Origin of the sequence: Algoriphagus confluentis, from assembly GCF_036245625.1 — a bacterium.
GTDB lineage: Bacteria > Bacteroidota > Bacteroidia > Cytophagales > Cyclobacteriaceae > Algoriphagus > Algoriphagus confluentis.
Window position 1 is genome coordinate 231,381 of sequence record NZ_BTPD01000003.1, and the last position, 115,343, is coordinate 346,723.

General features: G+C 44.0%; 109 protein-coding genes and 1 riboswitch (2 of these 110 cut by a window edge). Of the genes, 38 read left to right on the forward strand and 71 right to left on the reverse strand.

Going from position 1 to position 115,343, the window contains the following annotated elements; genetic code table 11:
• Positions 1-268: the start of a phospho-sugar mutase gene (locus tag AAA943_RS05735; protein ID WP_338223272.1), read on the reverse strand. The gene continues 1,463 nt to the left of window position 1, outside the view; only the first 268 of its 1,731 coding nucleotides appear in the window; its start codon is at positions 266-268; its stop codon lies off the left edge, out of view.
• Positions 269-335: 67 nt separating this feature from the next.
• Between AAA943_RS05735 and AAA943_RS05740 the strand changes: the two genes are divergently transcribed.
• Positions 336-1,244: a hypothetical protein gene (locus tag AAA943_RS05740; RefSeq protein ID WP_338223273.1), complete on the forward strand. Its 909-nt coding sequence runs from the start codon at positions 336-338 to the stop codon at positions 1,242-1,244.
• A gap of 285 nt (positions 1,245-1,529) precedes the next feature.
• Positions 1,530-3,344, forward strand: a complete 1,815-nt coding sequence (locus AAA943_RS05745) for a glycoside hydrolase family 2 protein (RefSeq protein ID WP_338223274.1) — start codon at positions 1,530-1,532, stop codon at positions 3,342-3,344.
• Between the two features lie 84 nt (positions 3,345-3,428).
• On the opposite strand, the gene hppD is transcribed toward AAA943_RS05745, so the two are convergent.
• The 16 genes from hppD to AAA943_RS05825 form a co-directional block, all read right to left on the reverse strand.
• On the reverse strand, positions 3,429-4,523 hold the full coding sequence (gene hppD, locus AAA943_RS05750; protein ID WP_338223275.1) for a 4-hydroxyphenylpyruvate dioxygenase: 1,095 nt from the start codon (positions 4,521-4,523) through the stop codon (positions 3,429-3,431).
• 73 nt (positions 4,524-4,596) lie between these two features.
• Positions 4,597-5,577 (reverse strand): lysophospholipid acyltransferase family protein, encoded by a 981-nt coding sequence (locus AAA943_RS05755; RefSeq protein ID WP_338223276.1) that lies wholly within the window; start codon positions 5,575-5,577, stop codon positions 4,597-4,599.
• 20 nt (positions 5,578-5,597) lie between these two features.
• The gene (locus AAA943_RS05760; RefSeq protein WP_338223277.1) at positions 5,598-6,494 is read right to left on the reverse strand and encodes a bile acid:sodium symporter family protein; all 897 of its coding nucleotides are present in this window, start codon (positions 6,492-6,494) and stop codon (positions 5,598-5,600) included.
• A gap of 71 nt (positions 6,495-6,565) precedes the next feature.
• Positions 6,566-7,642 (reverse strand): MBL fold metallo-hydrolase, encoded by a 1,077-nt coding sequence (locus AAA943_RS05765; RefSeq protein ID WP_338223278.1) that lies wholly within the window; start codon positions 7,640-7,642, stop codon positions 6,566-6,568.
• A 52-nt stretch (positions 7,643-7,694) separates the two neighbouring features.
• Positions 7,695-7,943 carry an acyl carrier protein gene (locus AAA943_RS05770; RefSeq protein WP_338223279.1) on the reverse strand — a complete coding sequence of 83 codons (249 nt, stop codon included), beginning with the start codon at positions 7,941-7,943 and terminating at the stop codon, positions 7,695-7,697.
• A gap of 4 nt (positions 7,944-7,947) precedes the next feature.
• The gene (locus AAA943_RS05775; protein WP_338223280.1) at positions 7,948-10,983 is read right to left on the reverse strand and encodes an efflux RND transporter permease subunit; all 3,036 of its coding nucleotides are present in this window, start codon (positions 10,981-10,983) and stop codon (positions 7,948-7,950) included.
• Between the two features lies 1 nt (position 10,984).
• Positions 10,985-12,043 carry an efflux RND transporter periplasmic adaptor subunit gene (locus AAA943_RS05780; protein ID WP_338223281.1) on the reverse strand — a complete coding sequence of 353 codons (1,059 nt, stop codon included), beginning with the start codon at positions 12,041-12,043 and terminating at the stop codon, positions 10,985-10,987.
• Positions 12,044-12,045: 2 nt separating this feature from the next.
• Positions 12,046-13,401 carry a TolC family protein gene (locus tag AAA943_RS05785; RefSeq protein ID WP_338223282.1) on the reverse strand — a complete coding sequence of 452 codons (1,356 nt, stop codon included), beginning with the start codon at positions 13,399-13,401 and terminating at the stop codon, positions 12,046-12,048.
• 42 nt (positions 13,402-13,443) lie between these two features.
• Positions 13,444-14,061 carry a TetR/AcrR family transcriptional regulator gene (locus tag AAA943_RS05790; protein ID WP_338223283.1) on the reverse strand — a complete coding sequence of 206 codons (618 nt, stop codon included), beginning with the start codon at positions 14,059-14,061 and terminating at the stop codon, positions 13,444-13,446.
• Positions 14,062-14,124: 63 nt separating this feature from the next.
• Positions 14,125-15,993, reverse strand: a complete 1,869-nt coding sequence (locus tag AAA943_RS05795; protein WP_338223284.1) for a monovalent cation:proton antiporter-2 (CPA2) family protein — start codon at positions 15,991-15,993, stop codon at positions 14,125-14,127.
• A 6-nt stretch (positions 15,994-15,999) separates the two neighbouring features.
• Entirely contained in the window at positions 16,000-16,566 is a 567-nt protein-coding gene (gene kefF, locus AAA943_RS05800; RefSeq protein ID WP_338223285.1) for a glutathione-regulated potassium-efflux system oxidoreductase KefF, read from the reverse strand.
• 4 nt (positions 16,567-16,570) lie between these two features.
• Positions 16,571-16,999, reverse strand: coding sequence for a (4Fe-4S)-binding protein (locus AAA943_RS05805; protein ID WP_338223286.1), 429 nt, complete (start codon positions 16,997-16,999; stop codon positions 16,571-16,573).
• A 310-nt stretch (positions 17,000-17,309) separates the two neighbouring features.
• A complete protein-coding gene (locus AAA943_RS05810) occupies positions 17,310-18,965 on the reverse strand; it encodes a sodium-dependent transporter (RefSeq protein ID WP_338223287.1) in 1,656 nt (551 codons plus the stop codon).
• Positions 18,966-19,002: 37 nt separating this feature from the next.
• Positions 19,003-19,497 carry a hypothetical protein gene (locus AAA943_RS05815; protein WP_338223288.1) on the reverse strand — a complete coding sequence of 165 codons (495 nt, stop codon included), beginning with the start codon at positions 19,495-19,497 and terminating at the stop codon, positions 19,003-19,005.
• A gap of 53 nt (positions 19,498-19,550) precedes the next feature.
• Entirely contained in the window at positions 19,551-19,898 is a 348-nt protein-coding gene (locus AAA943_RS05820) for a hypothetical protein (RefSeq protein WP_338223289.1), read from the reverse strand.
• Positions 19,899-19,961: 63 nt separating this feature from the next.
• Complete coding sequence (locus AAA943_RS05825) at positions 19,962-21,458, reverse strand: glycoside hydrolase family 32 protein (protein ID WP_338223290.1); 1,497 nt, start codon at positions 21,456-21,458, stop codon at positions 19,962-19,964.
• A gap of 89 nt (positions 21,459-21,547) precedes the next feature.
• Here AAA943_RS05825 and rfbA point away from each other — a divergent pair, with 89 nt between their 5' ends.
• A complete protein-coding gene (gene rfbA / locus AAA943_RS05830) occupies positions 21,548-22,408 on the forward strand; it encodes a glucose-1-phosphate thymidylyltransferase RfbA (protein WP_338223291.1) in 861 nt (286 codons plus the stop codon).
• Here rfbA and AAA943_RS05835 read toward each other — a convergent pair.
• The 6 genes from AAA943_RS05835 to AAA943_RS05860 form a co-directional block, all read right to left on the reverse strand.
• Positions 22,401-23,285, reverse strand: a complete 885-nt coding sequence (locus AAA943_RS05835) for a CorA family divalent cation transporter (RefSeq protein WP_338223292.1) — start codon at positions 23,283-23,285, stop codon at positions 22,401-22,403. The two genes, rfbA and AAA943_RS05835, sit on opposite strands and share 8 nt — an antisense overlap.
• Before the next feature lie 21 nt (positions 23,286-23,306).
• Positions 23,307-24,323: a hypothetical protein gene (locus AAA943_RS05840; RefSeq protein WP_338223293.1), complete on the reverse strand. Its 1,017-nt coding sequence runs from the start codon at positions 24,321-24,323 to the stop codon at positions 23,307-23,309.
• 3 nt (positions 24,324-24,326) lie between these two features.
• Positions 24,327-24,638, reverse strand: coding sequence for a DUF3817 domain-containing protein (locus tag AAA943_RS05845; RefSeq protein WP_338223294.1), 312 nt, complete (start codon positions 24,636-24,638; stop codon positions 24,327-24,329).
• A gap of 6 nt (positions 24,639-24,644) precedes the next feature.
• On the reverse strand, positions 24,645-25,241 hold the full coding sequence (locus AAA943_RS05850; RefSeq protein ID WP_338223295.1) for a hypothetical protein: 597 nt from the start codon (positions 25,239-25,241) through the stop codon (positions 24,645-24,647).
• Between the two features lie 88 nt (positions 25,242-25,329).
• On the reverse strand, positions 25,330-25,860 hold the full coding sequence (locus tag AAA943_RS05855) for an acyl-CoA thioesterase (RefSeq protein WP_338223296.1): 531 nt from the start codon (positions 25,858-25,860) through the stop codon (positions 25,330-25,332).
• Between the two features lie 136 nt (positions 25,861-25,996).
• Positions 25,997-26,656 (reverse strand): protein-L-isoaspartate(D-aspartate) O-methyltransferase, encoded by a 660-nt coding sequence (locus tag AAA943_RS05860; RefSeq protein ID WP_338223297.1) that lies wholly within the window; start codon positions 26,654-26,656, stop codon positions 25,997-25,999.
• A gap of 110 nt (positions 26,657-26,766) precedes the next feature.
• Between AAA943_RS05860 and AAA943_RS05865 the strand changes: the two genes are divergently transcribed.
• On the forward strand, positions 26,767-27,363 hold the full coding sequence (locus AAA943_RS05865; RefSeq protein ID WP_338223298.1) for a riboflavin synthase: 597 nt from the start codon (positions 26,767-26,769) through the stop codon (positions 27,361-27,363).
• A gap of 12 nt (positions 27,364-27,375) precedes the next feature.
• On the opposite strand, the gene ggt is transcribed toward AAA943_RS05865, so the two are convergent.
• Genes ggt through AAA943_RS05880 form a run of 3 tightly spaced genes read right to left on the reverse strand, consistent with a single transcriptional unit; the run spans position 27,376 to position 31,800 of the window.
• A complete protein-coding gene (gene ggt / locus AAA943_RS05870) occupies positions 27,376-29,079 on the reverse strand; it encodes a gamma-glutamyltransferase (RefSeq protein WP_338223299.1) in 1,704 nt (567 codons plus the stop codon).
• Positions 29,080-29,082: 3 nt separating this feature from the next.
• Positions 29,083-31,446, reverse strand: a complete 2,364-nt coding sequence (locus AAA943_RS05875) for a S9 family peptidase (protein WP_338223300.1) — start codon at positions 31,444-31,446, stop codon at positions 29,083-29,085.
• An 18-nt stretch (positions 31,447-31,464) separates the two neighbouring features.
• Positions 31,465-31,800 (reverse strand): Hpt domain-containing protein, encoded by a 336-nt coding sequence (locus tag AAA943_RS05880; protein ID WP_338223301.1) that lies wholly within the window; start codon positions 31,798-31,800, stop codon positions 31,465-31,467.
• Between the two features lie 153 nt (positions 31,801-31,953).
• On the opposite strand from AAA943_RS05880, the gene AAA943_RS05885 reads away from it, so the two are divergent.
• The 3 genes from AAA943_RS05885 to AAA943_RS05895 are packed head-to-tail and all read left to right on the forward strand — an operon-like array spanning position 31,954 to position 33,215.
• Positions 31,954-32,112, forward strand: coding sequence for a hypothetical protein (locus tag AAA943_RS05885; RefSeq protein ID WP_338223302.1), 159 nt, complete (start codon positions 31,954-31,956; stop codon positions 32,110-32,112).
• Positions 32,109-32,567 (forward strand): DUF2452 domain-containing protein, encoded by a 459-nt coding sequence (locus AAA943_RS05890; RefSeq protein ID WP_338223303.1) that lies wholly within the window; start codon positions 32,109-32,111, stop codon positions 32,565-32,567. Before AAA943_RS05885 ends, AAA943_RS05890 begins: the two co-directional genes overlap by 4 nt.
• Positions 32,568-32,570: 3 nt before the next feature.
• Positions 32,571-33,215: a DUF7255 family protein gene (locus AAA943_RS05895; protein WP_338223304.1), complete on the forward strand. Its 645-nt coding sequence runs from the start codon at positions 32,571-32,573 to the stop codon at positions 33,213-33,215.
• 2 nt (positions 33,216-33,217) lie between these two features.
• On the opposite strand, the gene AAA943_RS05900 is transcribed toward AAA943_RS05895, so the two are convergent.
• Both AAA943_RS05900 and AAA943_RS05905 read right to left on the reverse strand, forming a co-directional pair.
• Positions 33,218-33,835: a deoxynucleoside kinase gene (locus AAA943_RS05900; RefSeq protein ID WP_338223305.1), complete on the reverse strand. Its 618-nt coding sequence runs from the start codon at positions 33,833-33,835 to the stop codon at positions 33,218-33,220.
• 15 nt (positions 33,836-33,850) lie between these two features.
• The gene (locus AAA943_RS05905) at positions 33,851-34,744 is read right to left on the reverse strand and encodes a 3-hydroxybutyryl-CoA dehydrogenase (RefSeq protein WP_338223306.1); all 894 of its coding nucleotides are present in this window, start codon (positions 34,742-34,744) and stop codon (positions 33,851-33,853) included.
• Between the two features lie 178 nt (positions 34,745-34,922).
• On the opposite strand from AAA943_RS05905, the gene AAA943_RS05910 reads away from it, so the two are divergent.
• Positions 34,923-35,756: a CvfB family protein gene (locus tag AAA943_RS05910; RefSeq protein WP_338223307.1), complete on the forward strand. Its 834-nt coding sequence runs from the start codon at positions 34,923-34,925 to the stop codon at positions 35,754-35,756.
• Here AAA943_RS05910 and AAA943_RS05915 read toward each other — a convergent pair.
• Positions 35,753-36,112, reverse strand: a complete 360-nt coding sequence (locus tag AAA943_RS05915; protein ID WP_338223308.1) for an arsenate reductase family protein — start codon at positions 36,110-36,112, stop codon at positions 35,753-35,755. The two genes, AAA943_RS05910 and AAA943_RS05915, sit on opposite strands and share 4 nt — an antisense overlap.
• Positions 36,113-36,176: 64 nt before the next feature.
• Between AAA943_RS05915 and AAA943_RS05920 the strand changes: the two genes are divergently transcribed.
• Positions 36,177-36,677 (forward strand): YkgJ family cysteine cluster protein, encoded by a 501-nt coding sequence (locus AAA943_RS05920; protein ID WP_338223309.1) that lies wholly within the window; start codon positions 36,177-36,179, stop codon positions 36,675-36,677.
• A gap of 43 nt (positions 36,678-36,720) precedes the next feature.
• Positions 36,721-37,653 carry an ROK family protein gene (locus AAA943_RS05925; RefSeq protein WP_338223310.1) on the forward strand — a complete coding sequence of 311 codons (933 nt, stop codon included), beginning with the start codon at positions 36,721-36,723 and terminating at the stop codon, positions 37,651-37,653.
• Here AAA943_RS05925 and AAA943_RS05930 read toward each other — a convergent pair.
• Positions 37,634-38,020: a hypothetical protein gene (locus tag AAA943_RS05930; protein WP_338223311.1), complete on the reverse strand. Its 387-nt coding sequence runs from the start codon at positions 38,018-38,020 to the stop codon at positions 37,634-37,636. The two genes, AAA943_RS05925 and AAA943_RS05930, sit on opposite strands and share 20 nt — an antisense overlap.
• 220 nt (positions 38,021-38,240) lie before the next feature.
• Between AAA943_RS05930 and AAA943_RS05935 the strand changes: the two genes are divergently transcribed.
• The 4 genes from AAA943_RS05935 (at position 38,241) to AAA943_RS05950 (ending at position 44,071) form a co-directional block, all read left to right on the forward strand.
• On the forward strand, positions 38,241-38,738 hold the full coding sequence (locus AAA943_RS05935; protein ID WP_338223312.1) for a DNA topoisomerase IV: 498 nt from the start codon (positions 38,241-38,243) through the stop codon (positions 38,736-38,738).
• Between the two features lie 3 nt (positions 38,739-38,741).
• Positions 38,742-40,640: a DNA topoisomerase IV subunit B gene (locus AAA943_RS05940; protein ID WP_338223313.1), complete on the forward strand. Its 1,899-nt coding sequence runs from the start codon at positions 38,742-38,744 to the stop codon at positions 40,638-40,640.
• Positions 40,641-40,721: 81 nt separating this feature from the next.
• Entirely contained in the window at positions 40,722-43,340 is a 2,619-nt protein-coding gene (locus tag AAA943_RS05945) for a DNA gyrase/topoisomerase IV subunit A (protein WP_338223314.1), read from the forward strand.
• A gap of 11 nt (positions 43,341-43,351) precedes the next feature.
• Positions 43,352-44,071 carry a TrmH family RNA methyltransferase gene (locus AAA943_RS05950; RefSeq protein WP_338223315.1) on the forward strand — a complete coding sequence of 240 codons (720 nt, stop codon included), beginning with the start codon at positions 43,352-43,354 and terminating at the stop codon, positions 44,069-44,071.
• On the opposite strand, the gene AAA943_RS05955 is transcribed toward AAA943_RS05950, so the two are convergent.
• Positions 44,068-44,658 (reverse strand): hypothetical protein, encoded by a 591-nt coding sequence (locus AAA943_RS05955; protein ID WP_338223316.1) that lies wholly within the window; start codon positions 44,656-44,658, stop codon positions 44,068-44,070. The genes AAA943_RS05950 and AAA943_RS05955 overlap by 4 nt on opposite strands.
• Positions 44,659-44,834: 176 nt before the next feature.
• On the opposite strand from AAA943_RS05955, the gene AAA943_RS05960 reads away from it, so the two are divergent.
• Positions 44,835-46,391 (forward strand): hypothetical protein, encoded by a 1,557-nt coding sequence (locus tag AAA943_RS05960; RefSeq protein WP_338223317.1) that lies wholly within the window; start codon positions 44,835-44,837, stop codon positions 46,389-46,391.
• 40 nt (positions 46,392-46,431) lie between these two features.
• On the opposite strand, the gene AAA943_RS05965 is transcribed toward AAA943_RS05960, so the two are convergent.
• Both AAA943_RS05965 and pckA read right to left on the reverse strand, forming a co-directional pair.
• Positions 46,432-46,869 carry a peptidylprolyl isomerase gene (locus AAA943_RS05965; protein WP_338223318.1) on the reverse strand — a complete coding sequence of 146 codons (438 nt, stop codon included), beginning with the start codon at positions 46,867-46,869 and terminating at the stop codon, positions 46,432-46,434.
• Positions 46,870-46,982: 113 nt separating this feature from the next.
• Positions 46,983-48,584, reverse strand: a complete 1,602-nt coding sequence (gene pckA, locus AAA943_RS05970; protein ID WP_338223319.1) for a phosphoenolpyruvate carboxykinase (ATP) — start codon at positions 48,582-48,584, stop codon at positions 46,983-46,985.
• 477 nt (positions 48,585-49,061) lie between these two features.
• On the opposite strand from pckA, the gene AAA943_RS05975 reads away from it, so the two are divergent.
• Positions 49,062-50,561: a peptide MFS transporter gene (locus AAA943_RS05975; RefSeq protein WP_420915592.1), complete on the forward strand. Its 1,500-nt coding sequence runs from the start codon at positions 49,062-49,064 to the stop codon at positions 50,559-50,561.
• 403 nt (positions 50,562-50,964) lie between these two features.
• Here AAA943_RS05975 and AAA943_RS05980 read toward each other — a convergent pair whose 3' ends face one another.
• The 9 genes from AAA943_RS05980 to pdeM form a co-directional block, all read right to left on the reverse strand.
• Positions 50,965-54,006: a carboxypeptidase-like regulatory domain-containing protein gene (locus tag AAA943_RS05980; protein ID WP_338223321.1), complete on the reverse strand. Its 3,042-nt coding sequence runs from the start codon at positions 54,004-54,006 to the stop codon at positions 50,965-50,967.
• 304 nt (positions 54,007-54,310) lie between these two features.
• Positions 54,311-54,652 (reverse strand): gliding motility protein GldC, encoded by a 342-nt coding sequence (gene gldC, locus AAA943_RS05985; protein ID WP_338223322.1) that lies wholly within the window; start codon positions 54,650-54,652, stop codon positions 54,311-54,313.
• Positions 54,653-54,706: 54 nt separating this feature from the next.
• Positions 54,707-55,366 (reverse strand): CoA transferase subunit B, encoded by a 660-nt coding sequence (locus AAA943_RS05990; protein WP_338223323.1) that lies wholly within the window; start codon positions 55,364-55,366, stop codon positions 54,707-54,709.
• A gap of 57 nt (positions 55,367-55,423) precedes the next feature.
• Positions 55,424-56,122, reverse strand: coding sequence for a CoA transferase subunit A (locus AAA943_RS05995; RefSeq protein WP_338223325.1), 699 nt, complete (start codon positions 56,120-56,122; stop codon positions 55,424-55,426).
• 12 nt (positions 56,123-56,134) lie between these two features.
• Positions 56,135-57,058 (reverse strand): bifunctional riboflavin kinase/FAD synthetase, encoded by a 924-nt coding sequence (locus tag AAA943_RS06000; RefSeq protein WP_338223326.1) that lies wholly within the window; start codon positions 57,056-57,058, stop codon positions 56,135-56,137.
• A complete protein-coding gene (truB, locus tag AAA943_RS06005; protein WP_338223327.1) occupies positions 57,045-57,728 on the reverse strand; it encodes a tRNA pseudouridine(55) synthase TruB in 684 nt (227 codons plus the stop codon). The genes AAA943_RS06000 and truB overlap by 14 nt, the downstream gene beginning before the upstream one ends.
• A gap of 38 nt (positions 57,729-57,766) precedes the next feature.
• Positions 57,767-57,976 carry a DUF3098 domain-containing protein gene (locus AAA943_RS06010; protein WP_338218710.1) on the reverse strand — a complete coding sequence of 70 codons (210 nt, stop codon included), beginning with the start codon at positions 57,974-57,976 and terminating at the stop codon, positions 57,767-57,769.
• A gap of 5 nt (positions 57,977-57,981) precedes the next feature.
• A complete protein-coding gene (locus tag AAA943_RS06015; protein ID WP_338223328.1) occupies positions 57,982-58,872 on the reverse strand; it encodes a cell division protein FtsX in 891 nt (296 codons plus the stop codon).
• A 40-nt stretch (positions 58,873-58,912) separates the two neighbouring features.
• Positions 58,913-59,611: a ligase-associated DNA damage response endonuclease PdeM gene (pdeM, locus tag AAA943_RS06020; protein WP_338223329.1), complete on the reverse strand. Its 699-nt coding sequence runs from the start codon at positions 59,609-59,611 to the stop codon at positions 58,913-58,915.
• A gap of 54 nt (positions 59,612-59,665) precedes the next feature.
• On the opposite strand from pdeM, the gene AAA943_RS06025 reads away from it, so the two are divergent.
• Positions 59,666-60,100 (forward strand): DUF2147 domain-containing protein, encoded by a 435-nt coding sequence (locus tag AAA943_RS06025; protein WP_338223330.1) that lies wholly within the window; start codon positions 59,666-59,668, stop codon positions 60,098-60,100.
• A gap of 14 nt (positions 60,101-60,114) precedes the next feature.
• Here the strand turns inward: AAA943_RS06025 and AAA943_RS06030 are convergent, their stop codons facing one another.
• The 12 genes from AAA943_RS06030 to AAA943_RS06085 form a co-directional block, all read right to left on the reverse strand.
• Positions 60,115-61,161 carry a homoserine O-acetyltransferase family protein gene (locus AAA943_RS06030; RefSeq protein WP_338223332.1) on the reverse strand — a complete coding sequence of 349 codons (1,047 nt, stop codon included), beginning with the start codon at positions 61,159-61,161 and terminating at the stop codon, positions 60,115-60,117.
• A gap of 13 nt (positions 61,162-61,174) precedes the next feature.
• Positions 61,175-62,479, reverse strand: a complete 1,305-nt coding sequence (locus AAA943_RS06035) for an O-acetylhomoserine aminocarboxypropyltransferase/cysteine synthase family protein (protein ID WP_338223333.1) — start codon at positions 62,477-62,479, stop codon at positions 61,175-61,177.
• A gap of 170 nt (positions 62,480-62,649) precedes the next feature.
• A riboswitch (SAM riboswitch) is annotated at positions 62,650-62,760 on the reverse strand.
• A gap of 84 nt (positions 62,761-62,844) precedes the next feature.
• Positions 62,845-63,498, reverse strand: a complete 654-nt coding sequence (locus AAA943_RS06040; RefSeq protein ID WP_338223334.1) for a carbonic anhydrase — start codon at positions 63,496-63,498, stop codon at positions 62,845-62,847.
• Positions 63,495-65,036 carry a SulP family inorganic anion transporter gene (locus AAA943_RS06045; RefSeq protein ID WP_338223335.1) on the reverse strand — a complete coding sequence of 514 codons (1,542 nt, stop codon included), beginning with the start codon at positions 65,034-65,036 and terminating at the stop codon, positions 63,495-63,497. The genes AAA943_RS06040 and AAA943_RS06045 overlap by 4 nt, the downstream gene beginning before the upstream one ends.
• Positions 65,037-65,263: 227 nt before the next feature.
• On the reverse strand, positions 65,264-66,604 hold the full coding sequence (argH, locus tag AAA943_RS06050; protein ID WP_338223336.1) for an argininosuccinate lyase: 1,341 nt from the start codon (positions 66,602-66,604) through the stop codon (positions 65,264-65,266).
• Positions 66,601-67,692: a M20/M25/M40 family metallo-hydrolase gene (locus AAA943_RS06055; RefSeq protein ID WP_338223337.1), complete on the reverse strand. Its 1,092-nt coding sequence runs from the start codon at positions 67,690-67,692 to the stop codon at positions 66,601-66,603. The genes argH and AAA943_RS06055 overlap by 4 nt, the downstream gene beginning before the upstream one ends.
• Positions 67,692-68,492, reverse strand: a complete 801-nt coding sequence (gene argB, locus AAA943_RS06060) for an acetylglutamate kinase (protein ID WP_338223339.1) — start codon at positions 68,490-68,492, stop codon at positions 67,692-67,694. Before argB ends, AAA943_RS06055 begins: the two co-directional genes overlap by 1 nt.
• Positions 68,493-68,516: 24 nt before the next feature.
• Positions 68,517-69,461 (reverse strand): Rossmann-fold NAD(P)-binding domain-containing protein, encoded by a 945-nt coding sequence (locus AAA943_RS06065; RefSeq protein WP_338223340.1) that lies wholly within the window; start codon positions 69,459-69,461, stop codon positions 68,517-68,519.
• A 29-nt stretch (positions 69,462-69,490) separates the two neighbouring features.
• On the reverse strand, positions 69,491-70,624 hold the full coding sequence (locus AAA943_RS06070) for an aspartate aminotransferase family protein (RefSeq protein WP_338223341.1): 1,134 nt from the start codon (positions 70,622-70,624) through the stop codon (positions 69,491-69,493).
• Positions 70,625-70,711: 87 nt separating this feature from the next.
• Entirely contained in the window at positions 70,712-71,677 is a 966-nt protein-coding gene (gene argC, locus AAA943_RS06075; protein ID WP_338223342.1) for an N-acetyl-gamma-glutamyl-phosphate reductase, read from the reverse strand.
• Positions 71,670-72,860, reverse strand: coding sequence for an argininosuccinate synthase (locus AAA943_RS06080; RefSeq protein ID WP_338223343.1), 1,191 nt, complete (start codon positions 72,858-72,860; stop codon positions 71,670-71,672). The genes argC and AAA943_RS06080 overlap by 8 nt, the downstream gene beginning before the upstream one ends.
• Positions 72,861-72,897: 37 nt before the next feature.
• Positions 72,898-73,581 carry a GNAT family N-acetyltransferase gene (locus AAA943_RS06085; protein ID WP_338223344.1) on the reverse strand — a complete coding sequence of 228 codons (684 nt, stop codon included), beginning with the start codon at positions 73,579-73,581 and terminating at the stop codon, positions 72,898-72,900.
• A 184-nt stretch (positions 73,582-73,765) separates the two neighbouring features.
• On the opposite strand from AAA943_RS06085, the gene AAA943_RS06090 reads away from it, so the two are divergent.
• The gene (locus AAA943_RS06090) at positions 73,766-73,921 is read left to right on the forward strand and encodes a hypothetical protein (RefSeq protein ID WP_338223346.1); all 156 of its coding nucleotides are present in this window, start codon (positions 73,766-73,768) and stop codon (positions 73,919-73,921) included.
• 105 nt (positions 73,922-74,026) lie between these two features.
• Here the strand turns inward: AAA943_RS06090 and AAA943_RS06095 are convergent, their stop codons facing one another.
• Positions 74,027-75,271 (reverse strand): aminotransferase class V-fold PLP-dependent enzyme, encoded by a 1,245-nt coding sequence (locus AAA943_RS06095; RefSeq protein ID WP_338223347.1) that lies wholly within the window; start codon positions 75,269-75,271, stop codon positions 74,027-74,029.
• A 230-nt stretch (positions 75,272-75,501) separates the two neighbouring features.
• Here AAA943_RS06095 and AAA943_RS06100 point away from each other — a divergent pair, with 230 nt between their 5' ends.
• Positions 75,502-76,212: a DsbA family oxidoreductase gene (locus tag AAA943_RS06100; protein WP_338223348.1), complete on the forward strand. Its 711-nt coding sequence runs from the start codon at positions 75,502-75,504 to the stop codon at positions 76,210-76,212.
• 67 nt (positions 76,213-76,279) lie between these two features.
• Here AAA943_RS06100 and AAA943_RS06105 read toward each other — a convergent pair whose 3' ends face one another.
• Together AAA943_RS06105 and AAA943_RS06110 are read right to left on the reverse strand one after the other, a co-directional pair.
• Positions 76,280-77,197 (reverse strand): SMP-30/gluconolactonase/LRE family protein, encoded by a 918-nt coding sequence (locus AAA943_RS06105; RefSeq protein WP_338223349.1) that lies wholly within the window; start codon positions 77,195-77,197, stop codon positions 76,280-76,282.
• Between the two features lie 4 nt (positions 77,198-77,201).
• A complete protein-coding gene (locus tag AAA943_RS06110; protein ID WP_338223350.1) occupies positions 77,202-78,104 on the reverse strand; it encodes a TolB-like translocation protein in 903 nt (300 codons plus the stop codon).
• Between the two features lie 50 nt (positions 78,105-78,154).
• Here AAA943_RS06110 and AAA943_RS06115 point away from each other — a divergent pair, with 50 nt between their 5' ends.
• From AAA943_RS06115 to AAA943_RS06125, 3 genes are all read left to right on the forward strand, one after another.
• Positions 78,155-79,237: an oxygenase MpaB family protein gene (locus tag AAA943_RS06115; RefSeq protein ID WP_338223351.1), complete on the forward strand. Its 1,083-nt coding sequence runs from the start codon at positions 78,155-78,157 to the stop codon at positions 79,235-79,237.
• A 108-nt stretch (positions 79,238-79,345) separates the two neighbouring features.
• Complete coding sequence (locus tag AAA943_RS06120; RefSeq protein WP_338223352.1) at positions 79,346-79,651, forward strand: DUF2752 domain-containing protein; 306 nt, start codon at positions 79,346-79,348, stop codon at positions 79,649-79,651.
• On the forward strand, positions 79,644-80,021 hold the full coding sequence (locus AAA943_RS06125) for a TM2 domain-containing protein (protein WP_338218688.1): 378 nt from the start codon (positions 79,644-79,646) through the stop codon (positions 80,019-80,021). Before AAA943_RS06120 ends, AAA943_RS06125 begins: the two co-directional genes overlap by 8 nt.
• A gap of 58 nt (positions 80,022-80,079) precedes the next feature.
• Here AAA943_RS06125 and AAA943_RS06130 read toward each other — a convergent pair whose 3' ends face one another.
• Positions 80,080-80,784, reverse strand: a complete 705-nt coding sequence (locus tag AAA943_RS06130; protein WP_338223353.1) for a hypothetical protein — start codon at positions 80,782-80,784, stop codon at positions 80,080-80,082.
• Between the two features lie 47 nt (positions 80,785-80,831).
• On the opposite strand from AAA943_RS06130, the gene AAA943_RS06135 reads away from it, so the two are divergent.
• Both AAA943_RS06135 and AAA943_RS06140 read left to right on the forward strand, forming a co-directional pair.
• Entirely contained in the window at positions 80,832-81,353 is a 522-nt protein-coding gene (locus AAA943_RS06135) for a HEAT repeat domain-containing protein (RefSeq protein ID WP_338223354.1), read from the forward strand.
• A gap of 42 nt (positions 81,354-81,395) precedes the next feature.
• The gene (locus AAA943_RS06140) at positions 81,396-82,031 is read left to right on the forward strand and encodes a hypothetical protein (protein ID WP_338223355.1); all 636 of its coding nucleotides are present in this window, start codon (positions 81,396-81,398) and stop codon (positions 82,029-82,031) included.
• Here the strand turns inward: AAA943_RS06140 and hrpB are convergent.
• The 4 genes from hrpB to AAA943_RS06160 all read right to left on the reverse strand — a co-directional run bounded on the left by hrpB (position 82,015) and on the right by AAA943_RS06160 (position 87,605).
• On the reverse strand, positions 82,015-84,501 hold the full coding sequence (hrpB, locus tag AAA943_RS06145) for an ATP-dependent helicase HrpB (protein ID WP_338223356.1): 2,487 nt from the start codon (positions 84,499-84,501) through the stop codon (positions 82,015-82,017). The two genes, AAA943_RS06140 and hrpB, sit on opposite strands and share 17 nt — an antisense overlap.
• Positions 84,502-84,568: 67 nt before the next feature.
• The gene (locus AAA943_RS06150) at positions 84,569-85,081 is read right to left on the reverse strand and encodes a DUF2911 domain-containing protein (RefSeq protein ID WP_338223357.1); all 513 of its coding nucleotides are present in this window, start codon (positions 85,079-85,081) and stop codon (positions 84,569-84,571) included.
• Between the two features lie 115 nt (positions 85,082-85,196).
• On the reverse strand, positions 85,197-86,345 hold the full coding sequence (locus AAA943_RS06155) for a Gfo/Idh/MocA family protein (RefSeq protein ID WP_338223358.1): 1,149 nt from the start codon (positions 86,343-86,345) through the stop codon (positions 85,197-85,199).
• Positions 86,346-86,465: 120 nt separating this feature from the next.
• Entirely contained in the window at positions 86,466-87,605 is a 1,140-nt protein-coding gene (locus AAA943_RS06160; protein WP_338223359.1) for an MBL fold metallo-hydrolase, read from the reverse strand.
• 234 nt (positions 87,606-87,839) lie between these two features.
• Here AAA943_RS06160 and AAA943_RS06165 point away from each other — a divergent pair, with 234 nt between their 5' ends.
• The 3 genes from AAA943_RS06165 to AAA943_RS06175 all read left to right on the forward strand — a co-directional run bounded on the left by AAA943_RS06165 (position 87,840) and on the right by AAA943_RS06175 (position 91,908).
• On the forward strand, positions 87,840-88,298 hold the full coding sequence (locus tag AAA943_RS06165) for a (2Fe-2S)-binding protein (protein WP_338223360.1): 459 nt from the start codon (positions 87,840-87,842) through the stop codon (positions 88,296-88,298).
• Positions 88,299-88,300: 2 nt separating this feature from the next.
• Complete coding sequence (locus AAA943_RS06170; protein ID WP_338223361.1) at positions 88,301-90,463, forward strand: xanthine dehydrogenase family protein molybdopterin-binding subunit; 2,163 nt, start codon at positions 88,301-88,303, stop codon at positions 90,461-90,463.
• 81 nt (positions 90,464-90,544) lie between these two features.
• Positions 90,545-91,908 (forward strand): IS3 family transposase gene (locus AAA943_RS06175; RefSeq protein WP_420915591.1). Its coding sequence is split into 2 segments (ribosomal slippage): positions 90,545-91,016 and positions 91,016-91,908, totalling 1,365 coding nucleotides; the frame shifts between segments, so codons are not numbered across the junction.
• Positions 91,909-92,216: 308 nt separating this feature from the next.
• Here AAA943_RS06175 and AAA943_RS06180 read toward each other — a convergent pair.
• From AAA943_RS06180 to AAA943_RS06195, 4 genes are all read right to left on the reverse strand, one after another.
• Positions 92,217-94,253 (reverse strand): glutamine--tRNA ligase/YqeY domain fusion protein, encoded by a 2,037-nt coding sequence (locus tag AAA943_RS06180; RefSeq protein WP_338223362.1) that lies wholly within the window; start codon positions 94,251-94,253, stop codon positions 92,217-92,219.
• 137 nt (positions 94,254-94,390) lie between these two features.
• Positions 94,391-94,738, reverse strand: coding sequence for a hypothetical protein (locus AAA943_RS06185; protein WP_338223363.1), 348 nt, complete (start codon positions 94,736-94,738; stop codon positions 94,391-94,393).
• A gap of 36 nt (positions 94,739-94,774) precedes the next feature.
• A complete protein-coding gene (locus AAA943_RS06190; protein ID WP_338223364.1) occupies positions 94,775-95,392 on the reverse strand; it encodes an NADPH-dependent F420 reductase in 618 nt (205 codons plus the stop codon).
• A 9-nt stretch (positions 95,393-95,401) separates the two neighbouring features.
• Positions 95,402-96,169 (reverse strand): type 1 glutamine amidotransferase domain-containing protein, encoded by a 768-nt coding sequence (locus AAA943_RS06195; RefSeq protein WP_338223365.1) that lies wholly within the window; start codon positions 96,167-96,169, stop codon positions 95,402-95,404.
• 115 nt (positions 96,170-96,284) lie between these two features.
• Here AAA943_RS06195 and AAA943_RS06200 point away from each other — a divergent pair, with 115 nt between their 5' ends.
• The 3 genes from AAA943_RS06200 (at position 96,285) to AAA943_RS06210 (ending at position 98,466) form a co-directional block, all read left to right on the forward strand.
• The gene (locus AAA943_RS06200; RefSeq protein WP_338218674.1) at positions 96,285-96,635 is read left to right on the forward strand and encodes a winged helix-turn-helix transcriptional regulator; all 351 of its coding nucleotides are present in this window, start codon (positions 96,285-96,287) and stop codon (positions 96,633-96,635) included.
• Positions 96,636-96,648: 13 nt separating this feature from the next.
• Complete coding sequence (locus AAA943_RS06205; RefSeq protein WP_338223366.1) at positions 96,649-97,794, forward strand: cysteine desulfurase family protein; 1,146 nt, start codon at positions 96,649-96,651, stop codon at positions 97,792-97,794.
• 63 nt (positions 97,795-97,857) lie between these two features.
• Positions 97,858-98,466, forward strand: coding sequence for a Uma2 family endonuclease (locus tag AAA943_RS06210; protein WP_338223367.1), 609 nt, complete (start codon positions 97,858-97,860; stop codon positions 98,464-98,466).
• Between the two features lie 14 nt (positions 98,467-98,480).
• Here AAA943_RS06210 and AAA943_RS06215 read toward each other — a convergent pair whose 3' ends face one another.
• From AAA943_RS06215 to AAA943_RS06235, 5 genes are all read right to left on the reverse strand, one after another.
• Positions 98,481-99,071: a nucleotidyltransferase family protein gene (locus AAA943_RS06215; protein ID WP_338223368.1), complete on the reverse strand. Its 591-nt coding sequence runs from the start codon at positions 99,069-99,071 to the stop codon at positions 98,481-98,483.
• A complete protein-coding gene (locus AAA943_RS06220) occupies positions 99,068-100,186 on the reverse strand; it encodes an XdhC family protein (RefSeq protein WP_338223369.1) in 1,119 nt (372 codons plus the stop codon). Before AAA943_RS06220 ends, AAA943_RS06215 begins: the two co-directional genes overlap by 4 nt.
• Positions 100,187-100,194: 8 nt before the next feature.
• Positions 100,195-101,460: a sterol desaturase family protein gene (locus AAA943_RS06225; RefSeq protein ID WP_338223370.1), complete on the reverse strand. Its 1,266-nt coding sequence runs from the start codon at positions 101,458-101,460 to the stop codon at positions 100,195-100,197.
• A gap of 108 nt (positions 101,461-101,568) precedes the next feature.
• A complete protein-coding gene (locus tag AAA943_RS06230; protein ID WP_338223371.1) occupies positions 101,569-102,237 on the reverse strand; it encodes a response regulator in 669 nt (222 codons plus the stop codon).
• Between the two features lie 38 nt (positions 102,238-102,275).
• Positions 102,276-104,240 carry a tetratricopeptide repeat-containing sensor histidine kinase gene (locus AAA943_RS06235; RefSeq protein ID WP_338223372.1) on the reverse strand — a complete coding sequence of 655 codons (1,965 nt, stop codon included), beginning with the start codon at positions 104,238-104,240 and terminating at the stop codon, positions 102,276-102,278.
• A 122-nt stretch (positions 104,241-104,362) separates the two neighbouring features.
• On the opposite strand from AAA943_RS06235, the gene AAA943_RS06240 reads away from it, so the two are divergent.
• From AAA943_RS06240 to AAA943_RS06275, 8 genes are all read left to right on the forward strand, one after another.
• The gene (locus AAA943_RS06240) at positions 104,363-107,788 is read left to right on the forward strand and encodes a carboxypeptidase-like regulatory domain-containing protein (protein ID WP_338223373.1); all 3,426 of its coding nucleotides are present in this window, start codon (positions 104,363-104,365) and stop codon (positions 107,786-107,788) included.
• A gap of 714 nt (positions 107,789-108,502) precedes the next feature.
• The gene (locus tag AAA943_RS06245) at positions 108,503-110,014 is read left to right on the forward strand and encodes a M20/M25/M40 family metallo-hydrolase (protein WP_338223374.1); all 1,512 of its coding nucleotides are present in this window, start codon (positions 108,503-108,505) and stop codon (positions 110,012-110,014) included.
• Positions 110,014-111,165, forward strand: a complete 1,152-nt coding sequence (locus AAA943_RS06250) for a DUF819 family protein (protein WP_338223375.1) — start codon at positions 110,014-110,016, stop codon at positions 111,163-111,165. Before AAA943_RS06245 ends, AAA943_RS06250 begins: the two co-directional genes overlap by 1 nt.
• Positions 111,162-111,581 carry a DoxX family protein gene (locus tag AAA943_RS06255; protein WP_338223376.1) on the forward strand — a complete coding sequence of 140 codons (420 nt, stop codon included), beginning with the start codon at positions 111,162-111,164 and terminating at the stop codon, positions 111,579-111,581. Before AAA943_RS06250 ends, AAA943_RS06255 begins: the two co-directional genes overlap by 4 nt.
• Positions 111,581-112,054, forward strand: a complete 474-nt coding sequence (locus AAA943_RS06260) for a hypothetical protein (RefSeq protein WP_338223377.1) — start codon at positions 111,581-111,583, stop codon at positions 112,052-112,054. The genes AAA943_RS06255 and AAA943_RS06260 overlap by 1 nt, the downstream gene beginning before the upstream one ends.
• 10 nt (positions 112,055-112,064) lie before the next feature.
• Positions 112,065-112,805: a glucosamine-6-phosphate deaminase gene (locus tag AAA943_RS06265; RefSeq protein WP_338223378.1), complete on the forward strand. Its 741-nt coding sequence runs from the start codon at positions 112,065-112,067 to the stop codon at positions 112,803-112,805.
• Between the two features lie 95 nt (positions 112,806-112,900).
• Positions 112,901-114,226, forward strand: a complete 1,326-nt coding sequence (locus AAA943_RS06270) for a sugar MFS transporter (protein WP_338223379.1) — start codon at positions 112,901-112,903, stop codon at positions 114,224-114,226.
• Positions 114,211-115,343 carry the 5' portion of an N-acetylglucosamine-6-phosphate deacetylase gene (locus tag AAA943_RS06275; protein WP_338223380.1) on the forward strand. Its footprint extends 16 nt past the window's final position, so only the first 1,133 of its 1,149 coding nucleotides appear in the window; it begins with the start codon at positions 114,211-114,213; its stop codon lies beyond the right edge, outside the window. The genes AAA943_RS06270 and AAA943_RS06275 overlap by 16 nt, the downstream gene beginning before the upstream one ends.

Consider the following 115,343-nt stretch of genomic DNA (forward strand, 5'->3'; position numbering starts at 1 on the left):
TTTCCTCGTCGGGGAAGCATTGAAGCAGATAGTTTGCCAATCCTTGAGTGGCCATACCGACCGTGTAGACGTTCATTCTGTTTGTGCCTACACCCATCAGACCTCGTAGTCCTCCGGTTCCAAATTCTAGGTCTTGATAGAAGGAATCTATCAATTCTGTAGGGTTTTCTACTTTAAGTTTCTTGATGGCTTCTTTGGTTTGGGCATCTATATTGCCATCCAACCACTTTTGAACTTTGCTTTCGATAGCGGGATCTATTGAACTCATGGGTTTAAAAATTTCAGTACGTTTCTAATTTATGTAAAATGTCAAATTTTGCCACCATTCCCAATAAATGTCTTTCGATCCGAATATTTTTCTGCCTGATTTTCAATACCGAAAAGAGATTCTTTATTTTGGTTCGGCTTTTGCGCCAAATATGTATATGAAAAATCACCTTCTTTTTCCCATTACTTTACTTTTGACTCTTTTCCTTCTTCTTTCTGAATCATTTGTACCCAATAAGGAAAAAAAGCCGCTTTTCTCAGCTCCCTCAGAAAATATTAAGATCAGAGAATCTACGCTGGATCTTCAAGTATCGATAGGGGACAAGCTCTTTGTCTTTGGCAAAAAAAGCGGAACTCTGGACATGGTGAAAGTAGGAATGGACCTATTGCCTTTTGCTCAGCAGCTCGAGGAAAGCAATCCGGAGATCCAGCTGAAACAGATCATGTGGAAAAGACTTAAAAACGGGACAGTTCAGATTATTTCCAAATTCGACTCTTGGCCATCAGGACTGGTTTGGTCTATTTTTCCCGATGGAAAGCTGAAAATGGAGGCCACAGGAGAGGCCTTGACATCGGATTCTTCCTCCCGGTATTTGGGTCTCGATTTTGATTTTCCTGTAGTGGAATTGAGAAAAGTCATCTGGAAAGAACATTCAGGGGCCTATGGAGAATGGGATTTGCAGGCTCAAAGTCAGCATCCTCCGCAATTTTTTGCCTCTTTCGATTTTGTGGATTTGGTCTTTGATCAGATGGGAGTACACGTGAGGTCTGATGGAAAAGACGTGGGATTGGAGTGGAAGTCAAGAGTGGATGGAGATCGAGGTTCGGATATTCGATTTGTACTCCAGGGCATGGAAGAGGAAATTTCCGGTGGCTCCATCGCTTCGGATTTACCCGATTCCTTTTCCGGTTCCGGCAGAAGTAATGCTCCAAAGATTGCAGTGCGATCCATTTCCTTATGGTTTGACTTTCAGTAATTTGAATAAGGTGATTGCTCATAATTAATCCTTGGCTCTTCGGATTTTTTACTTCTTTCCAGCTGGATGTTGTACTGAAATGATTCGGGTTTTTGTGTAGAAACTGTCAATAGGGGATGGAAATCCTGTTTTTTGGAAGTATATTTTTAACGCAAAAACAGGCAAATACCTCTGAAGCTTTGTCCTTGACCTAGCTCTATTGCCAGATCAGACCATTCTTGTAAACCTTTGGATTTTGCAGTTTTTGGCCAGTTCCAGTAAATAATCAACCCTAATTTATCCTTTATGCGAAGTTTGTTTTTGAGTTTTTTTCTGGTGTCATCCTTTTTTGCCAATGCTCAATCAGTGCGGTTGAAAACCCCTTGGACCGATTCTGTAAACCCTGCGGCGCCCCTGCAGGAATACCCCCGACCTCAGCTGAGACGGTCCGATTGGCAAAACCTCAATGGACCTTGGGACTATGCTATTTTACCTAAGGGAAGCCTTCCTGAGACGGGTTTTGCAGGGAAAATAACTGTTCCCTTTCCAGTGGAATCCTATCTTTCCGGCGTGCAAAAGGAAGTCGGTCCGGAAAATGAGCTATGGTACGAGAAGTCGTTTGATTTGGTGCTTCCTACCAAAGGCAAACGTGTTTTACTTCACTTTGGGGCTTCTGATTGGGAGACAGAGGTATGGGTAAATGGGAAAGGAACAGGCAAGCATCATGGAGGATATGATTCCTTTTCCTTTGACATTACCCCTCATTTGAATGCCGGAAAAACTCAAGTAATCCGGGTGAGGGTCTGGGACCCCAGCGATTCGGGACCTCAGCCCAGAGGTAAGCAAGTCAGGGAACCCAAGGGAATCTGGTATACTCCTGTGACTGGGATTTGGCAGACGGTGTGGTTGGAAACGGTCCCTGAAAGCTTCATTTCGGGAATCTATTCCAATACAGATTGGGAAAATGGGGTTCAGGTTTTTTATCCTGAAGTTTATTCAGAAAAAACCGGTCTGGAAGTGGAAGTCTTGGTCAAAGAGGGCCCTTCCGTATCCGGCACTTTCAAAGGTAAAGCCGGTTCTCCAATTCCGGTTAAGCTGAATTCACCCAAAGCCTGGTCTCCGGACTCTCCTTTTTTGTATGAGGTTTTGGTAAGGCTATTTGAAGGAAAAAAGCTGATTGAAGAGGTCAAATCTTACGCTGCTTACAGAGATATTCGCATGGCGAAAACTCAGGATGGTTTCCAACGCCTTTTTTTAAATGGTAATCCCCTATTTCACTATGGTCCACTGGATCAAGGATGGTGGCCTGATGGTCTCTATACTGCACCTACGGACCAAGCCTTGCTTTTCGACATTGAGAAAACCAAGGAGATGGGTTTCAATATGATCCGAAAACATGTCAAAGTGGAGCCAGCCCGATGGTATTATCATGCGGATAGATTGGGGATGCTCGTTTGGCAGGACATGCCCAGCGGAGATATGGGCAATCGATGGGAAGTCCGTCCGGGAGTGATTCGGGAAGGAGTGGAAAAGGTAAGGACTTCCGAATCCGAAGCTATTTTCAAGACCGAGTGGAAAGAAATCATCAACGAATTCAAGTTTTTTCCTTCCATTGTGGTTTGGGTTCCTTTCAATGAAGCTTGGGGACAGTTTAAAACTGCGGAAATCACCCGAATGACCCGTGAACTGGACCCCAGCCGCCTGATTAATGCTGCATCTGGTGGTAATTTTGAAATGGAAGGATCCACAGTAGTGGGGGATATTTTGGATCTTCACAATTATCCTGACCCAGTCATGCCGGATCCAGGTATATTCGGTGAAAAGTCCATCATGGTATTGGGAGAGTTTGGAGGACTGGGACTTCCTCTTGAGGGTCATACTTGGCAGCAAAAAGACAATTGGGGGTATCAGAGTTTTTCCTCAGCGGATGAGTTAAAAGCAAGATACTCCGGTCTGATTGAAGATTTGGCAGAATATATCCCGAAAGGCTTGGCAGCAGCAGTCTACACCCAAACTACTGATGTGGAGATCGAAACAAATGGGCTAATGACTTATGATCGCCAAATCATCAAAATCGCAGTGCAAGAGCTGAAAAAGATGCATGAGAAGCTGTATAAATAGATATTAGACACAAGACATAAGATGCAAGAAACAACTTTTCGCATCTTATGTCTATGGCCTTACATCTAGCGTCTAACTCTTACTCTACAAATTCCCTCTCAATTCCTGTTCTCTTTCAATCGCTTCAAACAGAGCTTTGAAATTTCCTTTTCCAAAGGAAGTAGCTCCTTTTCTCTGAATGATCTCAAAGAAAAGGGTAGGGCGGTCCTGTACCGGTTTGGTGAAAATCTGAAGCAAATAGCCTTCTTCATCACGGTCTACCAGAATATTCAGTTCTTTGAGTGGCTGAAGGTCTTCATCGATTTTTCCCACCCGATCCAAAAGATCGTCATAATATGTGCCGGGAACTTCAAGAAATTCAACTCCTCTTTTTCTCAATTCACTGACCGTGTGAATGATGTCATCCGTAGCGATAGCCATGTGCTGCACCCCGGGGCCTCCATAAAAATCCAGATATTCTTCGATTTGGGACTTTTTCTTGCCTTCTGCAGGTTCGTTGATCGGGAATTTGATGTAGCCGTTGCCGTTAGAAACTACCTTGGACATGAGGGCGGAGTATTCGGTGGAGATATCTTTGTCGTCAAAAGTGATCAGCAGCTTGAAGCCCATCACTTTTTCATAGAATTCCACCCAATGGTTCATTTCTCCCAAAGCCACATTTCCAACACAGTGGTCAATGTATTTCAGACCAATGGAAGTTGCCTGGTAGGTACTTTTTCTTGGCTTGAAACTGGGAAGAAACACTCCTCGGTAGTTTTTTCGCTCTACAAAAGTGTGGATGGTATCCCCATAGGTATGGATCGAAGCCATTTTTACTTCTCCATGCTCATCTTTGAATACTTTGGGTTCTGCAGCAGATTTCGCTCCGCGGGAGGTGGTTTCATTCCAGGATTTTTCCGCATCATCCACCCATAGGGCCAATACTTTTACTCCGTCTCCGTGTTTTTGGATATGTTGATTGATAGGGTGATCTGAGGAAAGGGGAGAGGTAAGCACCAATCGGATTTTATCCTGCTTTAAGACATAGGAAGCACGGTCTTTCACTCCAGTTTCGGGTCCGGAGTAGGCGATCAATTCAAATCCGAAGGCGTATTGGTAAAAGAGTGCACTTTGTTTGGCATTTCCGACATACAGCTCTACATAGTCGGTACCGTTTATAGGTAAGAAGTCTTGATTCATGGTGAGTTAAATTTGGGTCTGAATTCAACCCAAAGTTAACAAACTTCACCAAATAATATTTGGCAGGGCAAGGCTATTCTTCGGGATTTTTATTTCTCCAGAGGGCTATCCATGCCATGAGCAAGAAGGCCAGGCCCCAAGTGCCCACGGGGGTCTCCATAGTCAGCCATAGCAGGAAAAAGTAATAGGGAATAGCGAAGCAGAAACCGATCAAAAACTTCCATGTGGCTGTAAATACCTCGTCTTTCACACCGGGCTTTTTGAGAAGCCAAAGGCCAAAGAGTGGTAAATGGAAGAGCTTCATTACTTTATTCCTGAGCCCGGAAAGTTCGGCTGAGGGATTTTTTGGCTGGCCATGAGCCAGAAAATAATCTACTTCTGCCTTGGAACTTACATCCACCTGATGCTCCAGTATGCGATGCAGCGTTTCTTCATATGTTTTCTCTGGGATATTCACTACCAATGCTCTCAAATCATTTTCTACCCGCTTGGTCAGTTTCCCGGATTGAGCCGGAGGCATATCCACCGGTATAGGAGTTCCAAATGTAATGTTAACCCAACTTCCTGATCTTTTGTGAGCACTGTAGTCGATCCCTACTGGCAAAATTAAAGGTTGAATCCCAGGGTATTTTTCCAATAAACCAAAAGCCATCCGGGTAAATCCCTTGCTCAGTGGCCTAAGGTTTCGTGTCAGACTGTGGCCTCCCTCCGCAAAAATGACCACGCAACCATTTTTTCTCAGCACCTCATAGGTCTGTTCAAATGTTTGTTGATTTTGCTGAATCGTGGAAAATCCATCCCTAACGCGATATACCGGAAGCATCCGGATAAAATGCAGGAGTTTTGCCGCAATCGGGTTTTTGAAAACTGAAGCCCGGGTCAAAAAGTAAGGACGAAGTCGGGTGTGTGTAGCCAAAAGCAAAGGGTCAATCAGGGCATTCTGATGGTTGGCTACCAGAATTACCGGTTTCCCTTGAGGGATATTTTTTTTGCCATGGACGTGAATTCGATGAAAATACCCATGCAGGGCTATTTTCACCAAGATTCTGAGCACTCCGTTGAAAAGGTTTTGTATCATTTGGAATTCCAAAAGGTAGCGACTCCCAAACCGGAAATCAGGTGCCATATTCCCCACCAAGCAGTGATGATTGCCATGCCACCCAGTCCATCAAAATACGTGAAAATCAAAACCAGACCCAAGCCAGAATTTTGAATTCCTGTTTCAATAGTCAGCGTTTTGATATCTGCAAGGGGCAGTCGGGCAATTTTTCCTGTGATATAGCCTGCTAGTAAGGCGACCAGATTATGTGCTAAAACCCAAAGGAAAATCAGCTGAATGTATTGGATAAACAGGCTAAAATTGCCCGCAAAGGCAATCACCACAAAAGCGGCAAAAATCAGAATACTCAATGGACGAAGTATTTTTGAGGTTTTTTCCGCGAATCGGGGTAATTTTTGTCGGGTAAGGATTCCCAAAAAGAGGGGGATTCCTAAAATCAAACCCACGGTCACCAATACATCCACGGTATCCAAAGAAATCTCTTTGAGCATCAAAGCTGTGGGAGCATAAAGACCTGCCCAAAGTGCAAAGTTTAATGGCGTCAAGAAAAGAGAACTGCTGGAAGAGAAAGCAGTAAGGCTTACCGAGAGTGCAGAATTTCCTTTAGCCAAGCTGGTGAGAAAGTTGGAAACATTTCCCCCGGGGCAGGCAGCTACCAAGAACATGCCCAAAGCCACGCTTGGAGGAGGCTGAATCGTCAAAACCAACAAGTAGGTAAGAAGAGGGAGCAGGATAAATTGGGAAAGTAGCCCAAGGAAAAAGCCTTTTGGATTTTTGACTAGGTATTGAAAATCACTCCACTTCAAGTCAAGAGCTACACCATACATGATGAGGGCCAAGGCCAGATTGAGTAGGAGAAGGTCTCCCTGGGAGAAATTGAGTCGTACGGAATCGAGATTGGTTGGGTTCACTGTCTTGCGATTTCTCCAAATTGTGGGAAAAATCAAAATCACAGATGCAAACTCAAGTTTTTTTTAGATGATCAAATCAGATTTTTTCCCAAAACAGGATAAATCAGATTTCCACTCACTTCGTTCGCGTGTTCTGTCAGCCAATCCAAGGGTTCCAAAAGCAATTCATCTGATAGGTCAAAAGTCCCAAAGTGCATAGGGATAAAGTTTTTGCCCCCCATCTCCTGATATGCCTTGACTGCATCCATTGGGCTGGTATGTACGGGGTGCATAAACCATTCCGGCTTAAATGCCCCCACGCCCATCATGGCATACTCAGGTGCGCCAAGGGTATCTCCAATCAATTTGAAATGGGGTCCATAGCCCGAATCACTCATGAAATATAGGCTTTTGTCCCCGCTTTCCATGAAGTATCCTCCCCAAAGCCGCTGATTGGTGTCCAAAAGTCCTCTTCGTGACCAATGCCTTGAGGGGACAAAAGTAATTCTCAAACTTTCTTTCAAATCATAGGATTGGAACCAACCTGCCTCTTGAATTTTATTTTTGGGCATCCAGGGCTGCAAAAGATCAGTCATCCTAAGCCCCGTGAGAATCTGTGCTTGAGGCAGGGTTTTGCCCAGCAGCTTCAAGGTAGCCTCATCACAGTGGTCTCTGTGATCGTGGGAAATCAGGATATAATCGATCCCTTCCAAAGTCTCCGGATTGATGGGTAGATCTGAGTATCTTTTCAAGATCCAGTTTTCCAACCAAACCGGATCAGTCAAAAGCGTCACCCCTCCGATGTGAATCAAATAGCTGGCATGTCCCAACCAAATAATCTGGTCTTTGCCGTTGGGCTTGAATCTGGAGATTTTCTGGATCTCCAGTCTTCGCTTATCTTTTTTCTTTTCTTCAGCCTGGGGATTTCCCTTGAGCTTCCATTTCAATACTTCTGTCAAACTTGCCTCAAAAGGGTGGAAAAGGTTCTGAAAAGTGCCATCACTTCTCAGAGGTGTGCCTTTCCACCCGGAGGGAAGTTTGTCGTAGGGAAGTTTGGGATTGGAAATAAAGCTCAAGGTGGGTTCGGGTTTTATATCCAAGTAATGATACAGAGCAACGGCTGGGATGGCCACACCCAAGCTACCCATAAATTTTCTTCTGTTCATCATTGGTTTGGTCTATTCAAAAGGCATTGAAAATCAAGACAATTGACCCTGAGGATCAGTTGTCTTGAGGGATATTCAGCAAGAGCTTGATTACTTCCTTTGGAGTGCAGGCTTTTCCAAGCCATTCGTCCTGGAAAAACAGCTGAAGGTTGTACTCCAACTCAAAGATCAACCCATTGACAAATACCGGGTCCATATTGAGTTGCTGAATGAAGTGGTCGTTTTTTCGCTCACCGGCCAGAGTGATGCCATAGGAGTGGAAGACCTCTACGGCTTTTTTTAGTTTTGAGAATTGCTGGTTCATAGTTTCAAATAGTAGGCGGTAATAGTTTATACATCACAGGGGTGACAATTCTGGAGAGAAGAGTCGAGCTGATTAGACCTCCTATCAGCACAATGGCCAAGGGAGAAATCAGCGGGTTGGTACTCAATGCAATGGGGATCAATCCGCCTATTGCGGTAATGGTAGTCAAGACTATGGGTAAAAACCTGATTTCTCCTGCCTCTCGGATAGCCAAGTCAAGATACATTCCTTCTTTTCTCAATTGGTTGGTAAAATCTACCAGTAGAATCGAAGTTTTTACCTCAATACCTGCTAACGCAATAAGGCCTATAATCGCTACGAAAGACAAAGAGTTCCCGGTCATCCAAAGTGCTGCTAAGGCTCCCACCATACCCAGTGGAATCACAGAAAGCACGATTATGGTACTCTTAAATGTTTTGAAGAGCAGAATCAATACTGCAATAAAAAGGAATACCGTTACGATAATGATGGTATTGAATCCCGCAAAGGATTCTTGTCGGGTTTCGTATTCTCCTCCCATGGTATAGCTGTATCCATCCGGAAAATCCAATTGGTCCATTTGTGCGATTACCCCTGAAATGACCCGGTCCGCCAGGAAATTTTGGTCGACAAAAGCAGAAACCGATACAGCCCTCTTTTTATTGTAATGATCGATAGTCAGCGTACTGCTTTCCAGTTTTAAATCCGCAAACTGAAATAAAGGAACAGCTGCTCCCCGGGCATTGTTTACATATATTCCTTCAAAGGTGGTCAGGTTGGCTCGATCTGCCTTGGAGCTGGTTACTTTTAGCGTCCTCTCAATGCCATCTGAATCAGTGAACGTACCCAAATCCAAACCGGAAATTGCCAATCGAACAGTACGATCAATATCTCCAATAGAAACCCCCAATTGCCTGGCCTTTTCCTTATCAATAGCGACGCGAATGTCAGTTTTGAGATTGGCTACAGGATTATTGATGTAAATGGTTCCCTGGGTTTGCTTGAGTAGAGCCTCCACTTTTCCAGCCAAGGCGCGAAGGGTATCCAGATTTTCACCCGTGAGCCTAACTTCGACGGGGGCGGTTACCGGGGGGCCTTGCTCGAAGTTTTTGATTTCTACCCTTGCACCGGGAAAATCCGCAAATTTTTCCTTCAAATCCCCGATCAGTTTAAGCTTTTCAGGTGGGGAGGTTTCCGGGTGCAATTGTACAAAAATCTGAGCATAGTCCGTCCGTTCATTTTCAGGGATTTCATTGTAGTAAATTCTTGGATTTCCTTTGCCTACATTGGATGCGAAATTCAAAATGGCCGGTAAGTCCATCAATTCTTTTTCGACTGCCTGAGTCACTTCATCCGTTGTAGTCAAGTTGGATTGAAGTGGGGTGGTGATATTGATGAGAAATTGGGGCTTTTCTGATGGAGGAAAAAGGCTGAATCCAATGATGGGAAAAAGGGTCATGGAGGAAAGGAAAATTAATCCAGCCAAAATCAAAGTCCTTTTAGGGCTGTTGAGTGCTTTTTCCAAGAGAGGTGCATAGCTGGCATGGATTCCCCGCTTGAAGAGTTCGTAGATTTTATTGGAATGGTCGGGCCCCTTGTCTTTCAACAGCCAGGTAGAAAGAAATGGAATGATGGTGAGGGACACGATCATGGATGCAAAAACACTTAAAATCACGGCTATGGGAAGACTCCGAACAAAATCTCCCGATGCCTCAGGCAAAAAAACCAAGGGTAGGAAGGCGATTATGAGCGTGACGGTACATCCAACAACCGAAAGAGAGATTTGCTGCGTGGCTTTCAATGCAGCTTCTTTCTTCGAAAATCCTTCAATGATCCAGCGTTCGATATTTTCTACCACCACAATACTGTCGTCTACCAGCAGTCCCAAGGCTACAACCAGGCCTACAATACTCAACTGATTGAGACCAAAGCCGAGCGTGTTGAGTAAAACCAAGCCTATGGCCAAGGAAAGAGGAATGGAAATCATCACTATCACCGAGGCCCGATTGCCCAAAGGCAGGAGGGTAAGAAAGACTAACCCTATCGCGATCAGGAAATCTACTCCCAATCCTCCCAGCCTCCGATTGACATAATTGGCTTGATCAAAGGCCAGGTAAAAGTCAATGTTTTCGGGAAGTTCCTGCTCAAAGCGATCCAATACAGCTAAATACTTATCCTGAATGGTAGAAATGTTGTTCCCCTCCTTGAGTGCGGCAGTGACAAAAATGGACCTATACCCATTGATTCGGGTGATGTGTTTGCTTTCTTCCCAGTCTTCTGCCACGTAAGCTACGTCGCCTAGCTTTACTTTTTTGCCCTCAAAGGAGTAAATGATCGTTTCTGAAATCTCCTCAGCTGTACGGTAATTTCCACTGGTTTTCACATTGAAAGTTTTGCTTCCTGCATCCAATTGTCCGCCGGGAAGGTTGCCCAATTCGCTCTGAAGACTTCCCAAAACGGCATTGAGCGGGATGTTTTTTTCGGCAAGCTGATCTATCCTTACCTGGACCGTGACGGTAGGTTCGGGGAGCCCATGTATCGTGATTTTCTTGAGTTCGGTAATTTTTTCGAGCTCGTCTTGCAGGCGTTCTCCGTACTTTTTCAACAGGTCCTTGCCGGCGGTCTCACTGATCAGAGCAATTTGAAGGATATTCACATCCGAAGGCCGGACTTTTCTCACCTCGATGGAGTAAATATCCTGAGGTAGATCTGGCCGAAGGGCGTTGATTTCCCGGACTAGTTCCTGATACTTTTGATCCACATCTTCTTCGTAGTTGTATTCGACGAAAAGAATAGCAACCCCGTCCTTGATCTCTGTTTTGATTTTTTTGATGTTTTCCAAGGCATAGACTGCCTTTTCTATAGGATCTACGACCAGTTCTTCCATATCTTCAGGGCTGGTACCGGGATAGATTACAATCACCGGAAACTGGGGAGACTCAATTACCGGATCTTCACTGCGGGGCATATTGAGAAAGGTAGTCAAGCCCACCGCGATGGTCATAAGGAAAATCACCAGGGTGAACTGGTAATTTTTGACTGCAAATTCGGAGATTTTCATTTCAGTCCTGAATTAAAATAGAAGACCCTGCAGACAGATAAGCACTTCCGGATACAATCAGCTCTTTTTGATTTTCAAGACCAGATTTGACCTGAACCTGGTTGATATCCAGTTTGCCGAGCTTTACTTGGACCTTTTTGGCGATTTTTCTGTCCTCAGTCACGAAAACATATCCGATTTCCCCTTCCGCATCCAAAAGCGCTTCGTAGGGTATTAGCCATCCTTCTGTTTTTTGGCTTGGAAAAATCTCGGCTTTTCCGAACATCCCCGAGGCTAAGGCATAATCTATTTCCTTCTCTGCCTGAATTTCCACCCAGTATGCACCAGTTGCCATGTCAGCAGCTTGCGATTTACGAATCACCTTTCCGGGAATTTTTTCCACTACATTTTCCAACAGGAGGGTGGCCGAATCCCCGATGGCTATGCTGGACCAGTTTTGTTCATTGACAGTAGCTTGAAGAGTCCAGGAAGTCTGATTGGCGCCGTTGATTTGAAAGACCGGAGCACCGGGACCCACTTGCTGTCCCGAGTTGACAAACTTTCTCAAAACGTAGCCGCTTCGGTTTGCCCGAATCTCCGAATAGCTTTTGTTGAATTCGGCTGCCCGAAGTTGCTGCTCGGCTATTTGAAGAGCTGTTTTGCTGTTCTGGAATTGCTCCAGTGTGGCTACACTGTCCTGATAGAGTCTCGCTGCTCTTTCTGAGTCTCTTTTTGCTTTTTCAAAGGCCAGTTTTGCCTGAGTGACTCCGGCATCCACTTCAGTCAAATCCAAGGTGGCCAAGAGTTGGCCTTTTCGGATGGGATCGCCTTCCTGAACAAAAATGCCGGAAATTATCCCGCCCGTTTTGAAGGAAAGTAAGGTTTCGTCCTTGGTAGAAAAAGTACCGCTTGCCTGAATCGTGCTGGCAAATGCTCCGCTTTGAAGCGTAACAGTCTTTACCGGAATAGCTTCAGACCTGGAAGGAAGCTTTTTTTCAGGAGTAGATGTGCCACAAGCGAATAGTAGAAGCAGGCCTACAGGGGCAAGTTTGGCTAGAGTAGGGAAGGTGAAAGGTTTCATAGTCAATACGTTTCGGTGGAGAGTTGTCTTTCCAAAGCCGCAAGGGATTTGAGGACATTATAGGAAGCAATGGTTTTTTGAAGGGAAGCTTGGGTAAACTGACTGCGGCCATCGATGAATTCGATCAGGGAATTGGCTCCTTCCCGGAAGCCCCTTTCCACCAATCGAAAGTAGGCTGCTGAGGATTCCAATTTTTTCTCTGCTGAGCGAAGGGCAGATAGATTGGTTTGGATTTCATTTTTGGTGAGTTGGAGTTGCAGGCTTAGCTGATTGTTGACCAGTTCTTTTTGATATTGAATCGTTTTCAGACCCAATTCGCTGCGTTTGATTTGGGTTTGATTTCTGCTACCCTGGTAGAGGGGAATACTCAAGTTGAGTCCCAAAAGTGCATATCTAGATTTTTCGTCAAAAGCCCAATCAAAAGCCTGTGAACCTAAATCTCCAAAGGCATTCACTTTGGGAACCCAATAATTTTTGCTGGCTTGAAGTGCTGTCTCCTGAATTCGCTCAGCTGTCTGAATTTGCAGGATCTCGGGACGGAAGGAGAGATCTTCTTCTTCCAGCCATTGGGCAATTTCTGCCTCTTGGGCTTCTTGATATTCAAAAATGACTTCTTCTTGGATGGGTCTGTTAAGCAGGAAATTGACATAATTTGCTGCATTCTGCTTTCTGTTTTGAGCTTCGATCAGCAATGCCCGGATATTTTCCACTTCACTTTCGGCTCTTAGGACTGCTGAAGGGAGCCCTTTTCCATTTTCATAGAGAATTCGGGTGTCTCTGAGGTTTTGTTGCACCAAGGCCTCAGAGGTTTGGATGACTTCTATCGCGGTATGGGCTACACAAAAGTTGTAGTAAGCAATCTTGATGTCCTGAACCAGCGTCGCCTTATAGACCTGAACTTCATATTCTGACAGCAAAACCTGATTTTGCCTGATTTTCTTTTGGTATGACAGATCGGTATTGAGGATAGGCAAGGAGGCCCTGACTCTGGCATCGTAGAAATTGTCCGGAAGGAACTGCTCCGAAACATTTTCCAGTTGGGGGAAATTCGTGGTCCCTGTCAGCTGGTTCAAAGTAGAATAAACCGGATTCAAAAGATCACCGATGGGAAAATCGATGGTTCTACCTCCTGCAGCCAGGGTATAGCTGCCTTCAAATCCCACAGCAGGCAAAAAATAACTCCTGGCATCCTTCAAGGCTAGGAGGCTTCGTTCCAGTTCAATGTTTTTCTCTTTGAGCACCAAATTGTTTTCCAATCCCAATTCAAGGTATTGATTCAGGATTCCTTGAGCATACATCGGCTGAATCATCGAAGTCAGCAGCATGAGGAGTAGGGAAATTTGAAGTTTACTATTCATTGTTTTTTTATTAAACGATGTTTAATTCAAAGCCAAAAAAAATCAAAGTCTATCCAATACTCTGTAAAACTCTTCCAGTCCATCTTGGACTATATTTGCTTTACTTTCCTCTTTGATCACCTCACAGCGACCACGAATCTGCAGGGACACCATGCCATGGACAGTGGACCAGATGAGAAAGGAGAGCGGCTCAAGCTGATGTCCTTGAAAATGACCATCACTCATGCAATCCTTGATCGTTTCCCTCAGGTAATTGAAGGTTCCGCCACCTTCTTTCCAATCGTCATGCTCGCTGTCATGAATATGGTGAATAGGTGCTTCTTTGATAAACATAAGATCATACATATCAGGATTTTGCATGGCAAAACTTATATAAATACTTCCCATGGCTTTGAGTCTCTCCATGGGATTGCGGACGGAGTTTAAGACTTTCATCATGACTAGCAATTGCTGAAAGCCTTCCTGATGCAGAGCATGGAATATCTCATTCTTGTCCCTAAAATAATGGTAAAGGATTCCCGGGCTGTATTCGATTCGGTCGGCGATGTTTCGGATGGATGTTTTCTCAAAACCCTTCTCCAAAAAAAGAACTTTTGCCGCACCCAGAATTTTTTCTCTTAGCTCTTCTTTCTCTCGCTCTTTTCTGTCTGAAATTCCCATAGTGATTCAATTGAACAATCAAATGTAATTGAACACTGTTTAATATTCAAAATATTTTTGAAATTATTTTTGCTCCTTCATGGCATCACTGTCCCAAGCATGGTCGTTGAGCGAGAATTTCTTTGCTAATTCACCGGAAAGAAGGGTTTCTTGTAGATCGATTTGTTTTTTGACTTTACTGATATACTCTTCCCGGTTGTTTTTATATTGAACCAGGACCTCCAGCGCTTCTTCATCATATTTTTTGAATTGAGCGGCGAGACGATGAATGGTGTAGGCTCTGAAGCCCAGCTTTTTGAGTGCATCTTCTCCCATTCGGATAGAAGTGTCCAGGTGTTCCCGATAAATGTTTTTTGCATTCAGCTCCATGTATTCGTAAGCATCCATGCGGTTTTTTGCTCTGAGCATTAATTCCAAATGGGGAAAATGTTCTTGGCAAACTTCGATTAGTTTTTTGTTGGTTTCCTCAGAACTGACTGCTGAGATGAGAATTTTGGCATTTTCTGCCCCAGCTGAATGAAGCAGATCCACACGGGTGGCGTCTCCAAAAAAAACCTTAAACCCCATCCTTCTGAGCAAATCCACTTGGTCTGGGTTATAATCCAACACGGTAGCTTCTATCCCGTTGGCACGGAGGAATCTTCCCAGAGTAGATCCAAAGTGGGAGAATCCACACAGAATTACAGCGTTTTTCTCTTCAATTGTATCCGCTTCTCTCTTCTCTCCGGTGGATTTCTTTTGGGCTTTTGCCAAGATAGTTTTGTCCAAAATCAATCCTAAAATGGGGGTAAACGTCATACTCAAAGCAGTAATTGCCATCAAAGAATCCGAAACTTCCCCATCAATTATTCCGAGCTGCAAAGCAAAAGCATAAATGACAAATGAAAACTCGCTGACTTGTGCTAGACCAAAGGCATACCCCAAATTTTCAGCAAATCCGAGCTTTTTGGTTTTTCCGATTCCGATCAGCACCAAAGCCTTGACCAGCATTACACCCAAGGTGACGGATAGGATAATGCCAGGATTGGATAGGATCAGATTAAAATTAATCGTAGCACCTACTGCCATAAAGAACAAGCCAAGTAGCAGACCTTTAAATGGATCCAAATCAGATTCCAAGGCATGTTTGTAGGGAGAATTGGCCAGAATCACCCCGGCGAGAAAGGTTCCCAAGGCTGGGCTCAGTCCCACCAATCCCATCAAAAAAGCTATTCCAACCACGATTAGAAGAGCTGATGCGGTAAACAACTCCCTGAGTTTGGTTTTGGAAACCCAATTGAGCAAGGGGCCGAATCCAAAGCGTCCCAAGAGAATGACCAGCCCAATCGCACCGAAAATGGATAGAGTCTGAATCCATCCCGGCTGATGTTCCAGCAAGCTACCATGGCTTTCTGCTGAGGAAATCGGCTCTGCCACGGCCAAGAGGGGTAGGATAGCCAGAATTGGAATCACAGCGATATCCTGCATCAGCAAGACGCCAAAAGACATTTTGCCGGATGGGCTGTCCAGTTCATTTTTTTCCTTGAGGGACTGAAGGACGATCGCTGTGGAAGATAGGGCCATGGCCATGCTCAGCGTGAGGTTGGTTCTCCAGTCATCCAGCAGAAGCATGGCTAATGCAAATATCAACAGGATCGTGATCAAAACTTGGGTCAAACCTACCCGGAGAATGAGATCTTTCATTTTCCAGAGATTTTTGGGCTCCAGCTCCAAGCCGATCAAAAAAAGCATCATCACCACCCCAAACTCAGTGGTATGCATGATATCCTGACCTGCCTGACCGTCTTGGATAAATCCAAATACATAGGGACCGATCAGAATTCCTGCGATCAAATAGCCCAAAACAGAACCCATTCCCAATTTTTTGGCAATCGGAACGCAGACTATAGCTGCCAGAATGTAGATAATGGAATTAAAAAGAAATCCGTCCATAGTGGGTTAGGGCTTTTGGATATATGGCAAAGTGATCTCAGGGCTATCCCGGAGATGGAGAATCAACTCCCGGTAGGCCTGCTGTTTTTGTCGAAGTTCCGATGCAGAAATCTTGTGGGTGCCTCCTACATGAAAGTGGGGAAGGTATCGCATATTGCACAAATAGGCCGTTTGCTCAAAAGGACGCAAAAACTCTTCCATGGTATATCGGTTTCTTCCATTGGGTTGGTACACCTCCTCAGAGCCTCCGGAAGTGATGGCATTGAAAATGTATTTGTTTTTCAGATAGATTCCTCCCTGCCCATAAGCCCAACCAAACTCCAAGACCAAATCAATCCACTGTTTGAGCAGGGGAGGGCAGGAGTACCAATAGATGGGATGATGCCATACCACCACTTCATGTTCAAAAAGAAGTTCCTGCTCCTGTTGCACGTCGATGGAGAAATCAGGATAAAGCTCGTACAAATCCCGGATCGTTACCTGTTCCAACCCATTGATTTCCCGGATCAAAGTAAAGTTTACATCCGACTGTTCGTACTTGGGATGAGCAAAAAGAATCAGGATTTTTCGCATACTCTTATCCCTGAAAACTGATTTTTTTATGAGTACCGTCACAGTAAGGCTTATTCGAGCTGCTGCCGCATCGGCAGAAAGCGGTTACCTTAAACTGCTTTTTGACTTCTCCATCCGGCAGTTTTACCTGAAGATTTCCATAGACCATCAGTGGCCCATTGGAGACTACTTCCACGATCTGTTCACTTTTTTTGTCTTCTTCGTGTTCTTCTTTTTTGTTTTCAAAGTAATAGCCCAACGCTCCGCTGGGACAGGTTTGGATTTGAGCCACTATGTGGTCCGTTCCGGCTCCCATGGGGTCAATCCATGGCTTTTTCTCCGCATTGAAAACTGAAGGCAAACCATTCACACACTTGGCCGAGTGAATGCACTTTTTCGGCTCCCAGGTGATGGTCACCTCGCCGTTGCTGTACTCTTTTTTAATTTCTCCCATGATTTTAAAATATAGTTTTTCATTCACACTATCGGTAGTATCCATTATGCTGTCTTGGAAAGAATCAGGCTAACCTACTTCAAGTCTTCAGAAAAAATCCAAAACAGATGCTTCTTTAAGTTTACCAAAAAGGATTGATTTCTCCCTGATTTTTGGAAAAGAAAAATCCCTGTCAACACGGGCTGACAGGGATTGGGAAAGCGGGTTTTTGATTCCTATTCTGGCTTCTTGAGTACTCTGTAAAAACAGTATCCGGTGATTACCAAAATTGATCCCTGCGTGAGAATAATGAGGATTAATGCGGAGGTATTCATGATTTTTTTGATTTTCGAAGAGAAGATGCATACCAAACTACACCCGTGATGAACAGAAAAAGTAGTAGGAGTTGGGTTCTTGCCCAGCCTGAAAACTTAATTTTCAGATCCAAAAAGGCCTTTTGCTCAGGCGCTTTTTCCATTTCCAGGTAGATATCTTTGAAGGATAATTTGGCCAGAAGAGACTCCGAATCCAGCGGCCAGCCCTTTCCTTGGACCAATCCCTGAATCGCACCTGACCAATCGTTTTGATCGGGAGTGAACAAGGCACCCAGGAAGACCAACAGGAGAAGGACAGGAGTCACATATTTCATCACCCATTTGAAAAAAAGAGGCAATTGAATATCTGCGCCCCGGTTGAGTTCATTCCATCCTCGATCTATCCCAAAAACCCAAGAGAAAAGAATGGTTTCCAGCAAGGCAAAAATCACCAAGCTGACCGTCCCGGCCCAATAGTCATACTCGTCGAAATACCCATAGGAATAAAAAAGCACGGTAGGAATCCCCATGATTAAGGCCAAAAGTCCAAAAGACCAGGCTCCTTTATTTCTGCTCCATCCAAACTCGTCTTTCATAAACCCCATCCAAGGAGTACCCATGGCCAGCGAGGAAGTGATACCTGCGAAAAACAAAAGTCCAAACCAAGACACCCCCGCGACCACCGAAAAAATACCTCCCCACTGCTGAAACAGATAAGGCATAGTCTGAAAGGCCATGCCAAACCCCGCATTTTCCAAGACCCAATCCAAGCCTAAAAATCCTGCGGCTATGGGAATCACGATTGCACTTCCCAACAGCACTTCCACAAACTCATTGGTGAATCCTGCTGTCATGGAATTTAAGGCAATATCCTCATTGGCTTTCAGATAGGATGCATAGCACTGAATGGACCCCATGCCTACAGACAGGGTGAAAAAGATTTGACCCGCAGCGGCAAGCCAGACTTTGGGATCAGTCAGCGTGGTCATTTGGGGAGTCCAAAGGAAATTGATCCCGTCCCAGGCATTGGCATCGGGAAATGCCGGCGACGCATAGGAGCTTCCCATGGTCCAAGCTTTCACTGCCAAAATCACCCCAAAGAGGATCAATAAAGGCATCCCGATTTTGGCTACTTTTTCTATCCCCCCAAGACCGGTAGACAGGATGAAAACATTGATTCCAAGAACGAAAAGGTAGACCAAGAGCGGAAAATAGGGAACTCCAAAATCTGCACCTTCCAGCTGGACATACAGGGTGAAAAAGCTACTGATTTCCTCTTTGCTCCATCCGGTGAAGGTGCCCAGGAGGGTGTGGACCACATAGATAAGCGTCCAGGATTCGATGTAGGTGTAATAGGCAACTACCGCGATATTGGTGAAAATCCCAAATACACCGATATATTTCCAAATAGGCTTTGAACCCATGGATTCCAAAATATACGGCGTACTGTGATTGCCACTCTTGCCCCCAAACCGGCCCAAAGACCATTCTATGAACAAAAGCGGCAAACCCATCAGGACAAAACAGACCAAATAAGGGATAATAAAGGTGCCTCCGCCATTTTCAATGGCCTGAACTGGAAATCGAAGAAAGTTGCCAAGACCTACCGCATTGCCGGCCATAGCCAGAATCAGCCCGGTTCTTGACCCCCAAGATTCATTGGTTTTTGTCATAGGAAAAGCAGGGGAGGATACATCCTCCCCTTAAGGTTTAGTGGGTAATTTCTTGCTCTAAATAGCCCTTCCATTGATTGGCGAGCAGTCGCTCTCCTAGCAAATCCGTGAAGTGCTCCCCGTCGTAAAATTCAAGTGATATGGGGGCTTGTTCCTTATCTTTGGGATAGAGATTTAATGCCAGGTAGTCCAGAATCACCCGTTTTTCCTTTTCCACCACTACCGTATGTGCTTTTTCTTCCACGCTCACTTTGCCGATGGTCTTTAGGTCAACGGCAGATTCCATTGGCTTTTCCCCGTAGCGTTGGTAAACCAGCTTCTTGTTGTCCCTATCCAGTCCGATTTGGTAGGTGTTTCTCCATCTTTCCTTTACCTCCGGTAGTGCCCCGGCTTGTTTGGAAAGAGCTTCAAAAGATTGATTTTGTTGAGCTTCCACCTTCTTTGATTTGATACGGTGGTAAACAAATGGCGAAATAAACGCAGCCATGAATAATGAGGACACCACAAGTGTCCCTGGATCTAAGTCGATCATGAGTTAAGTAGATTTGAATTTCTGAATTGATTTTGGGCGGAATTCAGAAATCTCTACCAGGTGAAAAAGAAATGAAGAAAGGTGATTTTGACATCGAAGAGGGCCTGAGGCTGGTACAACTCTTCAAGAACTTGAAAGCTTGCCTTTTGGAAAGGCAAAAACCTGAACAGATCTTCCGCATTGAACTTGCCAAAGCTGTTCCAGTCGATTTTGAAAGAGGGGATTTCTACTTTAAGCTGATGAGGAACAGCAGTAGAAAAATGCATCGATTCCACCGACCGGACCTGAACTTCCTGGTAGGGCTTTTCGAGAGATAAATCCGGAGCCTGAAACAAAAAAAGGCTGCAAAATCCCAAGGCCCAACTCAGGGAAAGAAATAATGTAGCTAGCCTTTTTGTCATGGATTCAGCAAAAACTCCGCGAAGGTTCAATAATAAAAATCAAATTAGCAATGGGTGTGGAGATTATTTTTTCAGATCATAGACAGTCGCCTTGCTGATGCCATTTAGAAGATGGACTTTTTTCCATGGGGACCGAGGGAAAACAAGGGAAGTGAGGACTAATTCTCCCTCATTGACAAAAACCTCCACCGCGTGTGCATCCACAAAAATCCGTATTGAAGTGGCTTCCCAGCTCATAGGTGCGGAAAAAACAGACCCAAAATCTTCATGAAAATCGGTAATCCCTGATTTGGAACGATCCAAAGACAGGAGATTTCCTTCCTTGAAGATCCTCAGACTGTCACCCTTTTCATTACTGAGAAACAAATTGAAGTTTTCGGAGTCGGAGACTGAGGCTGTAATTTCAAAAGCTTCAGAAGGCAGCCCGTTTTCTTTGGAACCGATCTGGTAACTTCGCTTCCTCAAGTTGGTCAATTCCTCAGCGGGTGTTGATTTCAATAGCAATGTTCCATTGACCTCGAAAAGAGAAAGTTCTCTAGGAATGGTCATGGAAGACCTCCAGCCTTCCGTTGGCACCGCTTGTCCATAGAGCCAATTGCTCATCCAACCTATAAAAAGTGTCCGGTTTTGGTCTTTAGGCAGATTGGACCAGGTGACTCCTGCATAGTTGTCCGGACCGTAATCCAGCCATCGGATCAGGGTATCATCCGGAGTGAAAACTCCGTTTTCAAATTGCCCTATGAAGTATTGAGTGGCAGATCCTTTTTGAGGACCTCCGGGGTTGATGCTGACTAGCAAAACCCACTTTTGGGTGCCATCGGCCAATGTAAACGGAAGCAAATCAGGACATTCCCAAACTCCTCCATGGGCTCCCATTCCCTGTCCAAACTCACTCTTCAAAGTCCAATTAAGCAGATTTTCAGAACCATAAAACTGAATTCGGTCCATCACAGCGAGAGTCATGATCCATTCCTTTTTTCCTTCTGTATTTACCCACTGAAGGACCTTTGGATCTCTGAAATCTTTGATGCCCTGATTGGGGAGGACCGGGTTTCCTTGATACTTTTCCCATGTTTTTCCCTTATCCAGAGAAAAGGCTACCGCCTGACTTTGGTAGTCTGTTTTTCCTGATCTTTCTCCTTCCATATCATGATAGGTGTAAAGGGCTACCAAAGGAGGATTGGAATCGGTTCCCAGCAATGAACTGTTTCCTGCATCCCAAACTGCACTTCCTGAAAAGATGTAGCCCAAACTATCCGGAAATAAGGCTATGGGTAATTCTTCCCAGTCAGTCAAATCATTGGTCATTGCATGCCCCCAATGCATAGGACCCCAAACGGTGCTATCTGGATAATGCTGAAAAAAGAGGTGATAAGTACCATCCAAGTATACCATTCCATTCGGATCGTTCATCCAGCCTGATTTAGGAGTAAAATGATAAACAGGGCGATAAGGCTCTAGATTTGCGCTTTGGAATTGAACTTCTTCCTGTCTGGAGCAGGATGCTAAGCCCATGGCAAAAAAGAATAGGGAGGCGAAATAAACATTTTTGGACATCATCTTTGAGATCAGGAAGAGACTTAATTGACTCGAACAGACTCAAAAATAAGAGATATCAATTAGCTTTGGGTCAATTTTATCAGCTCTTTATGAAAGGAATCATTTTAGCCGGTGGATCCGGAACGCGTCTTTACCCTTTGACCATTTCAGTCAGCAAGCAGCTAATGCCGGTTTACGATAAGCCGATGATTTACTATCCGCTTTCTGTCTTGATGATGGCTGGCATTCGGGAAGTTTTGATAATCACCACGCCTGAGGACTCCGCCTCTTTTCAAAAGTTATTGGGAGATGGTTCTCAGGTGGGTTGCCGCTTTGAATATGCGGTTCAGCCGAGTCCGGATGGCTTGGCTCAAGCCTTTATTATCGGAGAAAAATTCATAGGAAAGGACAAAGTAGCCTTAGTCCTTGGAGATAATATTTTTTATGGATCTGGTCTGCAAAAGACCCTGCAGGAAAATACCGATCCGGATGGGGGAGTAGTCTTTGCCTACCATGTCAATGACCCTGAGCGGTATGGTGTGGTGGAGTTTGATGAGGATCAAAAAGCCATTTCCATTGAAGAAAAACCAACTAGCCCAAAGTCAAATTATGCTGTTCCCGGTCTGTATTTTTATGACAATCAGGTGGTAGAAATAGCCAAAAAAATCAAACCTAGCCCAAGAGGTGAATTGGAGATCACCGATATCAACAATGAATATCTGAAAATGGGCAAACTTCAGGTTGCCATCCTGAATCGGGGTACAGCTTGGTTGGATACCGGCACTCATCAGTCACTTCTTCAGGCCGCCCAATTCGTGGAAGTAATCGAAGAAAGACAAGGATTGAAAATCGGTTGTATTGAAGAAGTCGCCTTTAGAAACCGATTTATTGGCAAAGAAGAATTGCTGAAGGCTGCCGAAAAGTTAGGGAAAAGCGGTTACGGAACCTATCTCCGCCGTTTGGTCAAATAAACCTCTTTCTCTTGAACCAAAAATAGATCACAAGAGACATAAAAACCATCAAGCCCCAGATTACAAAATAGCCATAATTCCATTTCAACTCTGGCATCAGCTCGAAATTCATCCCGTACACCCCAACGATAAAGGTCAGAGGGAGGAAAAAGGCTGAAAAGATAGTTAACAGTTTCATCACCTCGTTGGTTTTTTGAGAAGTGAGCGACATATAGGTATTAAGTAGAGCTTGGGCATCATCCAGGGCCTCATCAAACTGAAAAAACAAGCTCGAAGCCGTTTCTTTCAAGTCCTGCAGCTTGGTCAAGTGGGTGGGGTTTACCTGGATTTGGTTCATGACCGACTGGGTAAGCAAAATCAGTTTTTTGCATGCCCTTGCTTTCGCTTTGTCAAAATAGAGGCTTTCAATTGACATTTTTTTGTGGTCCTTAAGAAAAATTTCGGCCTCAAAGGAGTCCATTTTGTCCGATAGCCACTGTGCCGGCTCGATGTAGGTTTCCAGCATTGCTTCGAGGATGTTGAGCATCAATTCCTCCGGAGAATTTAGAGATTCCTTATTTTGAATCTGATTCAAAAAATCAAACTCCTTTTGATGTGCTGTGATCAATACGGACTCATTGTAGAAAAATCCGATTTTATTGGTAAGCTGGGCAATGGTGGATCTTTCTCCGGAAATCTTATGCGAAACAGCTCTGAAAAGGAGAAAAGTAGAAGATTTGATTTTCTCAATCTTGGGCAAATGCCCTACTTCCAGGATATCGTCCATCAGGTGGGAATTACCTCCGTGATCTTCAAAACACTGGCGAAGCTCACTCTTTTTGGGATTGACAAAGTCAAACCATTGAAAATTGGAATAATCCCTGATCGATAGAGCCATCTGAATTTTTTTCTTCTGGGGTTAAAGGACCTGTTCCAAACTCTTCCTCAGGATTCCTCCCATGTTTTGGCAAGTTAAAAATTTATCATTCCTGTAGTGCTTAGCCAGATCCTTTTTGAGGGAGTCTACATTTTCAGGAAGCGAGATTTTGTCTTTTTCCATCGTGTGCAGAATATCTTCGATTTCTTTGTGTGAGGACTTGAGCCGGGTGGCGATTAAAGCTCTTTCTTCCCTTTGGTACTGACGCATGGATTCCGGAGTGATGATTTGCATACCGAGATTGATCAGGGCATTGTTTTCTTTGAAATATTGGGGAAGATAGATCGACTTTTTTCCTTCATAGGATTGCTGGTCAAAATCTATTGCCCGGATTCGATAATGGGTTTCTTCAAAGTCCGGAGTGACATCTACCACAAAATTGGAGGAATGCATGTCCCCGAGCAGGCGGACAAAGCATCGTTCGTTGAATTTGACAAACTCTTTTGCCAACCGAATGGGGTTCATGTTCGGATCATCCATGTGCTGTCTCATGAATTTATCCCCTGGAATTCCGGCAATGTGTTCTTCGATTAGCGTATTTTGATGAACTAGATAGCTGATTCTGTTGGGAGATAGCAAATCTTCCAACTCCAAGCCATACACCCGCGAAGCGTCGGCATTTTTGATGTAGAAATAGTCAAAATTATCGTTGATTCGATTGACAATCCTTACTCGAAAAGGCTGGGTATTTCCATATACGCAGAGGTCAATTCGATCAACATACAAATGCTCCATAACGCTCATGTCTCCTCCGGCCTTGAGCAAAGCGTAGATTTTTTTGACATTGAGGTGGATTTCTTCCCGATCACTTTGGTCATAGAACACCGTTTCCCATAAGGTATCCTGGTCTTTGGAATCGTACAAGGCTATGGAATTGGAATAGCGGAGGAGTTCATGGTAATGGATGGGAATATCTACTTCCCGCCCGTATTTGATCAGATATCGTCTCAGTCCTGTACTGATGGGATAGATGACTTTCTTTTTGCTGATCAAGGCCATGACTTAGAGATTCACCTGTTGGCTTTTCTTTAGGTTTCGGTCAAAAATAAAGGGCCCAAAGGGTAGGATAGAGGCAAACAGCGCAAAGAAGGTCCTTCCGAATTCCCACTTTAGCTTTTGAGCAGTGGGAAATACCACATATATGTACAGGACAAACAACAAGCCATGAGCCCAACCTACATAGGTTACCGCTTTGGGCATGTCATACATGTATTTCAAAGGCATGGCAATGAATAAAAGCAGCAAGAAGGAAATTCCTTCCAACATACTGATCCATTTGAATCTTCGGGCCCAAAGGGTCTGTTCGACATTCATAAGCTATCAGGAGGTGATGTTAAATAATACTTTTAAAGATTTCCAAAGTTTGGATTTCAAATCCCGGTCTTCTGAAATCACCGTAAGCGAGTCGGCAAAAAGAAACTCCGTCTCCTCTTCTGAATGGATTTCATAAGGCTGGGCAGGAATGGCGTTGATAGGGTGCTTGATCCGGCCAAACTTAAGCACTGTATGGGCATTGAGAGCCAAAAACTCATCCATACTGCGGTTGGTCAGGACTTCGGAAGAAAGAAGACCTATTTCAGTCATGGAATGACCACAGGCATTGATCATTTTCACAAGCATTTCCATTACCTCAGGAAGGAGCTCGGACTCCTCATGAAGTACCAAGATACCTTTTGAGAAATTTCCTTTTACCGGAATGGGATCCAAGGAAATCTCTTCCTCCAAGAGAGGCTTGGGGGATTCCTCAGGTTTAGGTGGAGATGCTGGGGGGGCGGGGGATGGAAGCTTTTCTCTTTCTTCCTTCACTTGGGGAGCTGCTTTCCCTTCCTCTGCCAAATAGAGGGCTTTGTCCTCAGGAATCAGGAAAATATCTTCCTGAAGGAAGGAGCTCAGCTCTTCAAAACTCATGGTATCCATCAGGGAAAATTGGCTAAAAAATGCCGATTGGCCAAGTCAGAAATGGATTTAATGGGGGGAAAATCCATTTATTTGGCCAACTATTGAATCAGGTTGTCGGTCCTTCCAGATTAAAGATGGACTTGAGCTCCTGTGCATCTTCCGGCTTCATCCGCTTGGCCAGCACCAATCGAAGTTGTCTTCTCCTTAGAGCTCCGTCAAACAGCTCTTTTTCTTCTTCAGACTCAGGGACTACTTCCGGAATCTCAATCGGTCTCCCGTTTTGATCCACTGCGACAAAAGTAAAAAAGGCACGATGGGTCATGATTTTCTTACTGGCCGGGATATCCTCAGCGGTGACTTCGATAAATACTTCCATGGAGGAATTGAATGCACGGGTGACTTGGGCTTTTAGCGTCACCACATTTCCCAGATTGATGGGCTGCTTGAAAGAAATGCTGTCTGCTGAAGCGGTGACCACAATTCGGTTGGAATGCTTCTGAGCAGCTATGGCTGCCACAATATCCATCCAATGCATCAATCTGCCTCCCATCAGGTTGTTGAGGGTATTGGTATCGTTGGGCAAAACCATCTCAGTCATGATGGTGACAGAATTTTTCGCAAATTTCTTTTTCGCCATAAAATTTCAGATTTCAACAAAAGTAAAAATAAAATTCTGATCAATTGATTCAAAATTTAGAATTCAAAATAAAATTCTAAATTTTTACATAATTCAAAATCAATCTTCCTGTCGGGTACGCTGAGGACAAAACTGCTTATCCTTTCCAGCCATCCTTTCCCAACAAAGGCACGAAAGCAAAACCCTCATACTCTTCTTTTGTCACATCTTTAGCCGATTTTTTGGTGATTTTCACCATGGTTTGGCGCTTTCTGTCGCCTACCGGAATCACCAAAATTCCTCCTATTTTTAGTTGACTGACAAGGGCTTCCGGTACGACAGGAGCTCCTGCTGTTACAATGATTTTATCGAAGGGAGCATGCTGAGGAAGGCCACCTGTTCCGTCTCCGTAGAAAAGGTGCATTTCTATCCCCAAACGCTTGAGAAATCGCTGAGTTTTTTCAAACAGGTTCTTTTGATATTCGATCGTAAAGACTTCCGCCCCCAAAATGTGAAGAATACATGCCTGATATCCAGATCCGGTGCCAATTTCCAGAACTCTATCTCCGGATTTGATCTGTAAGAGTTCACTCTGGAAAGCCACGGTGTAGGGTTGGGAAATTGTCTGACCCTCACCGATGGGAAAAGCCTTGTCTTCGTAAGCATGGGAAATCAAGGCTGTATCAAAGAAAAAATGCCTGGGCAGGGTAAGAATAGCATCGAGGACACGTTCACTTTTTATTCCTTTAGCCCTGATTTCCTGAACAAGAGCCCTTCTTTTTCCTTGGTGAAGGTAGGTATCTTCTAATTTGAGCATGTAAGGTCACTGGTTTTCCTGCCGAAGATAAAGCAATAATTCCCTTACTTTGAAACCGAAATGGGCAATTTTTGCTTATTCATTGAGTGTTTGAATCTTAGAATAAACCCATGTTTACAGGAATAATAGAAGCTTTTGGCACGATCCAAAAAATTACCCCCGAGGGGACAAATATTCATTTTGACTTGGAAACCCCCATGGCTTCTGAGCTGAAAGTGGATCAATCCCTCGCCCATGACGGAGTCTGTTTGACAGTAGTCAGTACTTCGGCAGATCAGTACCGGGTGACAGCCATTCAGGAAACACTGGACAAGACCAATCTTTCTTCATGGAAAGAGGGAAAAAAGGTCAATTTGGAGCGTTGCATGCCGGCAAATGGCCGATTTGATGGACATATTGTCCAGGGTCATGTGGATCAGATTGGTCGGGTAAAACACATTAAAGACCAGGATGGGTCCTGGATTTTTGATTTTGAATATGCCGACTCCACCGGAAATGTGACCGTGGAAAAGGGCTCTATCACCATCAACGGAACGAGTCTGACTTGCTTCAATAGTGGTCCGGGACGGTTTTCAGTGGCTATCATTCCTTACACCTACGAACACACCAATTTTCATCAGCTGAAAGTAGGAGATGAAGTCAATCTGGAATTTGACATTGTAGGAAAATACATCGCCAGAATGCTTAAAGGCTATTCGGTCGAATAGCCTTTATAAAATTTAGAATCCTGCAGCCCGATCATCTCCCCGGGGATCAGCTCCGCCTTCCAGCCTTCCGTCAGGCAGGACAAGAATAGCATCCACTTTTCCGATCACGGGACTGTTTCCTTCATTGATTAAATAGCCTTTGGCTTTAAGGCTTCGGATCAAGAGGGAATCAAAGGATTCTGGCTCAAAGTTGACTAAATCAGGAAGCCATTGGTGGTGAAATCGGGGTGCCTCGACCGCCTCTTGCATCCCCATACCGAATTCGGCCACATTGAGAATTGTCTGCAAAACGGAGGTAATGATCGTCGAACCACCGGGTGTACCCACGACCATCCAGAGTTTTCCTTCTTTTTCTACCAAAGTAGGAGTCATGGAACTAAGCATCCTTTTGCCGGGTGCAATGCTGTTGGCATCTGCTCCGATCAGTCCAAACATATTTGGGGTTCCGGGCTTGGCACTGAAGTCATCCATTTCATTGTTCATAAAAAAGCCCAATTCATCCACAAACAGCTTGGAACCGTAGCCACCATTCAGGGTGGTAGTAATCGAAATGGCATTCCCCTCACTGTCTACAATAGAGTAGTGGGTAGTCTCCAGACTTTCTGAGAAAAGAATTTCACCCTGAGCAATATCCTCAGATTTAGTGGCTTTTTCCCAAGAAAAAGACTCCATTCTTGACTTTAGATAATCGGCATCAAGCAGTTGGTTTATAGGGATTTTAACAAAATCAGGATCACCTAGAAAATAATTTCTGTCGGCATAGGCTCTTCGTTCAGCTTCTACTAATATTTGGATGTATTCCGTAGAATGATGTCCCAAATTCTTCAGATCGTAGGGTTCAATCATTTTGAGGATTTGGCCTAGAGTAATTCCCCCAGAACTCGGAGGTGCCATGGAAATCACCCGTAGATCTCTGTAATCGAATACCACTGGGTCTCTCCATACGGCCTCATAGGAAGCGAGATCTTCTTCGGTGATGATTCCACCCTTGTCCTGCATATGTTTGGCAAGAATTCTTGCCGTTTCCCCTTTGTAAAATTCATCTCTGCCATTTTTGGCAATTCGCTCTAATGTGGCAGCCAAAACAGGGATTTTTATGGTATCGCCTGCCTCAATATCCTGATTGAAAAAGGTCTCAGGACCATTGACTTCTACCACTACTGCTTTTACCCGTTGTAGGCGTTGGGCTTGATTTTCTGTGATTACAAAACCATTTCGGGCCAAATCGATGACCGGCTGGAGGATTTCCTGCGGAGTTAGCTTTCCATATTTGTCTTGGGCTTCAAAAATTCCTGCGATCGTGCCCGGAACTCCTGAGGCCAAGGCGCCTTTTGTACTGAGCTGGGGGAGAAACTCTCCATTTTCATCCAGATACATGTCTTTGTCTGCAGCGAGAGGGGCTTTTTCCCGGTAGTCAATTGAACCGATCTCACCATTGGCTAGGCGATACACAGCAAAACCTCCGCCTCCAAGATTCCCGGCAAACGGATAAGTCACTGCAAGGGCCATTTCAGTAGCCATCATCGCGTCAAAGGCATTTCCACCTTTTCGGATAATTTCCAGACCGATTTTTGAGGCCTCTTCCCTTGCGGAGACTACCATTGCTTTTTCGGCAATTAAGCCCCGCTTTATCTCCGGTTGGATATTCTCCTTTTCGCAGGAAACCAGAAAAATGATAAAAACAAGACTCAAATACGGAATTCTGGATTTAAACATAACTTAGTCGGATAGGAGGGTGGTATTGAACAGCTTGAGGATTCGCCTGTATTCGTCGGTCCATGAACTCGGCTCCACGAAGCCATGGTCTTCCACGGGATATACGGCCATTTCCCAATTGTCCTTACCCAATTCGATCAAACGCTGGGCAAGACGGACCACATCCTGGAAGTGGACATTTACATCTAGCATCCCGTGGGCGATTAAAAGATTGCCTTGAAGTCCTTCTGCAAAGTAAATAGGAGAGGAGCGGCGGTAAGCGATCGGATCTTCTTCCGGTGTATTGAGAATATTGGAAGTGTAACCATGATTGTAGTGCGCCCAATCCGTTACCGAGCGAAGGGCTGCTCCGGATTTGAACACTTCCGGATGGTTGAATAGAGCCATCAAGGTGATAAATCCCCCATAACTACCTCCATAGATTCCGATACGATCGGCGTCTACTCCATGAGATGTGACTAGATATTTTGCACCATCTACTTGGTCTGAAAGGTCTTTTCCTCCCATATGTCGATAGATACCTGTTCTCCAATCTCTGCCATATCCTGCAGAAGCCCGATAGTCGATATCCAAAACTGTATAGCCAAGATCCGTAAGCAGGTTGTGAAACATATACTCCCGGAAGTAGCTGCTCCACCATTTATGGACATTTTGAAGATATCCAGCCCCATGAACAAAGATCACCGCGGCTCCATTTTTCTTGGATGGCTCTGGAAGGTATAACCGGGCCGGTACTTTGGCTCCATCTTGGGCCTCAAAACGTACGATTTGAGGATCTCTCCAAGGGTAAGATTTAAATTCTTCGCTTTGACCCCAGGTCAGCTTTTGTGGCGATGCTCCTGCTTTGTTGTCTTGAACATAAAGTTCTGTGGGCTGATTGCTGTAAGAGTGTAGAATTGCTATTTTCTTTTCGTCAGGGGAAAGCAAGGCCTGATTGTTCCCTATCAAGCTGGTCAGCTTTTCCATAGGTCCTCCAAAGACAGGCATTCTGTAAAAGTGACGCTCCCCTGGATCGACCTCCGAAGTGGTCAGATACCAGTATTTTTTGCCTTTGGACAGGAATGGGTCAAAAACCTCGTAGCTTCCTGAGGTAAGGGGCTTTTTCTCTCCGGTGCTTACATCCAAAAGGTAAAGGTGAGCGTAGCCTGTCTCTTCAGATTGAAAGTAAATATGTCTGGAATCGGGTAACCAACCTAAAGTACCACCTCCAAATGACCACCCAATACCTGGGCCCGCTATCCAAGCCTCATCCCGTTGCCTGTCCAAGGTTTTCAATTGACCTGTAGTCAAATCCAACTCTGTGATCCACCGGTCTTTGTTGTCAACAGAACGCACTTGGATAATGGCTCTTTTTCCATTGGGTGAAAAGTAAGGGCCTGAAAGTGTCACATCCCGTTCTTTCTCTTCCCATTTTTTGTCCGGATAGTCCTTCACATAATCCGGAAGATCTTTGATGCCAGGCAGATTGGAAGTATTTATATAGTAGACCGTATCTCTCCTCAAGTCATAGATTCCAATTTCTACTTTATTGGGCTTGGTCCCCACTTTTGGTCGGGCGTTGAGGTCCTCGGTGTAGCCTGAAGCGGAGGTATAATCCGGTACTTTGGTATTTTTGTTGCTGCCGGGGCTGAACACCGAAAAAGTTGCATAGGTAGCATCAGGACTTAGCTGCAAGTTGCTGAGATTTTTCCCTTGGGTGTAAAACACAAATTCCTCGGATGTTTCTTGGGTAGTCTCCCGATAGGCTTTGGTTTTTGCCTCTGCTTCTTTGCGCTCTCTGACCACCTGAAGTAGAGCCAAATTTTCAGATTCCAGGAAGGGAACGGATTCTTTGGAAGCTGTAGAGCCATTTCCCGGCTTGGTACCGGAAACAATCCTAGTGGCTTTTCGAATGGCCTTGGTGTTTTTGTCCAAAATGTAGATGTTTCCTCCTGAATTGAAAGAAATCAGATTTTCATCAGCTAGAAAACCCAAAGAAGTGAACGGTTCATGCCACTCCATCAGTAGGCTTTCCTTCTTTTTCCTTAAGTCTTGAATCCACAACTGGGTTTTCACTCGGTAGACTCGAAAGGAATGGTCTGAATTAAAGGCTTCCAGGCCTTTTTCCAAAGATTTCTGTTCCTCGAGAGAAACCTTGACCGGAGTGGAAGCCTTGTCCAAATCCAATTTGTAAAGCGAATCAGCCGGGTCATTAGCCAGGTTATACTGGAAATAAATTGTCTTCCCATCTTCGCTCCAACTGAGAGAGGAAGGAAAAGTCCCCATCCACTTGGGGTCTCTCATGATGTAGTCGACGGAAAGTAAAGACTGTGCCTGTACTCCCAAGGTAAACAAGAGGAGCAAAGGCAGAAGGAAATTTTTCTGCATGGGTAATTTGTGTTGGAATTAGTCTAATCGTTGGAGGAAAGAACTGAGCTCTGATTCGATAATGGAAAGTTGCTCCTGAAGAGAATCGTTTAATTCTTTGGAATTTTGAAGTTCAGCCTCGATTTGTTCCAGTGTTTTTCGGGTTTTTAGCGCACCAATATAGCTCATGCTGGGTTTGGCTTTGTGGCATCTTTTTTTGATGGTATCCAAGTCGCCAGTGGAATAAAAGATGTGCAGCTCTTTCAGTTCTTTGATATTGGTATCCAAAATTATCTGAATCATTTCCCGGATCATTTCCGGATCATCATCTCCAAAATACTGATAAATGGCTTGTTCGCTGATCAATTGATACATAAGGGGGCGAAATCGTAGATGGGTTGAAAAAAAGAGTTTGGTAAGGTTTTCGATAAATTTAAAAACAATTTTCTAAAAGCTTTCTTTCTAGATAAGGGATTAATGGATAAGCAGATTTAGTCATCCTGCCTACCTTTGCAAAAAACTGGACTCATGCAGAAAAACAAGAAACTCTTTCTGTTGCTCTTTGGAATCTTCATGCTGATCATCCTGTATGTCAGTTACGATATTTCAAAAAGAACCACCTTCCCAGGCTCCAAGGGCAACCTCAAAGAAAGAATCTCATCCGAAGTAGAATCCGAAAAAAAATGACCGGGAAAAAAATTGATGTTTCCAAGCTCGACCTGGAGCTGATGAAAGAAAAAACCACCGAAAACCCGGGCACTTTACCCTATGCCCATCACTCAGGAAGTGCACTGATCAAACCGGAAGACAAAGGCAAAATAACAGGTCGGGCTGTAGCAGCCATGCACAGTCAAACAGATATGCAGATGGCTCAGATCTATGAGCAAATGCGATTATTGGCTGATCAGGCCAAAAAAATCCAATCCCGTGTAGAAGTATCCGAGCGAATCTACCAAGCTTCCATTGCTTTTGAACCCCTGATCAATCATCGGTATTTTCTCTACCAAAAAGAAGATGGAACAGACTTCATGAGCATGATTGCTCCTGAAGAATGGGGAAGGAAAAAAGATTGGGCAAATTTTGTAGCAGAAGTAAAGCTGCTAGCCGACCATACTTGGGAAATTCTCAGGGAAAACGCTTAACCCATGGAGCATTTGATGACCAGACAGCTGGACCTTATTCTCAGAGAAGGTGGAGCTGAATATGATTTTTTGCCTGAGTTAGAAGTCAACCCCAAGTATTTGGACGAAAAGGGAAGAAATTGGCTGAAAGAGATCTTTGTCGATCTGGGAGGAGTAGGTTCTTTTCCGCTTTTGGAGAAGGTCAAGTTTGACTTCAAGATGGGACGTCATCTGTTGACATGGGATGAGGACATTCATTTCAACCGATATCGACTGATTACCCTTAGATCAGACATGTATTCCGAGTGGAGTTTTCCTTTTTCCGAGTCCTACAAGCGATTGTGCAGAACTTACGAGAAGGAGGCTCAAAAAATCGGATTCCAAAAAAGAATATGGGAGGGACCGCCTATCGCAAAGTCTTGTTTTGGAATAGCCTCTGAGATCGGAGACTTTTCAGGGACCGGTGCTTCAGGTTGGAAACTACTGGCCTACAACGATTCTCAGGCAGACATTCAGACCAGAATTCATGGGTATAAACTTATCCGACTCAATCCCTACGAAACGCTTATGACCGGAGGCTCCCTGAAGCGACTGGATCAGCTGCTCATCAATCCAAAAGAAGAGCAACGTGCGATGCTCTTCCAATGGCTGATGCGAAAGATTTCCTGATTTCAGGCAAAAAGGCCAAACATCTCCCGTTCGATCTTTTCCACGATAAAGGAAAAGTCTTCCTGCCGCTCCACAAAATCCAAGTCATTGACATCAATGATGAGGAGTTTGCCTTCTTTATAGCCGGAAATCCAATCCTCGTAGTGTTGATTGAGGTTTTTGAGATAGTCAATCCGCATGGCAGTCTCGTAAGATCTGCCTCTCTTTTCGATTTGTCCCACGAGCTTGGGAATATCTGCTTTGAGATAAATCAGTAGATCCGGTGCCTTGACATGAGTGATCATGGAGTCAAAAAGGCTTCGGTAATTCCAATAATCCCGTTCTGTCAGCAGTTTGCTTTTGTACAAATTGGCAGCAAAAATGTAGGCATCCTCATAGATCGTCCGATCCTGAATGGTGTGATCAGTACTGTCCTGAATCTTGCGGATTTGATTGTAGCGGGAATTCAGGAAATAGACCTGAAGGTGGAAGGCCCACCTCTTCATGTCCTCGTAGAAATCAGGCAGGTAGGGGTTGTTGTCCACGGCTTCAAACTCGGCTTTCCAACCGTAATGTTTGGCCAACTTCTCAGTGAGCGTGGTTTTTCCGCTGGCGATATTTCCGGATACTGCAAAGTGCATGTGATCTGAACTGGATTAGTTTTTGGAAAATCTGGAAGCCACCACCAAGTCCTTAATCCCCGGAGTGTAAAGATAGAAGCCTTCCCCGGTTTTGGCGCCTTTGTAGCCTGCCTCCACCATATTTACTAAAAGCGGGCAAGGTGCATATTTTGGATTTCCAAATCCCTCGTGCAAGACTCTCAATATCGAAAGGCATACATCCAATCCAATAAAATCAGCCAATTGCAGAGGACCCATAGGATGGGCCATTCCCAGCTTCATCACCGTATCGATTTCTTCCACTCCTGCTACTCCCTCGTAGAGTGAATAGATAGCCTCATTGATCATAGGCATCAAAATCCGGTTGGCCACAAAACCTGGGTAATCATTGACTTCCACCGGGATTTTGCTCAGCTTCTTGGACAAGTTCATAATGATCTCAGTCACCGAATCTGAAGTGGCATAGCCTCGGATTACTTCGACCAACTTCATCACAGGTACTGGATTCATAAAATGCATTCCGATGACTTGCTCAGGTCTTTGCGTCACTGCACCGATTTTGGTGATGGAAATAGAGGAGGTGTTGGTCGCTAAAATGGCCTTTTTAGGAGCAAACTCATCCAATTTTCGAAAGATATCCAGTTTGAGTGCCATGTTTTCTGTGGCAGCTTCCACGACCAAGTCGGCATTTTTTACACCTTCTTGCAAATCGGTAAATGTGGTGATTCTTGAAATTGCCTCTGTTTTTTGCTCTTCTGACAAGCTGCCTTTACTTACCTGCCTGTCCATGTTTTTGGAGATGGTAGCCATTGCCTTTTCCAATTGAGCGGCTTGGATATCAATCAAGGCTACGGTGTAGCCATGCTGTGCAAATACGTGGGCGATACCGTTGCCCATGGTTCCGGATCCGATTACTGAGATTGATTTCATAAAGAAGTGATTACTAGAGAAAAACGTTATGATTTGGGTTTATGCTGTCCAATAAAGGAATTTAAGCAAGCCAAAACTAAGCCGAAGCCCGGCTTTTTCCAATTTCAACAGAGGGATTCCCGACTTTGTTTGTCAGAATTTGAAATCCCTGAAGGGATTAATCTTTACCTTTGGTCTTATGAAAGAACTAGGACTTATCAGCACCCTTCCCATCAATCGCTTTACCGATTTTGGCGCCTATTTGGCATTGTCCGACGGGGGAGAGGTGCTTTTGCCTCAAGGCTATTTGAATGGAGATGAAAAAGAGGGGGATGAAAAAGAAGTTTTTGTATACACAGATAGCGAAGACCGGCCTGTAGCGGTTACGGATCGTCCAAAGGCGCTATTGGATGAATTTGCTGTTTTGGAAGCCAAAGAGGTGACTTCTTTTGGAGCATTTATGGATTGGGGTCTTCTGAAAGACCTTTTTGTGCCCAATTCGGAAATGGCCAAGCCCATGACTGCCGGTCAAAAATACCTGATCCGAGTATGTGTAGACTATCGGACCAACCGACTGATCGGAGTGAGCAAGTACAGGGAATTCATGTATCCGGCCCCAAAAGATTACGAACCGGGAAATGCTTGTGAGGGACTGATTTTTGAAAAAACAGAGTTGGGTTATAAGGTCTTGCTAGAGGACCGCTACGAAGGTTTGATCTATGCCAATGAAGTATTTCAGCCTTTGGAAATTGGAGAAAAGAGGACGCTCTATGTAAAAAAACGAAGAGATGATGGGAAAATTGACCTCCAACTATTACCCAAAGGCAGAGAGAAGTATGAGGAAGGAGCCGAGAAAATTCTTGAGATTTTAAATGAAAAAGGCTTTTTGCCTCTCCATGATAAATCTGATCCTGAAGAAATCAAGCGAGTTTTGGGAATGAGTAAAAAGCATTTCAAACAATGTGTAGGACAGCTCTACAAAGCCAGGGAAATTACCATTCAGGAAAACGGAATTTCCCTAGCTCAGGATTAATCCAGCTTAAGGATATCTGTGGGAGTTTTGCACAGAATCGCACGGTTGCGGAAAATGGCAATCGGTGATTTGATCAGGTGTGGATACCGGACCAGAATATTCAGCCAACTCTCCTCATCCCATTCTTTACCAGCGATATGGTTTTGATAATCCGGGTGAGCTCGATTCAGGAGGTCTTTGGGACGAAGTCTGAGCATGTTGAGGATTTGATCCCATTGAGTGGGCGTCAATTTTTCTTTGACCACATCGATTTCATTGACAAACTTGCTGATGGATTTTGCATAGGCTTTGGTCTGTTTGTCTATAGGCTGAAGTGAACTGTGGTAGAAATACAGTTCGGAGGGATGAATTTTCATTTCTAAGTTATCTTGGTTACCTATAATTTAAGCAAATTTCAAACAACATGAAAATCAATAGCTTGTGAATTCTTCGATCGATCTGGAAAAATTTAACCAAGAGTCAAAATCGGAGTTTTCTTCCCATAAAAAGCTGAAGGAAAAACTGCGCAAGACCAAGGCCAAAACTTTGGATGAGCAATTTCACCAGCTACACGAGGAAGTTTTTAAGGAATTGGATTGTCTGGAATGTGCAAATTGCTGCAAAACCACCAGCCCGATTTTTATCCAAACAGACATCGATCGATTGGCAAAGACCTTTAGAATGAAAAGCAGTCAGTTTATCGATACCTATCTTCATCGGGATGAGGATGGAGATTATGTGCTCAATTCCGCCCCTTGTCCCTTTTTGGGAGCCGATAACAAATGCTTAGTCTATGAAGATCGCCCCAAAGCCTGCCGCGAGTATCCTCACACTGACCGAAAGAATATGTTGGGAATCTTGGACTTGACCCTAAGAAACAGCTTGGTGTGTCCTGCAGTCTTTAAAATTTTTTATGAGATCGGCAAAGATTATAGGAAGTGAACCAATACTTTTGCTTTTTTGGCAATCAAACCTATGAATAACTATGAATAATAAGGAAAAGCATTTTCTTGGTGTAGATGTGGGAGGAACCCATCTCAAGATCGGATTGGTAGATCGGGAAGGCGCTATGTTGGATTTTCAAAAAGAAGACACGAGTCCCTTCAGAGATCATTCGGACGGATTTGGAAAATGCTTTATCGACCTGATGGAAAAATATCTAATGAAATATCCTCAGGTCGAAAAGGTGGGCATTGGCCTTCCGGGTATGATTTCCAAAGATCGAAGTACCCCTCTCGAAATTCCTGCTATTCCGGATCTTAATAATTTCAAGCTCAAAGAGGGCCTGACAAAGAAATATCCTAACCACGAATTCTTCCTTGAAAATGATGCTGCCGCTGCTGCGATAGGGGAGTTTTACTATGGTAAAGGTGATATAGCAGAAAACTTCCTGTTTATCACCATGGGTACCGGGATTGGTAGCGCCCTGGTTTTGGAAGGACAGGTATTCAAAGGTTCCAGAGGAAATGCCATGGAGATGGGACATATGCTATCCAGAGGCAATGCAGGTTTGGAGACGCTGATTGGGAGAAACGGTATTCTGAGAATCATGGAAAACCTGATTGCAGCCTATCCTGAAAAGGCCAAAGAATTGGTCGGAAAGGATTTGGGCACACATCTTTTGGTCGACACGGCCAAAGCAGGAAATGAAGTATCCCTCATGGTGTTCAAAGAAGTAGCCGACATCATCAGTGAAGCGATTGTATCGACTATTCGGATTTTGGATGTGACGGATGTTTACTTTGGAGGAGGAATTTCGGCGGGTTTGGAATTCATGATGCCGACTATTGAGTACAACACCAGAAAATACCTTACTCCATACTACGTAAAAGATCTCAAACTCAAAAAGGCTACTTTGGAAAACAATGCAGGCACTTTGGGAGCAGCTGCTCTTTGCTTTATGGGTTCAGGGTTGTGATAGTGACCTCCGAAACCTTACTTATGGCATTCATCCGAAAAAGAACTCTTAGGGGTTCTTTTTCCTTTTCTACCCCTTCACAGGCTTCACTTGGCTCCAGAAAGTAAAAGAAAAAACTTTGGCTTTTGTCTACCAATTCCACCCGGTCGGGCCTTCCAAAGGTTTTGATAATGGACTGATTATCTGCCCCAAGAAAATCATTTTTGATTGCACGGAATTTTTCCAAATCCTGCAATCTCAATCCCTTGCATCCATATCTGTCAGCTTTCCAATTGTCCAAATTGACAGCTCCTGCGTCCATAGCAGAACTGCAAGCTTGCAGGAAAAGCAGGTAGATGAAAAGTGCGGAGATCAATACTTTGTTCATGGGTGATTTAGTTTACTGCGAAGATCGGAGTATTTTTCGCTTTTCTTTTCAAAAACTGGATTTTTAGCTTGTTTGAGCGGATTCGAATACTCCGCTGAATTTCATGGAATTAAGGAATGAATCTGTTTTTCGGTCACAAATTGACAATCTATGAACATGAATTCTTAGCTTCCTGTTTGCTCAAATGGGTTATATTAGCACGTTCAATTTCCCCAGTTTCATGTATTACAGATTTGGAAAGGCCTTTTATTTGGTCAGTGTGTTGATTTTCGTTTTCTTTCTTCTTTATTTCTATTCTGCATTGCCCGAAAATGTAGGCTTGGGCTTGGATAATTCCGGGTTTATCGACCGATCTTGGGAAAAAAGCACCTTTTTTTATGCAACGGTTTTGGCTTTTGTTCTGCTCAATGCGGTGACGGTATTTTTCCCCAAATCTTTGGAGACCAAAGCCAGTAAAAAGCTTCATCGCCTATTTCCTATAGGAGATCCCTACCGGGACTATTTATTAGCGTGGTTTTACTCCTTTGGAGCCTTGATCAATGCAAGTTTGGCTGTGGCCGTTTTTTATGTCCACTCGATCAATAATCAGGAAGAAATTTCCGCAAGCCTTTTTAATTTTTGGTTTTACCTGATTCCAATCTTGCTATTGGTTTGGGTGGTTGGCTTATTTGTTTTGTTTGTGGGAAAATTTAAAGCAGTACAGCAAGGACAACATTAAAACATGGCAGAACCTGTAAAATATACCGAAGACAGTATCAAATCCCTGGATTGGAGAGAGCATATCCGGCTTCGTCCAGGAATGTATATCGGAAAGCTTGGAGACGGAAGCGCTCAGGATGATGGGATTTATGTTCTGGTCAAAGAAGTCCTGGACAATTCCATCGACGAGCACATGATGGGCTTTGGCCGGACTATCGATGTGAAAATCTCCGAGCATAGGGTCGAGGTCCGGGATTATGGCCGGGGTATTCCTCTCGGTAAAGTCATCGACTGCGTATCCAAGATCAATACCGGGGGTAAGTACGATTCCGGAGCCTTCCAAAAGTCGGTCGGTCTGAATGGAGTCGGTACCAAAGCAGTCAATGCCCTTTCGGATTATTTCAAAGTGCAAGCTTACCGGGATGGGGAGACCAAGGTGGCGGAGTTTGAAAAAGGCATTTTGACCAACGATGCCCCTGTGGATAAGATTTCGGAGAGAAATGGTACCAAGGTAATTTTCACTCCAGATGCCACGATTTTCAAAAATTATCATTTCATCCCTGAGTATCTTGAAAACCAGATTTGGAACTACGCCTATCTGAATGCCGGATTGACCATCAATTATAATGGGAAAAAGTATTTCTCAGACAAAGGACTCTACGATCTTCTTTCCAATAAAATCGACGAAGAGAGCATCCGATATCCAATCATTCACCTGAAAGGAAATGATATCGAAGTGGCCATTACTCACTCCGGAAGCTATGGAGAGGAGTACTATTCCTTTGTCAATGGGCAATATACCACGCAGGGTGGGACTCACTTGGCTGCTTTTCGGGAAGCCATCGTGAAGACTATTCGGGAGTTTTACAAAAAAGACTACGATGCTTCCGATATCCGACAATCAGTAGTAGCGGCCATTGCTGTTCGAGTTCAGGAACCTGTCTTTGAATCTCAGACCAAAACCAAGCTTGGGTCCCAAAGTATTGGTCCGGATGGACCTACGCTACGGACCTTTGTCAATGATTTCATCAAGACAGAGCTGGATAATTATCTCCATAAGAATCCCGCAACTGCCGATGCCTTGCTGAAGCGGATATTGCAGTCAGAGCGCGAGCGAAAGGAAATCTCGGGAATCAAAAAACTCGCAAACGAACGGGCAAAAAAGGCCAATCTTCATAATAAAAAGCTCAGAGATTGCCGGGTCCACTACGATGATCCCAAAGGGGATGAGGAAGTGAAAAACAAAACCATGCTTTTCATCACGGAGGGAGATTCTGCATCAGGATCCATTACGAAAAGCCGGGATGTGCAGACTCAGGCGGTGTTCTCTCTCCGAGGCAAGCCTCTAAACTGCTACGGAATGACCAAAAAAGTGGTCTATGAAAATGAGGAGTTCAACTTGCTTCAGCATGCTTTGAATATCGAGGATGGAATCGAAAATCTTCGCTATCGAAAGATTGTGATTGCTACGGATGCTGACGTGGATGGAATGCATATCCGCTTGCTCATCATGACTTATTTTCTGCAGTTTTTCCCGGATTTAGTCAAAAATGGGCACTTGTTCATTTTGGATACTCCTTTGTTTCGGGTGAGAAACAAAAAGGAAACCATCTATTGCTACACCGACGAAGAGCGGCAGAGAGCCATCCATAAATTAGGATCCAAGCCGGAAATCACCCGGTTTAAGGGATTGGGCGAGATTTCTCCTGAAGAATTTGGAAACTTTATCGGAGAGGACATTCGTCTCGACCCAATTATTCTGAATAAAGACACCAAAATCTCGGATCTACTGAGTTTCTACATGGGGAAAAATACTCCCGACAGGCAAAACTTCATCATCGACAATCTGAAGATTGAAAAAGACCTTGCGCTGGAAGACCCCAAAGCAGTAGCCGAGACTGAAAATGAAGAGGCTGCCTAATTAGGTTTTCCTTTTTCATTCTGAAAAAAGACAATTTCAAAAAGGGGACATCCTCTTTTCATCATTAGTTGAAATCAAGAAATGACTGAAAACGACGATCAGATCAATTCAGGAGACGAAAGCCTTCACGATTCCGTCCCAGTAACGGGCATGTACAAGGACTGGTTTTTGGACTATGCTTCCTATGTAATTCTGGAACGGGCAGTCCCAGCCATCGAAGACGGACTCAAGCCTGTGCAGCGTAGAATCCTTCATTCCATGAAGGAAATGGACGACGGGAGATTCAACAAAGTCGCGAATATCATTGGTCAGTCCATGCAATACCATCCTCATGGAGATGCTTCCATTGGCGATGCGATAGTCAATCTGGGACAAAAAGACCTGCTCATTGATACTCAGGGAAACTGGGGAGATGTAAGGACCGGGGATGGAGCAGCAGCTGCCCGATATATCGAGGCACGCTTGTCCAAGTTTGCCCTAGAGGTAGTATTCAATCCACAGACCACGGATTGGCAGCTTTCTTATGACGGAAGAAAAAGGGAGCCGGTCACTCTTCCTGTCAAATTCCCTCTGTTATTGGCTCAAGGGGTTGAAGGAATCGCAGTAGGTTTATCCACCAAAATCCTTCCTCACAACTTTTGTGAGCTGATTGAAGCCTCCATAGAAATCCTTAAAGGAAATCCTTCCAATGTCCTTCCCGACTTCATGACTGGAGGACTAGCAGACTTTTCCGATTATCAGGAAGGGCTCAGAGGCGGAAAAATCAAGGTAAGAGCAAGGATTGAGGAGGAGGATAATAAAACCCTTGTAATCAAAGAAATACCCTATGGTACTACGACGGACTCTTTGATTGACTCCATTCTCAAGGCCAATGATAAAGGCAAGATAAAAATTAAAAAGGTAGTCGATAATACGGCCAAAGATGTCGAAGTAGTCATTCAACTGGCTCCGGGAGTATCCCCGGATGTGACCATTGATGCCTTGTATGCATTTACAGATTGTGAGGTTTCTATTTCTCCCAACGCCTGTGTAATCATTGAGGATAAGCCGGTCTTCCTTACTGTCAATAAAATCCTCGAATACAACACCAATCAAACCAAAGAACTGCTTCGCAGGGAATTGGAAATTCGAAAGGGTGAATTGATGGAAAAATTGCTCTTTTCCTCTCTGGAAAAGATCTTCATCGAAAACAGAATCTATCGGGATATAGAGGAATGTACTACTTGGGATGCGGTTTTGGAGGCCATCGATAAAGGCTTAGAACCCTACAAGCCGGACTTTTACCGGGAAATTACCCAGGATGATCTAATTCGTCTGACGGAGATCAAGATCAAGAGAATCTCCAAGTTTGATGCCTTTAAGGCGGATGAGTTGATGAAGCGTCTTCAGGATGAGCTCAAAGAAGTGAACCACAACCTAAAGCACCTCACCCAATTTGCGATCAATTACTATCAAAATCTACTGATTAAATACGGCAAGGGAAGGGAGCGAAAGACAGAAATCAGAGCTTTCGACACGATTCAGGCAGCGGTAGTTGCCGCAAACAATGCCAAACTTTACGTCAATCGAGCGGATGGTTTTGTAGGATATGGGTTGAAAAAAGATGAATTTGTCTGCGACTGCTCCGACTTGGATGAAATCATTGCCATCCGAAGAGACGGGAAAATGGTCGTTTCCAAGATTCAGGAAAAAACGTTTATGGGGAAAGATATTCTCTATGTCGGCGTATTCCGGAAAAATGACGACCGAATGACCTTCAATCTCATCTATTTGGATGGAACCAGCGGCCGTACGATGATCAAGCGATTTCAGGTAGGAGGAGTCACCAGAGACAAAGAGTACGACCTGACCAAAGGAACTAAAGGCTCCAAAGTCCTCTATCTTAGCGGTAATCCCAACGGAGAGGCGGAAGTGGTAACAGTCTATCTCACTCAGGGGGCAAAGGCAAGGATCAAAGTATTTGACTTTGACTTTGCGGAGATTGAAATCAAGGGGCGGGGTGCCGGAGGCAATATCCTCACCAAGTATCCTGTGAGGAAGATCCAGTTTAAGATGGAAGGTAAATCCACTTTGGGAGGACTGGATGTGTATTTTGACCCTTCAGTAGGTCGATTGAATACTGATCAGCGGGGTAAGTTGATCGGAAACTTCCTTGGCGATGATAAGATTTTGGTCTTTTATAAAAACGGGGATTACGAGCTGACCGGCTTTGAATTGACCAATCGCTACGAAGCGAATGAGGTCGTCCTGATCCGAAAATTTGATCCTAAGCAAGTAGTCGCAGCCATCTATCACGATGGAGGATCCAAAAATTACTTTGTCAAGCGATTTCTCATTGAGACCACCACGGTCAATAAGCGATTCAATTTTATCACCGACCACAAACAGTCTTATTTAAAACTGGTGACTACAGATGGTCAAGCTCAGGTCAAGGTAAAGGTGAAAAAAGGCAAGGAAACAGAAGAGTTGGAGTTTGATTTGGAGATGCTGATTGATGTAAAAGGCTGGAAAGCCATCGGGAATAAGCTAAGTACTTTTCCTGTCGAAGAAATCCACTTGATTGCCTCAGAGGTTTCTCAGGATAGGGTAGAAGCAAGCCAAAAAGAAGAGAAATCTGCGGTCGAAGATGAGCTGGAAATAGGGAGTACCATTGACCTGTCTCCAAAAAAGGATGACGAGGAGCAATTGGGACTTTTCTGAAAACAGGTGCCATGAGTCAGTCTAATCCCTCCGAAAACCCAGAAGCTGATTTGCTAAACTACCTCAGCCAATTCATCACAGCTCATAAAAAGGAAGTGATGGAAAAAGTCCTCAGGCAGCGAACGCGCTTCATTACCGTAGTTTTGGAGGATATATTCAAGCCTCACAATGCCAGTGCCGTGCTTCGCACCTGTGACTGTTTTGGGATACAGGATATTCATGTAATAGAAAAAACCAACCAATACAAAATCAATCCCTACGTCACCCGTGGGGCCTCACAGTGGGTGGATTTGTACAAATACTTCGAAAAAGATGGCTCCTCGGTCAAGTCCTGTTTTCAGCATTTAAGAAAGCAGGGATATCGGATAGCGGCAACCACGCCTGCAGAAGGTGCTATCCCTATCCATGACTTAAATCCGGATCAAAAGCTGGCCCTGGTATTTGGAAATGAGCATGAGGGGATTTCTAGTGAAGTAAAAGAAGAAGCAGATCTGCTTGTACATATCCCCATGCTAGGCTTCACAGATAGTTTCAACATCTCGGTGACTGCTTCTATTTTTCTTTTTGATTTGATCAAGAAGGCAGAAAAGTACAATCATCCGGATTTTTTTCTTTCTGATAAGGAAAAGGATGACATTCGGATCAAATGGTACCGAACCGTGGTCAAACACGCCGAGGTTCATGAAAAAGTGTTTTGGGAAAAAAATAAGTCCAAGAAAACACGTGGTTAATTCTTTCCCTTGAAAAGATTTGAAAACGGTTTGGACTCTGAATTCTTTCTAGCCTTTTGTCTCTGTCTTTGTCGTTTTTTCTGGTCCTTGCTTTTAACTAGGACGGTTCGGGCGGAAATTCCCACTTGCCCTTTGTAGAACTCCTCCCTTCCGCTGATGTTGAGATTGGGCTTATAATCCAAAGAGATTACAGCTCCTGCCAAAGTCACTTCCAAACCGGCTATCAAATCTACTCCGAAGGTGGAATTACCATACGTATGGATAATTTCTCGGTCTGCTGGATTTTTTACAAAGCTTTCTTCTATCCCAAAGGCTAGTCCACCTCCGAGGTAATAATTGAAGCGCTTGGAAACAATCGGTCTATGCTTTTGAGCTAAAATAGAGAAATGAGTATTCCTGTTGAAATCTGACTGAACGATCCCCTCTACAGTGAGGCGATCTGCAACCCTCTGCTGCAAGGTGAGTCCCAGCGTTCGGTAACTCTCCGAATTCCCGAACCTCAAGCCCAAAGCTGTCCCATATCGTTGGGCAAAGAGGCTTTGAACCGAAATCAAAAGCGTAAGCGTGAGGAGTAGTTTTTTTACCATGGGATTATCATTCGCATCCAAATTGCAATAACCATTCCAGAATCATTTAACAATTAAAAGTCAATCACTTAAATATTCTGGCTTATTTCTTTGCTTTGAGTCTGGTGACCAGGCTGGTTTCTGATTTTTGGCTTCTTTTGATTAGATTCCTAACTGCAATTGAATCCTTTGGCTTTATGAAAAAGTTTTTCTTCCTCTTGAGTTTGCTGGTAGGCTTTCTGATCCTGTTTTCGATGATTTGGGTCTTTGAAAAGACCAGGGATCGTCATCCTGATTATAGTTTGGACCTTAAGCTAAAAAGTTCAGATTCTCTTGTTTGGGCGGGTTTTGCGAAGGTAGATATCACCCCTGGGGGCTTTGAAACCTGGACTGATGCTAATGGGGATTCCCGTTATCGACCTGAGGATGGGGATACTTTTGAGGATGAAAACGGGAACGGTCAGTTTGATGCCATTTGGCTGGCAGGTTTTCATAATTCAAGACCTGCTCAGGGTGTTTTGGATCCGCTTTGGGCAAGGGCCATGGTCTTGCAATCCGGTGAAATCAAAATGGCGCTCTGTGTCATAGATATGATTGGTTTTGGAAATGACGAAGTGATTTCAGCGCGAAAACTGATCATGAAAAGCAATCCTGACTTGGACTATGTGCTCATTGCCAGTACCCATGTTCATTCTTCGCCTGATTTGATCGGACAGTGGGGCCCATCAGACTACAAAAGAGGAGTAAATCCAAGCTATTTGAATCAAGTCCTGGAAGGAATCAAAAATGCAGTCACAGAGGCTTCCTCTGCCTTGCGTCCTGCAAAGTTTCGGTTTGCAGAGGAAACTGAAAAATTGAAGCCGCTGGTAGGAGATACCCGGCCTCCATTAGTTTTTGATGCCTCTTTGAGACTTATGCAGGTTTTAGATGCCGAGACCGGTGCAACGCTTGGAACTCTGATGAACTGGGGAAATCATCCCGAAACGCTTTGGTCTGACAATATCCAAATCAGTTCTGATTTTCCGGATCCTTGGAGAAATGGAGTGGAAGCAGGCATCCTGGAAGAGGATTCTCTCGTAATGGAAGGAGTCGGTGGAGTGGCTATTTTTCTCAACGGTGCAGTGGGTGGCTTGATGACTACCCATCCCGATATGGAAGTAACTGATCCGTATTCTGGTAAGCCCATTTTGCGCCAAAGTCCTGAAAAAATGAGAGCTCAGGGTAAAGCTTTAGCAAAAATAACTTTGGAATCCCTTCAGGACACGGTTTGGGAGACTTTCCATGCAGTACCTTTACATATTCGTGCCAAAACCATCGACCTGAAAATGGATAATTCCCTTTTTCACCTGGCAGCAATTTTGGGAATCTTTGAGCGGGGATTTACCTCTTGGAAGCATATTCGCTCGGAGGTATCCGCTTGGACATTGGGTCCGGCTACTTTTGTGCATGTGCCAGGGGAGCTATATCCAGAAATTCTCCACGGAGGAGTGGAATCCCCCGAGGGAGCTGATTTTGGAATTCAGCCTGTAGAGGTTCCAGCTATTCAAACCCGTATTCCCGGAAAATTCAAGTTTTTCGGAGGTTTGACCAATGATATGATCGGATACATTGTACCCAAAAGTCAGTGGGATACAGAGCCGCCTTTTACCTATGGTTATAAAAATCGACCCTATGGGGAAATAAACTCGCTGGGACCTGAAACAGGTCCAAAAATCCATAGAGAAGTATTGAAAATACTTGAAGAGTTGAATTGAGAGAATGAAAAAAAAATCCCTCTTTCAGAGGGATTCAAGTTTAACTTTCGTGGATCACAATCTTTTCGATGGTGTCTCCTGCCCGAATAGCGTCGATTACTTCCAAGCCTTCTACGACTTTACCAAAACAAGTGTGATTTCTGTCCAAATGAGCAGTATTGGTTCGGCTGTGACAAATGAAAAACTGGGAACCCCCGGTATTTCTTCCTGCATGTGCCATGGACAGGACTCCCCGGTCATGGTATTGATTATCTCCATCCAGTTCACATTTGATTTTGTAACCCGGGCCTCCGGTTCCATTGCCAACGGGACACCCCCCCTGAATCACAAAATTGGGAATTACGCGATGAAAAGTAAGTCCATCATAAAAGCCTTTGTTTGCTAAGTCCACAAAATTTTGGACCGTATTGGGAGCATCTTTTTCATAAAACTCCACTTTCATGGTACCCTTTTCCGTAATAATTTCTGCTGTTTTCATTGGTATTGATTTATAATTCAGTCGGTTTTTTGAATCGCAGACAAAAATAAACTTTGATTTTGCATTTCAGAACAAAAACAAAAAAAGGAGCGCCAAAGCACTCCTTTTTCCATTTAGGCCTTAGGGGCCCCGGAGAGAATATCCTCCGTTGCAAATGCTTTATACTTTTCGAAGTTTTTGATGAAAGCCCGAGCGAGATCTTTGGCTTGTCTATCGTAATCCTCGGGATTGCTCCAGGTATTTCTTGGATTGAGAACCCCAGAGGGTACATTGGGACAAATCAGTGGCACTTGAAACCCAAAGTTGTCATCGGTTCGGAAGGGAGCATAGTCCAATTTCCCTTCCAATGCTGCAGAAATCATTGCTCGGGTGTAGCTAAGCTTCATTCTGGAGCCCACTCCATATGGTCCGCCTGTCCAACCGGTATTGATTAACCACACATTTACCTCATGCTTCTCCATCTTTTCCCCAAAAAGCTTGGCATAAGCTGTTGGATGAAGGGGAAGGAATGCTGCTCCAAAACAGGCAGAAAAGGTAAGCTTCGGCTCAGTGACTCCCATTTCTGTTCCAGCCACTTTAGCCGTGTAGCCAGAAATGAAATGGTACATCGCTTGACCTTTATTCAATTTGGATATCGGTGGAATTACTCCAAAAGCATCTGCAGTAAGAAAAAAGATGTTTTTTGGAATTGGTGCTACAGAAGGTATGGCTGCATTGGCAATATGATGAATAGGGTAGGCCGTTCGGGTATTTTCAGTGACCGATTTATTGGTATAATCGACCTGTCTGGTACCCGGAATGAATCGGGTATTCTCCACAATAGCTCCAAACTTGATTGCATCGTAGATCTCAGGTTCTTTTTCCCTTGTCAAATCTATCACTTTTGCGTAGCATCCCCCTTCAAAATTGAAGATTTGGGTTTCTGTCCATCCATGCTCATCATCTCCGATCAAAGACCGATTAGGATCGGCAGAAAGTGTGGTTTTTCCCGTCCCGGAAAGTCCAAAGAAAACAGCTGTGTCTCCTTCTTTTCCCACATTGGCCGAGCAGTGCATGGAGAGGACGTTCTTTTCATAGGGAAGTAAGAAATTCAGGACAGAGAAAATTCCTTTTTTCATTTCCCCTGCATAACCGGTACCACCGATCAGGATCATACGCTTGCTTAGATTCAAGATAGCGAAGTTGGGGTTTTGAACCCCATCTGTAGCCGGATCGGCTTCAAATCCCGGAGCACAGATAATGGTGAAATCGTGCTCAAAATTTTCCAATTCCTCCTGTGAAGGCCGTAGAAACATATTGGAGCAAAACAAATTGTGCCAAGCCCAAGTATTGATGACTCTTAGATTAAGCCGGTGCTCAGGATCAGCTCCTGCAAAAGCATCCCGGACGAAAAGATCTTTCTTTTCCAAAAAGACCAACATTTTCTGAAGAAGGTGGTCAAAAGTTTCTTGGGATACCGGAATATTGATTTCTCCCCAACACACGGCCTGTTCAGTGAGCTTATCCTTTACTACGTATCGGTCTTTTGGTGATCTGCCGGTAAACTTTCCGGTATCTGCCATAAAGGCTCCGGTAGAAGTAAGGTAGCCTTCCTTCCTGGCTAGTGCGTGCTCCACCAATTCAGCTGGAGTCAGGTTGTGATACACTTTTCCCTGAGTGGAAAAATCAAGGAAAGAAATAGGGGAAGCGGTAAGTTCCAGAACGTTGTCCTGCATAAATTTTTGGGTTTACAAACTGAAAATTGTCTGCTCAAAATTAAGTAATGAATTTTAATTGGCAGATAAAAAATCTGCGAAATTTCGCTGTTCAATCGATTTCGGAAGAAAAAATGCGGTTTAAATGATATAGGTCATGTTTTGGTATTGAAATTTTTTTTTGACCTGAAATTTTTTTTTGAATCCATATTTTGACGCGGATTTTCTTTGAAATAATATAAAATTAGGTGGTAATGAAGAAGATAGCTTTTCTTTCCTATGGAAAATTAGTGGAGAAAAGGAGGAATCAAAGGGATTGAGAACTCCCGAGTTTTCTGGGCTGGAGAATAAGCAGTTTGGGCTGGTCAAACTTTGGAAACAAAGGACAAAAACATTTATCATTGTGAATTCAACTTTATTCAAAATCTAAAAACATTGGAAAATAAACCCATTACTGAATTTAGCGGAGGGACGGCTTTTGGACATCCCAAAGGTTTGATGACTTTGTTTTTCACAGAAATGTGGGAACGGTTCAGCTATTACGGCATGCGCGCCCTGCTTATCCTCTTTATGACCAAAGCCATTGTGGATGGAGGCCTGGGATTTGATGATAAAACAGCCGGGGCTATCTATGGCCTATATACTATGGGAGTCTATCTTCTGGCACTTCCGGGAGGATGGTTGGCTGACCGGTTATTTGGGTTGAAAAAAAGTGTCTGGTATGGGGGGATCATTATCGCATTGGGTCATTTTATGATGGCTGTTCCGGGAATAGAAAACTGGATCCTTGGGAGTTCAGGGCCAAAAGAAAGCCTTTCAGCCTTGGACACCAATTCCTTCTTTTTGGGATTGATCCTGATTGTTTTGGGCACAGGGCTACTTAAGCCGAATATCAGTTCGATAGTTGGGCAACTTTATCCCACGGGTAGCTCAAAACGGGATGCGGGTTTTTCCATATTCTACATGGGTATCAACATTGGAGGATTTATTGCGCCTTTGGCTTGCAGCACGGTGGCAGAGTACGATATGCATTTGGGTTTTGGTCTTGCAGGCTTGGGGATGGTATTTGGATTGATCCAATACAAGCTGACCGGAAAAGCTCTGGATGGTTACGGGGAATCACCGATTTCCGAAAGTCCAAAAGAAATCGAGGATAGAAACAAGCTGAAATCTTTGACCAAGGTAATTGGTCTTGTCTTGGCTGTATTTATTGGAGTATTGTTTACGGGGATAATCCCTGTCAATGCTTCGGCGATTGCCGGTGCTTCAGGGACTGTCATTGCTTTGGTTGCTTTTGGGTATTTGGGCTATGTTATTGCCTTTGGAGGACTTTCCCATGGCGATAGAAATAAAGTTGGGGTGATCGCAGTCCTCTTTTTGTTTTCTGCCATGTTCTGGTCGGGATTTGAGCAGGCAGGGTCGACTTTGAATCTTTTTGCGGAGCGGTTTACTGATAGGACAGTTTTGGGCTGGGATATTCCTACTGGGTATTTTCAGTCGATCAATTCTTTGTTTATCATCATTTTTGCTCCCTTTTTCGCAGCACTTTGGGTATGGCTGGGAAGAATGAATCTGGAGCCGAGTTCTCCTATGAAGTTCACCTTTGGCTTGCTGCTTTTAGGCCTAGGGTTCTTTGTGATGTATTTTGCTACCAAGATTGCCGCCTCAGGAGAATTGGCAGCTCCTAGCTGGCTGATCATCACCTATCTGCTCCACACGTTCGGAGAATTGAGTCTTTCTCCGGTAGGATTGTCTTTGGTCACCAAATTGGCTCCCAAAAGCTATGGTGGTCAAATGATGGGGATTTGGTTCCTTTCAGTCGCATTGGGGAATCTGATTGCTGGGTTGATTGCCGGAGAAGCGAGTGGGGGCTCAGAAGAAGGATTGGCAGCCATGCCTGATCAGTTTATGATGATTGTGTATACGGTGATTGGTTCTGCTCTTGCGCTCTTCTTACTTAAACCTATTTTGAGGAAAATGATGGGAGAGGTACATTAAGGTTACTCTCTTCCAACATTTAAGGCTTATCCTAATTTATGGATAAGCTTTTTTTGTTTTAAGAGTTACCAACGAATCCCCAAGTCGGCAAATTTCCCTGATTTTACTTCAGTCTTGATTCCACTAAGCTCAGAAACAGTGGTTCTGTTTCATTTTGAATTAGCTATTGGAAAAAGGAGAAAATACAGCATCAATAGATTTTTATCACTTCGATATAAGTATCAATCCCTATACTGAAATCAATCCATAACCTTTTCGAGGTACAAATACATTTTATTCTTTGCGAAATAAAGGGTGATCATCAAAGCTTCTTTATGGGACATTCTCTAAACTAATAAGCCGATAAAGAAAAAGCCATCCCGAATGCTCGGGATGGCTTGGTTGATTGGTGGTTAATTGATTTTTAATTCAAAAACTCGTCAAAAGTCAAGCTTATATAGAACATGCTGCCTACGGTTGGGTTACCCCAAGCCTGACGATATCCATTGCTGAAGAGGTTGGTGCCACCCAGTTTAAGAATAGACTTGATGCTCTTCATCTTGTAGCTTACTTGAGCGTCGAAGGTACCAAATGCAGGCATTACGGACAGCTGCTGAGAGGATACCGCAGGACCTACAAAAGAAGACTGCCATACGAATTCACCCTGCCAACGGTAGGAGAGGGAAAAGCCGACGTTGTCCACCACTTCTCTATTGGCAAAGTTGATGACGTACCGATACTCAGGCGTGTTGAAGGAAGGCTGGAATCCAGTTTCAGCCAATTCATCCAAGTTGGAAAGTGTATTGTATGACACGTTACCCCCAATGGAGTAGTTCTTTGGAAGCTTATAATCCAATCCTAAAGCCCAACCCCAAGACTGAATAATTTCAGTTCTGTTGACCGGAATGGAGTAAATAGATCTTCCTCCCGGGCCCACACCGATCAAGTTCAAACCTGTGATTGGATTTGGTCCAAGACCTCCGGTGTTAGGATCACCATCCTGTACCAATACCTGACCACCGATGAAGTTTTCAAAACGGTTGAAGTAAGCATAAGCATCAACCAAAAGTCTATTGGAGAATAGTCCTTTGTAACCTACTTCAAAAGATTTCACTCGCTCAGGCTTGAACTCAGTCAATTCAAAAGGAGTCAAAGTTCCCAAATTGGCTGTAGAAGCATTCACTGGTACTACTTGGGCTGCAATTCCCGGCACTAGCTGAGGAACCAGAGCCGCTATGGCTGCAGGAGCTTCAGAAGGTGGAATAAGGCCAGCTTGAACTTGCTCAGTCACAATTTGGGTAGCCTGCTGAATAGCGAGCTGAGTAGCCTGCTGTATACTTTGCTGATAAACAGGGGAGCCAGGTTGAGTATCAGCCTGAACACCGGCTCCAAACTGTTGAACAGTAGCTAAGCTGTAAACCGGATTGGAATTAAAGTTGTACCGATCTCTGAAGAGTGGAAGACCACCGAGCAATCTGGCCTGAGGAGTCAGCAAATCGATGAATTGATCCTGAGTAGTCGGGATACGGAAACCGGTTTGGTAAGAAGCTCTGAAGTTATGGTTGTTTACAGAATAAACCCCTGAAACCCTTGGAGACCACTGGCCTTGGAAGTTCTCGTTTTTATCGTAACGAACAGAAGCAGTAAGCTTAAATTTATCATTGAAAAGCAGCTTGGATCCCTGAAGGTATCCCCCGTATTCGTTGATGGTAAATTCTTCCCCGTTTTCATCTGTAGCAAAGAGAGTTTTCTCAGAGTTCAGGGCATAGATTCTGTAATTAGCTCCAGCTACAAATTCTGCAAATTTGATTCCTGTGAAAGTATAAGAGCCTTCAAAATGATACAAATTGGTCTTATCGACAAACTGTGCACCTACACCTTGGGCATTTCCCGGAATAGGTCTTGAAATCACTCGCTGCTTGGCAGCTTCAAATTCCGGTGTACCTGGCAAAAATCTTCCTTGATCTGCAAATCCTCGGGCAGCACCATGAGCAGTAGCATCATCGGCTCCTTGTAATTTAGCTTGAACGAATGCTCCTACATATTCTGGGAACCACTGCTGACTACGCTTCCACTCTTCATTGATCCCTTGAGCCGCGATGCCTACTGCAAAAGCATCACCAGAACGCTCCTGAGTGGTATAGGCTCTCAAGAACCAATTTGCACCTCTCAGTTCAGCTTTATACTGACCTAAATTGAAATTGGCAATAGAATAACGGTCAGCACCTGTGTAAACAGTAGTACCAAATCCGTAATTACCTTGGAGGATAGCTTCAACCCGATCGTTCAATCTCCAATGCAAAGCCGCATTAAGCTTGAGAGATTTGGTATTGTAATCTGCCAAGTCACTTTCTCTGTATCCAGTTCTTGAAACAAAGGTGTTTGGAATCAATCCCAAGGCCGCTTGAGGAAGGACGCCTGCTGCCACCATTTGGTTGGCTACGGAAGTCATGCTTACGTTGGTTTCGTCACCGTAGACATTGACCCCATTGTAACCAGGGTTGTTCAGTCGATTTCCCCCTTCAATAGTAGATCCATTCAAAAGAGATTGGTCTCTGAAGTCATTTGCTTGCCAATCGTCAGCGGCCAAATAGCTCACATTTACTTTGAATGCTACTTTGTCGGAAAAGGCTTTGGCATATCGAGCACTGAAGTCATAAAATCCCGTGCCTGGCTGAGTTCTGCTGTCCTCATTCATGAAGCCCGTTCTCACGTTGGCAGACAATCCCTGATATTGGAAAGGGTTTTTAGAATTCATCAACAAAATCCCGTTGATCGCATTGGGACCATAAAGTGCAGATGCTGCACCGGGGATCAATTCCACACTTTCCAAATCCAATTCGGAAATCCCCACGATGTTGCCCACAGAGAAGTTCAATCCCGGTGCTTGGTTGTCCATACCATCAATCATTTGCACGGTCCGAACGTTCCCGTTGGAATTGAATCCACGGGTATTGAATGACTTAAAGGTGAGAGATTGGGTGCTCATTTCTACACCTTTCAGATTGTTCAAAGCGTCGTAGAAGCTAGCCTGCGGGACTTCACGAATGGCAATGATGTCCATTTTTTCCACGGATACAGGAGACTTCATGATGCTCTCTTCCACACGGGATGCAGATATCACGACTTCCTGTCCCATAATTGAGGATTCAGCAAGCTGGATGGACAGATTGGAAATACCTCCGGTGATCTCCACCTCCTGTGAGGTATATCCTACCATAGAAAAGATCAGGGTGAATGGCGGTTCCTGATTTACATTGAGGGAAAACTTTCCGGACAGGTCGGTAATCGTTCCGATTACTTTTCCTTTGACCACAATGTTGACACCGACTAGGGTCTCCTTGGTATCCGCATCGGTTACCGTTCCGGAGATGGTTGTTTGAGCTTTGGCATCCCAACTTCCCAAGGAAACTAAGAGGAAAAGGGAAAACACTGAAGCCCAGAACTTTTGGGTAAAACTTCTCATAGGCGTTTTTTTGAGGTTATTTTTGGTGATGTTGCACTGATGGATTTTGACTCCATTTCGTCGAAATTTATGGTAAAAACCCATAATTCAATGGAACAATAAAAAAAAATTTAATTGGTGAGAAATAGGATATTTAATCTTGCTATCGGAAACTGAGGCTTTTTTTGGCTTTTTCTAAAAAATTAGAATTCATCATTAAGGTTTTATTATTTCGACTGGATTTTTATTGAAAATCCGTAAACAGATAGCAAAAAAATATTAATCTCTAAAAATCAAAAAAGTCCGGAAAGTCCGGACTTTTTTATTAAGAATTCTTTCGATTCTCTTCATTGACGTGTTTGACCATTCGATCACAGAGGTCTTTGATCTCTTCTGACATGTATTCGTCACCAGTACTGTTGAGTATGGTTTGGGCCATACCACCCATGATATCAATGTAAAACCTTTTCATTTCTGCCACAGACATCTCCTCTGTCCATAGGTCAATCCGAAGGGTAGAATGATTTAGGCTATCCCAAACATTCAAACTTATACTTTTGGTCGACTCCAGACCATCAGCCTCTTTGTCTGATGCATCCCAAAGAATATTCTTAGGCAAGTTATTTTCGTCCAGTTGTACCTGGAACTTGATTTCTGAGTTTTTCATATTTCAAATTTTGATGTGCAACAGGAAATGATTTCTGACAGTTCATCTCTAGCCTTAATTGAATGACATTTCCGGAATCTCTCCTTTGATGATTAATTTTCCTTCCGTTTTATTCTGGATTTCATCCACAGAAATTCCAGGAGCTCTTTCGAGCAGGATAAACCCACCCTCAGGAGCAATTTCCAATACTGCCAAATCTGAAACGATCTTTTTCACGCAGCGAATACCCGTGATCGGGAGGGTACACTCCTTCAGCAATTTGGATTTCCCGTCTTTGGAACAATGCTGCATGGCTACGATGATATTTTTTGCAGAGGCTACCAAATCCATGGCTCCTCCCATACCCTTCACCATTTTCCCCGGAATTTTCCAATTGGCTATGTCTCCATTTTCAGATACCTCCATAGCTCCCAAAATGGTCAAATGAACATGGCCGCCTCTAATCATAGCAAAAGATTCGGCAGAATTAAACAAGGAAGACCCGGGCAACATTGTCACCGTCTGCTTGCCGGCATTGATTAGGTCCGGATCAATTTGCTCTTCAGTAGGGAAGGGGCCAATGCCCAACAGTCCGTTTTCCGACTGTAGGACTACTTCCAATTCAGCTGGAATGTAGTTGGCTACTAAGGTGGGTATACCGATTCCCAGATTTATATACTGCCCGTTTTTCACCTCTTTGGCGATTCTTTGGGCGATTTGTTCTTTAGTTAGCATTTGGGTTTGGGTAAGAAGTTAGACAAAAGCTTGTTGGGTCCTGAAAATGACCTAGGTTCATTTTTTTGATACCGTCCTTTGCTCAATCCGCTTTTCGTAATCTTTTCCTTGGAAAATACGCTGTACATAGATTCCAGGGGAATGAATCTGATTCGGGTTGAGTTCTCCCGCCGGTACCAATTCCTCAACTTCTGCAATGGTAATCCTGCCGGCAGCAGCCATCATAGGATTGAAATTTCTGGCCGTACCTTTGAAGATCAGATTACCTGCTGTATCTCCCTTCCAAGCTTTTATCAGAGAAAAATCGGCTCTCAACCGCCTTTCCATCAGGTAAAGTTTGCCATCAAATTCTCTGATTTCTTTTCCTTGGGCTACTTCAGTGCCTACCCCTGCAGGGGTGAAAAATGCAGGAATTCCAGCTCCTCCAGCTCTCACTCTTTCAGCAAGGGTTCCTTGAGGGATTAGCTCTACTTCCAATTCTCCACTAAGTAGCTGACGCTGAAACTCGGCATTTTCTCCAACATAGCTGGAAATCATTTTTTTGACCATCCGCTTTTTCAGCAAAAGTCCGATCCCGAAGTCATCTACTCCGGCATTGTTGGATACGATGGTCAATCCTTCAATATCTCTTTCTAAAAGTGCGGCAATGCAGTTTTCGGGAATTCCGCTCAATCCAAACCCTCCCATCATCAGGAATGAATGGCTCGGAATATCGGCCACTGCTTCACGGGCATCTTTTACGGTTTTGTTGATCATTTGTATTTGGGTTTATAGTACAAGTTTGGCCTGCTTTTGGTCTTCCAGCAATTGTAATTTTAAATTTTCCAGGCTGTCAAATTTTTTCTCTTTTCTCAAAAATTCCCGGAAGAAAATCGTAATCTGCCGATTATAAAGATCTCCCTGGTAATCGAAAAGGTGTGCTTCTACGGTTTTTTTTGATCCGTCTACCGTTGGCCGATTGCCAATATTAAGCATTGCCTTAAATATCCCCCCATCCACCATTGCTTCCACGGCATAGACCCCGTCACAAGGGATGAGTTTGTAATCGTTGGGCACGTGAATATTGGCAGTAGGAAAGCCTATGGAACGGCCGATTTGCTGACCTTTGACCACAATTCCATTTATTTCATACGGTCTTCCCAGATAACTGTTTGCCGTCTTTACATCTCCGGTTTCCAATGCACGGCGGATTTTGGTGCTCGAAACTCCGATTTCGTCCACATCCTGACGGGAAATCTCCTCCAGCTCGAATCCAAATTCAGAACTGTTGTCTTGAAGATATTCAAAACTGCCTTCCCGGTTTTTGCCAAATCGATGATCGTAGCCGATAACCAGTTTTTTGGTTTGAATTTTTTCAACCAATACTCTTCTGATGAACTCCTCAGAGCTAAGCTGGGAGAATTCTCTGGTGAACGGAATCGTAATCAAATGATCTATTCCATATTTTCTTAACAGCGTGGCCTTCTCTTCAAACGTAGTAAGCAAGCGTAACTGGTGTTCCTTGGGATAAAGAACCAAGCGGGGATGGGGCCAAAAGGTGATCAAGACCGTTTCCCCTTGCAGTCCTCTTGCGATTTCCCGAATTCGTGTCAGAATCTTTTGATGCCCCAGATGGACTCCGTCAAAAGTACCGGAAGTGACCACGGCATTGGGTGCTGCATGGAATTCGTCTAAGCCTTCATATATTTTCATGGGAGCGGTTTTTTATTTCTTCTACCCAAGTCAAAATATCTTTTGCTTCTTCCAACCTATATTCGCCAATTCTTGTTCTACACAATACTTTAAGATAAGCACCCACCCCTAAGGATTCCCCCAGGTCTCTGGCAAGACTGCGGATATAAGTGCCTTTGGAACAGGAAATTCGAAAATTCACCTCATTTCCTTCAAATCCCGTGATTTCGAATTCACGAACCTGAACAGGACGTGCTTCCATTTTCACTTCTTTTCCCGCCCTTGCGGATTCGTAAACTCGCTTACCGTCTACTTTGATGGCAGAGTGCATGGGAGGGACCTGAAATATATCCCCTGTCAATTGGGACGCGGAGGACTCAAGATCCGCTAAGGTGAGATGGCTTGGGTCTGCGACAGGAATGACAGGTTTTTCCAAATCAAAGGACTCAGTAGTAGATCCCAGAACGAAGGTTCCGGTGTATTCTTTTTCCTGGCCCATAAACGTTTCGATCTGCTTGGTCATTTTGCCTGCACAAACAATCAAAAGTCCGGTAGCTAAAGGATCCAAGGTGCCGGCATGCCCTACTTTTTTGATTCGGAGGGCATTGCGGAGTTTTTTGACCACATCAAAAGAAGTCCACTCCAAGGGTTTATCGATGAGAAATACTTCGCCGTAGGCTTCTTGCTGCATGAAATTGAATTTGTGTTGCCTCGAAAAAGGAAAGGAGATCAGTTTTTCTCCGACTTGGCAAAAATGGCATAGAACTCAAAAATGAATCCTGCCAAGGTTACAATGGGGCCTAATGTCAAGCCCAAAAACCCATTGCCATGCGGCTCCGAGTCCAAGCCAATGATGACAAATCCAAGAACGATCATAGCCAACCCGATGAGCATTAGCCTATAATTCTTCTTTTCAAAAGGAAACGGTTGGTTATTCATAATGATCAGTAAAGTTCGTCCAGAGACATGTTCAAGTATTTATTTACTGCCCGCAAGGTACTCAGAAGGGATAAAATTCCCCCAATGACGATTAGCGCACCAAAGAGCAAAAAGAGCAGGTATTCGTTTTGAAGTAGAGCAAAACCCTCGATGTTGGATTTGGCATAGGAGATCAGGCCAAAAAGGATTCCGGAGGAAACTGCCCCTGCCAGCATGCCGAATATCCATGCTCTCACCAGAAAGGGTTTTCGGATAAATGCCCTTGTGGCACCCACCAATTGCATGGAGCGGATCAGGAAACGTTGGGAAAACAAGGCCAATCGAATGGTATTATTGATCAGCATGGCTACGGTAATGATCAGGATGGCAATAAACGCCGACATGACAATGCTTACTTTGATCAGGTTTTTGTTGATGTAATCCACCAAATCGGTCATATAGGAGACTTCAAACACCCCTGGAATGCTTTCCAGTTCTTTTGCGATCACTTCCAGCTGCTCTGAAGTCTGAAATTCCTCAGCAATTCCGATCACATAACTGTCTCTGAGGGGATTGTCTTCTAGAAATTTGGTAAAATCCTCACCTGTACTTTCGATAAATATCTCCGCAGCTTCCTCATCCGAGATAAACTTCATACTCAGAGAGTCTTCTTTCATCAAGACGAAAGGTCTCCCAGAGATGTCAGAGCGAATCTGTCCCAATTCTTCAGAGGAAAGGTTTTTATCAAGAAATACCTGCACCTCAATATTTTCCCGGATCAGTCGGCTGAGTGTCCTGGCCTGAATCAAAATGACACCAAAGAGTCCGACTATGAAGAGGGAAAGTGTAGTGCTGAAAAGTACACTTCCGAATTTGAAGTAACCTAAAGTCTTTTTTTGTTTGCTAGGTGAGGTCATTACAGATATTTCAGGTCAAAAATAGAAAAGCTGAAGGGAATTAACCAATCGCTGTGCCAGAAAGGATAGGGATAACTTTTTCATGTGCTATACCCCAAACCCAATCTCCTAGTTCGGGCTTTACCAGCGCCAAACCGGTAAAATTGCCAAAGGCAGGCATAATCAGTGTTGTACCATTAAAATAAAAACAGGGGATTCGGACATGCTGTCTCGCTTTGCCCCGTAGCAAAATTCCGGGATGGATATGACCGCAAATATTTAAAAATCCATTTTCTACCTCAGTTAAGGGTTCATGCGACAGAACCAAATTTCCTAAGCGAAACTCTTCCGGGTGAATCTTCAAGGGGGCATGGGTGTATAGCTTTGGGGGCAATACATCATGATTGCCTTTGACCAAATGGAATTCAATCTCAGAAAATCCTTCAATAAACTTCATCAACACTTCCCATTGTCCATTCCAATCGCTGTGAAAAAGATCTCCTAGAAAATAGATGGCCTGTGGACTCCATTTCTGGACAAGGTCTTCGATGATTTGAAGATCAGAATTATGTACAGGCTCGGGAATTGGGATTCCCGATTTACGGAAATGGGCGGCTTTCCCAAAATGCAAGTCAGAGATCAAAAGTGTTTTTTGGTTTTTTACCCAAATGGCTTTTTCCCTAAGCAAATACACTTCTGTATCCAAAAATTGAATAGCCTGAAATCCAGAAGCATTAGTTATTTTTTCCGTTTCCATCATAACAATTCCAAAGGTATCCGTATTATTTCATATGAATTCTTAAAGAATATGAAAATGCGACAATTCACTTCTTTGTTTTTACTGCTCTTTGTTTTCCTTTCGGCAAAAGCCCTTGGCCAAACAGAAAATGCCATTGTGGGAGTCTGGTACAACACAGAAAAGGACGCGAAGGTACAGATTGAAAAAAAGGGAGATGCCTATTTCGGTAAGATCGTTTGGCTTAGGGAACCCGTACGCGATGGAAAGCCCGTGTTGGACTCCAATAATTCGGATAGGAAGTTGCAAACCAGACCCATTTTGGGAATGACTATCCTCGAAGGGTTGAAATATTCTGGAGGAGCGTGGAAAAACGGTAAAATCTATGATCCCAAATCCGGAAATACCTATTCCTGTGAAGTAAAACTGACCAACAAGGGATTATTGGAAGTCAAAGGATATATGGGCTTTTCCTTCATAGGGAGAACTGTGGAGTGGAGTAGGGCTGAATAAAACTCAGCTTTTTGCTATTCCTGATAGAAAGAGGTCAACAGTGCGCTCAATTGCTCAAATTCGATCAGGAAAGCATCATGTCCTGCGGTGGAAGTGATTTCTTTGTACTGCCCTCTTTTGGAATTTTCAGCGATAAACTGAGACTCTTCAGGCAAGAAAAGCAAGTCGGTATTGACCCCAATAGCCAAAACCCTTGCCTCGATGCATTGCAATGCAGCTACAGCCCCCCCTCGATTTCTTCCTAAATCCTGACTGTCCATGGTCTTACTCAGCGTCCAGTAGGAAAGGGCATTAAATCGTTTGGCTAATTTTTGACCTTGATATCTGAGGTAGGAAGCCGCCCGAAAATCCTCAAGTTTTTCTTCCGTATCCGTTTGTTTTTTCTTCAGATCACCGGGGTGGCGGTAACTCAGCATGGCGATAGCCCGGGCCGTTTCTAGCCCTTTTTTCCCTGCTTCGGGTGTATGGGAACCCCAGGAAGGGTCGGATTCAATGGCCATCCTTTGGGCTTCATTGAATCCGATCACCCATGGGCTGGTTTTGGCCGTTGAGGCCAAAATGACTGCATTTTTAAGCTTCTTTCCCAGTTCAACGGCCCATTCTAAAGCTACTTGCCCTCCAAGTGAACCCCCAATCAGGGTATGGATTTGGCTCAGGTGAAGGTGAATTCTCAGCGCCTCCAAACTTGCCGCCAAATCTCTCGGTGTCAATTGAGGAAAATCATAGAAATAGGACTGCCCGGTGTCTGGATTGACACTGAGTGGATTGGTAGATCCATAACTGCTTCCTAGGAGGTTGACACAAATGATGAAATGCGAAGCAGGATCGAAGAATTTCCCGTCACCAATCAACCCTTCCCACCATTCAGCAGCATGGGAGTTGCCGGTGAGGGCATGGACAACCCAAATCGCATTGGACTTATCCGGATTGAGTAAGCCGTAGGTGGTATAAGCTAAATGGTAAGATTTGAGCACTTGTCCCGATTCCAAGACAAGAGGTTCTTCGCTGTGAAAGGTGTGTTCAATCATTGTAAATTCCCTAGGGGAAAGAAGAAATTCCATCCGCAATTAAGGTTTATAGTTTGTCGAAGGCCAGTTGTAAGTCTGCTTTGATGTCTTCAATGTGCTCAATTCCCAAAGAAAGCCGCAACAAGGTTGGGGTAACTCCCGCCGCAAGCTGCTCTTCTTCACTCAGCTGCTGATGGGTTGTGGCTGAGGGCTGAATAATCAGGGTCTTGGCATCACCCACATTAGCCAAATGTGAAATAAGCTCGAGATTATTGATAAATGCAGAAGTCGATTCTTTGTCTCCTTTCAGTTCAAAACTCAAGACCCCTCCAAAACCATTCTTGAGGTATTTTTTGGCTAAAGCATGGTAGGGAGAGGAAGGTAATCCGGGATAATTCACTTTGGACACCTTGGGATGAGACTCCAGCCAAGAGGCGATTGCCAAGGCATTTTCGACTGTCCTTTGCACCCTTAAGGAAAGAGTTTCTATGCCTTGGAGAAGCAAAAATGAATTGAAAGGGCTAATAGCAGGTCCAAAGTCTCTAAGGCCTTCTACACGAGCCCGGATTGCAAAGGCAATATTGGGAAGGCCTAAAGGATTGTTTTCTCCAAAAATCTCCCAAAAATTCAAGCCATGATATCCTTCAGAGGGTTCGGAAAATTGAGAAAATTTCCCGTTTCCCCAGTTAAAATTGCCGGCATCGACGATTACTCCTCCGATAGAAGTACCGTGTCCTCCGATCCATTTGGTGGCAGAAGAGGTCACGATATTGGCTCCATGGGCTATCGGCTTGAACAAGTACCCTCCTGCACCAAATGTGTTGTCTACGATAAGCGGGATGTCATGTTTTTTTGCCAAAGCCGCAATCGCTTCAAAGTCGGGAATGTTGAATTCCGGATTTCCGATGGTTTCCAAATAAATCGCTTTGGTTTTTGCATTGATCAGCTTTTCAAAAGCTTCCGGAGAGTCTCCTTTGGCAAATCTTGCCTCGATTCCTATTCTTTTGAAAGCAACCTTGAATTGGTTGTAAGTTCCTCCATAAAGAAAAGAAGTAGAAACAAAGTTTTCCCCTGCTTGGAGTATATTATTTAATGCCAAAAACTGGGCAGCTTGTCCTGAACTGGTGGCTACAGCGGCCACACCGCCTTCCAATGCTGCAATTCTTTTTTCGAAAACATCCGTCGTGGGATTCATGATTCGGGTGTAGATATTTCCGAATTCTTTCAATCCAAATAAATTGGCACCATGCTCCGCACTGTTGAAGGTGTAGGACGTGGTCTGATAGATGGGTACTGCCCGGGAATTGGTGGCCGGATCAGGTGCTTGTCCAGCGTGAAGCTGAAGGGTTTCAAATCGATAGTTACTTGACATGGTAAGTAGGGTTAAAGGGTTAAAAGACGATTCAATGAGTTGGTATGTGACTGGCATTTGGCAGCCAAAGAAATTAATTGCAGGGCAGCTAGTTTTCTTCCCTGCAAAGAAGAAGGAAAGCCAAGAAAGGATAAGGGAAGAAGGGAAGCTTGTTTGATCATACCGCAAGGAATTTATAGTTCCGAAGAAGACCCTCTTCTCCGGCAGGAATGGGCACCTTTCCACTTTGGAAGGTTGCCAGAGGGTCGTAGAGCCTGTCTCTCGCCTCTTCTTTATAAATCCCTGCACAAAAAGTGAAAGGATACAACAAAGTAAACAGGGCTTTTTGACAATCCCAAAAATTAATTCCTAAATCGACCGTAAAATCACAAAATCGGATTCAACTGATCGTCAGAATAGCGAAAGATAGGATGTACATTTTCGAGGTCGGGAGTAATCTTGACCAACTCTTTGACCAATCCATCCTCCAGTCCGTAAGCCCATCCGTAGACATGCGGTGCTTTACGTTCTTTCCAGGCTTTTTGGATGATTGAAGTTTTTATCAAGCCCTGGCATTGTTCGATGACATTAAGCTCCACCAGGCGATTTACCTGTTTTTTATGATCGGAAATAGATTCAATTTCCGCTTGATAAAGCTTGTAAACTTCTTTGATGTTTCTGAGCCATTTGTTGATCAAACCATAGGAATGATGGGAGATTGCTGCCTCAACTCCTCCGCATCCATAATGACCGCATATGATAACATGCTCCACTTTCAGAACCTCAACCGCGTATTGGAGTACAGAGAGTAGATTGAGATCAGTATGGACCACTACATTGGCGATGTTTCGGTGAACAAAGACCTCTCCAGGATCTGTTCCGGTAATTTCGTTGGCAGAAACCCGGCTGTCTGAGCACCCGATCCAAAGAAACTTGGGCTTTTGTTGATCAGCGAGTCGCATGAAAAAGTCCCGATCGTTTTGGGTTTTTTCCTCAGACCAGGCCTTATTCTGAAGTAGAAGTTTTTCGTAGGGATTCATAGGCGTTTGGTCAGATGGTAGGGGTAGCCTTCGATGGTGATTTCAATGTTTTTGGAAGGACAAGATTGGATAAAATCATCCAAAACCTCCCTGATATCACTGTCTATAAATCTCGCCTTATGTGCGTTCAGAATTACTTTTGCGCCTTCGGGAATTTCTGCCAACTTTTTGAGGAGGAATGGCTTGTTTAGAAAAGATACATCTTTTTGGAGTTTGAGCAAGTAGTTTCCATTGAGCTCTGTTATGGTGAGGGCCCGCTGAAAATTGCTTTTCACCACAAAAAACAACCCAAAAACCATCCCGATTCCTATTCCAATCAGTAAATCGGTAAAGAGTATGGCCAATAAGGTGACCATAAATGGGATAAATTGATTCCATCCTTTCTCATAGACTCCTATGAAAATCGAAGGTTTGGCCAGTTTATACCCTACGACAAACAGTACGGCAGCAAGACAGCTTAGCGGGATTTTATTCAGAATTCCGGGTATGGATAAAACCAAAATGAGGAGTAAAAATCCGTGAAAAATAGCAGAGAGCTTGGTCTTTGCTCCAGATGAAATATTTGCCGAACTGCGGACAATAACGGCCGTGATAGGAAGACCACCTATAAGTCCTGAGAGGGAATTTCCCGCTCCCTGAGCAATCAATTCCCGATTGGTGGGAGTGATTCGCTTTTGAGGATCCATTTTGTCCGCAGCATCGATACTGAGCAAAGTCTCAATACTTCCCACTACAGCGATAGTGATAGACACGATCCAGAATTGCGAACTGGTAATGAGACTGAAATCAGGAAAAGTAAGAAGTCCGGAAAGCTCATTCAAGGAGTTGACTTGAGGAATAGTCACCAATTGCTCTCCTCCTAGCTTCCATTCCGGTTTCCAAACCCCGTAAGCTTCATTGATTCCCAAGCCTATGAGTACTGCCCAAAGTGCCCCCGGAATGAGGCCAAAAAAGGAATGATTTCCAATCCTGGGATTTTCAAAAAGAATCAAAACCAAAAGCGCCGTGAAGACTATGGGCAAGGCTCCGGGACTGTGATACTGTATGGCATAGCCGATTTCTGTAATCGTATTATGCTGGTCCGCCTGAAGGAAAGATTCATCTCCCATGGTGTCTTTGTCATAGCCCAAAGCATGGGGAATCTGCTTCAAAATCAAAATCAAACCAATGGCCGTGAGCATTCCTTTGATAACCGAATGAGGAAAAAAATAACCCAACTCACCCGCTCGGGCTATTCCTAACAGGATTTGCAGTAGTCCTGCGATCAGGACCGTTCCAAGGAAGAGCTCGAAGCTTCCCAATGAAGTGATAGAATCCAAAACTATGACGGTAAGGCCAGCAGCCGGTCCGCTCACACTGATCTGAGATCCTGAAATCATTCCAACGACAATGCCACCTATTATTCCTGCGATAAGGCCAGAAATGGATGGAGCTCCACTGGCTATAGCAATCCCTAAACAAAGGGGCAAAGCCACCAGAAAAACCACCAAACTGGCTTTGAGATCACTTTTTAAATTGGCTCCGAAATAGCGATCCATGGAAAAAACTCGAGGGGTTAAAGACTTACTATATGTGAATTCAAAGGTGAAAATAAAGTTTTATGATTGCCCGCTATCCCGCCAGTAATTCATAATGACCTCGACTTGGTTCGATTATGCTCACCGACCTTCGCTCAGCCTCCTGATTTGCAGAGAATTTTAGGAAGGAGAAAAGCAGTCCTTCATATATAGTTTTATTTTCATTCAAAATTTCAACATTCAGATTCCTACCCTTTGGCTAACAGCGCATTCATGCATCCATTGATCTGCTCGAAGGAAAAAGACTGAATTTGTTGATCCATTTGTTCTTGTATTTCCTCCAGACACATGTTGCCCAAGCTTCCTTCATGGGTATGTTTGAGGTTACTTTGGTCAGGGTGGAAATTTCCTGCCTCGATATCTAAGCCCACCTTTTTGTACGCATCCCGGAAGGGGACGCCCTGAAGGACCAAGTCATTGACTACCTCTACGGAAAACAGGTGCTTGTAAAAGGGGTCCTTGAGAATGTCCTTTTTGATCTGCACAGAGCTGAGCATAAATGAGCTCATTTTCAGGCATTCCCTAAGTGAAGCCATTCCAGGAAAGATCTCTTCCTTGAGCAGTTGCAAATCTCTGTGATAGCCTGTGCTCATATTGGTCAAAAGAAAACCCACCTTGACCGGAATACCCTGAATTTGATTGGATTTGGCACGAATCAACTCAAAAACATCTGGATTTTTCTTATGGGGCATAATACTGCTGCCTGTAGTGAGATTGTCAGGAAATCCGATAAATCCAAAATGTTGATTCATGAAAAGACAACTATCGGTGGCCAATCGATTGAGCGTAGCTGCCAATCCGGCCATTGCAAAAGACAGCGTTCGTTCCGTTTTGCCTCTGGAGTTTTGGGCGTTAATCACATTATAATGTAAATCAGCGAATCCAAGAAGCTGAGTGGTCATCTTTCTATCCAATGGAAAGCTGGACCCGTACCCGGCAGCCGAACCCAGCGGGTTTTTATTACTTAGGTCAAAAGCTGTTTTGAGAAGAGCAATGTCTTCTGCCAAACCTTCAGCGAAAGAGCCAAACCACAATCCAAAAGAGGAGGGCATAGCCAGCTGGGTATGAGTATAACCTGGCATCAAGTCCATTTTGTGCTTATCAGCCAGGAGGATCAGCAATTGGAAAAGTTTTTGGGTTTCCTCAACCAATTCTTGGATTGCAGCCCGATAGAAAAGCTTCAAATCCACCAAAACCTGGTCATTTCTGCTGCGCCCACTGTGTAATTTCTTTCCTACTTCCCCAAATCGTTCAGTCAACAAGAATTCCACTTGGGAGTGAACGTCTTCTACTCCCGGCGCTATTTCAAATTTCCCGGATTGAATTTCCTGATAGATTTCTTTTAGGCCTTTCTGAAGGGTTTGGTTTTCCTCTTGTGAAATCAGGCCGATTTTGGCCAACATATGGGCATGAGCCATAGATCCCAACACGTCAAAAGGTGCCAAAATAATATCAAACTCGGGATCTCTACCAATGGTAAACTGCTCGACTTCTTTTTTGCTGTCGGTAGCTTTTTGCCAGATTTTCATGGGGTTATGGTTTTACTTTTGCGAAGCATCGCATAGTGATCAATAAGAGAAATGTATCCGGAAATTCCGGACTTTAACTCATCCAAGAGAATATACTCGTCTGCAGTATGAGACCGGGCGGAGTCTCCTGGACCAATTTTTACCGATGGATAGGGGATCAGTGCTTGGTCTGACAAGGTAGGACTCCCGAAAGTCTCCAAGTCCAAGGCATCAGCCACACGATACATCGGGTGATTTTTGGGTAAGTGAGAAGACTGAAGTCTAAGGGAACGAGGAGTCAATTCTGCTTTCAGGAGTTCTCTAAGTTCCTCCAAAGCCTCCTCAAGGGTATAGGCATCCGTAACTCTTACATCCAGCACATATTCACAAAGATCTGGTACCACATTGTGTTGTTGTCCTGCTTTGATGACAGTACAACTTACTTTGGTTCGGCCCAGAAATGAGGAAGTTTTTGTGAATTGAAAGTTTCTGATTTCCTCCAGATCTTCCAAAGCCAGGTAAATCGCATTGATTCCTTCTTCTCGGGCAGCGTGTCCTGCTTTACCATGGATTTTTGCATCGATGACCAAAAGTCCCTTTTCAGCTACTGCCAAACGCATCTGAGTGGGTTCGCCGACAATGGCCAATTCAGCAGGTGGAAGGGTAGAAATCAGGGATTCGATTCCGCTTTTTCCAGAAATTTCCTCCTCTGCAGAGGCAATCAGGAGAAGATTAAAAGGGAGTTCTTTTTTGGAAAAATAAAGAAAGGTGGCAATCAGACAGGCCAAAGCTCCTCCAGCATCATTTGAGCCCAAACCATACAGCTTTCCATTTTCAATGGTCGGTGAAAATGGGTCGCGGGTATATCCCTGATTCGGTTTTACCGTGTCATGATGAGAATTAAGCCAAAGAGTAGGGAGGTCTTTATCATAGGGTTTGGCGTAAGCCCACACATTATTTCCTGTACGGGTTGGGAATACTCCTGCCTCTAGCAAAAAGGATTGGATAATGTCAGCAGTCTTGTCTTCTTCTCGGGAAAACGAAGGAGTAGAAATCAGGCTTTTGAGCAACTCTAGCGCCTTATCAAAGGCTAAATCCAAATCCTCCATCAGTACAAGTCGTAGCGGTGGCGTTCGATAATGGTGCCTGACAGTTTTCCTTTGGCAGCCAAAAGCAGATTTTCGGCTTTTCCGATCCACACATGGTGAACCCCTTTCTTTAGGGCCTCAAAAGCATTATCCAGCTTGGGGATCATCCCGGAGTGGATTACATTCTCTTTGCGCAGCTCAGTATAAATCTCCTCGTTGATCAATGGGATGATGGAGTTTTCGTTTTTCTCATCTACCAAAACTCCGCTCTTGTTAAAGCAAAAATAAAGGTTGACATGGTGCTCTTTTGCAAGGGAAGTAGCCAAAGCCGAGGCAATGGAATCTGCATTGGTATTGAGGAGTTGACCAGATTTATTGTGGGTAATGGCACAGATTACCGGGTGAATTCCTCCTTCGAAAAGCGTATTCAAAAAATCAGTGTTCACCTTTTGAATATCCCCTACAAAGCCATAATCAATGTTTTTTACCGGACGTTTTACGGATTGGATCAGATTGCCATCTGCACCGGTAAGGCCTACTGCATTCACATTCAGGGCTTGGAGTTTAGCCACCATGTTTTTATTGATCAATCCGGCATATACCATGGTGACGATATCAAGCGTGTCTTTGTCCGTAATTCGTCTACCGTCCACCATCTCAGGCATGACACCTAGGCTTTCTCCGAAGCGGGATGCCAAAACTCCTCCTCCGTGGACCAGGATTTTATGCCCTGGAAACTTGGAAAATAAAGTCAAAAACTCCTCCAGTTTGTCCGGGAAGTCGATGACGTTTCCTCCGATTTTGATGATGGATATCTTCATAGGTTTGAGAGTTGAAAAAGAGTGTTATTCCAGGATTTTGCTCAACACAGCCTGGGCGGCGTAGATTCTATTTTCGGCTTGCTTTTGAACCAAGGATCTGCGGCTGTCGAGAATTTCATCCGAGAGTTCCAAATTTCTCCTAACGGGCAGGCAATGCATTACTTTTCCCTGAGGTGCTTTTTTGAAATGATCTTCAGTCAGCATCCATCTTGAGTCTGTACTCAGGATTTTTCCATAGTCATTGAATGCCGACCAGTTTTTTACATACACAAAATCAGCATCTTCCAGGGCTTTGCTTTGGTCGTATTCGATGGTCGCACCTTTGGTAAATGACTCATGAAGCTCATATCCTTCCGGATGGGTAATTGTAAGTTCATGACCCATTCCCAATGACCATTCGGCAAAGCTGTTGGCCACTGCGTGGGGTATGGCCTTGATGTGCGGGCCCCAAGTGAGGACCACCTTGGGTTTCCTTTTACCATTCAGATGTTCCTGAATGGTGATCTGATCTGCCAAACTCTGCAAAGGATGACGAGTGGCTGATTCAAGACTCACTACAGGTATTCCACTATATTTTATAAACTGACCAAAAATAAAATCAGTCATATCTTCCTCCTTGTTGGTCAGGGATGGAAATGCCCGGATAGCCAGGATATCGAAATAGGAACCCAATACTCTTGCTGCATCTTTGATGTGTTCTACGGTACCTTTATTCATTATGGCACCTTCCTGCATTTCCAAGGCCCATCCTTCCTTGTCCATATTTAGGACTATGGCTTCCATTCCTAAATTTTGCGCAGCAATCTGTGTGGAGACCCGGGTTCGGAGAGAGGGATTGAGAAAAATACAACCCACTCGCTTTCCCTGTCCTTTGGCTTGATCCAGTCGGGGCTGATTTTTATAAAGAAGCGCCAAGTCAATCAATTCCTGACCTAACTCTCTGGATTCAAATTGGGTAAAATACTTCATGGGGTTGGGGTAATTAATCCTATTTGGATTTAAGCGTTAAGGACTTCTTTCAAAGCGGTTAAAAACGAATTTAATTGATTCCATTCTACTGACAAAGGAGGTAGCAGGCGAATCGTCTGCTTTCCTGCCGCAGAACCGGTGAAAATCCGGTGTTTTTTCACCAATTCTGATCGAACAGGACCTGCGTCCCGATCCAGATCGATTCCAATCATCAATCCTTTCCCTCTTACTTCTTTGATTTGGGGAATCTGCTTCAACTCTTCAATCAGGCGGTCTCCCAATTCCAAGGCCTTTTCCTGCAAGTTTTCTTTTTCCAAAACCTCCAATACGGCCAATCCGGCGGCACAGGCCAAATGATTCCCCCCGAATGTAGTGCCTAGCAGTCCATAACTTGCCTTGAACTCCGGCGAAATCAAAAGACCACCGATTGGAAAACCATTGCCCATTCCTTTGGCCATCGTGATGAAGTCAGGCATCAATCCATCTACCCACTGATGGGCAAAAAAACGTCCAGTTCGACTGTACCCTGATTGGACCTCATCCAAAATCAGTTTCGCTCCAAAGGATTTGGCCAAGGAAGCAATTCCCTTCAGAAAATCAGGGGAAGGAACTTGAATCCCTCCAACACCCTGAATCCCTTCGATGATCACTCCGGCAATGGTTTCGGTTTTTAGTACTGCTTCCAAAGCTTCCAAATCACCCCAAGGCAAGATGTGAAAATCCTCCCGTGCATTGGCTGGAGCGATAATCTTGGGATTATCGGTTAAGGCGACTGCACCGGAAGTTCTTCCGTGAAATGCTCCCGAAAAGGCTACAAAACCCGATTTTCCGGTGACAAAAGAGGCCATCTTGATCGCGTTTTCATTGGCTTCTGCTCCGGAATTGACCAAGAAAAGCTGATAATCATGCAGGCAGGAGAGATGACCAAGTTTTTTAGCCAATTCTTGTTGGATTGGAATCTCAACTGAGTTGGAATAAAACGCGATTTTGTCCAACTGGTCTTTGATTCGCTTCACATAGTGCGGATGGGTGTGGCCTATGGAAATCACCGCATGACCTCCGTAAAGGTCTAAATATTCTTGCCCCTGATCGTCCCAAAGCCGACAGCCTTCGGCACGGTCAATGGTGACAGGAATGAGGGGATATACGTCGAAAAGATTCATTCTTAATTACGATTTACGATTTTTTCTATTTCGGATTTGAGATTTCGGATTTCGGAAAATCCGACATCATATATCCGAAATCCGAAATTAAAATGCGATTGACTTCAAATTGAGTCCCAACTTCTCATCCAGTCCAAATGCCAGATTAAAGTTTTGAACTGCCTGACCGGAAGCGCCTTTCAGCAGGTTGTCAATAGCAGAATAAATGACTAATTGTCCGGCTTCTTTCTGGACAAAGAGGATGCATTTATTCGTATTGACTGCTTGCTTGAGGTCGATATCCTGAGTGGATACGAAGGTAAATGCTGCATCCTTATAGAATTCCTGATAGGCTTCAACCGCTTGGGCTTCCGATCCTTCAAAAGGGAAATAAGCGGTCACCCAAATACCTCGGGAGAAATTTCCCCGGTAAGGGACAAATAATAACTCTGACCCGAAGGCAGGATTCAGTTGCCTGAATGTCTGCTTGATCTCCTTCAAGTGCTGATGGGTAAAAAGCTTGTACACCGACATATTACCTGTCCGGTAGCTGAAATGGGAAGTTTCAGCAAGCTTTTTCCCAGCTCCAGTCGACCCCGTAATTCCGCTGATATGGACTTGATCTTTGATCCAGCCTTTGGCTATCGCCGGTGCCAAAGCCAATTGAATCCCGGTAGCAAAGCATCCTGGGTTGGCAATCTTTTTGGCTAATTTGATTCTTTCTGCATTTACCTCAGGAAGGCCATAGACAAACCCGTGGGATTCGTCTCTGAAATCCGTGGAAAGGTCAATGATGACCGTCTCTGGAGAAAAAGGATGTGCTTCCAAAAAACCTTTGGTCTCTCCATGAGGCAATCCCAAAAATACAGCATCGACCTCAGTTGGAACCTCATCAGTAAAAAATAAATCACAGTCTCCAATTAAATCAGGATGGGATTCAATGACTTTTTTTCCCTTTTGGCTATTGGAGTGCACACAGACCAATTCGACCTCCTGATGATGTACCAAAATCCGAAGGAGTTCGCCTCCGGTGTAGCCTGCTGCCCCGATGACCGCTGTTTTGATTTTAGTCATCGCTGTTGACTTTATGGAAAATTGCAGTTTGGTTACCCAGGATTCGGGTAAATCCTTTCACATCTTCTCCGGTGTAGCCTTTGTTCATCTCTCCGTAGCTTCCAAATTTGGAAGACATCAGATCATGCTTGGAAGAAATTCCCAATAGTGTAAAACGATAAGGCTGAAGCAATACCCGAACATCTCCGGAGACAAACTCCTGAGTGGAAGCAAGGAAAGCTTCCAGATTTCTCATCACTGGATCAAGGTAATGTCCTTCATGCAGGTGATTTCCGTAAAACTCAGCCTGTTGATTTTTCCAGAACATCTGCCACTTGGTCAAGGTATGCTTTTCCAGCAGTTGATGAGCTTTGATGATGATAATAGGTGCAGCAGCTTCAAATCCCACTCGACCTTTGATACCGATTATCGTATCACCCACGTGGATGTCACGACCGATTCCATAAGGCGCTGCCAATTCTTGCACTTTCAAGATGGCATCGACAGGATTAGCATAGCTCAGGCCATTTACACCTTTCAATTCTCCTTGTACAAAAGTCAATTTGATTTCTTTGGGCTCGTGTTCAGTGACTTGAGTGGGCCAAGCCTCTTCTGGTAGGTATTCTGAAGAAGTCAGGGTTTCTTTTCCACCAACAGATGTACCCCAAATCCCCTTGTTGATGGAATAAGCTGCCTTCTCAAAATTCATGGATACCCCATGCTTTTTCAGGTATTCGATTTCTTCCTGACGGGAAAGTTTAAGGTCCCGGATAGGAGTGATGATTTCGATATCAGGAACTATGGTTTGGAAAATCATATCAAAACGGACTTGATCATTTCCGGCACCTGTAGAACCATGAGCAACTGCTTTTGCACCTATGGATTTGGCATATTCTGCAAGGGATTTGGCTTGTACGATACGCTCTGCAGAAACGGAAAGGGGATAAGTGGCGTTTTTAAGCACATTTCCGAAAACCAAGTATTTAATCACCGACTCGTAGTAATAATCTACTACGTCCAAAATTGTAAAAGAGGAAACTCCTAGCGATTTTGCCCTTGCTTCGATAGTCTGTAGTTCTTCAGCAGAAAATCCACCCGTATTGACAATGGCTGCATGTACTTCATAGCCCAAATCTTTGGTCAAATGCAAGGCACAAAACGTGGTATCCAAGCCCCCACTGTAGGCTAAAACAACTTTTTTCATGGAGTTTAGTAGGTTTGTCCCATCTCGGGACGATTGATTAAAGGAAAATACTTTTTACGCCGTCTTTGGATTTATTCAGACGAAGCATGATAAATTTTTTGAGTCGGACCCATCGGTCAAACAGCTTGATTTCTTTTTTGAAATTTTCGCGTAGCGCCAGTTCTTCCGTATGATTTTTCTTGGCATTGGGATCGTAAAGCATGGCGGTACAGAGGCAATTCTGCTTGTTTTTAGCCATCAGGATTTCATAGTTGACGCAGCTTTGGCATCCTTTCCAAAATTCCTGATCATCAGTCAAATCCGAATAAGAAACCGGAATATAGCCCAGTTCAGAATTGATTTTCATTACTGCTGCTCCGGTCGTCAAGCCAAAGATTTTGGATTCAGGATATTTCTTTCGACTAAGCTTGAATATCTCCTGCTTGATTTTGCGGGCTAGGCCGTATTTGCGAAATTGAGGTGCTACAATCAAGCCGGAATTGGCCACATACTTTCCGTGGCCCCAAGCTTCAATATAGCAGAATCCCGCCCAAATGCCATCAGAAGTAAGGGCAATGACAGCTTTGCCTTCTTCCATTTTGGTTTCCACATAGGCGGGAGTACGCTTGGCAATCCCTGTTCCTCTGGCTTTAGCAGAGTTTTCCATTTCCTCAGTGATCTGAGTAGAATAGATCTTGTGGGTGGGATCTGCAACTACAATTTTGAAAGAGATATCTTCCATGGACATGAACAAATTAATTCTGTCTCTTGGTAGAGCACAGGATAAGTAGGTAAAGTAAGGACAGGAAATAAAAGGGTCGAGATGCGTTTTCCACGTAGGAAAACAAACTATAGCGCAGGGTTACACCCTAAAAGTCTGCCTGGACCTAGAAAGAGGAGAAAAATTATGCATAGTCATACCAGCCTTGAAAGAAGAACTTTTAATTGCAAACTGGGCCGCTATGGATTTGGTATCAATCATGCTTAAGAGGGTGCAAATGTTGTTTATTGAAGAATTAATTGCAAGAAAAATACCAAAAAATATTAATGGTGAAGTTAATTGTTCTGTATCAATGGGTTAAATGATATTAATATTCAGATTGATTTACCATAAGAAAATACTCTTTCGAATAAGGGATCAATCAAAACATCAATGGTTATTCCGAACGATAAACCGATCACAAAATTTAAGATGCCATTTCTTTCAATGCTGCCACAAACTGATCCAATTCACCGGTGGTAGTATAGATATTTGGAGATATCCTACATCCACGAACACCGGCACCATCGATGGCTACTGTAAAAATTCTGTACTTATCCATCAGTGTCTTAGCCATTTCGGCTGGGCTCATTTTTTCGATTCCCACGTTGGCAATTCCGCAGGAGCGGTGGGATTCTTTAGGAGTATTTACTTGGATTCCGGGGATATCACGGACTTGATCTGACCAATAGCGCTGAATAAACCGGAGGCGCTCCTCTTTTCTTTTACCTCCGATCTTCTCCTGAAAATCCACCGCATCTAATACGGCCAAATCAGTAGCGGCAGGATGGGTCCCGGTATTATTCAGGTAATCCAAGGTTTTGAGGTTCAAATCGAAGGGAGCTATCATAGGCTCAAGCTTCCCGATTTTGTCTTTTTTGACAAACAGCATACCACATCCCAAGGGTACACTCAGCCATTTGTGCAGGCTGGAGCCATAATAATCACAATCCAACTCATGCATATTAAAGGTAAAATGACCCACAGCATGTGCCCCATCCAACATCACTTCTACACCATGGGAATGAGCCATATCAGCGATTTTTCTCACAGGAAGGATGTGGCCGGTAATATTCACAATATGCGGAACCATCATCAGCTTGGTTTTTGGAGTGATGGCTTTTCGATAGACTTCCACTATCTCCTCGTCGCTTTCGGGATGGAGAGGTATATCTATTCGGACTGTTTTGATTCCACGCCTTTTGGCGGTCAGCTCAAACATGGTCTGCATACTGCCATAATCCTGATTGGAATAAATGGCCTCATCGCCGGGATTCCAGGGAAAACCCTGAATGATCAAGTCAAGGGACTCCGTGGTATTTCTGGTCAAAACGACCTCTTCAGGATCAGCACCTACCAGTTCGGCCACCTTAGCTGCGGATTTGGCTTTGTCTTCTACCTTTACCGTCCGCATGTAATAAGACCCTTGGTAGTTGACCTTTCGGACATGCTGAATGTATTTTTCGAGAATTTCCTCCGGCAAAAAACAGTAATATCCATTTTCCAGATTGATGTAATCAGGCTTAAGTTTATACCCCGCCCTGATTTGCGCCCAAATATCATCCGAGCTCCAATCCAAATCGTCCCAGGAGAATGCTTCTGCTTTTGCTGAAATCAAAGGACTGCCCAATCCTAATGCAGCCAAGTATTTTAAAAATGATCTTTTTTTCATCGTGTCGGAGGGTTATAGAAGGTAAGAAAGCAGCCAAATAATCACCAGAAACAAAGCCATCCAAGTGATCCATGGAGATCGTTTTGGAAATTCAAATTGGCAAATCGGGCAAACTTTTGCTCTAGCATCCACTTCCATGGCACAGGAAGGACATTCTTTTGTTTTCACGGGCTGGCTTGAACTCTTTGGACTGAAATCTGATTTCATTTATTAAGTAAATCAAAATTCCTATGAAAATCGAAATTTGGTCGGATGTAGTTTGTCCTTTTTGCTACATCGGAAAGAGAAAAATGGAAAAAGCCTTGCAAAAATTTCCTTTTGCTTCACAGGTGGAAATTGAATGGAAAAGTTTCCAACTCAACCCTGATCTCCAAACGAATCCGGCTATCAGCACGGTGGAGCATTTGGCCCAGTCCAAAGGCTGGACGCTAGAGCAAACCAGAGAAATATCCTCCAATGTGGCAAACATGGCACACCATGAGGGGCTAATCTTCGACTTTGACCGTGCCGTGGTAGCCAATACCAAAAACGCCCATCGACTGATTCATTTGGCAAAAGAATCCGGAAAGCAGGACGCCATGAAAGAGCGCTTGCTGAAAGCCTATTTCTCCCAAGGCAGAAATGTAGATGATTTCGATACCCTTTTGGAATTGGGAAAAGAGGTCGGCCTTGATGAGGAAAAAATTAAAGCAACACTTAATTCAAGCCAGTATGAAGACGCTGTCAATCAGGATATTTATGAATCCAGATTGATCGGAGTTAGAGGAGTGCCTTTCTTTGTTTTGGATCGAAAGTTTGGAATCTCCGGAGCTCAGCCTGACGAAGTTTTCGATCAGACTTTGGAAAAAGCATGGGCAGAATTCGCAAAAAATAATCCCGTACTCGACATCGCTTCCAGCCCTGATGGCGAAAGCTGTGATGTGGACGGGAATTGTTGGTAGAAGAGGGGAGCGGGAAGACCGATAATGAAAGGAGGCTTCCGTCTTCGGTCTTCCCTCTTCCTACTTTTTACCACACTCCTCTGGCCTTCATTTTTAGGGTATAGACAGAACCCATGGCCGTTATAAAAAGAGTTCGGCGGTCAGTAGCGCCAAAACAGACATTTGCAGTCCAATTTTCAGGAACTGGAATATGGGCAATCTGCTCGCCTTTTTTGTCAAAAACGGTTACACCTTTTCCTGTCAGATACACATTTCCACGGTCGTCTATGGTCATTCCATCAGAACCCATCTCACAAAAGAGGGTTTTGTTGGTTAGGTAGCCATCCTCATTGATATCGTATCTCCAGGTTTTCTTATCTCCTATATCTGCTACATACAACAGCTTCCCATCGGGCGTTCCCACGATGCCATTGGGCTGCTTAAGATCTTCCGCTACTCGAAAGAGCTCGGCCCGGTCAGCTGAAAGAAAGTAAACATGCTGACCGTCTTGTTCCATTTCTTTTCCCCGGATTCCTTCCCAATAGGGTCGGGGATACAAAGGATCGGTGAAATACAAGCCCCCACCGGGTCTTACCCAGACATCATTGGGCCCGTTTAGTTTTTTTCCTCTAAAGGAAGGAACCAATACGGTTTCCTTCCCTGATTTTGGGTCGATGGCCCATAGCTCATTGTTCAAATCAGCAGCAGCGATCAATGTGCCGTCCAGCTGAAAATACAAGCCATTGGATCTACCCGCACCTTCTTTGAAAAGGGATATCTGATTGCTGTTGGGATTCCAGATATAAATTCTGTCATTTGGCTGATCGGTAAAGTAGACGTCGCCTTGTCTATTTATAGCGGGTCCTTCTGTAAAGGAAAAATCATCCCGGACTTTTACCAACTCGGCGCCTTTGGCTACTAATCCTCTTTTATCTTCAATCTGTCCAAATGAGGTCATGATGATGGCTAAAAGACAAAAAACAGATAAGCTGAAGTACTTTTTCATAGATTTATTGGGTTTGATTTCGGTTCATAACAAAGATCAGTTTATTAAGATCGGGACTGTAGGCCAGGCGGGAAACAGTAGAATGGGTATCAGATGAAACCTGTCCCAAGGATTTCCATTCATTGCTGTTCTTTTCTTTGATAAAGAATTCATTTCCATGGGCCATCAGTAGGTGATTTTTATCGATCCAGATCAAATCCTGGGATTCAGGTACGGTAAGGCCATACTGCTTGGACTTGTTTTTTTTCAGATCATAACCGAAAATACGGTAAGTGTTTTTCTCCTTATCCCGAGAGGATTCTTCTGTGCTGATGTAGGTGATTTCCCATTTTTTTGGCCGCTTCTTGATGGACCTGCCCACCTGAGTAGCTATTTCCAAAAGATCACCCTTACCTTTTGCATAGACCAGTTTATTCGGGTTTCCTAAAACGAAAAGAGCCCCTTTATTGTCCACCCAATCGTAATATCCGACAGGTGCAATGTCATCGTAGAGCAATTCTGCGGGCTCTTCTACGATCGGATAGAGCCAAAGTCGCTGGGTTCCATCCGGCTCTACCACCACGGCGGAGATATATTGCCTGCAATCTGTTATTGCGGGGGAATATTCACTCCGATCTGGGGTTTGGGTTAAATTGCTGAAGTTGCCAGTCCGGAAACTGTACAGGATGATATCATGGTTTCCCTTTTCGTCTGCTGCGGAAAAAACCAATTCTGAATCATTGATAAACGATGGCTGGTTGTCATAAAACTTACGGTTGGTCAAAGGTTTTGCCGTGGTCAAGTCTAAGCTTAATTTTCCTCCTTTGCCATGCGTATCCAGGACCCACAGATCTGTAGGAGCCTGAGCGAGAAGAAGATGGGTGCTGGAGTAAAGGAGAAAGAATAGAATTCGGAAACTTTTAATCATGAAGGGCCTTACATTTGCCAACCAAATTACAAAATGGGGGTTAGAATGGTGTGCAAAAATTAAAGCTTTATACGGTTTCTTTTTTCGATGACTTGAGAAAAAGGGAGGATCCGCTGGCAGATCAAGCTGTGCTTTTTCTGGTCCAGAACCCCAACCTGATTGCTGAAGTAAATCATTGGCAGACCATCCCCGATTCCTTTCCAGATAGTTTCTCGAAAGAATTCAAAGCGTTTTTCAGGTTTTACCAAGACCGATCCGAAGCAGTAGATCCACAGACTCTGAAGGGAGCACAGGCTTTTTTCGAGGAAAAAGGGGATTTGTACCTAGCCATGTTGGGTTTTTATTCGCTTCCCTATTGCTATGCTTTTGCTGATGGGGCAGAGGTATTGGTCAGGTCCAACCGTATCCTCGCGCAGATAGGAGAGAGGCTGGGAGAGACCAGTACCTTTGTCATGAAAATCTTCAAACCCGGGGCTTTTTTCGAAAGCAAAGAAGCTTATCTAGTCTGTGCAAAAGTTAGATTGATTCATGCCTTCAGCCGTTTTTTTATCCATCGATATGCTCAAGACTGGGACGATTCCTTCGGCAAGCCAGTCAATCAGGAAGATATGCTGGGCACCAATTTAGCCTTTAGCTTTATCGTTTTGAGAGGACTGACCAAAATAGGATTTGCTCCAACTGAGCGGCAACAGACAGATGTACTTCGCTATTGGAAGTGGGTAGGAGAACTGATGGGGATCGATGTCACCTTCTGGCCTGATACACCAAAAGAGGCTATTGAACTGGATAGGCATATCCGAAAGCGACACCTCAAATCTTCTGCAGCCGGAAAAAAGTTGATCCGGTCCCTGCTGGATTTTTACAAAGAATCCATCCCCGAACCCCTCATTCAGGCTCAAGTTCAGGGGTTACTCCGCTTTTTTTTGGGCAAAGAAGCGGGGGATGCGCTCGATTTGGAAAGGAGAGTTTCCTACTCCGGTGATCTTTTGGGCTTGATGTTTACTTTTTTGGGATGGAAAAATTATGGAGGAAAAAAAGGATACGTCCACCTTCGGAGAACTCTGGAAAAGCAGCAAAAAGAGCGATTTGGTCACGTCTGTGAAATCAGACTTCCGGAAATAAAGCGTACATAAACGGACACTTAGTTGTCCACTATTTTAACAATTGTTTTTAATATTCTTCCCTGAATCGCATTTTGAGGCAGATTTGCCAGCTGGCACCTTTTTCGTACATTCCCAAGCATGAAAGGATTCATCACCAAGCTAAGAAGCATTCCCTTGGAATTGATATTCTGGATAGGAAGTTTGCTCGCCATCCTGACGATTCAGCCGGGTACAGAGGCTCATTTCACCCTCTGTCCTTTGGATCATTTGGGTGTGGGCTGGTGTCCCGGATGTGGATTGGGCCGTGCCATGAATCTTCTGGTAAGGGGAGATTTCGAAGCATCTTGGTCTATGCATCCCCTGGCCATGCTGGCTTATGGAGTAATCTTTCATAGAATTTGGACTTTAATCAAAAACCTAAAAACAACACACAATTATGGCTAATGTATTGAGACACCTTCCCGAACTGGAAGGAATGGAACTGGGCTACATCCAGGGATTGATGAAAAACATGGATGAAGATCAAGCCTCTTTATTTGCTCAGGTATACCGAGCAAGAAGAAAAGATTCCCAGATGATATTGATTCTCACCCTGATCGGTTTCTTTGGATTTGCAGGCCTTCATCGCTTTATCCTTGGACAGGTGGGATTAGGAATTCTCTACATCCTGACCGTGGGGTTGTGTTTTATCGGTACTATTGTAGATTTAGTCAATTACAAGAGCCTCGCTTACGAATACAACATAAAGATGGCTCACGAGACCCTATCTATGATCACCAACAACTTTCCAGGAACAGGATCTTCTCAAATCTAAGATTTAACTAAACACTTGAACTGACCCCTGAATTCCCCAAGTTTTCAGGGGTTTTTCTTTACCAGTCCTCTTCTGATTCTTCTTTAGAATTAAAAAGGGCGGAAAAGAATTTTTTTCCTGCCTCAGAAAGCAAAAGATGGAATCCGCTCAAAAGCTTTCCTGCTTGCTGCAATTCCTCAAAAGATGCCTGAGATACATGAAAAGGAAGCTCAATCAACTGCCTGGAATCCGAAGAAAATGGAGGAGGGGAGGAAGAGGAAAACAAAAAAGGCCAGAGGGTTTTTGAGCAGCTTATTCCCCAAAAATCCAAAGGAAACTGATGGTCATAAGCATTGAGCCGTTCATTGATTTCCTCAAAAAAACGTAGCGTTTCCTCCAGTCGGATTCTTGAACCTGCTCTGGATTTCCCTTTGGTTTTCAGATGTTTGATTTGAGATTTTCCCTGTTTTTTTCGGACCATATAGGCACGAAACACTTTATGATCTTCCAGTTGTCCTCGGTGAAAATATCCCACGGCAGCCTGTCCGGATTTGATAAGGGCCAAGGCAAAATGAGCGTCTTCATTTCTGCTAAATCCTTGATTTTCACTCCAGGTTGTGGTCCAGGAGAGAAAAATTTTAGCCAACCACGCCTGTTCCCTTTCTATGAGCAGCTGATGCTTGGAAGGGAAGTAGCTGATTTGCATCCCCTGTACCTGAGCTTGTAGCAGAATCTCCTGGGCTATCTTTTGGTCAATTAGAAGAGAATCGGGAATTTTGATCATCAGGGATGGCTTGAAAGGCTATCTTTGTGCAAATAAACCAAGAAATCATGAGTGAGGAAATCGAAAAGCTTTTTGCCCGAATGACTGACCCCAAAGAAAATGAGGCTTATCATTTCGCAGAAAAACTTGGAAAATTGGCTGATGAAGAGGTGAAAAACCGGCTGATTGAACTGGTAAAAGGCGAAACTTGGGAAACGGCGTTTTTGGCTTGCCAGGCGCTTTCCAAAACCCCATGGAATGAGGAATCTCTCGATGCCATTTTTGAGTCGATTTTTGACCGGAAAAACAAATCAGTGCAAGGTGAATTGGTTCAGGTTTTGGAAGAGTTTGACCTGAGTGAGCGGTTCGTAGACTTGCTGAAAGTGTACCTTTTTGGGAATTTTAAAGCGTCAACTTTGGCCAAAGTCTTATTGGACAGCGTAGAATTTGAAATATCCCCCAGAACCATTCGAAAAGCAGAAAAGCACTGGAATCATTACCTGCATAATCCTGAAGATGAGGGCAGTTTAGCCATCAAAAAAATGGAAGTGGAGCCCATGCTTCAGGAGATGCGGGAATTATTTACCTGAGGAAATACAACATTTGATTTTTTTGGAAGTTTAAACTCAAGTATGAATGGGTTAGAAATCATTGCGTTACAACAGAATTTTTTCGAGGATTTCGGCTACAGCCTTCATCCTTCTACCTTCATTTTTGAAAAATCTCAAGACCTCGGGAAGCAAGTGGTATTCATTCACTACCAAGAGTATCCAGACGCTTCTTATCTGGAGTACAAATTGGGAGTCAGGCTAGATCAAGTAGAGGAAATCATCCACCGCTTTTTGCCTACCCTTAGTGATTATGCAGAAAGATCCATCTCCCTGATCCAAACACCGGATAAAATCGGCAAAGAGATTCCCAAGCGATTTGTCCTTTCAAACAATTCCCAACTTGCCGAAGCTATAATGGCGGCAGAAAAATTTTTTGTCAGTCATGGTTTTCATTGGTTGGATCAGATGATCAAACCCCAGCTCCTGGAAAAGGAATTTGCCCAAAGAAAGCAGCATGAATTTCGCACGCAAAACTTCGTGTATTATGCCTTTAGAGGTGTGACCTTGGCTAGACTTTACAATCCAGACGACTACTCAATACTGAGGGAAATCTATCTTAGCGAAATCAATCATCGAGAAATGACTCCTTTTACCATCGCTTCATTTCTTCAACTTTTGGATTTTTTGGATAATTTAGAAATTAAGATTTCCACCTGACACCCCTTACCGCTTCAGCTTCTAAAGGATTTTCTGGCCATTCGTGCTTTGGATATCTTCTCTTAAGCTCCTTTTTCACTTCAAAATATCCATTTGCCCAAAAGCTTTTCAGATCCTGGGTCAGCTGTACGGGTTTGAAGCCTGGAGATAGCATTTCGATCAAAACAGCCACTTTTCCCTGATTGACTTTTGGGGTGTCCAGCAGTCCAAATAACTCCTGTAGTCGGACAGAAAGCAGGGGAGTACCACCGTCCTCTTTGTATTCCAATCTGATCTGACTACCTGATGGCACAGTTATTTTCGAAGGTGCCAACGTTTCCAAAAGTTGCTGTTGTTCAAAAGTCATGTGATGCAGAAGAATTTGACTCAGATTTAATTTTTTCAAATCCTCATTTTTGGAAACTGTATCCAAGTAGGGTTCCAGCCATTCCGGTGAGTTTTTGCAAAGAATAGCTATCGACCATTCAGGCCAGTTTTGATCTGGATTCCATTTTTTTAACGATTGCACACGGCAGATCAATTGCATCGCATCCTCATTCCAATCCAAAAGGAATTGGCCTTCCTCTTGAATGGCCTCAACAATAGCTTGCTTGGCTAATGATTTATCGAATTTCTGAAGAGGCCTGGTACCCAAAATGATGGCTCCAATCCGGATCTCTGAGTGGGCAATCAATCCTCCTTTCTTTCGATCCCATTCGAGGACTTCTTTGGTTTTGAGCATGGGGACCAAGTCTTTGGGATTAAGCGGAGCGGCCATCCAGATTTTCCCCATTCCTTCCCGTGCATCTACATGTGCTACCGCCAACCAAGACTCATGTGCCAAATCATCCCGATGGCCAATTTGAGCGATTTTCCCGTTGGAAAGCTGAAACTGAGCATTGTTTCCCGGCCGAGCTGCAGCGATACGCTCAGGATAAGCATAAGCCAAAAGTAATCCTGTAGCCCAAGGATCAGCAGGTTTGTTTTCCGGCTGGATAGTAAAAAGACGGCGATACTGGGCTGCTACTTTTTCTATTTTTTTGATTCGGGACATGCTGACACCCCGATCACGATATCTTCGAAGGGCATCAATTCTCAGATTTAAATCCACCCCTGCATCTGCTGGCAGTGGATCCCGTTCTTCCAACACGGCCGCAATATCCGTGGCCAAAGCCAATTGGTCCATCCGCTTGGCGTAGATCAGCATGTGGGCGATACGGGGATGAACAGGTAGCTGATGAATTTCCTTTCCGTGATTGGTAAGTTTTCCATCTTCCACAGCATCGATGGCTTCCAGCACTTTTTCGGATAGAGCCAAAGTACCGGCAGGAGGGGGAGTCAGCCAAGTCATGGATCGAATATCATCTTTTCCCCAAGCTTTCATATCGAGCACAAGCGAAGTCAGATCTGCCTCCAAAAGCTCTGGAGTACGATATTCTGCCAATTGTGCTTGAATTGATTTGGTCCAAAGGCGGTAGGAATGACCCGCAGTCAATCGGCCTGCCCGCCCGCTGCGCTGGTCAGCGGAGTCTTTGCTGATCCGATGCAGAACCAAGCGAGAAAGTCCGGATCGGGCATCAAATCGATTGGATTTGGCGAAGCCAGAGTCTACGACCACTCGAACACCTTCGATAGTAAGCGAAGTCTCGGCAATGTCGGTAGAGAGTACAATTTTCCTTTTCCCGGAAGGATGCGGGAGAATAGCCCGATTTTGCTCCGAAGGAGAAAGCTGTCCATAAAGTGGCACGATTACATCATCGGGAAGTGCTCTTCGGAGGATATCTTCGGCTTTTTTGATTTCTCCTTGTCCGGGTAAAAAGACAAGAAAATCTCCTTCATGCTTTTTGGTCAATGGGATGATCTGTCGGGCGGAGTCTTCTCCGATAGCATACTCGTCTATTTCATTAAGGTAATGGACTTCCACAGGATATTGTCGCCCTTGACTTTGAATGACTTTGGATCCCAAAAGTCCAGAAAGCTGCTCTGCGTCAATGGTGGCAGACATCAGAAGAATTCTCAGATCAGGTCGGAGGACTTGCTGAACCTCCCTGGATAGCGCCAGCGCCACTTCTGAGAAAAGATTTCGCTCATGGAACTCGTCAAAAATCACCAGGCCAACTTCTTCCAGGGCATTGTCCTGATGCATCATTCGGGTAAGGATTCCCTCTGTAATGACTTCCAGTCGAGTTTGGTTGGAAATGGCCGATTCGAAGCGGATCCGATATCCGACTGTTTCCCCTACACTTTCTCCAAGCATGTCCGCCATTCTCTGGGCAATGCTCTTCGTAGCCAATCTTCTCGGCTCCAGCATGATGATTTTTTTTCCTGCTAGCCACGGTTGGTCGAGTAATGCCAAAGGCAGAAGCGTACTTTTTCCGGCTCCAGGTGGGGCTTGGATGATCAGGGAATTGGAAGAGGATAGTTGTTTTTTGACCTCAGGAATTATTTCTGAAACAGGGAGATCAAATGAAAAAGGATTGAATTTGGACATGGAGCACAAAAATAAAAAAGCCATCCGGAATAAACCGGATGGCTAAGTAGATAAACCTATTTTCTGATCAATTCGCAGAAGCAATTTTGGCAGCGGCTTTACCGTATTCCCAAGCCACTTCAAACCCACCTGAATTCACCCGATAAACCAATCGCTCTTCCATAGTAGAGGTCTGCTCTGAAGGCACATTGACCCGCAATTGGTCTTCTTTGGCGTCGTAGTTAAATGCGCCCCACTGCTTGGCCACTTTGTTGAAAATAAGGGTAGAGGAACCTTCATTGGGAATGATAAAGAAGCTGTAAGTACCTGCTGGCAACTTTTGACCTTCTACCAAGATATCCTTGTCAGTGGTGAAAGTAGTCGCTTCGTTGGCTCCTGCTCTCCATACCTGACCCAATGGAACTAAGTCTCCCCAAATGGTTCGGCCTTTTACGGCAGGAGAAGAATAATTGATGGTGATTTTCGCACCTCCAACAGTACCCTCGGCAGTCATTGCTGGACTTGCTTTTTCCTGAGCTAAAGTGAAGGATGCAGTCACTGCAAGAAGAGCGAAAGAAAGTAGTGCATTTTTGATGTTCATGGTAATGTTGATTTAGGTAAGTGATTGAGGATAATGAACGTAAATAAGAGCATTAAATTATAAAAACCACAGGTCAAATTGAGCTTTTGCTCAAAATGACCTGCAGCGGACTAAATTAAACTTTAACCCATGCTTGTTTTTTATTGCTTTCTACGATTCGTTCGCCGATGATCAATTCTCTCAGACCATCTGCAAAAGTCGGGAAAGTGGGAGAGGAGGGCTGTTTGCCTTCGGCAACTGCGGAATAGACCTCTTTGAACATCTGCTTGGAAGTATCCGGGAAGCCTTCATTGTGACCTCCAGGGAAACTGATCAGGGATGAAGCCTCTCTGTGGAACAGGGATGGATCTTTCATGAGCTGCTCGTTGGCTTTTTCACGCTTACCGATCCAAAGCTCGTTAGGTCTTTCTGAATTGAATTCAAAATTTGACTTGGAGCCTGCGATCTCGATATTCAGACGGTTTTTGCGGCCCGCGTTTACCTGAGAAACGGTGATGGAGCCTTTAGAACCATTATCAAAGCGAAGTAGTACCGTGGCATGGTCTTCAGTATTGATGGGCACTTCATCATAGTCGTCCATAGTCAGCATTTTGCCTGAGTAGGTTTCGATCGGCTTCAAAGGCTTCAATCGGGTCTTGTGAACGGTGGAGAAATCAGCCATGACCTCGGTAATCTTCAAGCCGGTCACATACTCTGTGATATCCAAAAGATGTGATCCGATATCAGCAATAGCCCGGGAATCCCCTGACTTGTCAGGTTCCAATCTCCAGTTGTAGTCGGTCGCAAGATAAAGCCAGTCCTGCAGGTAAGATCCCATAATATTATACACCTCACCCAGTTCACCTTTTTCCCGCATCACTTTCATCTGACGCACCATAGGATAGTAGCGAAGGTTGAAGTGGACGGCATTGACCAAGCCCATACTGGAGGCAATTTTTACCAATTCTTCCGCCTCATGAATTTTTACCGCAAGGGGTTTTTCACAGATTACGTGTTTTTCTGATTCCAAAACAGCTTTAGCCTGGGAATAATGTAAGAAGTTGGGAGTACAGATGTGAACCACATCAATGTCATCCTGCTTGAGCATTTCCTCAAAAATATAGGCTCTTGGGATGCCGAGTAATTTAGCTTTTTCATTGGCAAGTTCTTGATTGACTTCTACAAGGGCCACAACTTCCACATTGGGAATTCTGCGCAGCGCTTCCAGGTGAGCCGGTCCGATAAATCCGGTTCCTACAATGGCAGCTTTGATGGTTTGGGACATAGGTTTATTTTGGTTTAATTCTAGATTTTAGAAAAATGAAATTAGAAATTTTGTGAAGAAAACACTCAAAACTCTTCCTTCAAAAATTCAGAAGCCCTGAAAATCAAGCGGAAATTTGAGTTATGGGATGATCCACCATTGTTCTTTTGTCACCATGTCCTGCTTGATTTCGAAGAATTCTCCGATTTTGGGAATGAACACAGGGATATTCAGCAGATCAGCTTTGACTAAAATACGCTCCACAGGATCAGTCCAGGAATGCATCGCTAACGAAAAAGCTCCCCAGTGAATGGGCATGATTGTCTTCGCACCCAAATCAATTCCAGCTTGAGCAGTCTCTTCTGGCATCATGTGAATTTGTTTCCAGTTTTCATTGTATTGTCCACATTCCAACATGGCAAAATCGAAGGGACCGTATTTTTCCCCAATATTTTTAAAATGGGGACCGTAGCCGCTATCGCCACTGAAATAAATATTTTCTTGTTCTCCTTGAATGATCCAGGATCCCCATAAAGTAGAAAAACGATTATTCATTCCTCTTCCAGAAAAATGCCTTGCAGGGGCAAAAGCCAAGAAAAGACCATCGACAGCAGTCTCTTCCCACCAATCTAACTCAGTTATTTTTTCCTTATCAACGCCCCAGTGCAATAGATGCGATCCGACTCCTAATGGAGTCAAAAACCGCTTGGTTTTTTCTTTGAGCTTTTGCACCGAACCATAATCCAGGTGATCGTAATGATCGTGGGAAAACAGGACCAAATCAATTGTGGGCAATTTTTCTATTTCAATCGGCAATTCTGAGGAATACCGTTTTTTCCCCAATAATGGATGAGGCGCAGGAACATCTCCAAACATAGGGTCCAAAAGTATATTTTTTCCATCGATCTGAAGCAGAAATGCTGAATGCCCAAACCACACCAAACGTGCCGGCTCCTGATTTTTTACCAAATCGCGGGAGTCTACCTTCAAAACCGGAATTTCAAAATCCGGTCGGGAATTCGGGGAGTTTTGAAAAAATTTAGGCAACATTCGGATTGCTTTCCAAAAATCCATATCCATGGTTGTAGGAACTAAATTTTGAAACTTTCCATCCTGGTAATGCGGCAGTTTTTCAAAACGCTCTTTTTGTTCGGAGCTGGGATCTTTTCCAAATTGAGGACTGATTTGGGTAAACATCATGGCGATAAGGATTACTATGGAGAGCAGGATCAAAGGCGTCCAAAAGACTATTTTAAAAAATTTGGGTAGCTGCTTTGACATAAATTAAGAACTGTTCAGAGGAGATTTTTCAAGTATGTTTATAAACAGAATTCGAGGGATAAAAGTCCATATTTTCAAAAAAAGATTCCGATAGTGCAAGTAGAGCTCTTGGAATAAAACAAAATCAGCCAAAAGGGATTTTTACCATTCATCGTCAATTCTACACAAATTCAAAAATCCTCTTTCAAAAGGGACTGATATTCTTTAATTTACTTTCAAACATATATACACCCAATGGCAAATTATAACCTGAAAATCAACGGAAAAACCCATTCGGTTGAAGTTGAGGACGATACACCACTTTTGTGGGTCCTTAGAGATCATCTTGGACTTGTGGGTACCAAATTTTCCTGTGGAATAGCCCAGTGTGGAGCCTGCACTGTCCATTTGAATGGAAATGCTACATTCTCCTGTGTGACCCCGGTTTCCAGTGTAGGAAATGCAGAAGTCACCACCATTGAGGGACTTTCTCAGGATGGAGATCATCCCGTGCAAAAGGCTTGGGAAGAAATCGATGTCGCTCAATGTGGCTATTGCCAAGCCGGTCAAATTATGACTGCTGCTGCTTTTCTGAAGCAGAATCCTAATCCCAGTATGGAAGAAATTGATAACGCTATGAACAGAAATATCTGTCGCTGTGGTACCTATCACAAGATCCGAGAAGCCGTTGCCCAAGCAGCTAAAGCCAAATAATCATGAAAACAATTAGCAGAGCAAGCAGAAGAGATTTTCTCAAAATCGCAGGAACCACAGCAGGTGGTTTGTTTATCGGATTCAACTGGTTCAGCTGCGATTCTCCAAAAGTCGAAGTACTGAGCACCGAAGAGATTTTAGCTCAGGCCAAATCTTTTAATTCCTATTTGTCTATTTCTCCAACTGGGGATGTGGTGATTTATTCCCCCAATCCGGAATTGGGACAAAATATCAAGACCTCATTCCCGATGGTGGTAGCCGAGGAATTGGATGCTGACTGGGAGAAAGTTCGTGTTGTTCAGGCCAATTTGGATACCGAAAAGTATGACCGACAGCTTACCGGTGGATCGGGCGCTATGCCTCATAGCTGGGAAAGACTCCGAAAAGCAGGTGCTACCGCAAAATATGTTTTGGTTGCCGCTGCGGCAAAAACCTGGAATGTACCAGCAGAAGAGATTACGGTAGAAAAAGGCATCATTTCCCACAAAGGATCTGGAAAGAGCGGGCACTTCGGGGAGTTTGTGACAGAAGCGGCAGGCATTCAGGCTCCGGAAGAAGTGGTGCTGAAGGATAAGAAAGACTTCAAAATCATTGGCACCCCGGTGAAAAATGTAGATGCCAAGGAAATGTATACCGGAAAACCACTTTTTGGATTGGATTTCTATCGGGAGGGAATGAAGCAGGCCATGGTTCAGCGAGCTCCTTTTGGAATGAAGATCAAATCCGTAGATGATGCCGCCGCTAGAGCTGTTTCCGGAATTACAGATGTGGTGACTTTTGGAACAAGCGTGGCAGTGGTAGGTGAGTCCACTTGGCCGCTGATGAAAGCGAAAAAGCTTTTGAAAGTGGAATACGAACCAGACGGCACCGTCGAAAGCTCGGCGGATCATGACCGAATTTTTGCCGATTTAATGGCTTCAGGCAAGGCAGAAGTAAGAAGAAAAGACGGCAATGTGGATGCGGCCTTCAAAGGTGCGGCAAAAGTTGTCACTGCCGAATACCAGTGCCCTTTCTTGGCTCATTCACCGATGGAGCCGGAAAATTTCTTTGCCCATGTGCAGGGTGACAAATGCGAATTGATAGGGCCTACCCAAACTCCGGATCGTGCCAGACAAGCCGCAGCCACGATTTTAGGGATTCCCAAAGAAAATATTACGGTAGAAATCACCCGATTGGGAGGCGGATTTGGTCGAAGACTTCGAGCTGATTATGCTGAAGAAGCTGTTCATATTTCCAAAGCCATCAATGCTCCAGTGAAGGTCACTTGGAATCGGGAAGATGAATTGACCGGGGGAGCCTATCGCCCGGCAGTGCGCTATAGATTCGAAGCCGCACTGGATACAAATGGTCAGATGATTGGTTATAAACTCAAAGGAGTTGGGATGAATGCCGGTAATTCTACCCGGGAAAACAACTTCCCATCCGGAGCAGTAGACAATGTCCTGATAGAAAGTGTTAACTATGAGTCAAGCATCACTACCAACGCCTGGAGAGCTCCGATCACCAACTTCTTGGCTTATGCAGAGCAAAGCTTCTTGGATGAAGTGGCTTTGGAAGCAGGAAAAGATCCTGTCGAATTCCGCTTGGAATTGCTCAACCGAGCCAAATCCAATCCAGTCGGCGAGCTGGGCTACGATGTGGACCGAATGATTGGGGTGGTAAAAATGGCCGCTGAAAAATCCAATTGGGGCAAAGATTCGAATGTGAAGCAAGGTTTCTCCGTGTATTTCTCCCACAGGTCTTATGTGGCACAAGTGGCCGATATTGAATTGCAAAGCGGTACTCCAGTCCTCAAAAAGATCACTGCAGTGACCGATTGCGGAATGGTCGTGAATCCGACCGGCGCCAATCATCAGGTACGAGGTGGAATCGTGGACGGCATGGGACATGCGATGTATACTAACCTCACTTTTGAGAATGGGGTACCCAAGCAGAGAAACTTTGATTCTTACCGTTTGATTAGACTCAAAGAAGTGCCTGAGATCGAAACCCACTTCTTGGATTCCGGATATGATCCAACCGGTTTGGGCGAACCAGCCCTTCCGCCAACGGGTGGGGCGATTGCCAATGCGATTTTCTCCGCGACAGGAAGACGACTAAGAAGTCAGCCCTTTATCGAGCAGAAGGAATTTTCTGATATCAAGCTGGAAATCCGAAGAGCCTAAGGGGAGGTATTATAACCCATACTAATGCTGCCTCTTAATGATCTGCCCCCAAAAAGTTGGACACTTATTGGGGGCATTTCTATGAGCAGAAAAATCAAGTATGATGTCAACTTCAAACTCAAGGTTGTCAGTCAAATTCTAAAAGGGAAGGAATCTACAGTTTCTTCAAGTAACAAATTGGGTATAACAAAATCGTTGATTGAAAGGTGGTTCCATTTTTACCAGATTCATGGGATCGCGGGTCTAATGCCTATCAAAAATCAGTATACACCTGAATTTAAGCTGGGGGTTATAAAGGCTTTAAAAACAAAGTCTCTATCTTTAAAAGAAGCCAGTCGCCAGTTCCGGATTCCCAGTGATTCCACACTGAAAAAATGGCTGCTTCTTTATGATTCCTTTGGCCCAGAAGCTTTGAAAATTGAGCGACGAGGCAGGCCAAAAATAAGAAACCCTGCTATGCCCAGAACGCCCAAAAGACCCCTTACCCGAGAAGAACAGCTCCTGGAAGAGCTGGCAGATCTTAGAGCTGAAAACGCCTACCTAAAAAAGCTTCATGCCTTGATTCAATCCGAAAGCGGGAAAGAAGAAAAACGCAAATCATCCAAGAATTAAGGCAGCAGCATGCATTGGTCACGCTTCTCAAGCATGCTGGGATGGCACGAAGCACCTTCTACTATCATCTCAACCAACTCCGCAATCAGGATAAGTACGGGACGATCAAACAGGAAATCAAGCAGATCTATCACCTTCACAAAGGCCGATATGGCTACCGAAGAATCCATCTGGAACTTAAGAACAGAGGCTATGCGATCAATCACAAAACCGTTTTCAGCCTGATGCGGGAACTTAGACTTAAAAGTCTGATAAGAGCCAAAAAGTACGTTTCCTACCGGGGAGAACAGGGTAAAATAGCGCCTAATATCCTGCAACGAAACTTCAAAGCAGATCAGCCCGAACAAAAGTGGGTCACTGATATTACCGAGTTCAAGGTTAAAGACAAGAAACTCTATCTGTCGCCGATCCTGGATCTGTACAACGGGGAAATCATATCCTATACTTTGGCTGACAGGCCTCAACTCAAGCATGTCCTGCATATGGTCAAAAAAGTGAAAAAACAAGGGAACGAAAACTCTACAACTATCCTGCACTCTGATCAGGGATGGCACTATCAAATGAAGCGATACCAGCAGCTACTCAAAGACAGAAACATCCAAATCAGTATGTCCAGAAAGGGGAACTGTCTCGACAACGCAGTCATTGAAAACTTCTTTGGAACTCTCAAATCAGAGCTGTTCTACATGAAAAAGTACCAGTCTATTCACCAACTCAAAAAAGAAATCAATCAATACATCCATTATTACAACCATCACCGGATTAAATCCAACCTAAATGGAAAAAGCCCGGTGCAATACCGAGTTCTTTCTCTAAATTTAAATCATCCTTAACCGTCCAACTTTTGGGGGCTAGTCCATAAGAGGCAGCATTTTTTATTTATTCACCACATCGCCACATAGAATTTGAGATGAATAGCAATGCTTCTATGTCTTCTATTGTGTCTATGTGGTTAAAATTTTTTGAAGGTTGACTTCTAATAAAAATGTCCTCCCATCTTGTTGTCTTCGTGACAAAGCGTATTTTTCAGCTGGAAAATGAAAAGAGCCTCTAAGATTTTAGAAGCTCTTCACTATCTCTTTCTGATTAGATTGGATACTAAAGCTTAGAATTTTGATCAATCTTCCAAATTTCTAATCTTTCAATCCAATTTCTCCGCTTCCGCTTTCAGAATCTCATTTTCATCCGCTTTGGCTGATACAATAAACTCCTCAATCGCCGGATTTTTGGCTTGTCCTTTTTTCAATAACTCGCCCAAAGCCAAAGCAACAGCAATCCGGGTTCCTGTCTTCTTAACCGCAGTTCCGAATAACGGCTCCAATTCTTCATAGCTTACCTCTTCGGCAAACTCTCGGATCGAATTCATGGCTGTTTCCAGCTTGTCGCCGGAGAGGTTGGTCAACTTTTTCCCGATTTGCTGGATTTCATTAATAGCCTTTTTCTGAGGCTGTGATTGCGGCTGAGCCTGAGGTTTTGACTGATTTTGAGCTGGTGCCTTAGTATTTTGTTTTGCCCAGGTATCTTTCAATCCCACTGTTTTGTTGAAGACTAAATGACCTTCTTTGGAATCAGGGTCCAAGGTGAAGTATCCCAGGCGCTGGAATTGAAACTTGTCTTCCAAAGTCGCCTTGGCCAAAAAGGGCTCCAAATAGGCTTCCTTGATGATATTCAGCGAGTTTGGATTGATAAATTCCAAAAAGCCCTTTTCCTCATGGGCATCCGGTGCTTCATCCAAAAACAATCGATCGTATTCCCGAACCTCAGCTTTGATCGCATGGGCAATAGATACCCAATGGAGGGTCCCCTTCACTTTTCGCTCACTGGCTTCTGTTCCGCTTCCGGATCTGGAATCTGGATCATAGGTACAATGGATTTCCTGAATTTCACCGGAAGCATCTTTGATCACTGATTCTCCTTTGATGATATAGGCGCTTTTCAGTCGAACTTCATTTCCCAGAGAAAGTCGGAAGAAGTTCTTTCCACCATCTTCTTTGAAATCTTCCCGCTCGATATACAATTCCCTGGAAAAAGGCACCTCATGCGTACCCGAATTTGCCTCTTCCGGGTTATTTTCCAAATGAAGAATTTCTGACTTTCCTTCTGGATAATTGGTAATGACCAATTTCACGGGATTTAATACCCCCATCACCCGGGTGGCAGTTTGGTTCAAATCCTCCCGGATACAGAATTCCAACAGAGACACATCGGTGATATTGTCCCTCTTGGCAATCCCTGCCAGATCGCTGAATTTACGGATGGAAGTAGGCGTATAGCCTCTCCTTCTCAAGCCCGAAATGGTAGGCATTCGAGGGTCATCCCAGCCGGCAACGACTTTCTTTTGCACGAGTTCGAGCAGCTTTCGCTTACTCATGACTGTATAGCTCAAGTTTCTTCGGGCAAATTCCCGCTGCTTAGGTCTCAGCTTTGCCGGATCCACGATTTGGTCCAAATACCAATCGTAAAGCTCCCGGTGGGCCTTGAACTCTAGCGTACAGAGGGAGTGGGACACCTGCTCGATGTAATCCGATTCGCCGTGGGCCCAGTCATACATGGGGTAAATGCACCATTTATTTCCGGTTCGGTGATGATGCGCCTTGAGGATTCGATAAAGAATCGGATCCCGCATGTGCATATTGGGAGAAGTCATGTCGATTTTGGCTCTCAAAACATAGGTTCCAGCAGGGAATTCCCCATTTTTCATTCGTTCGAAAAGATCCAAACTCTCTTCAATCGGACGATTTCTATATGGGCTGTCTGTTCCGGAAGTAGTTGGGGAGCCTTTTTGCGAAGCGATTTGCTCCGAAGTTTGCTGATCGACGTAGGCTTTGTCTTTTTTGACCAGTTCTACAGCCCAGTCATGGAGCTGCTGGAAGTAGTCTGAGGCATAGCATTCATTAGCCCATTTGAACCCAAGCCAAGCGATATCCCGCTTGATGGCATCGACATATTCCTGTTCTTCCTTGGATGGATTGGTATCGTCAAATCTCAGATTTACAGGAGCTTGGTATTTTTCTCCCAAACCAAAATTCAAACAGATGGAGGCCGCATGGCCAATATGAAGGTAGCCATTGGGTTCGGGTGGGAATCTGAACCGAAGATTTTCTTTGGAAAAGCCTGCTGCCAGATCTTCTTCTATAATATGTTCAATAAAATTCAGGGACTCGGTGGATTCTTTCATAATTCTTAATAGAGGCCCAAAAATACTTTAATTGGAAGGAATTGCAATTAAAAAGCAGTGAAGACTGGAGATGGAAGACCGAAGACCGATGTCGGAAGTTAGCGATCTAAATTCTTGTGTCTTTTTATGTCTAAAATTTAAATCTCGTCCATCTCCCGAATCGGCCAAAAGGGTCCGGTTAATATCAATTTTTGATTTTCCTCGTCCACCTTAAAATCGACCTTCATTTCTTCCCTCACTTGTTCATTTATTGCCAGGCAGGCATTAAAGTGTACTAAATCAAAATCCAAGACCATGGAGCCAGTTTTACTCGAATAGAATTCAGGACCGGATTTGAGCTTGACTTTTTCAGCGACAGCTCCTTCTTTTTTGTAATAATAGGAGAGGAAAATCCCGAGTTCCTGTTCTCTTTCGGCTAAAAGTCTTTCCAAATCCTCTTTAGGATTCGCAGTAGATTGGAAATCAAAAGTCCAGGTTTCTTGCATGGTTGATGGCTTTTTTGAAGCCAATTACGCAGAATCTTAGCGCTTCAGCAACTTAAACCCGATTTCTCTTCCATGTCCCTGAAACATGGCCAGATTGATCCAAAACCAGGCAAACTGCTCCATCAGCTCGAATTTGTCATTCCCACCAATGGAATAGCATTCTCCGAATCCAGCATCTTTTGCTAGCTGGATTGCCACACTTTTACCAACTTCACTGTCTCCAGCCACAAACATGTCCAAAGCCGTTTCCCCATACTTTGGATTGGCCATATTGTTAAATCCTGTCGTATTGAAGCACTTGACCACCTCCCGGGTTTCTGTATTTGCTAGAATTGCTTGCGCGGTAGTCTTAAAGCCAAGTGGTCCCCGTCCCATGATGATGTTCATCGAGTCGATGATGATTTTGCCGGTGGTATCACCCAAACTTTTGGCAACTTCCCCTGCCGCGGGTGCGGGGGTAGCGATAAGAATTACCTCGGATTTTTCGACTGCCTCTTTAATTGGAAATACCTGAGTATTGGGATTGTTCAGGAGTTCTTTTCCTTTGAAATTGGTGGTATCCTGAACTCCAAGATTGATTTTATGTCCGGCTTTGGCCCACTTAGTGGCCAAAGTACCACCTACATTTCCGGTCCCGATGATTGCGATTTTCATAGCAATAAGTTACTGTTTATTTAAAAAATTCACTACCAACTCAGCCGCTGCAGCACCGGAGTTTTGCTGTTGACCCGTGATCAAATTTCCATCCTGAATGGCATAAGAAGAGAATGGGGCGGCAACTTTGAAAATGGTTCCGGAAAGTTTTCGAGCCTCTTCTTCGATTCGATAGGGTTGGATTTTCATTCCTACCGCCTGATCTGCAAATTCCTCCTCGGCATCCGCAAAGCCTGTCCAGGTTTTTCCAGACACAAGCAGCTCACCGTTTGATTTTTTGGCTTCCAAAAGGAGAGTAGTCGAATGACAAACTGCCGCACTGGGCTTACCGGCTTCATAGAACTCCACAAAAAGCTTTTCCAAATCGTTGTTTCCCCGGAAGGTATACATCGGACCTTGACCCCCGACCAAGAAAATAGCTGCATAGTTTGCAGGATTGACTTCGGTCAGTTTTTTGGTGTTTTCCAGCATGGCTTTGAATTCCGGCTTTTGTAAATAGCCCATGGAAATCACATCATGTGCGGAATAGCCATTCGCATCGGTGGGATTGGAATAGGCATCCATTTCTAACTTTCCTCCTTCGGTTGATACCAGTTCCACTTCATAGCCTGCCTCCTGAAATACGCGAAGCGGATGAGTCAATTCGGCGATCCAGAAACCGATGGGCCAGCCAGTTTGCTTGGAAACAGAGGGGGAACTGGCGACCATCAGAATCTTTCCTTTGCTGGGGGCTCCATGAAAATGTACGTAAGCGTTTTTCTCTAAAATTTGATTCATGATTGTTTTGACTAGTTGATGGAATCAAAGATTGAAATGAATGCTATCTTTGGCTATATACTTACCAAAGATGTAGCTATACACTTTTTGGAAAGAAATGGAAAATTGAGAAGCTATGCCTGATTTCTTATTTAACAAAAAGCTGTACTACAACCCGGTCGAGTTTGCCATGGACCGAATCGGAGGTACTTGGAAAATGCCCATCCTTTGGAGACTCAAAGATCGGGTCATGCGCTACGGGGAGTTGAAAAAAGACATTCCGCACATCACCCACAAAATGCTCACCAGCCAGCTGAGGGAATTGGAAGAGGAGGGTTTTATTCACAGAAAAGTCTATCCTGTAGTTCCGCCAAAAGTAGAATACTCCATCACTGAACGTGGATTAACCGCCATTCCTATCATCGATACCATTCGAAATTATGGATTGCAGTTGATGGAAGAGTTTGGGGTAGGAGAGAAAAAATAAGCAATTTGAGGCTATGAATTACCCGATTTACCTGGACTATAACGCCACAACGCCCAGTGCTTCTGAGGTCATAGAAGCCATGCTTCCTTACTTTGGAACCCATTTTGGCAATGCCGCCAGCAAAAGTCATCCCTATGGCTGGTTGGCTGAAAATGCCGTGGAAACAGCCCGAGAGCAAGTAGCCAATTTGATCGGAGCCAGGCCGAAAGAGATCATTTTCACCTCAGGAGCTACCGAATCGGTCAATCTGGGAATAAAAGGAACCTTTGAATCGTATCAGGGAGAAAAGCAGCATTACATCACTGCCCTGACCGAGCACAAGGCCGTATTGGATACCTTCGCAGAAATCGAAAAAAGAGGTGCTGAGGTCACCTATCTTCCAGTCGATTCCAGCGGAAATATCAGTCTGGAGGAACTTGAAAACTCCATTCTCCCGCATACCAAAATGATTTGCCTGATGTGGGCCAATAATGAAACAGGAGTCATTCATCCTGTGAAGAAAATAGCCGATTTAGCCACATCAAGGAACATTATCTTTTTCACGGATGCCGTTCAGGCCGCAGGGAAAATTCCTGTTTTCACCAAAGGAATTCACCTGATGGCCATATCTGCTCATAAACTATATGGACCCAAAGGGGTGGGAGCACTTTATGTTCGGCACAACCATGATTTACCCAAACCCTTGGCACAAATTCATGGGGGTGGACATGAAAAAGGCATGCGAAGCGGTACACTCAATGTGCCTGGAATCGTTGGTTTTGGAAAAGCAGCAGAACTTCGATTGGCAGAAATTAAAGCTGAGGCTCAGCGTTTGGAAACCCTGCGAAAAAAACTGGAAAACAGACTTTTGGAATTATCAAACACTTTTCTGAACGGGAGTCAGCAATCCCGTTTGCCACATGTAACCAACATTGCCTTTGGTGGAGTAGAAGGAGAGGAGTTGCTCAAGATGGTGAACCAAAAGGTGGCCGTTAGCTCCGGTTCGGCCTGTACTTCCATTTCACCAAAACCCAGTCATGTGTTGGCTGCAATGGGATTGAGTTCGGATTTGGGTCGGGCTTCCATTCGCTTTTCTCTGGGAAAAAATACTACTGAATCAGAGATTGAGATGGTTCTAAATTGGGTGAAAAAAGTGGTTTTGGAGTTAAGGAAGCCTTGAAGAATTAAAACTGAAGTTAGAATAATCAGAACTTAAACAGTTAAATATCAGTATATTTAGGCTATGGAAACCAAAAAACCAGAGACTGTTAACGAACGTGAAGCAGAATATGGGATGTATTCTTATGCGGACTATCTGACTTGGCCGATCGATGAAGTAGTAGAATTGATCAAGGGAATTCGATTTAAGAAGGCTGCGGCTGCACCAAAGAGAATCCATCAGCGGGTTTCTTTAAAACTAGCAACCAAGCTATTCACATTTCTTGAAGGCAAAAAATGTCAGGTATATGATGCTCCCTTTGATGTGCGATTCCTAAAAGGATCCAAAGAAGACCACAAAATTCATGACGTCGTCCAGCCAGATATCTGCGTAATTTGTGATCCTGAAAAGCTGGATGAAAGAGGATGCCTAGGCGCCCCTGATTTGATTGTGGAAATCCTTTCTCCGGGAAACAATAAAACTGAACTCAAGCACAAGTACAAGCTTTACGAATCTCATGGGGTCAGGGAATACTGGATTATCCATCCAGAAAACCAAAACCTGATGATTTACACATTGGTAAATGGAAGTTATGTACCATCCCGGTTGCTTACTTCTGGAGACGTAGTCCAGTCAGATGTACTTGAAGGCTTTGTATTAGACTTAGAGGATTTTTTTAAGGATATCGAGTAGTAATTTTTCAATTTTCAAGTCTTCCAATTTTCCAATCGAATCAAATCCTCGGCTGTATCCAAATCCCCTGCTCCCAACGGGAAATCCACTGCGAAAACATCTGCTCTATTTTTCAGAATCACCTTTTTTGCACCTTCTGAACTCTTCAATTGAAGCAATTCTTGAAAGTATTGTTGATCAAAAATAGCCGGAACTCCCAAGGTATTGGAATAGGAACATGCGACGATTCCTTTTCCTGATTTGGACTTTTCTGCAATCAACCGATTCAGCAACTGACTATCTACAAAGGGCTGATCCACCAGCATCAAAATCACCTGATCTGGATTCTCTTTTTCCATCACATATCGAAGTCCAGACTGCATGCTGCTCGCCATTCCTTCCACCCAATGGTCATTGATGAGGTGGGGGATATTCTCCGAGTTAAAACCGGTCTTGATCAAGTCCGGATTCCAACCCAAAATTACAACCAGAGAATCCGCAGTACTTTTTTGAGCTTCATCAATGGCTTTTTGTATAAGTTTTTTTCCCTGAAAATCAACCAGCTGCTTGGGTCTACCTAATCTGGAGGAAGAACCAGCTGCCAAAAGGATGATGCAAGTCTTCATGCTCCTTTCTCGTGAATAGGTCCTTCTTTGTCCCGAAGAAAAATAGGCTGCTTTTGATTCAGAACTGCTTTGATTTCTGCAAAAATGGAAAGAGCAATCTCTTCAGAAGTTTCGGCTCCAATTTCCAATCCGATGGGTGCAAAGATATTGTCCATGGAAACTTCAAATCCCTTGGAATTGAGCCTCTGAACCAGTTTTTCGGTCTTTCTTTTCGGTCCCAAAATACCGATGTAGGGGATCATACAATTCAGCAATTTTTCCAAAACCACCACTTCGTATTCGAAATTATGGGTCATTAGGAGCGCTACCGTATTTAAATCAGTTTCTATTTGGCCAACCACCTCTTCAGCAGCCCCTTGAATAATCTGCTTTGCTTGGGGAAAGCGGGCAGGAGTAGCCAGGTTTTTTCTACCATCAATCAATACCAATTCAAATCCCATTATATCCGCAAGTTTGGCAACCGGAATCGTATCATTTCCCGCACCGAAAAGAAGAATTCGTGTTACTGGCTTGATAATTTCGAAGAAAACAGAAACATCCTCTAAATCCTCAAACGAATGAATCTGACTTTTTCCTCCTTCAAAAGCCTTCTGTTCATGCTTCAGTCTCAGCCAAAGTTGGGGTGGGATTTTGTCCGTGGCCCCGTATTCGTGATAACCCTTTTTCAAAAAAACCGTCCCAATCTGCTCAGATTTGGATCTGGGTATAGAAAAAACTGTTAAAAGTAAGCTGGTTTGCCGGTCTGAAAGCGCTTCATTTATCAATTCGATCGGGTTTTTGGGATCGTTTAGGTCAATCGGTTCGATCAATACATGAATGATGCCATTGCAGCCTAACCCGACCCCGAATTTTTGGTCATCCTCATCTGTGGTGTCATAGGTGACAAGCATGGACTTTCCTTGGAAAATTACCGTTTGGGCTTTGCGAAGCGCATCCCCTTCCAAACAGCCTCCGCTGATCGCTCCGGTCAAGGCTCCATCCTGAGTCACCAACATTCTTGCTCCCGGCCTTCGGTAAGCCGAACCATCCACTTTCACCACAGTCGCCAATGCCATGGCTAATTGTTGTGATTTGCAGGCTTCGTAGGCTTGGAGGATTTGTTGAAGTTCTTTCATGGAAGTGTTTAAATCAGCTGACCAGTCGCTTTATTTTCTTTTCGAAGGGAGAACCATATCGAAAAAATGGCGGACAGAGCAAGATATCCAACGAATAAATAGAGCGAGCCAGGCAAAAACTTATTCAAACCAAACCAATCACCGGCAACAACCACAAAATAAAGGGCATAGGCGACTTTGAGGAGTTCCCAAGCCCAGGCATTGGGATTTCGATCCATCAATTCGGTGTAGGAAAAGACCGTTAAAAACACAAAACCTCCAAAATAGAAGATCCCCGGAGATCCGATGGCAGCTAGATTTCCAAACAAATAGCTCAGGAAAAGCAACAGCACGATCAATTGAACAAAGCTCCAAACGAGCATTCCTTTGGTCAGGTTAGGATTGTATTTTTCAAAATGATACACATCCTTGATTTTGTCCACCGGATATTTAGCGGCTACATCAGCTGGTCTCCAACCCAGAGGCATAAACCAGATTTTCAACTTGTCTGACCAGTTTTTAGTTCTCCAGGCATCCTTGATCAACAGCCAAAGATGCATAAAATTGATCTTGATTGGATTCCAAGTCTGTACCGGACGGGTGACTCCGTAGACCGCCGGAATTTCTTCCTTTTCCTCCTGATAGGTACCAAACCACTTATCCCAAAAGATGAAGATCTGCCCATAATTCTTGTCCAAATACTCTGGATTGATGGCATGGTGAACCCGATGGTGGGAGGGAGTGACGATGATTTTTTCCAAAAACCCCATCCTTCCGATATGCTGGGTATGATACCAAAACTGGGCGAACAAATGCAAGGGCGCCACAATTGCGATAACTTCCGGTGGTACGCCCAAAATCGCTGCTGGAATCAAAAATACAGTGAAGATTTTGACAATACCTGAGATACTCTGTCGCAAAGCACAGGCTAGGTTAAACTCCTCTGAGCTGTGGTGGATGATGTGATTGTTCCAAAAGAGATTGTACTCATGGGCAATGCGGTGTGTCCAATATCCGGCAAAATCCAAGGCAAAAAAAGCAAGTACATAGACTATCCATGTCGCTTCGATCTGGAAAAACCCGAACTTGCCATAAAGCCAATCATAAGAAATCACCACCACACTCAGTCCCAAAACATCCTTAGTCACATTGGTCATGCCTGAGCTCAGGCTGGAGATCATATCTGTGAGCGGTACGGTGTCTTTATGCTTCCATATCCCCCAAAACTTTTCAAACAAGACCAGCACAAAAAATGCCGGCATCGCGATTAATAAGATCTTTCCGTAGGTTTCCATCGGGCTAATCGTTTTAGTTCTAAACTTAAAGATTAACCCGAATGAAATCAAAAAGATATTTCCAAAAGGAGAATATTTACCTACATGAAGCTCGAAAATTGATTTTTATCAAATCCAATGGTTTTTGTGAGCCAGATTGATGATTTGTGCCTGGGAATTGACGTGGAGTTTTTGATAAATGTTGGCAATGTGCTTTCGGATGGTAAATGGGGATATTTCGAGCTCCATGGATATTCTCTTGGCATCCCAACCGTTAATGAGGTGACTGAGGACTTCTTTTTCCCGATCGGTCAGCATATCCGGCATTTCGAATTTTGAGGAGGAATTATGGTCTTCTTTTCTGCTGAGAAGCTGGAGGGTTTTTCTGGCAATTCCGGGACTCATTGGGGCTCCTCCAAACTCCAGTACATTTTGGACAGCCTGCAAAATCTGATCAGATGATTCATGCTTCAGTAGATATCCCGAAGCTCCGGCCCGAATTGCCTCGAAGATGTTTTCCTCGTCATCAAAAACTGTCAAAACCAAAAAATGAATGTGGGGGTACAGTGCTTTTCCAAATCGAATGGCTTCAATTCCATTCATGATTGGCATTTCAATATCCATAAAGACGACTTGTGGAAGAAATCCGTGTTGTAATTCTTCGAGCTGAGAGAGGGCATGCTTTCCATTTTCTGCGATAAAACTCATTTTGAGGGAATTGATTCCATCAGTTTTCATCCGAAAACTTCTCACGTTGACCGGATTATCTTCTACCAGAGCGATTCTATAAGGTTCCATGGTTCAAAATTGAGGTGAAAAAACCCGTAAAACCATACTCAATTTGTAGTAGGCTTGATCCGAACCAAAGTTCCTGAGTTTCCAATTATTCCTTCCCATGAGATATTCCATCCTGCTGATTTGGCTCGGTTTTTCATGTTTTCAAGGCCATTTCCTGACATTTTAAAGGATTCAGGATGAATACCTTTGCCATCGTCACTGACCTCTATGGACCAGGACTCGTGGCTTCTCAGTGAAATGGTAATCTGTCTGCACTCACTGTGCCGAAGTGCGTTGTTGATGGCCTCTTGGAGGATTCTGAATAAATTAAATGCTTCGGCCGCTGGCAGAATCTTATCCTCCATGATTTCCTCCCGGAAATTGATCTGAATTTCGGGGTAGGAGGAATCAATCCGCCGAAGGTAGAGCTTTAGCCGGTCACTGAGGGCAGTCAGGCGAAGGGAATCATTTTTCAAGGCCCAAATGGTGTCGTTCAATTCACTGATCATCGATCGGGAATTGAGCTGAAGTTCCCTCAAGGCGGTTTTCCCCATTTCATCCAGTTGATTTCCGTCAATGTAATCCAAGTTGGAAGTAATGGAGGCTGCAAATGAACCCAGATTGTCATGTAGGTCCGATGATATCCGCTTTCTTTCTTGCTCTTTAGCTTCAAGAATGGATTTTTGGGCTTTGAATTTTTCTTCCTCCTGAAATTTAACCCGCTCGATTTTTTCTTTGCGCTTGGAAAAAACCAACCCAAGCGCGGCCAACAGAATAACAATGGCCAGCGCAGCCGATGTCCCATATACTACCCGCTGTCTTCGGATCAAATCGAGCTGTTGTTGGATGATGATGTTTTCTTTTTGCTGGACCTCATACTGGGTTTGAAGTTCGGCAAGAGCCCGCTCAGAATTCTGTGTGTAGAAGGCATCTTTTGCTTTAATTATCTCTTCTAAGGTTTCCTGATATTTATCGGATTCCCCTGTAGCTTTGTATGCTTTAGCCAATGCCTCAAAATAGATCAGCCTAAGATTAATTGAATTGGTAAGCGTCTTTGAATCCAGGGTATTTGGGTCAGCCATAGAACCTTCCAAAATTGTGTTGGCGAGGTCAATGACTTTTGCATATTGACTGGATTCCAGATAAAAATTAAGGAGGGTTTCCTTGTCATCGGTATAGAGATTTTGGTCACCGGTAAGTTTTCGGGCTTCCAACAATTCAATCAGCGCGTTTTCTGCCACAGGCAAATCTCCCGTCTTGATAGCTATTTCGGATTTGCATTGCAAAGCCATGGAATAGATTGGCAAGTTGTTGATTGATTTGCTCAGGTCGACCCCTTCATTGATAAAACGCATTGCGGAGTCCAATTTGGCTAATTGGAGGTAAGCATTTGACTTATTGATCAAGATCGAAGCCCCGACAGTTCGAAATTCCAAGTTATTGCCCCCAAACTGTTCTGCTTTCCTTATCCATTCCAAGGCTTCTAAAGGTTGATGTCTCGCCAGAGAAATCGAAGCGATAGAGTTCAAGTTGACCGCTTGGTTCAGAGGATCGCCAATCTGCTCTGCCTCTTTGATAAGCTGATACAAAATATCTAAGGCTGCAGGATAATCCATCCTTCCTCCTTTGGAGACGGCCTTGAGACGCATCAGTTTAAAATAACTTGGTCCAGTAAAGGGATCATTGTATGCTAATCGACTTACCACTTCATCAATCAAAACGGTAGCACTATCCAGCCAGCCCCAACGGTAGTAATCCTGAGCTTTTGCCAGCGCGGCCAAAGCAATCAACGAATCATTGCCAGTTTGTAGGGAGAGGCTATATGCTTCATAGGCATACTTGTCCAGTGTATCTCTTGGAAGGTTATAATGAACTTCACACAGTGCAAGAATGGCATGCAATCGTTGTTCCTGGGTTTTTGCTTGATAGATTTTAGTTCGGAGGGAGTTCAATTCTACCGATTGACCAAAGGTGACGAAAGTAATTATGATCAAAAATAGACAGGATATCAGTCGGTTACGCATAGGATAAAAATAGCAATTTTAGCTTCTTCTACTTCAAATTGAGTATTTTTTTGGGGTTTTAATAGGCTCAATTTTGACTGCTTCAAAGCCTGAAGTTTTTCTAAAATTCAACCTACACAGCCATGAAAAATCCTAAATTCATTTTGTTACTTCTTGGAATCCTCCTCGTGATTTCCTGCAAAGATCCTGAGGATACAGATCCTGTAGTACCAATCACGGAAAATCCCGACAGAGCACCAAGGGGAATAGTCCGGACCAATTTGATCGGACGGGTCATTGACGAACAAAACAACCCGCTTGTAGGCGCTACCGTCCTTGCCGGAGGAAAACAAACGACCACAGACCTTAATGGTTTTTACAACTTCACTGACGTCTCCCTAGATGGAGACCGCGGATACATGATCATCAGCAAAGACGGATATTTTGATGGGCATCGTATCATTGAGCCTTACAAAGACAAACTTTCCCAAGTACCTACGTTGAGACTGATTGAAAAAAAGTCAATCGGAAGTATCCCTTCTGCTTCGGGAGGAAAAGTGGGCCTATCTGGAGGAATTCAGGTGGAATTGCCCGCCAATGCAATTGAGAATTATACCGGTCAGGTGAATGTAGTCGCTTCATATATCAATCCAACTGCACATGATTTCATCGCCCGAGTTCCCGGTGACTTGATAGCAGAAAACGCAGAAGGGAAAATAGGTCTGCTGGAATCTTTTGGTATGGCACACATCGAGTTACTGGATAATTCGGGTAAAGAACTTAAAATCAAATCAGGTGCAAAAGCTACCCTGACACTTCCCATTCCGCCATCCATGGTGTCTGTAGCTCCTCCGACCATCCCCATGTGGTCATTTGATGAGACCAAAGGCATTTGGAAGGAGGAAGGAGTAGGGACCAAGCAAGGAAGCGTTTATGTAGGGGAAGTCACTCACTTTTCGGTTTGGAACTTTGACAAATGGAATCCCTTCCGTTTTATCCCCACTACTATCAGATGGCTTTTTGATTACCTGCTAGGCACCACGAGCCCTGATGGAAATCCGGATATGCTTTCTGATCTTCTAAAGGATATGGAAGGAGGGAAAAAGGGCATGTCAGTCCATGTCACACGAAAAAGTACCGGCTCTACAGTCTATCACCGAAACCTGACCTATCCTTCCAAAACCTCCAGTAATCCCTATTCAGCGGATTTTACAGAAGATATTCGTTTACCGGATGGATTGGATGGACAGGAAAAACTTATCGTCAAAATATATCCGCTTCAGCCTGGTGGTCCTGAGTATCCGGTCAATGAGCGTTATACACCTGTACCAGGAGAAACGCCCGTTCCTATGCCTGAATTTGTTCAATCGGATGATTTTGAAAAGGTCGAAGAGGAATACGATGCCGACTTCACCAGAGCCCCCACTTCAAAAATCGAGGTGACAATTCCTCCCAAAACCCCTGTTGATGCCAAGGGAGCCTATATCATTAACGTGAACGGAAAAACTGTCAATTGTGATAAAAGTGCGCTAAGACAAGGCTATGTCTATGCCAGTCTCAGAAGCAATAATAAAGTTCTGGCATCCGCCTATGCCCCGATCTTCAATGATGGCCTGTTTACTATCAATTATTACATGAAGCAAAAAGGACCAGAATTGGTAAATAATGTGGTATTGACGATCTACGATGTCCAGTCTGGAAAGAAAAGTAGGGACATTGGGATTGCTGTCAATCCTTCTGTTCCCTACGATTTCCAAGCTGATATTTCCGTCTGTAATGAACCCAATGATCCTGTCAATGAAACTCCTACCAAGGTTTTCTCAGGGCCAATTATCATCGGAACTGCACAGGAACTTCAGGCATTTATTGATTCTGCTTACACCGAAGTAGGTAGCTTGACGCTCCGAAACCCGGCAATCGCAGACCTGAGTGGAATCACTTCCCTCAAAAAAGTAGGCACACTCTTCATCGATAGGACCAACATCGAAACTTTGGGGGGATTGACTGAGCTTGAAGAAATTACAGGAGCGATCCGGATTCAGAACAACGGAAATCTAAGGACTATCGGATTCCCAAAACTGCTTACCAAAACCATGCAGGGAGGACTCTACTTTATTTCTAATGCCAGCTTACAATCCATCACCTTGCCCAATTTGGAAGAAATAGGTCAAAACGGTCAAGAGCTAAGCATCGCTCAAAACATTTCCCTTTCGTCAGTTTCAATACCAAAGTTCCGGTCGGTTTCTAATGCTACCCAAGTCACGGTATCAAATACGCTATTGAAGAATCTGGACTTTCTTTCCAATGTGTCAGGGAATCCTTCCGGCTATCTGGTAATTGACGGAAATATTGAATTGGAAAATTTGAATGGCCTTCAAAAAATCGTTCCAAAAGGCGGAGTTTGGATTCGGGGAAATAAAAAACTTCAGACCCTCGATGGAATTAATCTTTCCATTCAGGACTTGGATTATACGGTAATTCAGGACAATCCGGAATTGAAAGATATATCTTCAGTAAGCTCCAAGGTCAAAAATGGCTTTCAAATCACGATCAACCGCAATCCCAAACTAGAGAGCATCACCTTTTCCAATTTGGAGAAAATGGTCAATTTCTCAGGGATCAATATTTCTACTTCCAATGGCTTGAAAACTGTAGATTTTCCGAAACTGAAAGAAATTGATGGAATATTCTTCATCGATGATGCCAAGGCATTGACAACGGTGAAAGCACCTGTCTTAACCAGAATTGCACAGCGGATGTATTTCGCTACACTCTACGCCCTGGAGACTTTGGATTTTCCCGAATTGAAAGAAGCGTTTAGCCTCGAATTTTACCATACTCAAGGCTTGAAAGAGCTTAATGGATTTGGCAAACTGGAAAAGCTAAACGGAAATTTTGCTCTGAACTTAGCGCCATCACCTGCACCTTCACTGATATCGATCAACGGGCTCAATACCCTGAAATCGGCCACTGCACTCGTAATTCAAAATGATCAATCAACCTCCAAACTGCAGGAAATCAAGGGATTTAAAGCCCTGACTGATATTCAATCTGTACTTACAATCTCGGGCGTGCCTAAGCTCAAAGATCTCAGCGGATTGGCAAACTTGACTACTGTAGGCCAGGATTTAAACATTTACTACACCGGAGTGGCTAAACTGGATGTTTTCAAAAAACTGACTCGAATAGGAAACGGGACTTCAGGAGCATTTACTTTGTTGGGAAATAATGAGCTTACGGATTTGGATGGTTTGGAAGGCTTGAAGACTTGTGGACAGCTTTCCATCAGCTCCAATCCCAAACTTACCCAAATCAATGGGCTATCAGGTTTGGAAAAAATTACTGTAGGAATCAATATTTCTTCCAACAAATCCCTGCAAAATGTCAATGGACTTGCCAATTGGACTGGAGCCACCCTAAATCTTGGCATTTCCAGCAATGAAAGCTTAACTGATCTATGCGGAGTGACCAAAATCGCCAAAGAAGGCACGATCACAAATTACAGTGTGTCTTCCAATTCCTATAATCCAACGCTGGCACAATTGAAAGAAGGAAACTGTAAAAAGTAAAGAATTGAAGTTAAAAAGTAAGAGGCTGTCTCAAAACTGCTGTTTGTCACATGAGTCTTTAATATTATTCTAATCATACAAAAAGAACATGACTGGTCATTCGCCTTTGAGCGGTATCATTGTCCCCTTGAGCGGAGTCGAATGGTCCTCGTACTTCCCGACTCCCGTCGGAAAGGTGCTCGGACTGACTAAATTTGCGGCCTATAAAATCAACCCGTCATTGGTAGCACCTGAGAGAGGGGAGTCTCGAAGCCGAAATGATGCTAAATTCGCTTCAAATAGGCTTCGTACTGCCCAACTCTCGTTGTTGAGGTGCTCAGGCTGACACAACCCAGGTTTTTTGAGATAGCCTCTTGTCCTTTTCACCCAAAAAACAATTGACGAATAAACTCTATCCAGGATTTTATAGGGAGGATGGCTCTCGGTCAATTCAGATTTTGACTACCGGAATGTTGGAAATAGAAAATTAGATGGAGGAATCCTGCCGACTTAAATTCAATTTGCAATTTTTTTAAAGAAGTGGATCTCAGATTTTTCCTTAAAAGCAAAGGTATATCGGAGTACTTCAATACCGTGAAAACACCTGATTTTTATCCCAACATTTACCCTTTTATTGATCCATGGATCTTATCCATTGCCAAGAATGAATTTGTGGGAGATTTATTGGCCTGAAGAGAACAAAGATTTTTAAATTCCTTTCTTGATAACTCCTTTATGAGAAAATTCATCTTGTTTCCCTTTCTTCTTTTGGTTGGATTGGCCCATGCACAGCTGAGTAAAAACGAGATTTTTACAACTTCTGAAGCCCAATTGCGAGTTTCTCTGATCGAGTTTCGAGAATATCTCAGTCTCCCAAATAATGGGAAAGTTCCGGAGGATATTGCCCGAAATTTGGAGTGGACCCAAGCCGCACTGGAGAGTAGGGGTTTTAAGACCCGAGTTTTAATAGGAAACGGAGTTCCACACCTATTTGCGCATGGAAAAATGGACCCAAACAAGAAGACGATTCTCGTCTATATGCAAGTAGATGGGCAGCCGGTGGATTCAGCAGCTTGGAATCAGGAAAACCCCTACATTCCTGAGTTGATGGAGGAAATGGACGGAAAGTGGGAACCGATCAACTGGAACTTTTTGGATGGAAAAATCAATCCGGAGTGGAAAATATTTGCCCGATCGGCTTCGGATTCCAAAGGGCCCACCATGACTTTCTTTTCTGCATTGGATATTCTGAAACAAAAAGGGATCGAGCCAACAGTCAATCTTAAGTTCATTCTTGATTTTCAGGAGGAAATCAGTTCTCCCGAATTGGCGCCGATTGTAGCTGCCAATAAGGACCTTTTTCAAGCCGATGGCATTCTGATCATGGATGGTACCCGGCATTTTTCCAATTTGCCCAATTTGGCCTTTGGCGCAAGAGGAATTGTTACGGCCACCCTCACGGTCTTTGGTCCTGCTAACGACTTGCATAGCGGTCAGTATGGGAATTTTGCTCCCAACCCTGCATTTCAGCTATCCCGACTTTTGGCAGCAATGAAAGATGAGGAAGGAAAGGTCCTGATTCCGGGATTCTATGAGGGAGTAAATATTTCCGAAGCTGACTTTGAAGCCATGAGCCAGATTCCTGAAGACAATCAAGAAATGGCCCATGAAATGGGTTTTGCGGAAGCCGAAAAAGTAGGCAGAAACTATCAGGAAGCGCTCCAATTCCCATCCTTGAATATCCGGGGTCTGAAATCAGGCTGGACTGGAGCGGAAGTCAGAACATTGATTCCGGCCGAAGCAGTAGTAGAAATAGATATTCGAACAGTCAAGGAAACTCCCAATGAACGTCAATTGGCGCTTTTGAAAAGGTTTATTTTGGATCAAGGATTTTATTTGATTGAAGGTGAGGAACCCACCGAGGAGGAAAGAAAAAAGTATCCCAAAATCGCCTCCTTGCAAACGAGAAACGGTTCCCAACCCTTTCGGGCAGAAATGGATACCGAGTTTGCCAAATGGCTAGAAAGCGGTATGCGCCATGTTTTTGGGGATCAATTCATCAAAACCCGACAGACTGGAGGATCCCAACCTATGGCTCCCTTTATCAATATTCTGGGTGCGCCAGCAGTCTCCGTGCGGATCCCCAACCCGGACAACAACATCCACGGTCCCAATGAAAATATCCGAATCGGGAATTATCTGGAAGGTATTCAGACTTGTCTTGGGCTTTTAACTCAGGACTTCTAATGGAGCTCAACTCGGATGTATTGGCTTTAGTGATTGTTTTGATTACGGTTGTTTTCGTATTGAAAATCAATCAAATAAATAATCGACTAATTCAAGGAATATTGAATTGGTTTCCGGCAATTCTCTTTGCCTATGTTATTCCGGCCGTATTTACCCATGCGTTTGGTTGGGATCTTTCCGGGGTGATTTTACATTCCTGGAGTAGAAACTGGATTATCCCGATCACCCTTTTGGCGGTGATGTCTGCTTTACCTTTAAAACAGTTAGCCATCGTAGGAGCAAGGCCATTGATCCTGTTTTTTGCAGGAAGCCTTTTCATTGCCACGCTTCCCGTTATTCTGGTGGGATTTTTTACGGTTTTTTCTCCAGACAATCAGGCAATTTTCATCGGTCAGGATTATTGGAAAGGTTTGGTGCCAATCGTAGGAGGCTGGATAGGAGGAAGTACTTCCCAATTGATTCTAAAGGAACTTGCCCAAACTCCCGAGAATATCTTTCTATCTGTTTTGGTACTGGATAATATCCTGGTGAATATCTGGACGATTTTGATGTTTCAGTTCATTAAAAAAGGGGAGCGATTGAGCGAGCTTTTTGGAATCAGGGACCCTTTGCCTGCCAATCTTGCTTCTGAGGATAGAAGTACTGGGAAGAAAATCCATTCTTGGGCAATTCTTTTGTTTTTTCTGGGAATAGCAGGGACCATGTACTGGCTGGAACTTTCCTTCTTAAACCTGGTCATCTGTCTTTCCATTTTGGGAATGATCCTCGGCAACTTGATTCCCAATTGGAATACCGCTTTCTCCTTAAGATTAGGAGGAATCTGTATCGTTCTGGTCATGGCCATTTTGGGCTTGAGATTGGACTTTAGCAATTTGACCCTGCCTTTCACTTTTGTGGGTTTGGTTTTAATTTGGCTAGTCTTCCATTTCATCGGAATGATATGGGTTTCTAAGGTCCTGAGGCTGAATCTGATTTGGGTTCCCATCGCATCCATGGCCAATTTGGGAGGAATTTCCACTGCACCTGCCGTCACAGCCGCCTATCGGAAAGATCTAATGCCACACGCAGTTCTTTTGGCTATTCTGAGTATGGTGACCGGGACGGCTTGGGGAATGTTGACGATTTATTTATTTACCACTTGGGTCCTATGAAAAACCGTAAAAGCATTTATCGCTTAACCTTTTTGGATATTGGAATTCTTATCCTTCGGTTTGGCCTGGGCATTTACATGGCAAAAGCCAGCAGTTCTTATCTTTTTGAAGGGAAAATGGCGGAACTCCAAGGGTTTTTGGAAAGTCTCAATTGGCCAATCCCGGATATTTTGGCCCCGCTTTCCCAATGGGTGGAATTGATCTCTGCCTTATTCGTATTAGCTGGAATCCGACTAGGGGCATTTTCCATGGCATTTACCCTGATTGTAGCGGTAATTTTCGCTCATGGAGGCAGAATCCTGGAAGATGGGTTGTTACCATTTATGTTGAGTCTCTGCTTTTTAGGATTGGGATTGATGGGTTCGGGGAGATTTAGTCTAGATTTTTATTTATTTGGAAGAAAAAGTAAGCCCTGATGGAAATCCCCAGTTTGGCCCAACTCAAAAAAGATCTCAGTTACCTCACTGAAAAGGAATTGATTGATCTGATTGCCGATTTGGCCAAGTTTTCAAGAGATAACAAAGCCTTTCTTTATTTCAAACTCAATGAAAGAGACCAACCTCAACTATTTGTGGATGAGGTAAAAGAGGACTTGGATGAGGCTTTTCAAACCGCCAACACCAAAAACTACCATATCGCCAAGAAATCAGCTCAAGCCATTCGGAGAAAATTGAACAAATCTCTCAAGCTCAGTAAAAACAAAGCCGATCAAGCCGAATTAATTCTGTATTTCTGCGAAATGCTCAAGAAATACGAATACCTCAGTTTTAGGCATCCCGTCATTGCAAACCTGTACCAAGTCCAGCTTGGAAAGGCAAAAAAACTGATTTCTACCCTTCATGAAGATTTGCAAAGTGATTTCGACTTCCGTCTCGAAGAACTCGAATAAACCCTAATCTATGACCATTTCCATTTCTCCAACCCCAATAGAATTGGGTCAAAAGGCCGGAAAAACCGGAGCCGAACTGATTCGAAAAGCCATCAAAACCCAAGGTTTTGCCAATATTATTTTGGCGACGGGCACCAGTCAGTTTGAAACGCTGAAGCAACTTTTGACTGAAAAAGAAATCGATTGGAGCAAGGTGACGGTATTTCATTTGGATGAATACCTTGGCCTCCCAATCACGCATCCGGCGAGTTTTCGGAAATATCTAGTGGAAAGGTTCTTCAATCACGTTCCTCAGCTCAAAGCCTACCACTTGATTGACGGAGAAAATGAACCAGAAAAAGAGTGTGAGCGACTTTCGACCTTAATTCAAAATCATCCGATTGATGTGGCATTTGTGGGAATCGGGGAAAATGGGCATTTGGCTTTCAATGATCCTCCTGCTGATTTTGAAATAGAGAAGCCTTATCTGGTAGTCAATTTGGACCATGCCTGCAGAATGCAGCAGTTGGGAGAGGGTTGGTTTCCAGATTTGGAAGCAGTACCGACTCAAGCCATTAGCATGTCGATCCGTCAAATTTTGAAGTCAAAAGCAATTATTTGTTCGGTTCCTGATCTGCGAAAAGCGCAGGCTATTTCGAACTGCTTGGAAGGCGAAATCTCAAATCTTCACCCGGCTTCAATCCTACAAAGTCATTCCGATTGTCAGATTTTTTTGGACAAACCCGCTTCAACCTTACTTTCCAACCATTGATCGGAAAAGTTTTGGAAGGGTGACATAAAATTTGGTATTTAAGGCAAAGGGAAATCAAATCTGATTTCCTTTCGCTTCAAACCCAAAACCAGCCTATGTCAAAAACCATCGCTGCAGTTCGTGCCGATCAGCTCAGCCAACGGGATACTTGGATATCCATCGGCATCATCGGGATGCTTTTTTTCATTTTCGGCTTTGTTTCTTGGGTCAATGCGATCCTGATTCCCTATTTCAAAATCGCCTTTACCCTTAGCAATTTCGACTCTTACCTTGTCGCTTTTGCCTTTTACATTTCCTACCTCGTCATGTCGGTTCCATCTTCCTATTTGCTCAAAGCAGTGGGATTCAAGAAAGGAATGATGTTCGGCTTCTTTGCAATGGCCATAGGTGCATTCATCTTTGTCCCCGCTGCAATGAGTCGAACGTATGAAGTGTTTCTGCTGGGACTTTTCACTTTAGGAACGGGTTTGGCTGTACTTCAAACTGCCGCAAATCCGTACGTGACGGTCCTTGGACCTAAGGAGCGGGCTGCCCAAAGAATCAGTGTCATGGGCATTTTCAATAAAGGAGCGGGAATTTTGGCGCCCATCTTATTTGCTGCGGTTATTCTAAGAGTAGGGGACAATGAGCTTTTTCAGCAGTTGGATACTATGTCTCCTGAGGCGAAGGATGCTGCTTTGGACGAGTTAATCAGACGAGTTATTTTGCCCTATTCTGTAGTCGGAACGGTGCTTTTGGGTTTGGGAATCTTTGTAAGGTTTTCGCCTTTGCCGGAGATTGATACCGAGCATGAGACTGCAGAAGTAGCCCAGGCTAATTCAAGTAAAACCTCCATTTTCCAGTTTCCGCATCTGGTTTTGGGAGCGGTGGCGATCTTCCTCCATGTAGGCACTCAGGTCATTGCGATCGATACGGTCATTCCCTATGCCAATTCCTTCGGGATCTCCTTGTTGGATGCGAAGGTGTTTCCATCTTTTACTTTAGCCTTTACGATTTTGGGCTATTTGATTGGGATTTCTCTGATTCCAAAAGTGATTTCTCAAGTCAATGTGCTGAGGATTTGCACCTTGTTGGGAACCTTCCTGACCTTGCTAATCGTGTTCACAAGTGGTCCAATTCCATTTTGGGGAATGACAGTAGACATTTCCATCCTATTTGTGGTGCTTTTGGGGCTGGCCAATTCTTTGGTTTGGGCAGGAATCTGGCCTTTGGCTTTGGATGGTTTGGGCAGATATACCAAACTAGGTGCTTCCATTATGATTATGGGACTTTGCGGAAATGCCATTATGCCCATGATTTACGGGTATTTTGCGGATCTCTATACCGTAAAACTGGCCTATTGGGTGCTTTTCCCTTGCTACCTGTATTTGGTGTTTTATGCAGTTCACGGTCATAAGATAAAAAGATGGAAACTAGCCTGATCGGAAAGTCTATTTTGGACGGAAGGCCAGTGGAAATCCGTGTTTCCAATGCAAAGATCAAGTCTATTTTATCTGTCGAAACCAGTCCTGAAAATGTCTGGATCGGCCCTGGATTCACAGATATTCAGGTCAATGGCTACGGAGGTCTGGATTATAATGCCATTCAATCAGACATTTTGGCTTTGGGTCAAATTTCCAAAAAACTACTTCGATGCGGTGTAACCAGCCATTTTCCCACTATCATCACCAATTCACCGGGAAATATCTCAAACTTGATTCAACAGATGGTTCAGCTTCGGAAAATGGATCCATTGGCTGCTTCCTGCATCTCTGGAATTCATATCGAAGGGCCCTTTATTTCTCCTGAAGACGGACCAAGAGGAGCCCATTTCAAGGAATTTGTCCAAGCTCCGAATTGGGAAATGTTCCAAAAATGGATCGAGGAAAGCGAAGGCTTGATAAGAATGATCACATTATCTCCGGAGTGGGAGGGAAGCTCGGGCTTTATCGAAAAATGCGTTCATTCTGGCATTTTGGTTTCCATTGGACATACTAATGCAAGTCATCTCCAAATTATAGAAGCGGTGAAAGCAGGAGCAAGGCTTTCCACCCATTTGGGAAATGGCATGCACAGCGTCCTAGCCCGACATCCCAATTACCTCTGGTCTCAACTAGCTTCCGAAAGCCTTTCTGCAACTATAATCGCCGATGGGTTTCATCTTCCTGCTGAAGTGATTCATGTGTTTAAGAAAGTAAAAGCCGAAAAGCTAATGCTGGTGAGCGACTCGGTGGCTTTGGCTGGTATGCCACCTGGCAATTATGAAGCGGCAGTAGGAGGAAAAGTGACTTTAACTCCCGAAGGAAAGCTTCACCTTTTTGATAATCCCAATACGCTTGCCGGGTCGGCCATGAATATCCTTCAAGGCATCAATTTTCTGTTAAGAAATAAACTAGCAGAACTTCCCGAAGCTTTGCAAATGGCATCCATACGACCTCAATGGCTTTTTGAACCCACTTTTGATCCTTTTCAAATCGGTCAAAAAGCTGATCTGATTTTAGCTGAACAGCTACCTGACCACAGTTTAAAAATCCTCAATTTCCTTAAAAACGGAGTAGA

Coding starts and splice junctions, on each gene's coding strand:
- AAA943_RS05895 (WP_338223304.1), top strand. CDS start 32,571: ATGGAGCATTTGATGACCAGACAGCTGGACCTTATTCTCAGAGAAGGT.
- AAA943_RS05780 (WP_338223281.1), bottom strand. CDS start 12,043: ATGAAACCTTTCACCTTCCCTACTCTAGCCAAACTTGCCCCTGTAGGC.
- AAA943_RS05960 (WP_338223317.1), top strand. CDS start 44,835: ATGAAAAAGTTTTTCTTCCTCTTGAGTTTGCTGGTAGGCTTTCTGATC.
- AAA943_RS06110 (WP_338223350.1), bottom strand. CDS start 78,104: ATGATTAAAAGTTTCCGAATTCTATTCTTTCTCCTTTACTCCAGCACC.
- AAA943_RS05775 (WP_338223280.1), bottom strand. CDS start 10,983: ATGAAAATCTCCGAATTTGCAGTCAAAAATTACCAGTTCACCCTGGTG.
- AAA943_RS06140 (WP_338223355.1), top strand. CDS start 81,396: ATGAATGGGTTAGAAATCATTGCGTTACAACAGAATTTTTTCGAGGAT.
- AAA943_RS05885 (WP_338223302.1), top strand. CDS start 31,954: ATGCAGAAAAACAAGAAACTCTTTCTGTTGCTCTTTGGAATCTTCATG.
- AAA943_RS06045 (WP_338223335.1), bottom strand. CDS start 65,036: ATGGATCGCTATTTCGGAGCCAATTTAAAAAGTGATCTCAAAGCCAGT.
- AAA943_RS06210 (WP_338223367.1), top strand. CDS start 97,858: ATGGAAACCAAAAAACCAGAGACTGTTAACGAACGTGAAGCAGAATAT.
- AAA943_RS05740 (WP_338223273.1), top strand. CDS start 336: ATGTCTTTCGATCCGAATATTTTTCTGCCTGATTTTCAATACCGAAAA.
- truB (WP_338223327.1), bottom strand. CDS start 57,728: ATGCAGCAAGAAGCCTACGGCGAAGTATTTCTCATCGATAAACCCTTG.
- AAA943_RS05805 (WP_338223286.1), bottom strand. CDS start 16,999: ATGGGAGAAATTAAAAAAGAGTACAGCAACGGCGAGGTGACCATCACC.
- AAA943_RS05945 (WP_338223314.1), top strand. CDS start 40,722: ATGACTGAAAACGACGATCAGATCAATTCAGGAGACGAAAGCCTTCAC.
- AAA943_RS06135 (WP_338223354.1), top strand. CDS start 80,832: ATGAGTGAGGAAATCGAAAAGCTTTTTGCCCGAATGACTGACCCCAAA.
- AAA943_RS05990 (WP_338223323.1), bottom strand. CDS start 55,366: ATGCTAACTAAAGAACAAATCGCCCAAAGAATCGCCAAAGAGGTGAAA.
- AAA943_RS06120 (WP_338223352.1), top strand. CDS start 79,346: ATGAAAGGATTCATCACCAAGCTAAGAAGCATTCCCTTGGAATTGATA.
- AAA943_RS05845 (WP_338223294.1), bottom strand. CDS start 24,638: ATGAATGTCGAACAGACCCTTTGGGCCCGAAGATTCAAATGGATCAGT.
- AAA943_RS05820 (WP_338223289.1), bottom strand. CDS start 19,898: ATGACAAAAAGGCTAGCTACATTATTTCTTTCCCTGAGTTGGGCCTTG.
- hrpB (WP_338223356.1), bottom strand. CDS start 84,501: ATGTCCAAATTCAATCCTTTTTCATTTGATCTCCCTGTTTCAGAAATA.
- pckA (WP_338223319.1), bottom strand. CDS start 48,584: ATGCAGGACAACGTTCTGGAACTTACCGCTTCCCCTATTTCTTTCCTT.
- AAA943_RS06205 (WP_338223366.1), top strand. CDS start 96,649: ATGAATTACCCGATTTACCTGGACTATAACGCCACAACGCCCAGTGCT.
- AAA943_RS05745 (WP_338223274.1), top strand. CDS start 1,530: ATGCGAAGTTTGTTTTTGAGTTTTTTTCTGGTGTCATCCTTTTTTGCC.
- AAA943_RS05925 (WP_338223310.1), top strand. CDS start 36,721: ATGAATAATAAGGAAAAGCATTTTCTTGGTGTAGATGTGGGAGGAACC.
- argC (WP_338223342.1), bottom strand. CDS start 71,677: ATGACTAAAATCAAAACAGCGGTCATCGGGGCAGCAGGCTACACCGGA.
- AAA943_RS06170 (WP_338223361.1), top strand. CDS start 88,301: ATGAAAACAATTAGCAGAGCAAGCAGAAGAGATTTTCTCAAAATCGCA.
- AAA943_RS06180 (WP_338223362.1), bottom strand. CDS start 94,253: ATGAAAGAATCCACCGAGTCCCTGAATTTTATTGAACATATTATAGAA.
- AAA943_RS06105 (WP_338223349.1), bottom strand. CDS start 77,197: ATGAAAAAGTACTTCAGCTTATCTGTTTTTTGTCTTTTAGCCATCATC.
- AAA943_RS06165 (WP_338223360.1), top strand. CDS start 87,840: ATGGCAAATTATAACCTGAAAATCAACGGAAAAACCCATTCGGTTGAA.
- gldC (WP_338223322.1), bottom strand. CDS start 54,652: ATGAAAAACTCAGAAATCAAGTTCCAGGTACAACTGGACGAAAATAAC.
- AAA943_RS05910 (WP_338223307.1), top strand. CDS start 34,923: ATGAAAGAACTAGGACTTATCAGCACCCTTCCCATCAATCGCTTTACC.
- AAA943_RS05955 (WP_338223316.1), bottom strand. CDS start 44,658: ATGGTAAAAAAACTACTCCTCACGCTTACGCTTTTGATTTCGGTTCAA.
- AAA943_RS06225 (WP_338223370.1), bottom strand. CDS start 101,460: ATGGAAACCTACGGAAAGATCTTATTAATCGCGATGCCGGCATTTTTT.
- AAA943_RS05825 (WP_338223290.1), bottom strand. CDS start 21,458: ATGATGTCCAAAAATGTTTATTTCGCCTCCCTATTCTTTTTTGCCATG.
- AAA943_RS05810 (WP_338223287.1), bottom strand. CDS start 18,965: ATGACAAAAACCAATGAATCTTGGGGGTCAAGAACCGGGCTGATTCTG.
- AAA943_RS06010 (WP_338218710.1), bottom strand. CDS start 57,976: ATGAATAACCAACCGTTTCCTTTTGAAAAGAAGAATTATAGGCTAATG.
- AAA943_RS06230 (WP_338223371.1), bottom strand. CDS start 102,237: ATGGAACCTTATAGAATCGCTCTGGTAGAAGATAATCCGGTCAACGTG.
- AAA943_RS05935 (WP_338223312.1), top strand. CDS start 38,241: ATGTATTACAGATTTGGAAAGGCCTTTTATTTGGTCAGTGTGTTGATT.
- AAA943_RS05770 (WP_338223279.1), bottom strand. CDS start 7,943: ATGAACCAGCAATTCTCAAAACTAAAAAAAGCCGTAGAGGTCTTCCAC.
- AAA943_RS05940 (WP_338223313.1), top strand. CDS start 38,742: ATGGCAGAACCTGTAAAATATACCGAAGACAGTATCAAATCCCTGGAT.
- AAA943_RS05840 (WP_338223293.1), bottom strand. CDS start 24,323: ATGGCCTTGATCAGCAAAAAGAAAGTCATCTATCCCATCAGTACAGGA.
- AAA943_RS06125 (WP_338218688.1), top strand. CDS start 79,644: ATGGCTAATGTATTGAGACACCTTCCCGAACTGGAAGGAATGGAACTG.
- argB (WP_338223339.1), bottom strand. CDS start 68,492: ATGAAGATATCCATCATCAAAATCGGAGGAAACGTCATCGACTTCCCG.
- AAA943_RS05915 (WP_338223308.1), bottom strand. CDS start 36,112: ATGAAAATTCATCCCTCCGAACTGTATTTCTACCACAGTTCACTTCAG.
- AAA943_RS06160 (WP_338223359.1), bottom strand. CDS start 87,605: ATGTCAAAGCAGCTACCCAAATTTTTTAAAATAGTCTTTTGGACGCCT.
- AAA943_RS06095 (WP_338223347.1), bottom strand. CDS start 75,271: ATGAAAAAAAGATCATTTTTAAAATACTTGGCTGCATTAGGATTGGGC.
- rfbA (WP_338223291.1), top strand. CDS start 21,548: ATGAAAGGAATCATTTTAGCCGGTGGATCCGGAACGCGTCTTTACCCT.
- AAA943_RS06190 (WP_338223364.1), bottom strand. CDS start 95,392: ATGAAAATCGCAATCATCGGGACCGGAAATGTAGGTGGTACTTTGGCC.
- kefF (WP_338223285.1), bottom strand. CDS start 16,566: ATGCGAAAAATCCTGATTCTTTTTGCTCATCCCAAGTACGAACAGTCG.
- AAA943_RS05765 (WP_338223278.1), bottom strand. CDS start 7,642: ATGATGAACAGAAGAAAATTTATGGGTAGCTTGGGTGTGGCCATCCCA.
- pdeM (WP_338223329.1), bottom strand. CDS start 59,611: ATGATGGAAACGGAAAAAATAACTAATGCTTCTGGATTTCAGGCTATT.
- AAA943_RS06250 (WP_338223375.1), top strand. CDS start 110,014: ATGGAGCTCAACTCGGATGTATTGGCTTTAGTGATTGTTTTGATTACG.
- AAA943_RS06220 (WP_338223369.1), bottom strand. CDS start 100,186: ATGAAAGAACTTCAACAAATCCTCCAAGCCTACGAAGCCTGCAAATCA.
- AAA943_RS06015 (WP_338223328.1), bottom strand. CDS start 58,872: ATGACCTCACCTAGCAAACAAAAAAAGACTTTAGGTTACTTCAAATTC.
- AAA943_RS06195 (WP_338223365.1), bottom strand. CDS start 96,169: ATGAATCAAATTTTAGAGAAAAACGCTTACGTACATTTTCATGGAGCC.
- AAA943_RS06130 (WP_338223353.1), bottom strand. CDS start 80,784: ATGATCAAAATTCCCGATTCTCTTCTAATTGACCAAAAGATAGCCCAG.
- AAA943_RS05995 (WP_338223325.1), bottom strand. CDS start 56,122: ATGATCAACAAAACCGTAAAAGATGCCCGTGAAGCAGTGGCCGATATT.
- AAA943_RS05880 (WP_338223301.1), bottom strand. CDS start 31,800: ATGTATCAATTGATCAGCGAACAAGCCATTTATCAGTATTTTGGAGAT.
- AAA943_RS06255 (WP_338223376.1), top strand. CDS start 111,162: ATGAAAAACCGTAAAAGCATTTATCGCTTAACCTTTTTGGATATTGGA.
- AAA943_RS06030 (WP_338223332.1), bottom strand. CDS start 61,161: ATGGAATTTCTTCTTTCCCCTAGGGAATTTACAATGATTGAACACACC.
- AAA943_RS06265 (WP_338223378.1), top strand. CDS start 112,065: ATGACCATTTCCATTTCTCCAACCCCAATAGAATTGGGTCAAAAGGCC.
- AAA943_RS05905 (WP_338223306.1), bottom strand. CDS start 34,744: ATGAAATCAATCTCAGTAATCGGATCCGGAACCATGGGCAACGGTATC.
- AAA943_RS05930 (WP_338223311.1), bottom strand. CDS start 38,020: ATGAACAAAGTATTGATCTCCGCACTTTTCATCTACCTGCTTTTCCTG.
- AAA943_RS05795 (WP_338223284.1), bottom strand. CDS start 15,993: ATGGACGGATTTCTTTTTAATTCCATTATCTACATTCTGGCAGCTATA.
- AAA943_RS05975 (WP_420915592.1), top strand. CDS start 49,062: ATGACTTTGTTTTTCACAGAAATGTGGGAACGGTTCAGCTATTACGGC.
- AAA943_RS06155 (WP_338223358.1), bottom strand. CDS start 86,345: ATGTCCCAAACCATCAAAGCTGCCATTGTAGGAACCGGATTTATCGGA.
- AAA943_RS06040 (WP_338223334.1), bottom strand. CDS start 63,498: ATGAATCCCTACGAAAAACTTCTACTTCAGAATAAGGCCTGGTCTGAG.
- AAA943_RS06070 (WP_338223341.1), bottom strand. CDS start 70,624: ATGAATCTTTTCGACGTATATCCCCTCATTCCTGTCACCATTGACCGT.
- AAA943_RS06085 (WP_338223344.1), bottom strand. CDS start 73,581: ATGGAAGATATCTCTTTCAAAATTGTAGTTGCAGATCCCACCCACAAG.
- AAA943_RS05785 (WP_338223282.1), bottom strand. CDS start 13,401: ATGAATAGTAAACTTCAAATTTCCCTACTCCTCATGCTGCTGACTTCG.
- AAA943_RS05855 (WP_338223296.1), bottom strand. CDS start 25,860: ATGGCGAAAAAGAAATTTGCGAAAAATTCTGTCACCATCATGACTGAG.
- AAA943_RS05965 (WP_338223318.1), bottom strand. CDS start 46,869: ATGAAAACAGCAGAAATTATTACGGAAAAGGGTACCATGAAAGTGGAG.
- AAA943_RS06235 (WP_338223372.1), bottom strand. CDS start 104,240: ATGCGTAACCGACTGATATCCTGTCTATTTTTGATCATAATTACTTTC.
- AAA943_RS06200 (WP_338218674.1), top strand. CDS start 96,285: ATGCCTGATTTCTTATTTAACAAAAAGCTGTACTACAACCCGGTCGAG.
- AAA943_RS05980 (WP_338223321.1), bottom strand. CDS start 54,006: ATGAGAAGTTTTACCCAAAAGTTCTGGGCTTCAGTGTTTTCCCTTTTC.
- AAA943_RS06185 (WP_338223363.1), bottom strand. CDS start 94,738: ATGCAAGAAACCTGGACTTTTGATTTCCAATCTACTGCGAATCCTAAA.
- AAA943_RS06270 (WP_338223379.1), top strand. CDS start 112,901: ATGTCAAAAACCATCGCTGCAGTTCGTGCCGATCAGCTCAGCCAACGG.
- AAA943_RS06240 (WP_338223373.1), top strand. CDS start 104,363: ATGAAAAATCCTAAATTCATTTTGTTACTTCTTGGAATCCTCCTCGTG.
- AAA943_RS05835 (WP_338223292.1), bottom strand. CDS start 23,285: ATGGCTCTATCGATCAGGGATTATTCCAATTTTCAATGGTTTGACTTT.
- AAA943_RS05900 (WP_338223305.1), bottom strand. CDS start 33,835: ATGCACTTTGCAGTATCCGGAAATATCGCCAGCGGAAAAACCACGCTC.
- AAA943_RS06035 (WP_338223333.1), bottom strand. CDS start 62,479: ATGTCAAGTAACTATCGATTTGAAACCCTTCAGCTTCACGCTGGACAA.
- ggt (WP_338223299.1), bottom strand. CDS start 29,079: ATGTTTAAATCCAGAATTCCGTATTTGAGTCTTGTTTTTATCATTTTT.
- AAA943_RS05860 (WP_338223297.1), bottom strand. CDS start 26,656: ATGCTCAAATTAGAAGATACCTACCTTCACCAAGGAAAAAGAAGGGCT.
- AAA943_RS06055 (WP_338223337.1), bottom strand. CDS start 67,692: ATGGAGGATTTGGATTTAGCCTTTGATAAGGCGCTAGAGTTGCTCAAA.
- AAA943_RS05950 (WP_338223315.1), top strand. CDS start 43,352: ATGAGTCAGTCTAATCCCTCCGAAAACCCAGAAGCTGATTTGCTAAAC.
- AAA943_RS06080 (WP_338223343.1), bottom strand. CDS start 72,860: ATGAAAAAAGTTGTTTTAGCCTACAGTGGGGGCTTGGATACCACGTTT.
- AAA943_RS05865 (WP_338223298.1), top strand. CDS start 26,767: ATGTTTACAGGAATAATAGAAGCTTTTGGCACGATCCAAAAAATTACC.
- AAA943_RS05875 (WP_338223300.1), bottom strand. CDS start 31,446: ATGCAGAAAAATTTCCTTCTGCCTTTGCTCCTCTTGTTTACCTTGGGA.
- AAA943_RS05815 (WP_338223288.1), bottom strand. CDS start 19,497: ATGATCGACTTAGATCCAGGGACACTTGTGGTGTCCTCATTATTCATG.
- AAA943_RS06215 (WP_338223368.1), bottom strand. CDS start 99,071: ATGAAGACTTGCATCATCCTTTTGGCAGCTGGTTCTTCCTCCAGATTA.
- AAA943_RS06025 (WP_338223330.1), top strand. CDS start 59,666: ATGCGACAATTCACTTCTTTGTTTTTACTGCTCTTTGTTTTCCTTTCG.
- AAA943_RS05850 (WP_338223295.1), bottom strand. CDS start 25,241: ATGGATACCATGAGTTTTGAAGAGCTGAGCTCCTTCCTTCAGGAAGAT.
- AAA943_RS06150 (WP_338223357.1), bottom strand. CDS start 85,081: ATGAACATCAAAAATGCACTACTTTCTTTCGCTCTTCTTGCAGTGACT.
- AAA943_RS06100 (WP_338223348.1), top strand. CDS start 75,502: ATGAAAATCGAAATTTGGTCGGATGTAGTTTGTCCTTTTTGCTACATC.
- AAA943_RS05890 (WP_338223303.1), top strand. CDS start 32,109: ATGACCGGGAAAAAAATTGATGTTTCCAAGCTCGACCTGGAGCTGATG.
- AAA943_RS06245 (WP_338223374.1), top strand. CDS start 108,503: ATGAGAAAATTCATCTTGTTTCCCTTTCTTCTTTTGGTTGGATTGGCC.
- hppD (WP_338223275.1), bottom strand. CDS start 4,523: ATGAATCAAGACTTCTTACCTATAAACGGTACCGACTATGTAGAGCTG.
- AAA943_RS06065 (WP_338223340.1), bottom strand. CDS start 69,461: ATGAAGTATTTTACCCAATTTGAATCCAGAGAGTTAGGTCAGGAATTG.
- AAA943_RS06000 (WP_338223326.1), bottom strand. CDS start 57,058: ATGAAAATATATGAAGGCTTAGACGAATTCCATGCAGCACCCAATGCC.
- AAA943_RS05790 (WP_338223283.1), bottom strand. CDS start 14,061: ATGGGAATTTCAGACAGAAAAGAGCGAGAGAAAGAAGAGCTAAGAGAA.
- argH (WP_338223336.1), bottom strand. CDS start 66,604: ATGAAAATCTGGCAAAAAGCTACCGACAGCAAAAAAGAAGTCGAGCAG.
- AAA943_RS06260 (WP_338223377.1), top strand. CDS start 111,581: ATGGAAATCCCCAGTTTGGCCCAACTCAAAAAAGATCTCAGTTACCTC.